The organism is Fusibacter sp. A1 (genome assembly GCF_004125825.1).
GTDB lineage: Bacteria > Bacillota > Clostridia > Peptostreptococcales > Acidaminobacteraceae > QQWI01.
Map to the genome: position 1 here is coordinate 173,015 of NZ_QQWI01000001.1, position 115,343 is coordinate 288,357.

Below are 115,343 nucleotides of genomic sequence, written 5' to 3' on the forward strand. Positions count from 1 at the left end.
GTCTTTACTCCTGAATAGCGCCTGATAGCCGGACAGGATATGCTCCACTTCATCCGGACTATCGCTGCAGCTGTCGATCTGACGCTCCAGCTGGATGTCCCTTATCACCACATCGTTTAGCGCACCGATCGCCACCCTTGACCCATTCTCTGTAAGCAGGGCGATGAAAGACACCTTTGACAAGATGCTCGATCGCCGCTGACCCATTTTCTTATACAGGTGTTTCTTCACATCCAACTTTGGGAGGATGACTTCGATTAAAAGCTCGTTGGGTATTCTTTGAGTCTTGTATTTTCCCAAGATGAAATCCTGGACAGCTATAATTCTTGAACCTTCTTTCGACTGCAGTCTCACTTTGGCATCCGCCGCATAAAAGACAGGCAGAAGATCCGCCACACTTGCTGCGTTAGCAATGTTGCCGCCTACCGTAGCGGCGTTTCTTATAGCCGGTGTCGCCATGAGTGCTACGACCTCTTTCAGGTACACAGGTAGGATTTCGCTCTCTACGCACTGGGCCTGTGTGACAGCGGATCCGATAAGGTAGTCGGTGGATGTTTCTGTGATCTTCTGAAGTTCTTCAAGCTGAGAGACAAGAATCACATCCCCTTTGAAGGCTCTTTTCGCCCCTTGCCAGTTTCTCGCCCTGATCATAAGGTCTGTGCCTCCAGCCAGAGGGATCAGACTTTTCCCGCTCATCATATCGAGTGCTTCATCAAGGTGTTTGGGTCTATAGCAGCTATACATCTTCTCCACCTCCTAAATCCATACTTTTTACCGCGTCAAAAATCGTCTGATACCCTGTGCACCTGCAAAGGTTACCTGACAGGGCCGATTTGATCGTCTTATCCTCTAAGGGCTGTCCGCTTTTTAAAAGGGCTCCCACCGCCATCACCATGCCCGGAGTGCAGTAGCCGCACTGCACCGCTCCATATTCGAGAAACGCGCGTTCGATCCTTTGGTATTCCTCAGTAGCCGCGTAACCCTCGATGGTGATCACCGACTTTCCTATCACGTTGCCCACCGGAACGACACAGGAGTTGAGGATCTGTCCGTCTATAAACACGAGGCATGCTCCACATTCCCCCTCTTGGCAGCCCTCTTTGGTTCCTGTCAGTCCAAAATCGATTCTTAACACATCGAGCAATCTTCTTGTCAGCTCACAGCCCATATTTATCATTTTTCCATTCAATTCAAATGAAATATTATTCATAGCAGATTCCTTTCAATGACTTCTGGAGTGACCGGTATATGGTTCGTTTTTATCTTCATCGCATGCTCCACAGCAGATGCCACGGCAGGAGCAACACCCACAAGTGTCAGCTCTCCCACAGCCTTTGCTCCAAATGGGCCGTCTTCGTAACGGTTGATGATCCAGTCCGCGTGCATGTCTGGGATATCCATCGTCGTCGGAATGGGGTAGCTTGCAAAGGCTGTCTGCTCTATAAGTCCATCACGTGAAGTCATGTCCTCCATCAGCGCATAACCAAGTCCTTGCACGATGCCTCCATGGATCTGACCCATCAGCAAATTCTCATCAATGGGGATGCCTACGTCATATGCGCCCCAGATGTCCGTGCAGCTCACCTCATAGCTGATCGGATCAACCTCTACTCTTGCAAGAAGAGCCGACCAGGAATATGCCATGTAGGCATTTCCCTTAAGCGTTTCCTGGTCCCATTTTATATATTCGGGCTGAACAAAGTTTTCAGTGATGAGCACCTCACCCCTTTCGTTCATCCTCTCCTTTAACTTGACCGCCGCTTTCGCTATCAAGGCTCCGACCACCATGGTCGTCCTCGATGCGACTGTCGGTCCCGAGTCAGGAACCTTGAAGGTGTCAGGGGTCTCATATCTAACCCTGTCCATCTCGATATCAAGCACAGAAGCCACTATTTTTGAGAGTGTCGTGATCGCACCCTGGCCCATTTCGACATTGGACACAAGGATGGTCACGCAGTCGTCGGTCTCTTTTCTTAACTTCACAACCGCCTTGATGTGGGTCGCCTCGCCATCGCCTGTAAAGCCGCCGCCATGGGGAATGACCGAAACGCCATACCCTACCAGCGGTTCATTCTTTCGTTTTATGGTTTGATAATCGCTTATCGACTCCAGAAGGTCTGTGAGTTCGTTTAAGAAGATGTTCTCGTGGAAGATGCCGCCTGTGGATGTCTCATCGCCTTTTTTGACATAATGCATCCTTCTAAACTCAAGGGGGTCCGCATTCATCCTGTCGGCCAGATGGTTCATATGCAGTTCGAGCGCATACATGCTTTGTGGTGCTCCGAATCCTCTGAAAGCACCGGTGAACACATTGTTTGTCTTGATGGTTCTCCCCCTGACCCTAAGGTTCTTGACAAGATAACTGCCCGTCATTGTCAGGATGGACCTTTGGAGCACGACATCGCTTAAACCAAGATAAGAACCCGCATCGAGCAGAATGTCAAAATCCATGCCGACGATCCTGCCGTCTTTGAGATAGCTCGTGACCTGGGTTTCTGATGGATGACGCTTGGTTGAGAAAGCCATATCCTCCCGCCTGTCAAACACAAGCCTGACCGGTCGCTTTAGCCGGTAGGCGGCAATGGCCACCTGACAGGCTAGCAAGGAGGGATATTCCTCTTTTCCGCCAAAGGCGCCACCTGTCGCTGACTGGATGACCCTAAGTCTGGTCTCGTCGAATCCGAAACTGTGTTTGAGGGCGTTAAGGATGTAGTAAGGGCATTGAAGCGATCCGTACACGGTAACCACGTCGTCTTCATAAGTTCCTACAACTCCTTGTTTTTCCATATACAGCTGCTCCTGATAAGACGTAGAGAATGATTCGCTGAACTTCTCATCATACTCAAGATGCACAAGGCTTCCTTTTTCAAAGGTGTGGTCTGTCAGCGTATGACCCTCTAAAAGAGAGGCTGAGAGCATATCGAACACGGGTGTTTCTTCTATGTAATTCACAGTTATTCCAGACATGTACTCCAAGACGACATCCTTATCCTCACCGACGACCAGTGCGATGGGTTCTCCGATATAGGTCACTCTTTCCTCAGCGAAGATCGGCATGTCCTTTTCTATCATGGCGACTTCATTATGTTCCACCGCATCCTTGCCGCTGATCACAAAGACACCTTCCTTGTGGCAAGGAAACTCGATGGACTCGATTCTCGCGTTTGCTACCGTGCTTCTTAGTGTCTTCGCATACATCATCCCGTCAAAGACGATATCCTCAATATAGTTTGTGACTCCCCGCAGCTTATCTGCGCTATCCACTCGGTGCACCGAATCTGTAATCTTCATCTGTATCCCTCCACAACATATTTTTCATAATCTTCGGGTGTATCGATATCTATCAGTATTCCAGGATCGTCTACTACCACGTACACCTTAGGTGTATCGCTTAAAAATTCTCTTAAGTGCTTGACTTTTGAATCTCTGATGCCCTCAACCACCTTGCTGCTTATCAGAATAGGATGCCCCGCCCTATGGCAGTAGCTTGGTACCACAAGCTGTGCATCCACCGTCAACATTTTTTGATAGGTACTTGCCTGGGTGAAAGGCATATCCGCAGGGATCAGAAAAAACCTGTCACAGCGTATCGCCTCGCATCCCATGACCACTGACGAAAACATACCAGACTCATACTCAGGATTCAAAAGAATCCTCACTTTCTCGTAGTTGCTTAAAATAGGAATCAAGGACTCCTGTCGATGCCCTACCACCACAAAAATAAGGTCGCAAAAGGCAAGCATGTTGACAATCACACATTCTATCATCGGAACAAAATCGATCGGTTTTATCAACTTATTCTCACCCATTCGACTGGATAATCCAGCTGCTAAGATTACACCTTCCACCCTCATATTTACAAAACCTCCCTATCAACATGATTTTACCCATAAACTTACTGATATCACTTATCAATCACCGAATTTTCTATAAATTCACAGTTGGTGATTTGTAACAAACCACCAAAGATTCTCTTAAATCATCCCTCATCCATCCCACACCGTCAAAACTGTGGCAAAGTAGTGGCAAAGACCATTTGCAAGTGAGGCATATGTTAAAATGGGTATAGGTGAAATGTACCCAAATGGAACGGACAGTCGAATCTACTCACGGATTGTAAAGATAGGATGGAAGAATAATGGCGAAGTTGATTTATGTGGCGGACGATGAAAAGAACATCCGGGAACTGATGAAGAGTTTTTTAAAAAACGCAGGTTTTGAGGTGGCTACCTTCGAGACAGGCGATCTGTTATACGAAGCCTTTCTGAAGAAGGAGCCTGACATGATTGTTCTGGACCTGATGATGCCAGGTACCGACGGTCTTACCATATGCACCCGTGTCCGGTCCTCTTCACCGGTTCCGATCATCATCGTATCGGCCAGGGACAGTGAGCTTGATAGGATCACAGGAATAACCATCGGCAGTGACGACTATCTTGTCAAACCCTTCTCACCAATCGAACTTGTGGCAAGAGTCAATTCCATTTTTAGACGGATCTCCTTAAGTGGTAGTTCTGAGGTCCAGACCACACTTAACTTCGCAAACATGGTGATCGATGAAAAAACGCGTCAAATCACCTATAAAAATACGGTCTTCGACGTCTCCCCGACAGAATTCGATTTTTTAGCCTACCTTTTTAACAATCAGGATAAGGCGGTATCAAGGGAAGAACTGCTCAAGAATGTCTGGCAATTTGAAGATGTTGTCGATACCAGAGCCACAGACGATGTCGTCAAGCGCTTACGAAAAAAACTTGCCCCCACAGGTGTACGGATAACCGCCGTCTGGGGATTCGGATTCAAATTGGAGACCAGCGATGAAAAAACAGAAAACACTTAATCAAAAAATTCGACTGCCTTATCTGATGATGATTGTCATCATGCCTCTTTTAGTCTTTATCGTTTTTAACTTCGCACTGAGAAGCTATTTTTACAGAAATACGCTCAACGACCTAAAACAATCATTCACGACTGTTCAGGTCCTTGTAAGGGAAGAGGTCGCCACTCGACTGCCGCAAACAACGACTCAACCCACCTTGGAGCAGGTCAGGAGCACCCTGACATCGCTCAATCATGCGATAAGGCTCGCCAAGAGAACCCAGAACACGGAGATACTCTTTACAAACTCAAACGAAAAGCTGATTTTTCCAAAGGACTTTTCCGAGACGGACTTAAGCGAGGATCTAATCGCAGACCTTGTTTCAAAAGCAGGACCGCAGTCGCTGAATGTCACACAAAAGATAGATTACGACGGCCGGACTTATCTGGTGGCCTATTCCGAACTGAAGGTTCTTAGTTCAAGGGCAAGTCAAAATTACCTGATCCTAGTTGCGCCACTCATCCAAAACGATTCTATGCTAAGACAGATCAATCTGATCCTTATCGGCATCATCCTAGTCGCTGTGGCGATAGGTTCTCTTGTTGCAAACAAGGTTTCGGGGGATATAACAAAACCCATCAGAGCTGCCGCACTACACGCGACAGAAATATCCAAAGGCAAGTATGATCTGATCAGCTCAGATCCTAAATCAAAAGAGATGAGCGTGCTTTACAACAGCCTTAACGACATGAGTAGTGTCATCCAGCAGTCCGAACAGGCACGGATATACTACTTTCAAAACCTATCCCACGACCTGCGTACACCGCTGATGTCAATCCAGGGCTATGCCGAAGGAATCTCATCGGGAGTATTTGAAGATACCGCTCAGGCCGCAGCGATCATCGCTTCTGAAAGCATCCGTCTCAAACTTCTTGTCGATCAGCTACTGACGCTCTCAAGGCTTGAAAGCGGCGCGCAAAAGCTGCACCTTGAAAAAGTCGACATCAAGGAGCTGCTGGACCAATATGCGCAAAGAGTTCAAGGCATCACCAAACAGCAAAATAAGATGGTAACACTCAACTGTCCAGACGATTGTTACCTTCTACTCGATGAGGAGCTGTTTGAAAAGGCGATCACCAATCTTCTTTCCAATGCGGTGAAATACGCACAAAAAATCATCGTCATCGACGTGACAAACCGCGATACCAGTGTCGTAATCCAAATTCAGGACGACGGTCCCGGTTTAAATCCAGAAACGATTCCACATCTGTTCGATCGTTTTTATAAGGGCGACCAAGGCAATTTCGGGTTAGGCTTAGCTATCGTCGCTACAGCTGTTCAGCTCCTAGGTGGCAGGGTCACCGCTGAAAACCACAAAAAAGGTGCCTTATTCACCGTCACCTTAAATAGGACATAATCAGAATCCCTTAGTGGGCAACTAAGGGATTTTTCGTTTTAAAATCACTAAAGTGGGAATCAATACGTTAAGGGCAAGGGGGGATTCAAAATGAAGCACAAGGCATTCATACTCTTTTCACATCTGAGTAAAATACAAGTGTTTACGCTGATTATGATCTTCATTGGCGGAGTGTTTACCTCCTTGCTGGTTCCTTCTTTTTTTGTAACCAGGCAATTTGAAAAACTGGAACAGGAGGAGCTGCTTGTTGATATCGAACGACTGAGAAGTATTCTTACTCAAGAGCAGCAACAACTGACAAACCTAGCACTGGATTGGGGCGAATGGGATGCTACCAATGAGTTTATCGATGACATGAATCAGGCTTACATCGATGAGAACCTCTACTGGGAATACCTAGAAGACAGCCAGGCGCTCAACTATATTTTTTATATCGACAATTTCCATCAAGTCATTTTCGCAGACGGTTATGACTCAGAGATAGGTTCGCTTACAATCGACAAGTTCATCAGTCCACAGATGATCGAGTTGTTTTTTGATAAGATGGCTGAGAACGGACGTAACTTTACAACCGTCGTGAGTACGGATGATGGACCTGTGCTCCTTGCGGGCAACATCATCACCAACTCACACCGTACGACTCCAACTAAGGGACTTATCATGATGGGTAGGCTGATCGATCACACCATGGTCGACTCATTGTCCGTACACTTCGGTGTACCTATTGATTTAGGCGAGTCCAACTTTCCTGAAAAAAATCCTTTATACCTAAGCGGTCCGGATTTTTATTATAGCTACCAGACGATTCACCCAGACCTTATCGAGGCGCGCATGACCTTTAAGACCATCGACGGCTCCATGTTCAGCCTTGTCATCCACTGGCCTCGAACCATTTACAACGAAGGTGAAAAAGTGGCGGTTCTTGTCCAAGTGCTTGTCATACTATCCTTCTTATCTGTAAATTTACTTGTGTTCTTCTCGTTGAGCGGATATTTGACCTACATGGAGCGCACCAGGCGCAGACTCGAAAAGGAGCTCAACGCCTCTGAGACGAAATACAGTGATTTATTCAACAACGCTGACGATGCGATTTATATCTACGACGAGAATTTTCTTATCGTGGAGTGCAACAAGACCGCTTATGAGTGTCTTGGACTGACCAGGGAGCAGCTGCTCGAAAAGAGCATGCTTTCGATCGCTCCCTCAGCGATCATCACCTCGATGCAGCAGTTGGTCCTGCTGTCAAAATCCGGTCATGTGAACTACGAAACCCTTCATCATCATAGCGACGGGTCCACTTTTCCTGTGGACATCATGGCGCAGAAGGTCACGTATATGAACAAGACCGCCATCATGGAGATCGCGCGTGACATCACGACACTAAAAAGAGTCACCGATGAACTGGTCGCTGCGAAGAAAAACGCCGAGTCCGCAAATATGGCAAAGAGCATCTTTTTGGCAAATATGAGCCACGAGATCAGAACCCCCATGAATGCGATCATCGGATATTCTCAACTGCTGTTAAATGATCAGTCGATCTCAAGTACTGTGAAGAACAACTTGAAGACCATCAATAAAAGCGGCAACCACTTGCTCGCACTCATCAATGATGTGCTGGAACTTTCAAAGCTCGAGTCTGGAAAGCCACAGATCAATGACAATGATTTTGATCTTATCTCACTTGTCGAAGAAATCATTCAGATGTTCCAGCTCAGAGCCAAGCAAAAGCGGATAAGACTGACCTTCATCCATTCAGATAACTTCCCCGATTTCGTAGTAGGCGATGAAAGCAAAATCAGACAGATCATGATCAATCTGATCGGCAACGCTGTAAAGTTCACTTCGGACGGGGCTATCGACGTTATGATGAATCTTGTCAGCTCGGGTGATATCTTCTATGAGATCACCTTCGATGTTACAGATACTGGGATAGGAATAGCTCTAGAAGAGCAAGACAAGGTATTCCAAAGCTTCACTCAAACCCAAAGCGGAATAAGTTCGGGTACAGGTACAGGCCTTGGCATGTCGATCAGTAGGGAGTACGCCCGTCTTTTAGGCGGCGACCTATTTATCTTGAGAAGTGAATCAGAGGTCGGTTCCTGCTTTAGATTTACCTGCCCCCTTAAAGTGTCAGAAAAACTGGGTATCGCTCTGAATGTACCCGATTCAGAACCATTTAGGCGCCTAAAAGCCGAAAAGCTTGTCGATAAGATAGAGCCCGCTGAAAATGACCGTCTAATCCCTCTAGATATGATCGAGCATTTAAAAGCATCTCTTGAAAATGGAGACAGATTGTCCATTGAAAACCTGCTTCCCAAGTTGATTCGAATCAACAAGGATGTGGCTGAAGAGATTGAAACACTTCTCGATCAATATGATTATGAGTGCATACAGTTGCTATTACAAAAGGAGGCTGAACGTGGACAGACCGACCAATATCATGATTATTGACGACACGCCTGCAAATTTGAAACTACTCGAGCAACTCCTCAGGACAGAAGGATACCATGTATTCAGTTTTCCAAATGGCGAGCTTGCGATAAAAAGCGCCATCAACAAGCGCCCTGATCTGATTTTCCTCGATATCAACATGCCGCAAATGAATGGATACGAGGTTTGCAAAGCGCTAAAGAGCCATCGCAACACATTTGACATCCCCATCATCTTTATCAGTGCGCTGCATAGCACCATGGATAAGGTAAAGGCCTTCAACGCCGGTGGTGTCGATTATGTGTCAAAACCTTTTGAGATAGAAGAAGTCAGAGCGCGGCTCAAGACGCATCTAAAAATCCATGAACTCGAATCCAAACTGAGAGATGTCAGCCATCATCTTGGTGAAATGGTAAAAATGAAGGTCGCAGAAGTCGCAGAATCCCAGTACGCAACCATTATCGCCTTGGCAAGACTTGCAGAATCCAGGGATGACGATATCGGTAACCATATCGAAAGGGTCAAAACCAGCTGTAAACGACTCGCTCAACTTCTTTCAGTTTTTCCCGAATATAAGAACCTCATCACACCGATCTATATCGAAAATCTTTCACATGCCTCACTCTTACACGATATAGGAAAAGTCGCCATAGAGGACGCTATCCTTAAAAAGCCTGAAAGACTGACTATTTCGGAGTTTGAAAGGATGAAAGAACACACCACCATCGGCGCTGACACATTAAAGGTCATCCTCGAAAAGTACCCGCAGAACAAGTTTATCAGCATGGGGCTTGCCATCGCCAACTACCATCATGAAAAGTGGAACGGCACAGGGTATCCAGGGCATCTTTCAGGAATATCCATTCCTTTGCCGGCCAGGGTCATGTCCATCGTCGATGTGTACGACGCACTTCGGTCCAAACGATGCTATAAGGATCCATTCACGCATGACGAATCCATACGGATCATTCAAAGTGAAAAGGGTATCTCCTTCGACCCTCTCATCACAGACATCTTTGTGGAACATCATGAGGAATTCAGACAGATTTATGATATGACTACTTGAACAGTAGGCTCTTTACAATAAAAAATAGACCAAACGACATAGTTCAAAGTCGCTTGGTCTATTTTTCATAGTTTAGAGCAAAGTCCATCTGCCCATTCTTCAATTTTTGTCCAGTCCCGCTGGTCCGCCTTCGAATCTTTAGGTATGCCGAAGATAAACCTGACAGGAGCAGGCATCACATCTCCACTCACACCACCGAACACGGCCGTATCGATAGGTTCCACTATGCTGCTTGGTTTGACAAGCGCCTTATTGACGGTCTTGTTCCACAGCTTTCTTCCTTGGTATGCCATGATTCCAAGTGCGAAATACGCTACTTTGACATTGCTTAGCTCCGCTTTATGCGTATTGACAAACTCATACGCATCTTGTCTCCAGTTCATACCGTTGATCGGGGCACCTATGATGATGCTATCAAAACCCTTAAAGTCCTTTACCTCATCAAGTTGCCGAATCTCTACCGTATGGCCCTTATTTGTCAAAATCTCATTGATCCTCTGTGCCACTTCCCTTGTGGATCCTGTTTTTGTAACATAACCGATCAGTACTTTGCTCATAGAGTCCCTCCTAGTTGCTTAGGTCGATATATCTTCGAAGCTCAGCCATCATGTCTGATATGCTGAAAACCCGTTCGTATCTTTTATAGATCTTGTTCCCATAGATGAACAAGACCGTAGGAAACTGAGTGACATCATACCTTTTGATCAGTTCAGGTGAAAGGTTTGTAGACAATGGCACATAAGTCGCATCACTGATTTGATCCAGTTCTTCAACCAGTTTCATTCCGACAATTTCGCAAACATTGCATTCACGGTCACTCAGATGAACCACAAACCATTTTTCCTCTTGCAACTGCTTAAGTTCCTTTTCGTACATGTTACACCCCATCTATTTCAAGTGGTCGGCACTAATTTTCATAGCCGTCCCCATGGTCTCAAACTCCAATTTTTTATAATAATCAACGAGATTGTCTTTACATACAAGTTGTATGTGCAGTTTGTTGGACCGGCAGTGGTCGACAAGGCGCCTGCTTATTTCTTTACCGATGCCAAGTCCCCTGTGGGGTTCAAGCACTCCCACTCCACAAATATACGCGTTGATGATCCCATCAGATACCACTCGACCGGTTCCGATCAGCTGATCCCCATGATAGGCATAAAGCACATAATAACTTTGAACCATGGTCATTTTCAGTTGATGGCTGGTGATGTTGATTTGCTCCAACCAACCGAGTGCGTCATAAAGAACTGCTATGTCCATTGATGATTTGGGAACCATCACATATTCTATCTTCATCTATTCATCACCCTTTCCTTATGCTTTGTATAGACCATTCTATCTTGATTCTACCCTTAAATCAGGTACGAAATCTTGAAATATCTTTTTTTGACCGCGAGTATCCGGCAGCACTTACTTTTTCTGCATCAGTAGTTCCTATCCGGAAATCTCATTCTCCAGCTGAAATAGTCATTGTCTTCATTCTTTTGGTAGCTTAGACAAGCTGCGAACTTCTCACCCTTCTTGTTGATGAACTGATTGCTGCAGACTTCGCCTTTTTCAAGGAGCTTCATGATGGTGGATTTGGTCGCAGCGACCTTTAACGCCGTAAGATACTTGTCGTTTTTCCAGATGATGAACTTGCAGCCGCCCTTGTAGTTCGTACAGCCATAGCCTTTTTCACCTTCAACGATAGCTGAGCCGCAGGTTGGGCATTTTCCGAGCACCTCGCGGTCGTCTGCTCTCTTGTTTCCAAGATCCTGAATCACATGAAACTGATCGCTTTTGATCGCGTGTACAGCATCTGCGGTAAAGGACTCGATTTCATTTAAAAAGTCGCTTCGAGGAATTTCTCCCTTTCCGATGTCAGATAAGGTCTTTTCGAGTCTACCGGTATATTCAAGGTCGAAAAGGGACTTCACAGGGAAGAGCTCCACCATTTTCTTTCCGACAGGCGTGCAGTACAGGGACTTGCCTTTCATCGCGACATAACCTACTCTGATGAGTTTAGAAATGGTTTCCGCCCTCGTCGCGGGTGTCCCGATGCTGAAACCGCTTAAGATCGCCTTTAGATTCTCAAGATCCTCTTCAGATTCCTTTTCGTTCACATCGATACCTTCAATGTCATCATCGTCCTCGTCGGAATCGCTGTCGTTTTCGGCGTCCTTAGGCTTTTGCGTCGTCTTGAACTTTTTACCGCAGGTCTCCATGACCCGCAGCAGTGTCTTTTCAGTGTGCTTTTTAGGAGGATTGGTTCCTTTTGTTTCGATTTTGGCCTTCTCAACATGAACGACCTCATCCTTTTCAACTTTAGGAAGCACCTTTTCCTTTGATTTTATCTTTTCGACTTTACGCCATCCTTCAATCAGCTGAACACGCCCCTTTGTTATGAACCTGCCACTTTCATACTCTCCACCGTCAAGAGCCCCGCATTTGACGGTAATCACGGTCTCCTCGTGCTCGGCTATGGGCATGAACTGCATCAAAAATCTGTTTCTCACAGCATCATAGACAACCTGCTCGTCTGGCGATAATCCCTTTGCCTGAATATAGGTCGGTGTAATCGCGCTATGGCTCTCGACTTTTGAATTGTCGAACACGCGCTTTTGAGTATGGAACTCAATCTCCTCTTCAAAGGGCAGTCCTTTTTTATGGACGAAGAGCACCCTCTTCACCTTTTCAATCAGCGATTCCTCAAGGGCTAGACTTGCCGTCCTTGGATAGGTGATCAGTTTCTTCTCATAAAGGGACTGGGCCACTTTCAAGACCTTGTCGGATGTCCAGCCCTTCTGCTTGCTGGTGACATGACCCTGAAGTCCTGATAGATTGAACAGCACCGGCGGGTATTCCCTTTTTGTCTCCTTAGTCAGTTCCTCAATGAAGGCGGGCTGCTTGAGTATCGCCTTCTTCAAGTCTTCAAGAAAGGGCTTCTCTTCAAACTTGTCCTTATTGTCAAAGGTGAAAACCGACTCAAACAGTTCACCTTTCTCGGTCTTTACTGTCGCTATGAGTTTATGGAACTCCTCTTTCACAAAGTTCTCGATTTCAATATCCCTGTCATAGATGATCTTTAAGGTCGGCAGCAAGACCCTGCCTACATTAAGCGCCTTTCCTGATCCCCGCTGATACTTGAGGGTCGCCACAGAGGTCAGATTGATGCCGATCATCCAGTCCGCCCACTGCCTGCTGATACCGGCATCCTTAAGGGGTCTCATGGTCTCATTGTCCACCATCTTGGTTAAGCCCTCTTTTACCTCGGTAGGCGTCCATTCATTTAAAAGCAGCCTCTTCACAGGCTTTTTCACTTGCAAATAGTCTAATATGATATCCCCTATGATCTGACCCTCACGGTCGAAGTCACAGGCGGAGATCACTCCAGTCACCTTATCGTCCTCGATCAGTCTCCTGATTGTATCAAGCTGTTTCTTCGCGCCCTCATCCACGACATGCCTGTTCTTTGAATCCCCTTTGATCTTATATTGAAACGGGTGCGGTACAAAGGGAAAATTCTCCAGTCGCCACCCCGCCATTTTTTCGTCGTAATCCTTCGCGTCAAAAAGCTCGAGTAAATGACCGAACGCCCATGTGACATAAGCCTTATCGGATTCATAATACCCGTCACGCCTATTCTTTGCACCAATAGCTTCAGCGATATTTTTTGCGACGGATGGTTTTTCAGCAATTATTACCTTAGACATATAAAACCTTCTTCTCTTAAACAACCGGCGATTAATCTGATACACCACTTATTATACGCTGTAATCAGCCAACAAACAAATCTCAAATCGTATCCGCCACCAAATGAAACACATTAACCACTTGTCATTCGATACACATAACTCCTGGAAATTCCAAAATACTCAGCGATCACAGTCGCCGAAACGTTAAACTCCCATCTTAAAACCTCTAGCAACTGCATTCTCAACGTCAGAAAATATTCTTCGATCCCCATGCCAAGCATCATTTTTTGATCATATTCCAATACATTGAAAAAGGCGTCGATAAAATCACGGTCTCTCACGCTTATGCTTTTTACTTTCATAATCGCTTGCTCAATTTCCTCTTCAATCGATTTGCTTAAAATGACATTAAACTGCTCAGTGGCATCCTGCTGATTCTCACCAAGCATTTCATAAGCTAAATCAAGGTCGCAAATTCCGCTACCTGCCTGGTACTCATTAAAGGAAGACCAAGGATATTCATAGTCAGTTGTAAGACCTGCCTTTATTGGATTCCTATGAATATACCTTAAAAGATTTCTGTAATAGCCACGCTTTGCACAGTAGCAATTCTTGTATCTGCCTGAATAGTTCAATCCGAAGGTGTCTTTTTTATGGTGAAACCATTTCGAATAGGCCAGTTGCACATCATGCATGAAGGTGCCGATATGTGTTTCACCTGTTGCGATTAGAAAATGAGCATGGTTGTCCATCATACAATAAGCCAGCAGACTCACCTCGTGTATCTTTTTATAGAATACGAATAGAGTCAGATATTTTTCTTTTTCGCGGTCATGCTTAAATATGTAATTGCCGTTATTGCCTCTAACGATCACGTGATGAATAGCTCCCGGATGATCCAGTCTTTTTCTATAAACCACTATACCCACCTCCTAACCTAATCTATTTTATCTTATTGAAAAGCAATATTGGTCTGCAAGTTGCATCATACATAATATGGAAATAGTGTCGCTAAGGGAAGTCGATACGCTCTGGGACACATTATTTTACAATTGTGTCGCTGAGGGAAGCTGATACGTTCTGGGACTCTTTTGATGACTTGACAGGTGGTGTTTTATGACCTAGTATATACATAGATACTCAATGCATATGAATTCGAGGTATAACTATGAAACTTTCAAAAGAACTGGTTAAGGGCTCCACAGTGCTGCTGGTGCTCAATTTACTTAAAAACAAACCAATGTACGGTTACGAGATGATCAAAAACATGGAACTCATCAGCAGCGGAACCTTTGAGTGGAAGGAAGGTACGCTCTACCCGATCCTTCACGGTCTCGAAGTGGACGGTATGCTGGATTCGTTCTGGGAGACGCCTGAAAATGGACGCAAGCGCAAATATTATCAAATCACAAAGAAGGGACTTAAGCTACTCGACCAAAAACAATCCGAATGGAAGCAGTTCACGACAGCAATGGATGTCGCTCTTGGAGGTATGAAATGGATCAAGGCATAACTACCTTTGTTGACGATGTGCTCAGGCAGGTGATCAATACAGGTGCGCATGACGCGATACGTGATGAGCTGATTGACCACTATGCGACAACTGCCGAAGCCTATTTGGATTGCGGTGATAGTGAATACGAGGCGAATCGTAAAGCCCTGGCTTCACTGGGGGACGGCAAATCCATCGGCAAGCAACTGAACAACGTATGGTTTCCTCAGCTGAAGTGGACGATCCAGTGGTGTGTAGTGACACTCGTCATCCTGCTACTTTACTCGTATCTCTTTATTAACGAGACCTCCTTGTTCTCAAAGGCATCTTTCCTGATGATATTTGTCGCTATGGGTATCGATATCCTTTCTCAGTCCTGCACACTCAAGTACATTTATAGTTACTACAAGCAGGTCGAGCTGCCCTTTGTCAGAATCTACCCCTTAAAAAAAACTCAAAAGAACAGCATAAGTTACATAGAAAAATTGACCAATCGTTTAGCAGTCGTCTTTGGAGTGTTCTTTGGAGTCCTAATGATCGCATCGACGGTTTCGCTTGCATTTGAAACAGAGACACTTTTAGCGGCCGATCGATTGACAAGTCTGGCACTACCCCTTATCTTTTATAAGGTTTTCTTCTTAACCTTTAAGATGATGAAATCTCCGATCGTTGTGATGGACCACCGGGGAGTATGGATTCAGGGTGCGACCATCCCATATCTTAAATGGTCATCTATCAAGGAGCTTAAGTTTTACACTAATTACAAAAAACAATATGTATGCGAGTTCATCCGATTCAATCACAAGGGCAGAGTCACCATGCCGTGTCTTCCGCTTGATCAGGAGTCGATTATTCATCTGTTTGAATGCTATTCGCAAAAACAAGTCAGCACTTCACCTTAAGGGCGAAGTGCTGTTTGTGTTCATTGATCTTGTTGATGGCTACGCTTATTCCGCCAAGATGTCATTTAAGATCGCATCGGTGGTTAAAAGTTCAATCGCTTTTTTTGGGTTTTCTGCTAGATGAATTGTCGTATACCGGTTGGGTTTGACATTGGGAGCTGCTTGTATGGCGCGTTTCACAATTTTTTTTGAAATCGAGAGCGACTTCGCATGGGCAAAAAATCCGGTATCTGTTAGAAACGTTCTTACCCTTTCCACCCGATGCTCTTGGACAAGTGCCATGATATAAGTCGCAATTCCTACCTGCACGCCGTGCAGATACTTTCCAGGTACGATAGAGTCCATCGCATGGGATATCAGGTGTTCGCTTCCGCTTGCAGGCGCGCTGTGCCCTGCGACCTCCATGCTGATTCCACTCATGATCAGCGAGTCCACCACTTCTTTGATAAAGAGTCCCTCCCTGATATAGGAAAAAGGAAGCCGTACAACGCTGTTGACCGATTTTTTCGCGGTCAAGAGGGCATATTGGTCCACCTGGCCGATCCCATGATTTACTTCAAATTGCCAATCGTAGTTGGCTGTGATCTTTGAGACCACATCTCCAAGTCCGCTGTAATAGAATCGCTCTGGCGCGGTGGATAGAATCGATAGGTCTGCAATCACGCCGTAAGGCATCAGTGCTTTCACGCTTTTTCTTTTTCCATTCACATACAGTGAAGCTCCAGAGCTTGCAAATCCGTCATTGGAAATACTCGTCGGTATGCTGATAAATGGCACCGCGCGTAAAAAGCTGACAAACTTGCCTGAATCGATTGCCTTACCTCCCCCCATCGCTAGGATCACATCCATTTCATCAAATCCGTATGCGATAGGTGTCAGTTTCTCTACTGCGAGTTCTTCAAGTACGATAGGCCCGACTACCTCAAGCGTTTCATCGGACAAGAGCGGTTGCATCTTCTGTTCGAATAGCTCTTCGATTCCCGCACCCACAAGGAATAGGATCCGTTTGAATCCATGCGCCTTAAGGCTTCTTGGCAAATCGGATAAGGCGTCGTACCTGCTTTCTATGAGCCTTGGTATGGCTATCGCCTGGCTTCTCATCAAACACCTCTTTTCAGATGGTCGACTACTTCTTCATAAGTTTCAAATTCAATGCAGTCCTTTCCTGCTTGTTTGACAAGCTCGATCAGTTCTCCCTTGGCAAAGATCACATCGGCCTCTAAGGCGGCTGACAAATCGGGCTCCGTGTCACCTGCGAAGTAGATCCTATCATACTCTTTTTTAAAAGAGCGCATCACTTCGCCTTTATCGATTCCAAAGACATCCGAATAGAAGGGACTTTGCACATTTGGTGCCATCCGCATGATCCCTTCTTCAAAAAATCCAGGGTTGGTGATGACATCGACATGTTCATAACCTTCTTTTTTAAGCACGTCCTGAATGTATCTGTCAAAGCCCGCACTGACAAATTTAAAGTCGATTTGCTGGTCTGACAGATAGGTCAATAGCGCTCTTAGATGTCCATCAAGTTCGATGGTACCAATTAGCGATTCATACTCGCTATCTGTCAGCTGATGCCAACCAAAAATTTTATTTAAAAAATGATAATCCACCTTACCGGTTTTTCGATGTTCCCTGACATAGGTCCATCCTTCATCTCCAATTTTATTGAGCACTATCTTATAAAAATCAAGCGCAGTTGCAGTTCCGTCAAAATCGGATACGAATAGTTTTTTCATGCATGCCTCCTAAAGTTGTGCAAGAGCTACTGTGAAAGCTCCTGATGTTCAGCCTTCAGATCGATTGTGTCCGGTTTCATATTCTTGCTGCCCGATTCGATACCCAAGGCGATGCTTAGTACATCATCGATGGTCTTCGCGAACTCGAACAGGAGCGTGTCCTTTACTTCTGCTGGCACATCTTCTAAATCCTGCTTATTCTCATATGGCAACATTACCCGCTTTATGCCTGAACGATGCGCTGCGATAACTTTTTCTTTGATTCCTCCGACTGGAAGCACAGCTCCCCTTAAGGATATCTCACCGGTCATCGCAAGCTTGGCGTCTACGGCGATGCCTGTCACCAGCGAAGCGATAGTCGTGAATAGGGTGACACCCGCCGATGGACCGTCTTTCGGTGTCGCGCCTGCTGGAATATGAATATGCAGATCATGGGTTTCAAATTTGAAATCCATGACATAGTCGCTTAAGTTCGCTCTCACAAGACTCAAAGAGATTCTCGCAGACTCTTTCATCACATCGCCAAGCTGTCCTGTCAGGATCAGCTCTCCCTTGCCAGGCATGAAGGCCGATTCGATAAACAGCACGTCTCCACCGACAGGTGTCCACGCCAGTCCTGTGACGACACCCGATTTATTGGTATCTGCCACCATATCGTATCTGGTGATCTCATGACCTAGAATCTCGTTCAACATCTCTTTCTCGATCACATAAGGCTTGTCCACCTGATTGGTCACGATTTTTTCTGCCGATACCCGAATAATTTTCGCAATCTGGCGTTTTAGGGTTCTTACGCCTGCTTCTCTTGTATATTTATCGATAATCAACCTAAATGTATCATCGCTTATCAGAAGGTCATCTCTAGTCAATCCATGTTCCTCAAGCTCTTGGTCAAACAGATGCTTCACTGCGATATGAAACTTTTCTGTAGAGGTATAGCTATCCACTTGTATCACTTCAAGTCTATCTACAAGCGCTCCTGGAATCGTTCTCAGGTCGTTGGCGGTCGCAATGAAGAACACATCGCTTAAGTCGTAGGGGACATCAAGGTAATGGTCCATAAAGGTGTTGTTCTGCTCAGGATCGAGCACCTCTAGCAAGGCGCTGGAAGGATCACCCTGAAACGACGACCCTAATTTATCGACTTCATCGAGTACGAAAACGGGATTGTTCGTTCCTGAGCGTTTCATTCCCTGAATAATCTTACCGGGCATGGCCCCGATGTAGGTCCTTCTATGGCCCCTGATTTCGGCTTCATCCCTGACTCCGCCAAGACTTGCCCTGACATAGGCCCTGTCAAGGGTTTTAGCGATGCTCTTCGCTAGACTTGTCTTGCCTGTTCCCGGAGGTCCCACTAGTAAGAGGATAGATCCCTGCTTTTCATTCTTTAGCTTCATGACGGTCAGGTGCTGTACTACCCTGTCCTTGATCTTTTGCATGCCATAGTGGTGCTCATCAAGGATACTCCTCGCGTTTTCGATGGCGATAGGCTTCACCTTCGCCTTAGCCCATTCAAGGTCCAAAAGTAGCTCGAGATAGCTTTTGATGACATTCGATTCCGCCTGGTTGGGTCCCATGCGCTTAAGCTTTGCAAGTTCCTCTCTGGCGATTTTCTTCACTTCTTCTGGAAAATACTTTTCCTCGATCAGTTTTTCATAGTCTTTTCCAAGACCGCTTTCGTCATACTCTCCCAGCTCCTCCTGAATGGCTTTGAGCTGTTCTCTGAGCATACGCTCGCGATAAGCCTTGTTCATGTCCTTAGACATTTTCGACTGAAGCTCTACCTGAAACTTGATGTATTCTTTTCTCTCGATCAATAAGTCGATCATTCTAAGGCTTCTCTTCCTCAAAGAAACCATTTCCATGAGGTCCTGCTTCTCCTCAATGCTTAGGTTCATAAAGGGCATCAAAGTCGCGATCATCTCATTCAGATTGTCGATGGTATCAAGCGCCTCCTGAAACCGTTCGGATCCCTTGATCTGCTCGGCGATTTCAGCGGTCGTCTCCTTGATATATTTTAGTATATCCGACTCGCTTTTAGCGTCGATATCTATGATGTCCGGTAATTCCTTGGCGATACCTCTGAAATGATTTTCTTCTGGAATCAGTTCCAACAGCTCGACACGTTCTTTCACGTACAACTGAACCGTAGTAAGATTATTCCTACTGCTGACGTTATGGACTTCAACCAGGTTACCGATTAGGTAGACATCTTCTTTTGTTCTTAACTTTTCATGATAGTCTTTCAGTGTAAATGCGATCGCACTTCCACCTTCGATCCTTATGGCTTCAAACAGCTTAAAGTCAATGGGACTATCCGCTGTGATCTGCATTTCCTTGCCGCTAAATAGCACTATATTTCTGAGTGGAATCAACAATTTATTCATATGTCACCTCCATTAGTCCATCTGACAGTTTATGCTAAATGCCATCTGGTTAAGCGCGTCCTTGCTTTACTTCTTTAAACTCAAGCTAGTTTTTTTAAAACCGAGATCAGTACTTCAAGGTCTTCTTCAGAAAGTCGACTCTCAATGGTCGAAGCTAAATACTTTGCGGTTAGTTCATCAAGAGTGGCAAGGTGTTTTCCTTTTTCTGTAAGCTTCAAGTAAAACACACGTCCATCCTCAGGACAACTTTGTTTAACCACATAGTCGTTTTTTATGAATTTTTTAACCATCTCCGTGACAGTCGGCTTGGACAAGTTCAGCATTTCTGCGAGTTGACTCGTCGTAATCGCCTGGTGCTCATGAAACACCTTCAAATAATTGATTTGCTTAAGACTCATTTCTGAAAGTTTCAGATCTTCTAGCATCTTTGTGTAGCAGCGACCTTTTAACTTCGATAGATTTGAAATGCCTCGGATCAATTCGTCATTGGATTTCATCAAATCACCCCTTAGTTAGTTTGGTTTTCCCTAACTATAGGATACACCCCTTCACACTGTCTGTCAATTCGGCGAATACCATGAAAAAAGCTCCCATCTTCTACAAGCGGGAGCCTCTTCTAATACATTTATTTAGTCGTCTTTTTCGTCATCGTCATCGTCAGCGCTGAGAATGATTTTCTCCTCGTTCACATCGCTTTGAGACGAAGTAGCTCCTGTAACGGCGTCTACGCTGTCCCCTTGACTCTTGTTGATGCTTTTTTTATCTTCCACAGCCTCTTTTTTTAGTGTTTTCCAAAGCTTTTTCGCTTCGTCCTTCAATTCCTTATAGTCTGCGGTTCCAGCGTCTGTCGCCTCTTTCACTTTTTTTATGAAGGACTTGACTTCTTTGCTGTCATTCTCATATGGAGCCAGCTTGCTTAAGAATTCACCTAAACCCTGATCCTCATCAATTACAGAAGCGGATGTCAGCGTATCGATTTTTTCGTCTTTATCATCCTCATCATCTGCTTCGTTACGATCATCCTTTGATTTGTCCTTGGATTTATCTTTTTTATCTTTTTCATCATTTTCATCTTCCTCATGATCTTTGTCTTTTATTTTGATCAGAACGCCTTTCATGTCTCCGATGATTTTTATACTGTATTCATCTTTAAACAACTCTTTAACCGACTTGATATTGGTGATATCAAGGTCCTCGCTAAATGTGAGCAGTCCGAGCGCCACCTTTGTGTCATGGGCCTCATCCAACTTGGCTATGGTGCTGTCTGTCATCGCTAGGGTGATCTGGTTTAGCGAATCGGTGGACTCCAGTTCATTTTGGATCTTCTCTTTGATTTTTCCCGAACTCCCTTTCGCTCTTTCCTTCATCGGTACAGACGTGATCACGATAAAGGCTTCTTCGTTTTGATCGATATAGCCTTGATCCTTCGCTTCTTGCACTAAATTGGCAATGGCTTCTTCAACGTTTTGACCGTTGACATCCAGCTTAAGAAGCTCTATGCCGTCCTCATTCATGGGACGTGCCTCAAGCACTACATTTTTTTTGTTGAGCATCAGCTCGACACTTGGATTGATATCCATGGTCACCACCGAATACAGCGCCACATTTTCGAAATAGTATCCGAAACTCAGTGTGAACATCAGCACAAGCATCGCAGCGATGCTGCTGTATCTGAAGAGTTTTTTAGAACTCTTGTAGGCCGGTCTGTAAAGGATGTCCTCCTCAGTGAAGATGACGCTCATGCCTATGGACATGGTCCCCTTGTTTGTGATCTCATGGTAGACTCCGTCGCTTGCAACGATACTGCTATTCTCCTTGACCTCAATTACGATTCCCTTTTTCATGTCATTCCCCTCTTGTCACCAAATAGGATTCTATCCTATCCAGTTTTTCATGCACGACGATAATAATTGCTATGATAAAGTTCTTAAACGTCCTAAGTGTCTTCTTTGATGCCTTGAACCTTAAAATGATATCCGGTATCGGTAGTTTTTTCGAGCGATACAGCTTTGATACCAGCTCCTCTTCATTGCAGATTTGTTTACCTAACCTTGTGGTGTTGATTCTTGTCGCCTCATGCTTAGGTGCCGATTCGACCAAACTCTCCAGCTCGATAGAGAACTTTGAGAGCGACCTCTTAAATTCTTCAATTTCAAGAACCAGCTCTTCGTCGATCCGTTCTATCTGGTTTAGAACAATTATCTCGTCATATTCTGTTTTGTCGTAGTGTCTTTTCTCTTTACGCAAATAATCCATGACCCTGCTGCTGATCAGAAGGCCTGCGTAACTGAGGAACCCTCCTCTTTCTTCGTCAAAGCGGTCAATCGCCTCATCAAAGGCGGTCAGACCGATGAGGTATTCCTCATCATTTTCTGTACGAACATATCTTTTTGTCGTCTTCGAGACGCATCCGAGGATAAAGGGTATATATTCCTTGATCAGTTCATTTCGTTTTTCCTTGTTGCCGGTATCTTTGATTTCCTTTATCGTCATCAATAATTCATTCATGCCCTACGCTCCTTAGCTTGTTTCGCTATAGTATACGATTATCGTCCGGTATTTAGGTACCTTCTCGTTAAAATATCCCCTATAAAAAAGAAAAGTCTTCGTTAAAGGACTTTTCAATGTTTGAATGATTGAATACTATTTTTGCTAGAACAGGTGGGTTTTCCTTAATGCTTCTTCTGTGATATCAAAATAGGTATCATCTACCTGATCCGGCCTGTTGGGAACCGGATCGCCAAAGGTCACATCCACATAGAAAGTTCTTCCATCCAGTGTTACTTGATTCCACGAATGATCAACACCGCTGTTTTTTATTTTTCCAGCTACTGAGATTGCCTCAATACCTAACTTTTCAAGCATGTAGTTATAGAGCGCCGAATAACCCTGACAAACTATTTTATGGTAATGGATTCCGGCGTATGCGGTATGGCTGATCATTTTGTTTGATAAGTCATATTCATTATTTTTGATGATCCAGTCATAGATCACCTTAGCCTTCTCATAATCCTGCAAATTCTCATCAAGCTGATTCGACAGGTAAAGCTCCGATAGAATCGACTCTACCCTTTGAGTCGTCTCCTTTTTCATCGCAAGTACATCCTCTTTTGTGTACCCTTTCATGGGCAACAAGGTGATTCCCAGCTTTCTTACATAACTTGGCTGGTTTACTGTGGTCGAAATGGAAAAGGTTATATTGGAATAGTAGGCTCCATCTTGAGGATACTTGGTCATGACATTTTGGTAGGCGCTTGAAAGAATACCTGAGAGCTCGTTTAGTCCAATCAGCTGACCTGATAGATCGTAATCGATTGTATGGTCAAACTCCCCCTTACGCATCATGTACCTGAAATAGTCCTCAAAGTCAGCTTCTGTCACAGGGTTCTTTTTTAGCTGAATCGTAATCGACTCCCAGGCGTTGACTTTGGTTTCAAGCTTCATGATCTCAAGTCTTGAAAGGCGGTCGATGATCACAGCAAGCTCAGCCCTTGTAAGATAAGCATCCGGTTTAAAATACCGTTTACCGCCGATCAGCACGCCGTTTATGATTCCCTCCTCATAAAGCGTGTTCAAAGGGGATGAAAGGACATCCTCAAAATAAGTGCCGCTTTCGGTAGAATTTTGAATATCATATAACAAGACAATCCACTCCGCCACTGTCATCCTATCCACAGGCTTGTCGTGTTCAAATCCGTTTCTTGTGATTATATTGTCCTCTACGACCCCATGGACATAGGGATCAGCCCAGTGCGTCCCGGGGTATTCTTCTACAACAGAGGGTCCACTGGCCTTCATCAGTAATACCAGCGCTTCAGCTTGTGAAACCGTATTTTGCGGTCTATAGGTCTTATCCGGATATCCAGAAATGGTTCCAGCACTTGCAAGATTCGTCACAGCACTATAGTACCAGGCACCGGATTTGACATCTAAAAAATCGTCTGCGTACGCGATCGTTATCGATAAGATCAGTGCGATCATGATCAGTTGATTCCGTTTTTTCGTCATCTATTACTCCAAGTCCTATGTCGCTTTAATTTGTCCTTCCCTATAGGCGTCTAACAGCGCCTTTAAAGAATCTATATCTTCTTTCAGCCTTATTCCAGTATCCGTATCCCCGACATACATTCTAGGTCTGTCCTTTTGAATGAACACGGTTGTAGGCAGCATGTCCATTTCTTCCTTCACAGCCTTCTCTTTTGACTCAAAAGGCTCGTGGGAGACAAGGATCATTCCTTTAGAATTGAAGATCAGCGTATATCCTGCAATACCTGTCTCTTTCTGATAAGCCTTCGAAAATCCACCGTCGATGGTGATAAGCTTTCCGCCCGCTTTTATGGGTACCTCACCCTTTTTGACCTTGACCGGCACATGACCGTTGATGATATGGCTGATTCTGTTTTCAAGTCCAAACTCATGAAGTATCCTGTCGCAGATTTCTTCGTCTTCCCTAAGCGTATAATAGGGATCTTTCACTTCTAGGTGGGTTTCACTGTCCTCTATGAAATACCTTTCAAAGGTCGCCATCTTCTTCTTGCCGAACAGCGGCGAGAATTCTCCACACCACAAGTACCAGATCAGGTCCTGGCACTGGCTCTTGATCTTTTCATCTTTGGCATAATACGCCTTTTTCACTTTGGCATCAAAATAATCGAGCAGCGATTTCCCTTGATAGGTGGCGCCATCAATTTCGAACTTTCTAAAGGATCCATCCCCGTTTAAAGGAATGCACCCATGGTAAAGCAGATTTCCGTTGTATACGAGGTACATGCTTCCTTTGTCGATTAAGAACTTGGCATGCTCCTGCAGCTTGGTCGAATGGTAGAACGACGACTTGAGCTTCTCTACGACATCACGCTCGTCCTCTGTCAAACGGTAGGGATCCTCAGGATCGATCGTAGGCAGGACCTTGTCGATTAGTTCATAGTCAACCCCGTCAATTAGGACGGTCCCTTGCCTATAGTCTATTTTCTCGAGTAATAACCTGTCGTTTAAGTTCAGATCGGGTCTTCTCCTGATAATCTGACCTTCAAGCTTAAACTGGATGATCGCTATCGCCTTTTGCATGCGAGACATCAGGTCGATGTCCTTTTCTTTAAAGTCGGAAGACTTCACCTTGGCATCGAAGGTCCCTGCATACTCGCCTCCATAATGGTCCAGCGCAAGTCTGACAAGCGGGGACAGGTTGATGCCATAGCCCTCTTCAAGGGTTTCCAAATTGCCGTATCTTAAAGATATTCTCAGCACATTCGCCATGCACGCCTCTGACCCGAAAGCCGCACCTATCCAAAGCACGTCATGGTTTCCCCACTGGGTATCCACTGAATGGTGCCTCATGAGGGTGTCGATGACATGATGCGCACCGGCTCCCCTATCATATATATCGCCAATAATGTGCAGATGGTCCACTACTAGTTGTCTGATCACACCAGAAATCGTAATGATGAACTCGTCCGCACGGTCGATCGCAATCACACTTTCGACAATCGACTTGAAATAACTCTTTTTCATGCTGATCTGGTCGTTTTCATTGAAGAGCTCTTCGATAATGTATTTAAAACTCTCAGGAATAGCTTTTCTCACTTTCGACCGGGTGTACTTGTAGGCGGCCGCCTTACACAGATTCACAAGCCGATAGATCATCAGCTCGTACCATGCATCCAGATCCGCTTCGCTTGATTTGATCAGTTTGATTTTTTCTTTTGGGTAGTAAATCAGTGTTGCGAGCGTCTTTTTTTCCTCATCGGTGATCGACTCTGCGAAAACTTCGTTGATCTTTCTTTTCACGACACCCGAAGCGTTTCTCATCACATGCTCGAAGGCCTCGTGTTCGCCGTGAATATCCGCAAGAAAGTGCTCTGTTCCTTTAGGAAGGTTCGTAATGGCTGTCAGATTGACAATTTCAGTGCAAACATCGCTGATGTTTCTATATTGCTTACCAAGAAGCTCCAAGTATTTTAAATTCATATCCTTCATTCCGGCACCACCTTTTCATTGCTCAACATCTACTACGGCTGAGGCCTATCACTGATAATAATTGATTTGATTCATGATCTTAAATCCGTATTTAGTATAAAGTCCGAATGCCTCTTCATTGCTCGAATCCACTTCAAGAGTGACTTGAGCATCGCAAGCAGACCTGATTTCTTTGATCAGTGCGCTCAGCATGCCCTTCGCATAACCCATTCCTCGATGTTTTTTTAAGATTCCAAGTCCCGAAATCACAGCCTTTTCCCCTTCAAGTGAATAAGATGCGATTCCGATATCCTTCGTACCCATCTTGACAAGATACAAGTATCTGTTTTCCGATTTTAAGAAGTTATCGATAAGCTCGTAGGGAAAGTCCCTGCTTCCAAAGACGTCCTTGGCCCCTTTTACATAACGCTTCACATTTTCCTCTGTCACAGGCTCTAGAACCCCCGGATAGCTTTCAAGCGACTCACACGGTGTGTAGGCCATCTGATATTCGGAGTGATTCAGTCGATATCCTAATCGCGACAGGACCGCCTTTCCTTCGCTTGAGTGTTCATCGCACACTAATAAAAGTTCGTATATTTTAAAGGCTTCAAGTTCTCTTCTAGCTTCAGTAAGAAGCTCTGTGAACACATGCATCTTTCGATACTTTGGATGCACGACACACTGAATTTCTGCTGCATCCTTTGACGGAGCGAAGATGTTCAGGTAGCCGATCAGCCTCTCTTTGTCGTAAGCGTAGACATTGGCCTTTATCTCTTTTTTGTAGTTGAGTTCGTTTGCCACTTCTAAGGACAAACTCATTTTGCAGATCTTATTGGTTTCGCGCAAAAGGTCCATGACGATTGCTTCAAGATAGTCTGTCGTTTTTTTTATCATGCCTTCGCCTCCCTTTACTTGTCCACTGACAATGCCGTCCACGCACCCTCCACCATTATAACATTCATCACACCTGTTTGATGACTACAATTTGATGACAGCTTAAAGGGCATAAAAAATCAGCGGTTACTTACCCGCTGACCGATTTCTTGTTATCTAGATTTTCAAGCATCTACCCGATCCGGTCACTGCAAGAGTTTTAAAAGTTCCTTCATCAGTTTTTTCTCCTCTTGGTTCATGGCTTTTGACAGGTCGTAGACCATATTCCTAAGGTCCCTTAAGACAAAGGGTTCATCCGGCTTTGATTCCAGCGACAAGAGGCAAAGCGCGATGGTCTGCAATCCTTTTTTCACAGAAGTGTTTCCTAGGTTGGCCATCGAATGGCTCACATAAAACTTCTTGACATCACCGATGATATCCTGTGTGTCTCTGGGTTTTTTAAACATGTCCCACCTACCCCTTTATTAAATAGAGCAGCAGCAGATGCGCTGGATAGAATGTGTAAAAGGCATATTTCAGATTCATGCCCTTTTTACCGTTATAAAAATAGATGAAGCCAAGCGCCAATAGCTGAAACGCCTGCAAATACTGCCACAAGTTGAACTTAAAGGTCATCACCAGCGGTAAAAGCACCATCAATAGCGAAATCACACCGAGGATCTGAAACATCTTCTTAAAATCATTTCTTGTCATAAACATGATAAAGATGAATGCGATGCCGTACGCCCCATAATCGGTTCTCAGCATACTTGCAAGCACCATCATGATGATCATGATAAGCATACCGCCCGCCTTCGATTTCGCCTTCTTGTCATACAGGTAGATGCCGACAAGTCCTAAGGTGAGAGTGAAGAAGATATTCTGATAGCCTAATTCGAGTATTCTTCCCTCAAATGCCAGATCGAATGGAACCTCTGCGATCAATGCGAATACGCCGAGCCTTACCATATATTTTTTTAGGTCGCCCGTATGGTAATAGCCTTCAATGATCAAAAAGCAGAAGATAGGAAAAGCGATCCTACCGACGATTCTAAATAACATCACTTCAGGAAAAAGAACCGCCCCGATATGGTCGAGCAGCATCGAGAGTATCGCAATAAGTTTCAGCGTAGAGTTTGACATTGCTCTCTCCTAGGCGTTTTTATTTTTAGTGGTCAGACCTGCAAAGAATGCGTTTAAGAACTGGTCGTTGCATCGTTTGTAGTGCTTGTGTCCCTCTGCCCTGAAGTAAGGGTTCAGTTCTCTGTTGGTCAGAGTGACTCCTGCGTTTTCAAACACTTCCACAAGATCATCACCTGTCATCGCAAATGCGATCTTCATTTTTTTTAGTACGGCATTATTGGCGGTTTGAGCGCTAGGAATCGAAAGAACCGTCTTCTTAGGCTTTCCGTCATCCGGTCTTGGTCCTCTTTTAAAGATGATCAGACCATTTAAAAACGCTTCTAACATTTCAAAGTCGCACGGGTACAAGTCCTGCTCCTCATCGCTATCAAAGTCGACAAGCATCATGGCCGCGTCCTCTTCTGTAAAGTCAAAATCGGAATGTGCAAAAATCGTCACCATGCTTTTTATATCGACATCTGCCGCACGACAGATTTTGGTCAACAGTTCATTATTCTTCATGTAATCCTCCCTGAGTGTTAAACAACTGTACAAGTATACCATAGATACGCTGCACAGTGTAGGCCCGCACATCATAGCCCGATGGCGATCACCTTGTCGTTCTCACGGGTGATGACGCATTCGCTGAGCGCATGATCGATAAAATAGCTTGAATTGCCGATTTTTATCACCGTATCCGGGTAAATCGTATTGATTTTGACTTTTCCATCTTTCACATGTTTCAGGGCGTCCATCAGCTTGTCAAGACGCTTAGCCTTATCTTCCAGATCGATCTGGGTGCTCAGCAGACTGTCCCTGTACTGCTTGGCCTTATTCAGCAACTGCTCGTTCTCAGGTTCTTCTTCAATTTTCTTTTGAAAAATCGGAATCTGGAGCTTCAGCTTGCCTTCGATGATCTTCAGTTCCTGGATGGTTTCTTTGAGTAGCTTCAACTCTTGTATCGCACTTGCGTTGATGCCTAGGTTGATCGAGGTGATCACCCCTAGCTTAGAACCGATTCTATTCGCATCGATCATGTATTTTGAAGTGATCTCACCACCGATAATGAGTCCCTTGTTTCCCTTGACCGTGATCTTGCTGTCGCAAAGGACGGAACTGTTGATGATCTCACCTGTTTGAATCTCACCTTTCACATAAACATTCGCATTTTCAATAAACTTTGCAGTCAAGTTGCCGTTGACGACGATATCCGACTCTCCGTGTCCGAGTATGCCCTTACCTACGATCAAATCACCCTTGACTTTAATCATGCATCCTTCCACGACACCGTCGATAGTGAGGTCACCATCACAATTGATGGTATAACCGTCAAGTACGCTTTCCTTGACGTGCACGTTTCCGCTAAAATAGATGTTTCCAGTTTCAGGACCAACCGTTCCAAGCTCAATCAGATTGATCACCGTGACCCGACCGTTCACCCGCTTGACGATCCCGTCTATCTCCGCTTTCAGTTCTAATTCGTCCTCACTGATGACCGTGTTCTCACCATAGGTGATGCGTACATCCTTTCCCGGCTTGTGTTTGATGGCCTTACCGGTCACCGTCGTTCCGTCAGAACCTTCTTTTACTGGAATTTTAGAAACCAAAAGGTCACCCGCCGTTACCGTCTTTGCAAAGTTCATGTTCTTAAAGTCCACACTTCCGTCTGCGTTGAGGTAGGGCGTGGCTTTGGATTCAAATGCGACATGTTCGATGATCTTGGCGTCCACGCCGTTGATATGCCTGATGCCCTTTGCGATGACCAGGTGCTCGATATTCTCATGCCTGTCGCAGGCTTCCCTGATGTCTTCCTCGAGTATTCCGAAGCTGATATTGCTTTCCCTTATGACCGCCATCACTTCATCGAAGATGGATGTCTCGGGTTCACTGTAGAAGTTCAGTGACATGGTGGCACTGTAATAATCATCCGCCATAAACAACATCAGCTCATATACATCCGTCTTTTTATTCATATGCCATCCCTCCACTTCGTTCTATTCATTCAATACCCACCGAATTATGGAAATAGCAGCAAACTCCGGTTAACTGGCAATTTGTCCGCATATATACTAGTTATCGGCTAATTTTTTTGAACCTTCATCCACAATAAGCGATTGCTGCCGCTAATTTAAATCATTTGACTCATCCGCACCGATAAATGATAGATTGTAAAATAACGGTTTACCCTCTGATTTTATTGGTATATATGAGATAAAGCAAATTGTCACATCAAAGGGGGAGCCATCATGAGTAAAAGTTTTAAGTTCAAGTTAGCGCTATATTTCGGAGTCGTCATCCTTATCGCATCCCTTGCGATTGGAACGAGTGTCTCCATGCTGAGCGCAAGTAAGCTAAAGTCCATCAGAAACACGACTTCCGAGGAACTGGCCATCGAAACGACTGCGACGATTTCAAATTATCTCGCGTCCTATAGCCGGGCGATTTACACGCTCAGCCTCGATTCCAATGTCAAATCCTCACCTGTCTACCACGATTCGATGCCGTGGATGCTCAGGACATTCGAAAGCTTTACAAAGGCATATCCAGAAGCGAGCTATATCTACATCGGCTATGAAGAGGAATTGGGCTTTACGACAGACGATGTGGAGCCTAAGCTGAAAGAATTTTTCGGCAACGTCAAAATTGACAGCGACGAACTTGCCTATAAGGAAGCTGCTTATAACGCGACAAAAGGTTTCTTCACTATTCCGCACTTCAAGGCGCCTGCAGATTACGATCCATCCAAACGTGGTTGGTACGCCCTTGCAAAGGGTGCGACTGAACCCATGTGGACCGATACCTACATCGACGCTTTCACAGGACTTCCTATTATCACCTGCGCCGCGCAAGTACTTGATGACAGCGGCAAGTTCATTGGCGTCGTTTCGGCGGATATCTCGCTTGATACCATCGCGCAGACCTATAAGGACACCGTGGTAGGAAACACCGGCTACCTGTTTATCACCGACTCGGCCGGCAATGTCATCGCGCACCCAGATCCCGCACAACTTGGAGAAAGTGTACAGGAAATGGAGTTCTGGTCTCAGATGAGCAACGGCACTCAAGGATACATCAATTACAGCTATAACGGCGAAAAGAAATACCTTTATTACACAACCGAACCAAACACTGGTTGGAAGGTAGCCGTTCCATTCGCAAGCAATGAAATCAGCATAGACACGACCCCACTTATCCTAAGCAGTTCGCTTGTGATGGTGGTTTCAGTCGCTATCGGTATTGCAATCGCAGTTTATATCGCGATGAGAATCACAAAAGACTTGAATACGGTAAACCTGTCCCTATCAAAGGTCGCACAAGGTGATTTGACAGAAAAGGTGGTCCTCTCAAGAAAAGACGAGATCGGACAGATGGGAGAAAATCTCAACAAGACAATCGATACGCTCAACGAGATCGTAAACGAGATCAACCGCACTTCGACCGCCGTTAAACACGACACCGACAACCTGACCACGGCAATCGGTGAGACGACGCTCGCGACTGAGGAAATCGCAAGATCCATCCAGGATGTCGCCAAAGGCACAAACATGCAGGCACTTGAAGTACAGGACGGCTCTGAAAAGACCGCTTCTGTCGGCGAAAAAATCACCGAAGTCAACCATCTTTCAACCGAAATGGGCAACCTTTCAGACGAAATCAAGGGCGACAGCGAACAGGGCCTGATCACGATGAAGCAACTCATCAAAAAAGCGGAAGAAAAAGAACAGTCATCAGAAGAACTGTCAACCATCATCAACAGCGTGGACGCGCAGTCGAAAAAAATCGGTGATATCACAAATACCATTTCTTCTATCGCACAGCAAACCAACCTACTTGCCCTCAACGCGTCTATAGAATCGGCAAGAGCTGGTGAGGCAGGTCGCGGTTTCGCAGTCGTCGCTGAGGAAATAAGAAAGCTCGCCGAGCAGTCCGCGACATCGAGCGATGATATCAAAGAACTGATCGACAACATGCAGAGCCAATCCACAACCGCTGTTAAGACGGTGGACAACAACAGAAAAATCGATTCTGAAGAGTTTGAGGCCGTTAAGAAAACCGAACAGATTTTCAACCGGATTTTCGAGCGACTCAACGACCTGTTGAAGAGCATAGAAAGCATCAAAGTCAAAAATGGCGATATCGACTCCGATTCAAGAGCCTTACTTGATGTGATGAACAACGTCTCTTCTGTCACAGAGGAAACATCTGCAGCATCTGAAGAGGTCTCCGCGTCCACTGAGGAGCAGTTGGCTTCTATGGAAGAGATCGCAAGTCAGACAGAGCATCTGAGACAATCCGTCGAGGATCTCCATCACTTGATCTTAAGATTCAAGACCACCGTTTAAAAGCATACAAAAATCCCCTTCTAATTTTTTAGAAGGGGATTTCTTATTGAATACGCTATCTACAAGTCCGGTAGTTCCTTATACGCGATAACCTGCGCAATCGAAAAGGAAAGCAAACCGGTCCAGATCAGTAAAAATGAGATCAAGCTGTTCAGATCGAAAGCTTCTTTGAATACAAAGATACCCAGCATCAGTGAAATCGTGGGTGCGATATACTGTAAGAAGCCCATCACATTAAGCGGTAGACGCTTTGTGCTTTCGGCATAAAGGAGCAGTGGAGTGGCAGTCGCAAGACCGCTGATGCTGATCAAAATCCAAAAGCCCGCTGGCAGATTGCCTGTAATTCCGTGCCCTGATGCTTCCTGTGTGAGCAAATACACAAAAGCCGGTATGCCGACGATCAACGTTTCAAATCCAAGTCCTAGTACCGAACCCACCTTAGACACTTTCTTAAGTACGCCGTAGATGGCAAAAGATACAGCCAGCACAAGAGCGACATAAGGAACCTGTCCATAGGTGATTGTCTTATAAATGACACCAGTAGCTGCAAAGAGGATTCCTATCCACTGAAGCCCGTTGAGTCTTTCCTTAAATAGCACGAGCCCGAACAAGGTAAGAACAAGAGGATTGATATAATAGCCGAGACTCGCTTCGATCACATATCCGTTGTTCACACTCCAAATGTAAGTGAGCCAGTTGATGCTGATAAAAACAGCCGGTCCCAACATTTTAAGCCACATTTCCCTTTGAGTGACCAGCCTTTTAAACGCGTCCCACTCCTTTGTGACCAGTAGGATGCCAAGGACAAACACAAGGGACCAGACGACACGCTGCGAGAAAATCTGGTAGGGACTGATCGCACTTACCAGTTTCCAGTATAAGGGCAACAGACCCCACAGTATAAAAGCACTCGTTCCAAAAGCCAAGCCGCTCAAGTAGTTTTTCTTATTCATTCAGCCCTCTTCAATTCTATTTATCCGCCAACATATCCACCTAAAAATTCATGAATACAGTGTAGCACACTTGAGGCTCAATTGAATAGTCATTGGGGCCTTAATGTCACTATAGGATAAAGGTCGCAATCGAATGGTCGGGCATTGTGATATTCACACCCACACCATCCACAACCAGTGCAAGGTCCTTGATCCAGCCTTCATTTTGAACGACAACCACCGTCTTGCCATCAGGATTCACAAACGAAACCGCATGTATTCCCTCAGCGTTTGTGAGAGTGCTCGCACGCTTGGCGCCTACCTCGATGTATCTTGAAAAGTGACCGATGTAGTAATACGAAGGATTGATCATCAATTTCTTTTCTTTTCTATCAAACATGATCGGCGCTTCACAGAAGTTATCCACGTGGTTTGGACCACCCTCTTCATTAAGCAGGATGTTCCAGTCGATCCAACCCTCGCTCCAGTTGTTAAAATCACCTATGATGTTTCTACCGTAGATCTCACCGTTCTTCCATGACCCGATGTAACCTTTTTTTCCTGTCGTATCAGTGGAAAGGTTTGTCAGTTCGACACATCCCTCTGTAAAGAGAAGGTGTTTGTCTGGGAACATCTGATGAAGTACTGACAGATTCTCAAAAGCTTCGCTAACATACCAGTGGTTGCCTGTTCCCCATACGTATTTCGCCGCCTCTGGATCTGAAAGGACTGTCGCAGCGCGTTCTACCATGATGTCGCGGTTATGGTCCCAAATAAGGATCGCCTTGTCCTCCATTCCGTTTTTATGAAGGGTCGGTCCTAGGTGGTTCTTCACAAAATCCCTTTCCTCCTCGGCGGTATAAGAACATGAATCCCAGACTTGAACAGCTGCAGGTTCATTTTGAACGCTCACTCCCCAAATGTTGATTTCCCTGTCTTTCATGCCCTCGATGAACTTGACGTAGTAATTGGCCCAAGACTGTGCGAATTCCGGCAGCAGCTTTCCGCCGTAATTCATGTCGTTGGTGTCTTTCATAAAGGCAGGCGGACTCCAAGGCGATGCCAGAAGGGTCATGTCATGACCCGCTTTTGACTGGGCCAGCTTTATCATTGGAACCACCCATCTGTCTTCTCTTGACATGTCGAAGGTAGAAAGCTCCTTATCGCCTTCCTCGACATAGGTGTAATTCTCCAGCGAGAAGTCGCTCGAATGGATATGCACCCTTCCTAAGACGTAACCAAGTCCTTCGGTCTTGTCAAAGCAGGCATGGATGAACTCGTTTTGAAGCTCGCCGGGCATTTCGCTAAAGGTGAAGGCGGCGGCTTCTGTAAAGGATCCGCCAAAGCCCATATGTGTCTGACAGAGTTCTTTGGTATTTACCACCACGACACTTCGGCTTGGATCGTATTCGCCTGTGATCTTGATCTCGGGCATTTCAAACCATTTTTCGTTTTTCCTGTTAACCGTCCTAATCGCTCTCATTGATTACTGACTCCTTTTACTTAATTATCTATTATTCCGTCGCCGTACTTATATTGATGTTCTAGTCGATCATAGTCGCTAAAAAGCGCTGAATCGCTTGCCTGTTCATTTTCAATCGGCCAAGTCACGGGCAAGGTGCCTTTAAATGGACTTTGGCCGAAGAGCACATCTGTGATGCCCGCACCCTCGGTTCCCGGAAGCCAAGCCATGACAAACGCATCCCAGCCCCCTATGTGGTCTTTCACAAGTAAGGGCCGACCAGCCACCATGATCGTCACGACAGGCAGGTCGTACTTTTTTACTTCCTTAACCGCAGCAAGGTTGTCCTCAAGCGATAAGGGGCCATCCAAAGAAAGGTCGGCAGTATCGCCGTTCATCTCCGCATATGGCTTTTCACCGATGACAAGGATTACAAGATCCGCTTCTTCCGGATCCTTTACAAGTCTTCCTCCACCTTTGGCAAGTTCTGCTTCAAATGCCTCTTTGATGCTGGTTCCCTGATTGAGGTCAGCTGTCATCTCTCCCTGCCAGCTGAGTGTCCATCCACCGCACTGAATACCTACATTGTCGCTTGCCGGTCCTACAAGATAGATCTTAAGACCTGAATCAAGTGGAAGCACCTCTTCGTTCTTAAGGAGCACAACCGACTCGCTGACTGCTTTTCTTGCAAGCGCTTTCGCCTCATCGGTGCCCAAGTCTGTGGCACTTTTTTCTGTGAAAGGCTCAAACAGACCCGCTTCAAATTTTAAAACGAGAATTCGCTTAACCGCTTCATCGATTCTGTCCTCACTGATCTTGCCGTTTTCAACACCGCTGAGAATCGCCTCATAGACCTCTTTCCAGTTGAAGGGCTGCATCAGCATGTCGATCCCCGCATCGATGGCGCTTGCGACTCTATCTTCAAGCGTACCTTCGAGTCCGTCGATCGCTTCCCAGTCAGAAATCACAACACCTTCAAATCCGAGTTGTGTGCGCAGGACATCTGTCAGGAGCGTCTTATGCCCGTGCATCTTCACGCCGTTCACACTATTGAAAGACGCCATGATCGTTTTTGTCCCAGACGCTATCGCCTGCTCATAGGCAGGCAAATACATGTTGAGCAGCACCTGATAGTCAGCGGTCACATCACCCCTGTCGATCAGATTCTCACCTTCCCCGGTACCGAAGGTGGTGAATCCGTCCCCAATGAAGTGTTTTGTCGTCGCCACGACGCCTTCGCCTTGAAGTCCTTTGATATACTCGCTGCCTAAAACCGATACACGCCCTGTGACTTCGCTATAACTCTCATAGGTCCTTCCCCATCTGATATCCTGCACGATCGAGACTGCGGGAGCGAAGTTCCACTGGATACCCGTCGCCTTGATGTCTTTTGCGACAGCTTTACCGATCTCATGCATAAGGGCTGGATTGTTCGCAGCGCCAAGACCGATGTTATGCGGGTAAATCACAGCATCCAGAACGTTATTATGTCCGTGTACCGCGTCAATGCCGTAAATCAGGGGTATCCCACTTGAAGAGTTTCTGGATACCTTCTGCATCCGGTTGGATAGCTGCATCCAACCTTCTGGAGTGTTCTTCGTCGGAACACTCCCTCCTCCGCTAAGCACAGAGCCGATATTGTATTTTGAAATCTCAGAGAGTTGAATACCGGATCGCTCCGCTTGAATCATCTGCCCCGCCTTTTCCTCGAGGGTCATCCCCTTAATCGCCCTATCGATATCCTCAAGGGACTCGATAAGAATTTTTCCTCTTTCCTCTTGTGCTTGTGCAGTTTCATCATCCACAGGCACTACTTCATCCTCTACTTCTGAAGTCCCGCAACCGCCCATTAAAAGTACGGCGATCAAGGTAAGGCAGGTCATCCATTTCTTCATCTTCTCCTCCAGTTTCTCAAGTCATCTATCCCAAGGTCACAATCATGGTTTTCACTTGATTGTCCCTTACCTTGTGCGCCAGGGCTCCTGTGATCTTCTCAACATTTACTTTATCACCGTCAAACAGCTCAAGCTCATACAGAACAGGTGAGACGCACTCTGTACCAAAGGTGTCTTTTTTCTTAGGATTCCTGTAAATGACAGTCGTCTCCTTCAAGAGTGTGAAGCTGACCTCACCCGACTCATCAAAGAAATCACTGCGAAGTACCGGATTCAGACTGAACGTCAACTCGTCTGCACTGCTGAATAGCTTGGTGCCTGTCATCATATGAAGCCACATCGTGATCATTTCAGAAGTGGTTCCAGTCAGTCTTGAAACAAATCCACGACCATGGTTCTTAGGATTCGGATTTCTCGACGAAGCGATGAAGGACGAGTTCTCAAGCGTGCTTCTTCCATAGACCGCCGGGTCCATAAACGGTGGTAGCGCCGTGCACGCAGCCACATAGAATTCTTCATGCAATCCGCTTTTGATCAGTCCTAGCAAGTACTTGTAGCTCATATGCATGAACACCGACTCCCTTTCAAGCCAGCCTGCGGTGAAGGCTCTTGCACGGCCTATTTCGAGCGTTTCCTCCTCAAGCGACTCAGAAGTGATATACATCTTGAGTTTTTCATCATACATGCCGCTAAGTCTGATCTTGTCAAAGATGACCTTGGCCTCTTCTTTATCCTTTAGCTGCTTCAGATACCTTGCAGGCGCTTCAAGATAAAGAGGCAGGATTCGAACACACCAGCGCTTGACAGTCACTGTCTGCATACCGTTTACAGGATGTTTCGCTCCCTCGTTCAGACAATAGTCCACGGCGTCATGCACCAGATAACTAGGAAGGATACCGTCTCCCATTTTGGTCGCCTTAGCGATAGCATCTTCAATTTTTACAAGCATGGATTCAAGTAGACTTAAAATTTGTTCACTAGCAACCTCGACAGACCTGCCGTCAATACCTGCTTCTATCTTTTCAAGATAGTTTTCCTTCTTGTCTTGAACCGATTCCCAGAACTTAAGTTCATCTATCTTCTGATCCAAACGGCTTTTCAGAAGGTCATGATAGTCGTCTATCAATATGGCGACTTCCACCGGTAGGACCATGCCCTTAGGATACCTTGAGAGTCCGTCTGTGAGGAAGTTGATGACGCGTTTTATTTCTATCACCTCACTCATTCCAGATCCGAACAATCCAGGCAGTCCGTTCATCGCATCGTTCCAACCGGGCTTATCCGAGTTCATCATGATACCCAAGCCCGAAGGATCAAAGTTGGTCATCTTGTTGATCGTAAGGATCATCAGTTTTTCAGCGAGTGTCGTCTTCAGCACCTGACCACTGGTGTCTTTTGTCCAGTTTGTAGCGCTTATATCAAAATTTTCTGTTTCAAGTTTTTCTGAGTCCCTATGAATCGCATCGTATTGTCTGACCTTACCGTCCTTTGTAAGCACGTACTTGTCCTTACGTGGAAGCACTCTGTCAGGGCTTCTGAAATACTTGTACTGATCCTCATACAAAAGGGATTCCAGGCGGTCTGGATAGATGTTGAGATAATTGTCCACAAGGTCCATATTGTACGTCCAGTGGTCTACCCAAAAACCATGACCGTAAGCCGCCTGGTTTTCTTGGATGGCCTTGCTCATCACGCGCTTTAAGAAGTCCTCACGCGATACCTTCAGCTTTATATCAAATTGCTCCATTTTGGTTAACAGCTCACCCGGTGTGAAGGGTTTCATAAGAAGCGGTCTTATGGACTCCGCACCTTTTGCAATCGACCCTTCGATCAATCCGATATCACAAGGGTCGATCGAAAGCTTGCTGCCTTTGACCGACAATGGATTTTGTCCGTCGATTTGCAAAAGCTCCATAAACTGTTTGATGTTGTAGAGCCCAGCTTCTTTGACAAAATAGACATCGTTTCTTCGGTTCTGATTCACATCCCTGAAGTTGCCCACCCCATGGGAGTAATAGGCCGGTTCCACATAAAAATCGTTGTATTCCCTTTCCATGTCGCCATGGATTCTTGAATAGACATGGTAGACGATGGGACCCTCTTTACCTTCAAATGTCAGTGGATAGCCGCCTCTTAAAAGGTTGTCCAGATAACTCTGTTTGACATAGGCGTCAAATACCTTGTAGGCCGTCTTACCCTGCACATCGTCTGTCAGTTCTTTTGTCACCTGTGCGGCTTGCGATTCCTGGGCGTTGAAGTAGTCGACTCCAAAGTCGACAGCAAGAGCATTTAGCACTTCCACACTGTCCGTCTTACCCACGATGCTTGAAATGGTAAGTATGTCGTCAAGTTCACCTACAAACGCTCCAAAAGCGCACGGAAGCTTGTTCGCAGACACTTGATCAACCTTAAGCAGGTCAACTAGCGATTCTTTCATCAGCATCACAGGTCGTAAAAGTCCGGTCTGTTCACCAAAAATGACTTCAGGATCGTAGACAACCGCTAAGGCTTCTTTTCTTCCTTGAACAAATGCGGCGTAAAAGTGACCTGCTTCAACCGTTCCGACTTCCGCGGAATCATTGGTTGTCGACCTATTTCTGAAAAATGGCATGTTGACATCCGTATTGTATGCCTCAAACCATGCGACAGCGAGGTTCGACAAGTTCTTCGTCACAAAGTTGGAGTTTTGGAAGGGCCAGACCGTCATCAGTCCGTCGAGCACTTCTATATTTTTACTTGAGTCGCTTAGGTTCTTAAGCGTCACCTTTCTGATAAGTCCCGGATACGACGTATTCGTTGTCGTATAGTACTTCACATTCACCTGAATGCCGATCGTATGGTTGATTTCTTCAAAACCCACACTGTTGGATTCGATGAGCATCTTTCTTTCAAACACATCATCCGATGCAGACGAGAAGATCTCGTGCACTTTTCCGTCTACTTTGACGAAGGTTCTGAATCCCTGTAGCTCCGTTCTCTTGTAAGCCACATTTGCCGGAACAAAATCAAAGATGGATCCATCCTTGTTCTCCACACCGAAACCCGCGATCCCTTGTCCTCTATTGGCATAGTACACCCACATCGGAATGCCGTTTAGCCCCGCGATTCCCGGTAAGAAACTGGCAAAGGGCTTTTGCTCGTCATAGGATTCAATAATGAACTGTTCTTCTTCGTACCTGTATTTACTCATTTTCAAACTCCTTCATAAGTGAACTTATATTCTCTGACGGATACACTCTCATCAGCCTTCAATTGTCAGTCTCAATGCGAGCGAAATCGATTTCTCTTTTCTGTAAATAAAAACGACTTATTCAGCCGCATTTATTTTTTTAACAGTATCTCTTTCAATAAGCGTTACAGGAATCCTATGCGGTTTCCACGTCGTATCCTTGTTGCTGATCAGTTGATTTAGCGTATAGGCGACTTGCCTTCCAATTTCTACCTTATCTTGCCTGATCGTCGTCAGTGCCGGGCTAGACAATTGGGCAAAGGCGATATCGTCAAATCCGATAACCGAGATATCCTCCGGTACTTTTAATCCAAGTGATTCAATCGCTTTTATCGCACCAATCGCCATGATGTCGGCAGACGCGAAAATAGCGGTGGGAAGCTCATCCCTCTTGTATTTTCCTAATAGCTCAAGTGTCGCCTCATGGGCCTCGTCAAAATCGAAAGCCTCTGAAAGGACAATCTGCCTATCTTCAACCACCAGCTGCTTCTCGTTCATAACCGTCTTATAAGCTTCGTATCGTTCCCTAGAAGATAAGGTATGAAGCGGTCCGCCTAAGTGGGCGATCTTATGGTGTCCATTTTTAAAGAGGTAATCTATTGCTGTCCTAACGCCTTCGATGTTGTCTGACATCACATAGGGAATATCCTTGAAGATGATATCTGTAGTGACGCATTTGATCTTGCTCCCGAACAGATTTTCAAAGTCCAGATCATCTGGATGGGCGGTGATGACAAACAGTCCATCTACCTTACGGTATTTGCAGTGGTCCAGGTAACCGATTTTCTTTTCGCCGACCGAATTGTTGATAAATATCGTATCAAAACCATATTCACCGATCGCCTTTCTAAACGATTCAAGCACCACAGAAAAAAACGGATGTTCAAGTCCGATTCCCATATCCTCAGAAAATACAACACCAATCAGATAACTCCGGTTGGTTCTGATGCTTCTCGCGCTTAAGTTCGGAACATATCCGATTTCTGCAGCGATTTTCATCACCTTGTCTTTGGTTTTCTGGCTGACTTCGTCATAGTCGTTGAAAACTTTTGAAACAGTTGTGGCAGACACTCCTGCCAATTTTGCAATATCATAGATTGTAGGCATATTTTTCTCTTTTCTAAACAAGTGACAACCATCAACGAAATCGATTTCGTCACCTGTGTACTAATCTTAACATCTAAGGAAATCGATTTCAATACTCTATTTGAACAAATCATTAATAATATTATGATTCATCAAGATCAATTCATAAATGAACTTAAGGTGAACTCCTGCAGTGATCTGCATCTCGTGGTTGAGAGGCTTTTGAAATATCACTTCACCCCCGCTTGCGATAAAATCAGCCAAGGTGATTCTTTTAGTGCAAATCGACCTGACCTGATCCCGGTTTAAAAATATGATCCCATGCGACTCCATCGCGGGAACAGGCTTCTTAAGGGTTTCAGCAATAAAAAGAGCTGTGGCCCGGTGCTGGTTTCCGACAACGATGAGAGGTTTTAGGTCAAAGCGATCGAACTTCTCATACATGATCCTTTTCTTGTGCCACTTTACTTTGTAAAAAGTGTAATCGACATCCTTGAGGTCCACAGTCACACATGCTTCTTCCATCAGCTCCCTCTCCAGGGCATCCTGAATTGATTCACCTTTTTCAATATGTCCACCAAGCCTGATTACTTTAAGCTTTGTTCCATTTTGATCCGGTCCAATCATGAAGGCTAGTGAATCTTCATATTTTAGGTATACGCCTACTGTTGTAAAATTCAAATGGGTTTCTTTCAACATAGGGGTTCCTCCAACTGACAAATGGTCAAATAAGACCTGCAAGTGGATGACTGCTTGCAGGTCCTTAACAACAGTATAACTTTTTACGTCAAATTAGCCTAGCCCCCGTAATAAATAATTCATACAAACACTCCACGTCACGCCTATTCACCGTAGTAGATGAGATAGCTTGTCCCGGGCACATCGTGAAAGCCGTCTGAAATCTCCGCGCTATTGCTGTGCCATAGCAATTTTGTGTTTTCAAACTGCTTGAGCCACAGCCTCAAGACACCAGGGGCATCCAGATGGTCACTCGTGCTTTTTGCAATCGCTTCATAATTTCTGTTTTCGATCCACTCCATCGTTTCATCGTCCTTCGTATTTGCCATAGCCGCTGGCAAATAGTGCGAGAAGTCGATTGACGCTATCCAGAGTACTTTTTTATTTTTTGTGTAGTCATTCAGATACGCATGAACCGCATCCAGTTGCTCAACCGACGTGTTGCGCGCCACAACCAGCGTAAGGATAGGAGCGTCGAATCCGACTTCCGATAAGAAGGGCAGATGGTTATAAATGCCGTGTTCCAGCAAGAGCAGTTCCTTGTCGTATCTGATAAGATGTTTGTTCTCCATTTCAAGAACGCAATCATCCATAAGGAATATGGTATCAAAAGCGATCAACGGTTCCTTTCTCGACAGGATAGGCGCGTTGATCCTCCCTTGATGGTTCGGCGACATAAGGATAATCAGTTCAGGATCGAAATCTGCGATTTCACGATAAGCTTTTAGTATCTCGTGTCCTGCCAGCAGATGGTGCGGAAGAATCATGCCGATCTGCTTCTTGTCAATTTCCAAGGTTTCAAACCTATTCTCATCTAGTGACTCCGTTTTACTGAAGATGTTCATCAGCTGCAAATACTCAGGTGCCGGGTAGGATACGGTCTGTATCTCATTATCCACTACAGCCACGATTCTCATATTCTGCTTCGCATCTTTTTCAGCCGGGGCGTCCCAACCATATCCTATGCGCAAAAGGCAGATTGCCACCGTACAAATCACTGCCAAAACCAGCGACTTTCTCTTTACATTCAATCACTTCACCTTCAATTCAAAGGGGTTCGATTGATAGTAGGCATGGTCCCCTGTGGACAATACGGAGGGCTCCAGCTTAAAGGTTCCTGTCTGTTTGGCCCTTATCGTATAGGTAAATGTTTTCTTCGTCTCCTCGCCGCCAAAGTGGAAATAAAGGTTGGTGGCATTCATTTGGCTTCTTGGCATCACGACAGAAAATCCAGATGGAACACTTTCGATGACTGTCAAATAGGCCATGGAAGGTTTGGTGACTTCTATCTCTACTACTATTTCTTCTGAAAGACCTACCTCTGATCGGTCAAGAGTCTTTACAATCTTATAACCGCCCTTTTCGCTAAAATCGACATTGTAGAGATTTCCGACGTAGTATTCCTCAATTTCACCCGGTCCACTGATATTCGAAAACTCGATTTTCGGTTCAACGCTTAGAGGCAAGGTGTAGGCAAAGACCGCTTTATGGCTGACATGCTCCGTCACGCCATTAAGTAGGACGTCGAATACTACCGGTCTAAGGTCCTTGTCTTGGTACTGGTAGTACCTCATCATCAGTAGTTGCATCACATGCTCTTTCGGTAGGTTGGCTGTCGCTCTTTCAAACCAGCCTGTGGCATCATTCAGTTTGAGTTCAGATGCCAAACCTGCAAGATGCAATAAGACTCGCTGGTCGAGTTCTGTCCACTTGCCGTTTGAACCGATGTCTTTTTGGAGTTCCTCATAAAGAAGGGCGCTCTTTTCTATCATTCCTGACTCTGTTAGAGCACAAGCTAAAATGACCTTCTCAGATGCGGTATACGCGTTTGCCTCGTCAGACCCCAGCAGAAGGTTGAGCTTATGCACGACTGGCTCGTCAAGGGCTGCAAGTCCCCATATCGCATAAAGCCTGTCTAGGGTAGATAGCTCCTCCTCGTTAAGCACACGCTGGAAATATTCTATTGTACTCTGTTTATCAAGATACTCTGGTGCGATGACTGCGATATCTGTTGTAAGCTGCAGGTCATCCTCGGCATTTTCAAGTATGCTGATGCCGCCGCCATAATACGTAAAGGGATCAAGTGTGTCAAGATAAGGAGTTTGAAGGATTTCTGTCGAGTACATTCCGCCATACCTTATCCGAATCAGTTCGTTTGTAAGCGCCCATTCGGCTCTTTTTGACGGATAGGTCAGTAGTTTCAGTAGTTCTTCGTGAAGTTCCCGCGCATCTGTGTTGATGATCCTCAAGTAGGATGATTTTTCAGGCCTTGTAAGTGTAAATGTATCTGACAAGGGCAGCCTTCTCATCGCTGAAAACTCTACCTTGGAATCGACGACTTCAAAGGTTTTAAGTACCGCATCCTTGTAGGTATCGGTGTCTGCGAAAAGTGTGACTTCATACCTTCCAGGTTCAAGGGTTTTCATGGCAAGAGAAGTGTACTCCGAAGCCAACTCTGTTCCATCAAGTGTATAATCCGGTCCTGTCGGAGGATTCACATTCAGCTTGTAGGTAACCGACGTATCCTTGTCGATCGCCTCTCCACCTGCCCTGACTACCACATCCGCCTTTTCACCGGTCAAATAGTTCTCTTGAAGAATCATACGCGAATAAAACGGCAGCGTGCTGACAACTTGTTCTGTCGCAGTACCGATAAACCTTTCACCGCTGATTCCATGGGTGGTGATCCGCCATTTTGTGGTGCTGTCCGGAAGTGTGAACGAGGCTTTTCCGATCCCATTCTGATCTGTTTGGATCTCTATGAATGCCGCAGTATCCTTGAAATTCTCTCTAATATAATAGTCGTCCGACCCGCCTTCACCCATTTCAGCCATGTCCGGGAAAGTGATATATCCCGTATGGTAATGTTGTGGATACCCTGCGGTCGAATCATAGTCATAGAACTCCTGATAGGCTTTACGATTGTCAGGGTATAGCGCGTAGTAGGCTTCGTCCATCATATTGATCAGCACCCTGCTTTTCACGCCTGTCTCACCGATTTTTGACACCACTTCAACCGTGATCTCCTCTCCAGGTTTGTACTGGTTACGGTCGGTTGTGATGGTCAGATCCAGTTTCTTTTCTTCAGGATCCATCATCACACTGATTGTCGGAGGATATTCACCGATCCTAAACTTGCTTCCATCAAAGTAGATTCCTCTGATCAGCACATTGGATACATCCTCTTCGGTGAACACCTCGGAATAAGTACTGCCTCTGTTGACCTGATGTTCCCTGTAACCGTTCTTATAGACTACAAATAGCGTCTTTTCCTTTGTGGCGGACCTGCTTTTAAGTACGTTTTCAGGCAAGTCGAGTTCAAGTGTGAATCGCTCATTGAGCTTCACACTGTCCAGTGCTTTGAACCTCGGAGCAGCCTCATACCTTTCGATATAACCATGTGTACCATATACATAAGTGTTCGCTTGGATCATATGATCTGGTGTGTCCATCGTCGTGACCTTAACAGAGTAGTTTCGACCTGGCACATAGTCTATGCCGATCGTCGACAGTCCGTCTTCTGTGATAAGCGACCCATCATAAACGACCGCTCTTCGGTAACTATAATCATACTTTGTTTCCATTTCTTTAGTCAGCGGATTGTAACTTGTGCCTAGCGTTATGGCTTCGTAGTAGGTTTCTTCAACTATCACGTGTATTGGAATATCAAGCGGTTCTCCTGAATAGAGTTTGCTGTCGTCTGTCATGAGCTGCTTTGTAGGAAGTTTCAGCTTATGGCTGGTAACTTCGATTATAAGCTGGTCCTCATTCTCATTTACCTGACTGGTCGCATCAAGAATAATCTCAGATGGAAAAATCTGCACCATGTCATGGTCAGCTACATCCGTGTTCTCAGCCTTCTTATTCGTGGTTTCTACCATAAACATAAAGGGTTTTGAAGTCTCGTACCAGTACTTGGGAGTATACTGGATATCATAACTGCCAGTCGTGTCGGTGACGATCTTCTCAGATCCCAACTCACGCTCCCAGTAGCCTTTTCCGCTGTAGGTATTCAGTTCAAAAAGGCTTGTGGGAGTTTCGTCGTAATAGGTCACCGTTCCATAGAGTCTTGTCGATTCACCTGGCCCCAGCACTTCTTTTTCAAGTTCGGTTGTGATGATGAATTCGGGTTTCACATAGGTTGAAATTCCGACACTTAGTGTGTCGAGTACAACCTCACCAGCAGTCACCTCCAGTTCATACCTGTACTCCGAACGCTTATTCAGCTCAAAACTACCGCCATAAGTGCCGAAGTCGCTCACCTGCGATGTCATCCTATCCACTTCTTCACGATGGTCGTTAAAGAGTACAAGCTCCACAGACGCCGGGTTTTCCTGACCTAAAAGATGGACCATGCCAAAGAAGGATGCCATATCGCCGTCCTGGTATACCGATCTGTCCGAGTAAAGGAAATAGTGCCCCTTTGGAGTTTCATTCTTATCACTACTTGAGGAGTAATCATACCAGTAGTAGTTCCGATTGAACCTATAAGGCAAATGGACACGCTCATCTGTTGTCTCCACAACTATAGCAGCATCTGTAGAGTCAAGTTCGACATAAGCTGTTCCATCAGATCCGGTTTCACCTGTAAGCGCTCCGTCTACAATTATTTTAGCGCTGTCTATCATTTGACCTGTTTCAGTATCGATGCACCATAGCAGGGCGTCATCTTCCGTGCTTTCTATATAGATGTTTAGATTCGTTACTTGGAAAAACTGATAGTACGTGTTTGAACGAGCACTGAACTTGGCAAGGTAATACCCCTTGTCGAGTCCGTCTAGGACACCAAAGATTGAATAGCTCCTCTCAAATGCGCTGACTTCAACACCATCTATAGGCTCTAGTACAGATTCATCCATTCGCTTGCCGGGATGCGAATAGTACTTACTGTCTGCTAGGTAGTTCGCAGTGGCTTTCCGGTAGCCTTCTTCATCCATCCTGTAAAGCTGAACCGATTCAGGCGAGGGCATCCATTCGTAAGGAACCTCGAGCACGGCAGCATCTCCTTCAAGAACAAGACTCATCTTCGCTTGTTCATATCCGAAATTTCCGGATTCTCCCGTTGTGAAGTCAAACGCGTAACCGGACGCCAAGAGACTACCGACCTGGCTTATAAACCCGTCCCTTACTTTCACCTGATAGGTGCATCCTAAGTCAAGCGAAGTAGGCATCAGGATCAAGGTATTTTTGTCGATTCTGTGGGAATATTCAATTTCAGGTTCTATTGTGATGAACTCCAAAATGCTTTCGTCAATTACTTGCGAAAACGAGATTTCTATTCCAGAACTAGGCGGAACACTGCTTGAATGCCTCGCCGGATAGGTCCCAACCACCTTTAAGTTACCGCCGACTTCAAAAGACCAGCCTGCAGTACGGGTTTTGTTATTGTGCCTGAACTTAATGACCGTTCCGGCGTCAAGAGGCTCAACGGGCTTGATCAGCACACTCAAGTCGCTTGTGCGTTCGACCTGATACTCCACTGCCGGAGTGATTGACAAGAAGGTTGCAAGATACCCGTCGTCAATCTCTGTGTCCGCGGTCACCAAGAACGAAGTATCCTCACTGATCAATCCGTCAACTGCATCCAAGGCCTCGACGCTCAGGATGTCAACCGCTTCCTTGCTAATATCCACCCTATCAGGCGGCAATTCGATTTGCACTTCTTGCCCAGTGCCTTCCTTCTCTCTGTTTAGCATCCAAATACCTGCCATTAGTGCAATTAAAACCGCTGTCATAATCAGTGCGATCCGCTTTTTATCCATATCGATCCGTAGACCTCCTTATCTTCTGTCCGCTTTTCTTTATTATAAAAAAACAATACCCAGATGAGTGGAATTTAAGAATAATTTAATATAAGGAAGTTCATTAATGGAAAAAGGATGCTAAAAGTAAAAAAGTTCTCTTTGGGTTAGAAAGAGAACTTCACATCAGTAGCAGTATTCTTTTATGGTGACAACCATCACCTTTGATCTAATCTTCCCCCTAGACCAGCTCGCTTATTTCCACTTCGAATAACCAAACGAACCATCGTCTCTGATCGAGGTCACCTCAAAGAAAGGATAGCTAAGATGCCACTCTTCTTCATTGGGATCAAACATTAGATAATCATATTCCAAAAGGTTCTTACCGAATCCTGTCGGCTTCTCGCTGCTAAAGCGATAGTACTTCATAGTAAGCGATGTCGATATACCTGTTTCGATTTCGATTTCAGTTGCGATTTGAGCTCCTAAAGCCACTAACTCAAACTCATATTCGTCGAACAGACGCATGAAGTTCTCTACGCTGTCATCAGCAATGTTTGCAACAATGCTTACTTCTTTGGTTCGCATGTATTCAAAGATTTCAATGTGAAACCTTTTAATATGGATCTCTTCCTCTCCAAGAGTGATGACACCGTATTCCTCTTTGAGACCATCCTGTATCTGATACAAGTTGAAGGCTTCAAGCTTTAGCACCTCGGAATAACTATATTGCGATGCGACTCCATCCTTAACCGCTAAGATAGCAACTTTGACTTCTCTATCAGAATGAATACCTTCCACGGTTAATCCATCAATTAACTCGTCCTCGAGCACCCAGTAGTTTTCGCCCGCCTCGTTGTTGATTGCCGCCCATTCATTACCTTTTACTCCTAAAAAGGCCATATAATAGTCCGCATCACCCTTATCCCATGTCACTTCAATAGATGTATTCGACAGTGCCGCTATGGTCACATTCGTCGGTGCTTTAGTCTGTGGATTGGTTAGTGCTGTAAACTCATCTATAGTGAGCATTTTGGATTTATCCATCGAAGTGAACAAGTTCACCGGTACGCAAAAGTTAAGGTTCTGACCTTCAACTAAAAAAGTTGTGATTCCGATTAGCTCACCATACTCATCCAATAGAGCACCACCGCTAGATCCTGGACTCACAGGTGCTGTAATTTGAATGATTACTTCCCTTATCGAACTAATGATTCCTTCAGACAAGGTGTTGATGAGCCCTTGAGGACTGCCTATCGTATAGATCTTCTGGCCTTTTTGTAAATCAAGTTCTTGTTTTACAGTTAGCGGTGTGACGGATGTGTCCTCAATTTGTAGCGCAGCTAAATCCAGATCGATGTCATACCCCGTTATGTAGACGTTTCCCTTATAGATGGAACCATCTTCATGTTCTATCTCAATGGTCTGCGCTTGGTCGATCACATGAAGATTTGTTCCGATTTTACCTGATTCATAATAGAATCCGCTGCCTAAGTAGTTCTCTCCCGTGTAGGTTTTTACATGTAACTTGACTAGGCTACCTGAAAGCGACGCAATTTCAGTAGTTGTAAGCTTTTTCTTCTCTACAACAGGAAGGCTTGCACCATAGGTTTTAGGACTATGGGCGTCCAATATCCTCTTGAATACCACCAAGGATTGTTCTTCGCTTGTGGGACTGCCTGGTGCGATCCTGTTGTCTCCTACTCCGGAAAGTATGCCGTTGTTTTTCGCCTTATACACTGCTGACCGTGCCCATGAGCTGATCTGAGCATGGTCTTCGAACAGTACGGTTCCCTCTGCAAGTTCGATTCCAGCTAGTTCAAGGGTTCTCACCATGAATACCGCAAGCTGCTCTCTTGTCAGTGAGCCGCTCGGATCAAACCGATTGTCACCCACACCTGTAGTGATTCCAATTGTCGCAGCTTTTAAACTGTTTTCATCTGTCGTATCGGTAAACTTTATTTCGGGATTGACCACAATCTGAGTTCCGGTGATCTCTTCATAAAGCTTGACCGACAGATACACAAATCGCTCTCTAGTGATATCACCTTGATAGTTGTCAAATGCAGAATCCCTTAACACTTGATACGATGACAAGGAATCAAGTGACTCTTTCGACCAATTTGATGGACTACCAGCTGCAAAAGTTACTGAACTGGCCAGTAAAAGTATCAAAAATACATGAATGACTTTACGCATTACATCCTCCCGCTACACACAATCGGTCGTAACCGATTCCCGCTTGTTTTTAGTGTATCCATTTTCTTATCACACTTTCCGAATCGCGCAATCATTGACCCTTTAAAACAAAAAAGGCAGCCAATTAGGCTGCTCATCATTATAGTTAACGGCAACCTGGCAATCATAGCTTAAACACCTTAGACCCATGGCTTTGCGTCTCAACCTTTCAGTTGATTTGCTCATTATTCGATTTTGGACTCCCGTACAGTATAACTCATTTTTAAGCATTAAAAACACTAATTTGTTAGGGATTTGCTTTTTTTTTTGAACCTTTCTCAATTTTCTGAACGTCTTGTCGGCCTTAATGGGATATTTCCTTGATTGAATTACCACCTACTCTTTCACTAAGAAGGGTCTTTACAATTGGTATCTAGAGTTTTATACTTAAATTACACACTGTTGTGTAATTTAAGTATAAAAGGAGCTCTTATGCAAGCAATCATGGAAACCATTTTTAATGTACTTTACCTTTCAACAGTCATTACTTTAGGTCTTATCATGTTAAGCCATACCAAAGAAAACAAGATGAATCGCCTATTCGGTGCGATGACCTTGCTTCTCGGTTTTGGTGACGCCTTTCATCTTGTACCAAGATCCTACGCACTCTTCACAACCGGTCTAGAAGCAAACGCGACAGCACTTGGTTTTGGTAAGTTCGTCACCTCGATCACCATGACCGTTTTTTATGTCATACTCTATAGAATCTGGATTGAAAAATACCGGGTACAGGAGTCAAAGACCCTTTCAATGACTATCTACTCACTTGCTGTCATTAGAATCGTTCTTTGCCTATTCCCACAGAATGACTGGTTCAACTTTTATCAACCGGTTAGCTGGGGAATCTACAGAAACCTTCCATTTGCCATCATGGGAGCAATCATACTCGTGCTCTTCTATCAGCAGGCTAAAAAACAGAGCGATCTTATTTTCAAGTTCATGTGGCTCGCCATCACACTGTCCTTCGGGTTTTATGTTCCCGTCGTACTCTGGGCAAAAACCTATTCATGGATCGGAATGCTTATGATTCCAAAAACAATCGCCTACGTTTGGATTGTCATTATGGGTTTCAAGCAGATGAGGCAGACGATCAAAGGGCGCATGTAATCATATCATGTGCCCTTTTTATGCTATACTGTAGAAAGATTAAAAGAGAGGTTTTACCATGCTTATAAAAAACGGCACACTTTACACCATTGAAAATGGAATTCTAGAAACAACCGATCTACGGGTGACAGGTGATAAAATCACTGAAATCGCTAAGGACATAAAGCCCAAAGCGCGCGAAGAAGTCATCGACGCAGCAGGAAAACTCGTATTCCCCGGATTTATCGACGCGCATTGCCATGTCGGCATGTGGGAAGAAGGTATTGGCTTTGAAGGTTCTGACGGCAATGAGGCAACCGATCCGATCACGCCGCATCTGCGGGCGATCGATGCGATCAATCCAAGGGATGAGGCCTTCGAACTGGCCTTAAAGGGCGGGGTGACAACTGCTTGTACTGGCCCTGGCAGCGCAAACGTGATTGGTGGAACCTTTACTGTCATGAAGCTGCACGGTCACCGAGTGGATGATATGGTCATCCGTGACAACATGGCGATGAAATGCGCATTTGGCGAGAATCCTAAAAGAGTGTATGCCGACAAAAAAATCACGCCGTCCACACGAATGGGAACAGCGGCTCTTCTTCGACAAACCTTAGCTAAAGCCAAGGAATATCTGGTGAAAATCGAAAGCGCAGCAGGCGATGTGTCAAAACTGCCGACTTACGACATGAAACTGGACGCGATGTTACCCGTACTAAAAAAAGAAATCCCGCTAAAGGCACATGCGCATCGTGCGGACGACATCTTTACTGCAATAAGAATCGCTAAGGAGTTCGATGTCAACCTGACCCTAGAACACTGTACAGAAGGTCATCTGATCGCTAGTGATCTTGCAAAAGAAGGCTTTAGCGCCGTTGTCGGTCCTAGTTTTGGGAACAAATCAAAATTCGAACTGAATGAAAAGTCCTTTGTTACACCAGGTGTACTCCAACAAGCCGGAGTCAAAGTAGCCATAATGACAGACAGCCCTGTCATTCCGCTAGAATACCTACCCATGTGCGCAAGCCTTGCCGTTAAAGCGGGCATGAGTGAAGCAGAAGCCCTAAAAGCGATCACCCTCCACCCCGCACAAATCATAGAAGTGGACGACCGAATCGGTAGTTTAGTAGTTGGCAAAGATGCAGATATCGTCATTTGGGACAGGCATCCATTTGACTTACACGCCGTTGCAGAAAAAATCATCGTAAACGGAATTACTATTTTCTAACAAAAAAACGACAGTTCGCAAGAACTGTCGTTTTAGCACCTAATTACCAATCACCAATCACAAAATTCCCATCAATTCCCCAACATCATCTATCAACACAGTGGCGTTTTCAAGCTCTTTAGTAGTCCCGAACCCGTACCTGCAACCGATCGTCTGCATATTATTTTTAATACCTGCCTCCATGTCCATCCAACGGTCACCTATCATGAGGGCATTTTCATGCTGATTCCCTCTTAGGATACTCAGTATCTGCCATTTAGGCAGGTAATCATACGCTTGTGAAGTGATAAACTCATCAAAATAGTCATCCAGACCAAACTGTTTTTTATGAGCCTGCATATAGCCGTCGCTGCAGTTGCTGATAAAGACAAGTCGATAGCCCTGTTGCCTCAAATAACGGAGCACCTTAAGCGAATGCTTGTATAACCTCGCCTCGCCTTTTTCGATTCGTCTGTTCATTTCTGTGCCTATTAACATGCCGGCTTCTTGCTTTAAAGCCTCTGGAAGGTCAGGCATAAAGGCCTGCCACATGGCTTCTTTGTTGTATCCCAGCCATTTTGCGATTTCGTCATCAGCCCAGCTTCTTTCATTTGCGTAGCCGTGCTCGACCAGATAATCGAACGCCTTTCTGAAAGCAGGCGCATAAACAGCGATTGAATCGTGTAGGGTGCCGTCGTAATCGAAGTACAGGGTTTTGATATTCCTTTTAAGCATGCTGGATTTCTGACATGAGATTTGCCATCTCGATGGCAGTGGCAGCGGCTTCAGAACCCTTGTTACCCGCCTTTGTTCCCGCACGTTCGATGGCCTGTTCAATCGAATCGGTCGTCAGTACTCCAAAGATGATCGGTACACCCGTATCAAGGGATGCGCTCGCAACGCCCTTTGATACCTCGCTCGATACCACTTCAAAGTGAGGTGTCGCCCCTCTGATCACAGCGCCTAGCGTGATTACCGCGTCATAGCGGCCCGATACAGCAAGCTTTTTTGCGATCAGCGGTATTTCAAAGGCGCCAGGCACCCACGTGATTTCGATTTCTTCCTCTTTGACACCGTGTCGTTTTAAGGTGTCTAGCGCTCCACCGAGCAGCTTTGATCCGATAAACTCGTTGAATCTTCCAACCACGATACCGAACTTCTTGCCTTGTGCGATTAAATTCCCTTCAAAGATTCTCATGTGTTTCCTCCTAGAATTTTAGTAGATGTCCCATTTTTTCTTGCTTGGTCTTTAAATAGAATGCGTTCTTTTCATTGTGATTCATCTGAATGCCGATCCTTTCGACCACGTTGATGCCATAGCCCCTTAAACCGGATAGTTTTTTAGGATTGTTGGTCATCATTCTGATGTTATGCGCGCCAAGATCCTGAAGAATCTGTGCTCCGATACCGTAATCTCTTAGGTCCTCATCGAACCCGAGTGCCAGATTGGCTTCAACGGTATCCATGCCCTGATCCTGAAGCGCATAGGCCTTGATCTTGTTGATAAGACCGATACCACGGCCTTCTTGTCTCATGTAGAGCAAGATTCCTTTTCCGTTTTTCTCTATCGCGGCAAGTGCTGAGCTAAGCTGATCTCCGCAGTCGCACCTTAAGGATCCGAAAGCGTCTCCTGTGAGACACTCGGAGTGTACCCTTATCAGCGTCGGCTCGTTGGTGATCTCCCCTTTTACAAGGGCTACATGATGTTCGCCGTTTAACTTGTTGACATAGCCGATCATTCTAAAGCTTCCGTATGCCGTTGGCATATCAGCTTCTGAAACCCGCTCGATCAGGCTGTCGTTCTTACGCCTGTAGGCGATCAGGTCTGCGATTGTCACCATTTTAAGGTCATGCTTTAGCACATAGCTTTCAAGGTCATTTACCCTTGCCATCGATCCGTCGTCGTTCATGATCTCACAGATCACACCCGCCGGATCAAGCCCCGCAAGTCTTGCAAAATCTACAGCTGCCTCTGTATGCCCTGCACGCTTCAATACGCCTCCCGCCTTGGCTCTAAGTGGAAAGATATGGCCTGGCCTTGTAAAGTCAGCTCCTGTGGATTCTTTTGCTATCAGCTTTTGTATGGTCAGCGCGCGTTCTCCGGCTGAGATCCCTGTTGTGGTATCCACATGATCCACAGACACGGTGAAGGCGGTCTCTTTTGGGTCTGAACTCTTCTTCACCATCGCATGTAGGTCAAGTTCTGTGAGCCTCTCAGGTTCCATCGGCATGCAGATCAGTCCACGGCCGTGTGTCGCCATGAAGTTGATCGCTTCTGTCGTCGCGAACTGGGCGGCCATCAAGAGGTCGCCTTCGTTTTCCCTGTCCTCATCGTCTACAACCACGATCATCTTACCTTTTTTGATGTCTTCAATTGCTTCTTCAATCGCATTGAACCCCATGTGCATACTCCTTATAAAAATCCGTAGTCTTTTAAAAAATCCATCGAAATACGTGATTCTGCCGTCTTGAAGGTAGCGAACCTTTCGATGTATTTTCCTACCACATCGCATTCCAGATTCACCATGTCTCCAGTACCCTTGTCAAGCAGTGTGGTCTCCTTTGCCGTCATCGGTATGACAGAAACCTCAAAGTCTCTATCACTCACACTTGTCACTGTGAGGCTGATTCCGTCTATGGCCACAGATCCCTTTTCAATCACATACCTTAAAACCTGAGGACCGGCTGTGATCGTCAGTCTGAGTGCGTTGTCATCATCGATTCTTTTAACGATCGCACCCGTACCGTCGATATGTCCCGATACGATATGACCTCCGAACCTGCTTCCTACAAGCATCGCCCTTTCAAGGTTGACATAGCTTCCGACCGTTAGGCTCTTGAAGTTGGTCCTATCCATCGTTTCCGGCATGACATCCGCGCTAAACTCCTTATCCGTATGGCTTGTCACCGTCAGGCAGACGCCGTTTGTACAAATGCTGTCCCCCGGTTTCACATCGCTTAGCACCTTATTTGCTTCAATGGTCAGTACGATCGACTGTCTTCCTCTTTTCATTCTTTTTACAATCCCGGTTTCTTCAATAAGTCCTGTAAACATCGCTCACCTCCTCACTTTCATACGAACCATCACATCGTCTTCAATCTGCTTGACCTCTATCAGGTCGAAGTAGGTCGCATCGCTCATGTTCTCGACACCGATTCCGCCAACCGGTGAACTGGCTGCGTAGCCGCCTACCACTTTTGGTGCGATAAAACTGATCACCTCATCGACGATTCCAGCAGTCAGCGCACCCGCGTTTAAGGTTGATCCGCCCTCTAAAAGTACGCTGTCTATTCCCAGACTATAAAGTCTCTCCATCAGGTTATCAAGATCCACTCTTCCATCCATGCTAGGTGTCTTAATCATCTCAATGCCTTTCAAGGTAAGTTCTGCTTCCTTTTCAGGATCTATCAGTTCAGTGGTAGCAAGGATCACACCTCCCTTTTGGTGCTCTGAGAGCAGCTTCGCATCAAGGGGCAATCGCCCTTTTGCATCCACGATGATTGGTCTTGGGTTAAGTCCTTTGACCAGCTCAAGCCTTGTCGTCAGGCTTGGATCATCTGCAAGTACCGTACCTATGCCTACCATGATCCCCATCATGTCGTGGCGCATGGCATGCACATGCTCCCTCGACCTAGCGCACGAGATCCATTTCGAATCGCCGGTTTTTGTCGCTATTTTCCCATCAAGGGTCATGGCGGTTTTCATCGTCACGTAGGGTTTGTTCTCTAAGATATACTTTAAGAAATAGCGGTTCATGTCACGAATCTCTGATTCGAGCATACCGACTGTGACCTTGATGCCGTGTTCCTCTAGTTTTTTTATGCCTTTACCAGCAACAAGCGGGTTGGGGTCTTTTAACCCTATCACGACCTCGCTAAATCCCTTCTCGATGATCAGATCAACGCAGGGCGGTGTCTTTCCGTAATGCGAGCATGGTTCGAGTGTCACATAGATTGTCGCGCCTTTTAGGTCTTCTGTCGCGTCATTAACCGCGTTGACTTCCGCATGCGGTCCTCCGAACTCTTTATGGTAACCTCGTCCGATCACCCTGTTGTTTTTTACAATGACGGCTCCGACAAGCGGGTTGGGGTTCACATATCCCGTTCCGAGCCTTGCGAGCGCGATGGCCTGTTTCATATACTGCATGTCCTTATCCCTCATTTCAACAATAGGTATTACCACTTAAATACGAAAAAACGCCCTGAAGAAGTAGCTTCAGGGCGTGACCATACAAAAATACACACAAAAAAACATCGTTTTTTTGCATCATAAACCTTCTTCCATCCAGACTTTACTGTCGGTCTTGGAATTACACCAAGTCAGCCGTTAGGCTCGCGGACTATCACCGCCGGTCGGGAATTACACCCTGCCCTGAAGGTACTATTCAATTATCGACACAAGTATAACACAATCGATTTTAATCTTCAACCGCTTCAACTGTATCTTTTGAGAGGACGGAATCCCCTTCATAAAGTTTAGGAAACACCTTACGATCGATAAAATAGTTTACAGCGACAATGAATGTCGTCAAGATACCGATTGTCGCAACCGTAGCAAATGCTGTGGAATATCCACCTTTTTCAACGATCCAACCCATGATGACCCTGCCGCTTGCACTACCCACAAAGTAGGCGATGTTCCTAAAACTGTTCACCCTTCCCCTATGTGAAGACGGGACACGCCTGGACATATAGGGAGAGGACCCCAGCATGTTGACAATCTCACCGATGGTGAAGGCGAACATCATCACAAAGAAGATGTAGTAGGCGGGCCTGTTCATGATGATGACATAGCTGATACCGATCAGAAGCTGGCCCATGAACACTTTAGGTAGCTCGTGCAGCCTTCTAAAAAGATAAGTGAGTATCGGTGTGCACGAGATGACCACAAACGCGTTGAAACTTGCTACAAATCCAAAATATTTTGACCCCAGATCCACACCGAACATGTCGGTCATGTACATGGGAAGGACAAAACTCCACTGGTCGTATACGAAGGCGGCGAAGAAAAAGACGATCAGCTGAATGAGAATCGACGGTCTCTCTTTAAAGATGCCCGAAACCTTCGCATCATGCTCGATGGTGTCCTCATACTCATTCTTTTCACTTTCGTCAAGGGAGCTGACATCGATGACCTTTACAAAAATCACAATCAATATGGTGGACGACAGCGTCGTGAGTCCGTCAAGTACAAAGGCAAGGCTCAGGTAATTGGCAAACAGCAGACCCCCAATGGCCGCCCCGAACATGAACCCCAGATTATGCCCCAGATACATGAGGCTGTATACCTTTTCACGTTCATTGGGCTTTGTCACATCCGCAACAAGGGCCTCGAAGGCCGGTCCCTCCATATTGGCAAACAGACCTGCGATGACAAAGAAGACCATCATCAAGTTACCAGGCTCGACAAAAGCACATAACATGAAGAAAAAGATCGAGATTGAGTCGAAAATAACAATCAGTTTTTTTCTGCTGAACTTATCGGCAAGTTTTCCGCCGATGATATTGGCAGGTAAAAAGAGCACCCCGACCCCTAAAAAGATATAGGCGATTGTTGTGGGGCTATACCCTATTTTGTCTTTCATGATCAGTGTAAGTAGCGGCCAGATGAAGGCTCCCATATTGGTGACCATACGTCCGATAAAAATCACATACGCCGAACGCGACAAACCTTTATACTGCGAAAATATCTCGATGATCTTTCTCATTAAGCACCTCCAAGCAGACTTAGCTTACTTTAATTCAAGTATTCCTAACTAGAGTTACAGCAATTTTGACAAGTACTTCAACTCATCCGATCCAGACTCCATCAACTGCTGCAAGAGATCGTTCATGAAGGTCTTATGGTGTTCAAGCGTCTTCGAAAACGACTGGATCACCTCGACTGCAAGTGTTGGTGTCAGTGTTACCTTGTTTGCACAAAGGCCTATGAGCACCGCTTTGATAAGAAAGACCCTCACCACAAGCATGGTGTATCCGGCATAAGGGTCACCCTGTTCAGAAAATGGATACATGCTCTTATACATCGTATTTACGATGTAGTTTTCAAAAATACGCTCATGCCTGACCATAAAGGGTTCGACATGTCTGATCGCGTTAAGTTCATAAAGAGAGTAACTGTTCGAACCGGGTTTGGACCTTTTGATTTCTAGACCTTGTTTTGCAGCCTTTAGAAGCTTTCCGAACGTCTGATTTTCAATTTGCTTGTCACCGTCCAGAACGTTTGTGTTTTCAATAAAAAAGTTAAGCTGCTGACGGTAGTCCGGGCGGAGTTTTTTAAGGTAATTTACATACTCCTTGTTCAGCACTTTATTTTTGCATTTTTTTAGAGTAGCTGGTACACCTTCTATATTGCCGCTCGCATGCATGGGAAGAATACGCTCGTGCATCTCGCCCAGCAAATGCAGCCGTTTTACAAGTGGGTAGTCGCTGTTTTTCAAAAGATCCATCGAAAACGCCCTAAGTTCGTTGAAATACTTAGCCGGGTGATGTTTCAGTGAAGGGTCTTTCGTCGCCACCTGTTGGGTGATGATGAACCGCGACGCATCGACATCCGCCTCTTCAATCATCAGGCTGCCGCCATCGAGTAAAACCATTCTGGCAACCTCAGGGCATGACATGGTGGCAGACAGTTCAAGTACGCCATCCACCAAATTGACAACACGCGGGTAAGCATTGCAAACTTTAGATAAAGCCGTTTCGCCATGGGTCCTTTGAATATCGCAAAGGTCGTCACTCGCTAAAAATGGACACCGCTTGGTACCCGATAACACCATTCTCCCATAATCGATTCCCTTGTCATAGCAGTCGTTATTGAGGATCACATCGGAGGATAACCTTTCAAAGAGCGGTGAATCTTTTCTGCTCTTGTAGCCTTTATATGTCTCGATATCGATATCCACATCCCATCCGATGCAACAATTGTCAGTGCAGCTGCTTCCGATACATTTAAAATCTTTCATATAAGTCATGCGTCTAATACGCTCATTAACCATTTCATCCCTCACAGTCGTCATTTGCTATCATACATACCCAAAATTATGGTTCTTTACATATTACTCTAGTATAAACGTTATGATTTTACTAGTAAATAGTGTGTCCTTCAAGCTAACCCTAGACGATATCATTTCCACAATCTGATAAAACAGTGTATTATATTAAGAGACCCTAAATAATTTCATGTAGCTCCTGTTACATTTATCCATAAGATTGGAGACAACCTATGAAAGACCTGACACAAGGTAAACTGCTGAACCACCTATATCATCTGGCCCTACCGTCAATAGGCGGTATGCTCGCATTTTCGCTGTTCAACCTCACCGACACCTACTTTGTAGGTAAACTGGGTACAGAATCACTTGCAGCAATGGGATTCACCTTTCCGATCGTCATGATCGCAGGTGCCATATCCTCAGGAATCAGCACAGGAGCCGCTTCTGTAATTTCAAGAGCCGCAGGAAACAAAGACCGCAAGACCATGCGCAGAACGGCAACCGACGGCATTTTGCTTTCTATCGTAATCGTCGCCATCTTTTCGACCTTGGGGCTCTTGACCATGGACCTGCTGTTTCCGCTGCTGGGCGCCAAAGGGGATACGCTTCCCCTTGTAAAATCCTATATGACCGTCTGGTATTCCTTTGTCATCGTCGTATTGATGCCGCCCATCGGCGATGCGGCCATGCGTGCTGTCGGTGACACCTATCGTCCCTTTAAGGTCATGATCACCTGCGCGCTACTCAATATGATCCTAGACCCGATCTTTATCTTCGGGTGGTTGGGTTTTCCGGCGCTTGGCATACAGGGTGCGGCCATTGCTACGGTGATATCAAGGGCAGTGGGCATGGTCATGACGCTTTCTTTCAACCATTTTTACCATCAGTTGATTGACTTTCATGTGCCAAAATATAAGGAAATCCTAGACTCCTGGTCCAAAATTCTTACCATCGGCATACCGGGCATCGGAGTATCGCTGATCCCTCAGTTGGTTCGAATGGCCTTAACCACGCTTGCCGCCTATACCGGTGGAACACTGGCAGTCGCAGCGGTTGCAGCAGGTAGCAGAATCGAAGGGTTCTCACTGATGATCGCAACAGCCATCGGTATCAGTATCGTTCCGCTAGTGGGTCAAAACTACGGTGCCGGCGCTTTTGACCGAGTCAAGGACATCCGTAGACTGCTCAACCGCGCTTCATTTGTCGTGGGTACGGGCATGTTTCTACTCATCCTTGTCATTGCAAAGCCTGTAGTGCTTCTATTTACACAAGATCCAGCAGTAGTCGGCCTGACTGTCACCTACTTAAGGGTGATGACGATAGCAAGCATAGGCCTTAATCTATACAACTTCACCAACCAGTCACTCAACGCAATCGGTCAGTCCCTGACAGCGCTTAAGATAAACGCTTTCGGCACCATCTGCATCCTTTTGCCGCTCATGTTCTTTGGTTCCAGAATATCCTTCACCCTCCTCATCGCAGGACTGGCCACAGGACAAGTTCTAGTTGGAATGGTCAGCATGTACTTCGGCAATCGAATTCTGGCACCGACCAACCTAAAAGCCTTAAGTGAAAAGGCCTCATAATTGCATAAATCATTCAAAAACCCCTTATCAGACTTTGTAAGTCCAATAAGGGGTTTCATCATTTTATCATACTAAACTTCAGTCAATCCATTGTAATAGATAAACATTGCAATTCACCATAGGGTTAGAAGTTATTTTAAATTGATTCTATTCGTAACCACTTGCATCGGAAAGCTTTCCATGATCACAACAGGATAAAATTCGACTTCATCTCCAACCATAAGTTCACTAAGGTTAAAGTTTTTTACCGCCTCAAAGGTCGGCACATAATATTCTCCATCATCAGTGCTTTTGCCATAGAGTACCATTTGTCCTTCGTCACCTTTATTAATGGCTAGAATTTCAATTTTGATATATGCAGACACATCGTATAGTTCTGCGATGTTTACGTTCTCGCCTCTTCTGATCAGGTCGATATCATAGGCTTTACCTACTTCAAGTTTTGTCTCACCAAAATAGTCACTGCTGATGACTTCCTCTTTAACTTGAATCTCAACGGTCTGATGACCGTCCACTTCAATTACGCTAACCAGAACGCCTTGTGTTGATTCAATCGCAAGTCCCATTGAAGTAAATCTCCTTGAAAAGTCTTCAATAAGATAAGGCACAGCGCTATAGCCTCCATTTTCCTTCTCTACTAGTATTACCGTCTCGCCCAAATAGAGCTTATCAATATCCGCTTGATCGGCTTTATACACAGCAGCTATGTCACCAGTAAGCACGTGGATCTCACCTTCATCAATCTGAATCACTTCACCAACAATATCAAAGCGCGGTTGTTCTGGGCTTGTCGTCACGGCAGTCTCCTTTGATGTTTCCTGTGTAATTTCCTTTGCAGTATCAGTTGCCTGTGTAACGACACCATCCTTATCAGTGCTTTGTTTTTGGCATCCTACAGTAAACAGTGACGCCATGATTAGACCAAACGCTATTAATTTTTTCATCGTAATTCTCCTTTTCATTGATACGTATAAGACGCTTGATCTAAATAAATAGTTCCCACCTTAGCAAAACAGTTTCAGAATTACGATATTCTTTAATCATTAATCGTTTGTTTTCTTAAGTTCATAATGAAGTTCAGCAAATTGATTGAACTGCCTCATACCCTTTAACTTCAACTCCGTTTCAAAATCAAACTCTTTGAATAGCGGTATCCCACGACCTATTATAGTTGGTGCTATAGTAATAATAAACTCATCGACTAATCTTTCCTTAATAAAGAACTGAAGAAGATTTCCGCCACCAACAATCCATATGTTTTGTCCCTCTGACTCCTTTATTCTATTTGTAAATTCAACTATGTCACTATTAATAAATTCCACATGCTCGTTTTTCTCACATGTTGATTTCGAAAACACATAACATTTTTTATTTTTATAAGGAAAATTTCCTTTTTCCATATCCATTATCCAGTCATATGTTCTTCTGCCCATCAAAATAGTATCGACAGTATTGTAAAATTCGGAGTAACCGTTATCTCCTTCACCCTCTATTTTAAATAACCACTCCAAAGAATCCTTTTCTGTCGCAATATACCCGTCCAAACTTGTGGCAATGAATAGGATTAATTTTCTTTTATTTGACATTTATATTCCTCCGCTCATTATATAGTTCACTTTGATTTTATAAGGTAGACATACTGTAATTAGCTAGCAATATACTACAAGTTATCATTTGATTACTGCTTCACTCTCGCTTATTATAACATTAATTTGTGTTATACTGTAACTAGCCATTATTGTAATAAGTTACTAATTATAAAGTATCATCTTTACCATTAAACCAACTGACTCACTGTAGTTTTTCAAGGAGGTAAAATGAGAAAAAATTTCATATCCTTTATTTTAGGCATAATTCTATTGATCATCAGTTCCAGTTTCATCTTAGACTTTATTAAGACTACCAATCAAGACGGATTCAGTCAGATCCAACTTACTCTTACTGAAGATGTTGAGATTAATCAAATAAGGGCTACTCTTAACGAAGAAGTCAGCACTTTAAGCATCTCACAAGATAAAGAAGTCCGTGGCGAGATTTCTCTTTTAATTCGATTTGATTCGTTGGAAAAAAACGTGTTGGACCAATTGGTAAGAAAACTAACCGATTTATATGGGGACTCGATCTTTATTAATGGAACATTGACTGTTGGCGGTTTTGAACGGACATTATTCTCGTATGTCCTATTGGGCTTTGCAGTAGCTGTTTTTTTACTTGGTATCTATTTTTGTGTTTCCGTTATGAGAAACAAAGCTTTGGATTAAGAGCTTCACAGAATTAGATCGATGTAAATTATTTCAAAATTAAATTAAATCCCCTGTTTGCATACGCATACAGGGGATTTGTAATATCGTTACATAGCTTCTCTTTAAAAAATCACACTACTGAATACTAATATCGTCAATAGCAAGATTTCCACTGCTCTTAAAATAAGTAAATCTTAGTTGAGATGTGCTTTTATCAAGTGCAATCGAAACAGTTGTGCCAGTTGTCGGTAATGAAGATAGGCTATCAAGCTGTGACCAGCTTGTGCCATCAAACTTTTCAACCAACAGGTAAGAAGCACTGTTTACACCGTTACCTTTTATCCAGAAGCTCACTGATCCGTTACCCATCAGGTAAAACTCAGGGCTAGTGATCTGATTTCCGGCAGAGCTCATCTTAATCGATGGTGCGGATTGACCGTAGTTTCCATTTGAGGTGTATACACCTAAACCATCAGAAAATGTCCAATCAGCAGGAATACCAGATGTGATTGTCGATTTTGTTCCTATCACACTGTCAAAACCTTCACTTATTGAAGTCGGTGCCGGAGGAAGCGTCACATTGATTGTGCAGCTTGAAGCGATATTGCCATCCACCGATGTAGCCGTAACCACTGCCGTGCCCGGAGAAACAGCTGTGATGTTTCCATTTGCTACTGTGATTACACTTGAATTGCTACTAGTCCAAATTACCGTCTGATCTGTCGCATTGGTTGGTAGAACCGTCGCCACTAAAACATTCGTCGTACCGATGATCATGTCAACGTTTGTCTTATCAAGTCCGACACTCGCCACATGAATCACAGGATCTGTCACTGTCACTGTACATGTCGCTGTATAATTTCCGTCAGTGGATGTCACAGTTATGACCGCTGTACCTTGGCTGATGCCGGTAACAAGACCGTTATTAACCGTAGCTACAGCGCTGTTGCTGCTTGACCATGTCACAGACTGATCGGTAGCTTCTATAGGCGCAAGCGATGCGTTTAACGTAAAGCTGCTTCCTGTATCCATCGACTGAGTTGACTTATCCAGTGTGATACCGGTTACTGCGATGACAGAACTTGTACCTTCCAGTTTAATGTCATCGATTGCTAAATTGCCTGTGCTTTTTGTATAAGTAAATCTTAACTGGCTGACACCTTGTGGTACAGAAGCGTTTATAACCGTGCCGTTTACAGGCAAGTTAGTAAGACTTGTCAGTGTACTCCATGAGTTGTTCGTATATTTTTCAATCAGAAGCATAGAAGAAGCATCTGTTCCATTTCCTTTTGCCCATAACGACAAAGTACCCTGAGCCGTTAAATTGAATGTCGGTGTCACTAACGAGTGACCTGTGCTCGAGAACTTGATGGATGGAGACGAGTTTCCGTAGTTGCCTGAGCTTGTATAAACCCCCATGCCAGAACTTGTTGTCCATCCTGTAGGAAGTCCGGAGGATATTGACGAACTAGATCCAACGACTCCGTCAAATCCTTCATCAATTAGCGTAACCGGTGCTGATGGAGCGACTATTACAGAACAGGCTGCCTTTTTACCGCCATCTACTGTCGTAACTGTTATCACGGCAGTACCTTCAGCAACTGCTGTCACTGTTCCCGAACTTACTGTCGCAACACTCTCATTGCTTGAACTCCACGTGACTGATTTATCAGATGCGTCTGTCGGTAAGACCGAAGCTGCCAGTGAAAGCTGCTGGCCGACATCTAGCGATGCACTGGTTACATCTAGCGTCACACCTTGCACTGCGATAGACGAGCTTGCGGCTTCTAGTTTGATGTCATCGATAGCCAGGTTTCCTGTGCTTTTTGTATAGGTGAACCTTAACTTATTTGTATCACTTGAAACGTTGAAGTTCAAAGTAGTTTCTACTGCTGGTAAGTTTGATACAAGTGAAACCGTGCTCCAAGTAGTGCCTTCATATTTTTCAATCAATAAGCTGGATAGGTTATCTGTTGCATTACCCTTTAACCAGAATGACAAGGTCGCGTTGTTATTGATAGTAAATGTTTCTGTTTCTATCTGTTGACCTGTAGAACCAAATTTCAAAGAGGGTGATGAGGCGCCAAAGTTCCCTGTTGATGTATAGACGCCGACACCTGATGAGACTGTCCAACCTGCAGGAATTCCCGACGAAATGCTAGAACTTGACCCTATCACGCTGTCAAAGCCCTCATTGACTACTACCGCAACGACATTCGCTGTTACTGTAACGGCGCAAGTTGCAGTTTTATTGCCATCCTCTGTGGTTGCCGTCACTACTGCGGACCCTTCAGAAACACCCTTCACAACTCCATTCACAACAGTCGCTATGTTTGAATCGCTACTGGTCCAAGTAACGTTTGTGTTGGTCGCTTCTGCTGGAAGCATACTGGCAACTAAAATGCTCTTTTGACCTTGGTCAAGTGTCAAGGCGCTCGTGTTTAGAGTCACGCCCGTCACAGCGACTGGTATGGTTCCTTGAGGCGCGCCATAAGAATCAAATGCATAGGTATCTGTATTCCAGGGGTCGTAAGTAGGTGTCGCCCATGGTTCCGCCTGAGTCTGGTTCATTTCAGAAGGTGCGAGTGGATTTGGTGTGTTGATGCCTTTTGAATGGTTGACACCGTCAAAGCCGATATAGCTCTCTGGCGTCGATAACCAGTCCACGATGTTCACAGAAAGAATATTTGCAGTTCCAGCGCTTTTGTAACCCGGATGAGTTGATTTTGCACTTCCAGAACCTTGATTTTTGTATTTTGGAGTATCATCCTCAATCGGTGATGAATCACCTATAAACGCGGCCTTTCCGGCGCTTGGTTTTGAAATTACAACATAAGGTCCTTCAGCAGTACCGCCGTAGTAGATGCCCTCATCAGCAGCATTGTTCCATTTGGTCGGTAAATCCGTATCCGAAAGATAAACGATACCTTTTGCCTTGTTGCCATCGACAATGGCAAGGGTTGAACCTGCAGCCATTAGAATAGGTTGCACGTCTTGAGTGATACCTTCAGAATCTGAAGGTGAAGCGATTCCGCTAAAACCTGCGATAAGATTCATCGCGTTGAACCTAAATCTAACCCCAAAGTTTTCAGCCAACCAGCCCTTTGTGGCATCTTGCGGATTTCGCAGGTCGCCATATTCGCCACCCATATTGTAAGCGGCGTCTGTAGACCTATTGTAACCGTTATAGGTTTCTGTTGAATCCCAAGTGTTTAAGTTTCTATCCGCATTGTAGTGGTCTGAAATAAAGTAGATCCCTTTGCCAGCATCAACAAACTGCTTGAGCGCAGCGTATTCTGAAATCGTGAATGGGCGATTTGCCTCTGCCATGATAAACACATCGGCATCCTTGATCGCGTCATAGGTGATTACCGCCTCATTTATCGAAACGTTTTCCGGCTGCCTATCATCATAAAATCTGATCACACCATCGCTGTTCTTGTCGATGCCGCGATATTCTCTTACAGTATAGCCATGCGCCACAAGATCATCTGCAAAATCTGAAAATGCGCCGTCTAAAACCCAGTCTGCCTGACCGGCTGTTTCTGCATGTGAATTATCAAATAATACCAACTTACCGTTGTTTGTTTCAGCACTCGGATACTTGATTGGTATCTCATTGTTCCAAGTATAGTCTGCCACCGTAGCAGCAAAATATGAATTGCTACTGAAGCAAAGTATTGCCACTAATAAATACGCTAAACTCTTCCTTAGCACTGCCTTGTTCATATTAACTCCCCCTAAATTTTCTATATCTGAATTTTCTGACTTCCTAAATATAACATAAAAAAAATTCATTAGCTTTATAAACTAATGATAAATATAATGTCATTATTATTTTAACGTTTTGTAATATTCATACACAAAAATTATTTTTTACGCACTCGAAACTTTACTTAGATTTATACTCAATATCAATTGTGGATCATACTAACAATATCCTTTTTCAATTACGCCATACCTTGCACAATTGCAGGCTTCAGGCCGAGTCTTTTAAGATACACTTATACTGATTCCACTATTTAATGACTTAGAGCCTGAAAAAAGACTCCCACCGATACCGATGAGAGTCTTTTAGTTAGCTTAGTTCACTGCCTATGAATTTTTGACTTTCTACTTGATGGTAAGTAGATTCTCCAATAGTTGCGCCATTTCAGCACGAGTCGCCAAACCTTTTGGATTCAACTTTTCGTTGTTTCCTGAAACAACTCCAGCTTCAACGCAGATTCTCATCGCTTCTTTGGCATAAGAAGCAATCATATCTGTATCTAAGAAGTCACCTAAATTCTTTTCAGATGCTGTTTCTGGTAACTCATTTGCTACTAAAAGTGTCTTGTAAAGCATTGTAATCAGATCCTGTCTGCTGATTGCAGCATCTGGAGCATACATATTCTTACCGATTCCGTTAGAGATGCCAAGACGTTTAGCTGTCGCTAGGTAACCTGTATAATAAGTATCTCCCGCATCTGAGAAGTTCTCTGTCATATTGACATCCGCTTCGATTCCAAATGCTCTCAAAGTCATGACAATAAACTGACCTCTTGTGATATTAGCATCCGGACTGAACGTCGATCCACTTGTACCATTTGCTATATCGCGTGCTGCGACATAAGAAACTGCATTGTAATACCAGTTGGATTCTGTAACATCTTCAAACTGTTTCTGATCGTATCCGATCATGTAAGTTGAGAAGTGAGAAGTTACAAAGTCAATGCTCTTTGTCTCTTCATTGTAGTTTCCTTTGATTTTAGTAAGTTTTCCATCCTCATCCACATAGTAGACAACGATTGAATGTTTCTTTTCATTAGCTTTCAACGTGTATGGCAAACTGATCAGAACAGCACCTTTTCCAAAGGATGTGATCTGCTTCTCACCAGCTGTTACAGCGAAATCGTAGACTGGTCTGTCGCCAACTTTCTTTTGTACATTGCTCGAAAGTGTCTTAGTGTCAATTTTTGCGATACCGACTGTGATGTCTGCATCTGCTGCTTCTGAATTAATCGACTTGATTGCTTCACCTGCAAATTGAATACTGCCTAATCCAGTGTTGAACTTGACTTTGACATTTGATTCTGTCGCGATTTGATTGAATGAATCCTTTGGTATAACCACTTCCACATTATTATCTTCAGTAGTTGTATCTACTTTGAACTCAAGTACTGCTTTTCCACCGCTGGCTTCTGCAAGCTTCACTTCATCCAGTAATTGAGCCGCACTAGCTGCTTCTACTGTTGCTGTTATCTTACCGTTCACTTTGACCGTCTGAGCAACAGTAATTGATTTTACAACTGCTGAGCCTTCAGGTACTTGTGGAGTATTGATTACTGTATCATCCGATTTTTTAGGATTGTTCTTTTCCTTTTTGTCCTTGTCCTTGTCCTTGTCTTTATCTTTATCCTTCTCAGCTATAGTACATACAATATCGCCTCGGTCACGAACCCTTACTCGTGGTCCCATGGTATCAATTGAAGACAATCCAGTAGCTGTTATGTTTGATCCAACTGCTAAGTTATCAATGGATTTGTCCTTTGTGATATAACCGTCGATGAATACACGACAGACTTTATCTGTGCTATCTTTTACATAAATACTTTCCACAACATTATTAGAGTATTCAATGCTTGTGATTTCACCAGATACCTTGACAAGACTTCCCAAACTGTTACCATTTGATGCCTCTTCTGTAGTTTCTACAATTGGCGATGGTAATGGGTTTATCTCTGAATCAATTATTGTAATCTTTTGAACAGCGATTTGACGCTCTCCATTGTATGAGCTTGACTTACCTGTTATTTGAACAGTCTGACCTGCTCTAACATCACCTGCAACAGGGAATGCATTGATTCCTGCAGTGCCATCTTGTACATAGATACAATCAAAGAATGCTGTATCCTTGTCATAACCAGAAGCATTTGATGTCACAGTACCTTGAATAGTGAATATTTCTCCTTCTTCTGCAGCATGTACAGCTGATATGGCTGAAATTTCAACTTCATTAACAGAATTCACTATGCTTTCTAAGATAGTAAAATTACTGTAAGCAGGAGTCGCATAACTATCCATTGCAACTTGAATTTCAAAATTACTCATAAACGCAGATCCTGCGACAATTACTGTAGCAGTATTTCCGTTTTCGTAAGTTACTTTTTCTGAAGCCGCAACCATATACTTATCTGAGTATTTAGGTACGCTGACTCCTTCAATACCTGTAGTGCCGTCTTTATCATCATCAGATGAATAGCTTGTTTCAAATCCGTATACCATAGGACTGATCACAGAAGGTAATGTCGCGCTAGGCAAACCATCTTCACCGATCGCATAGATTGTTGAACCACCGTAACAAGAATATACCTGTTCTGCTGGAATTACAGTCTTCACAAATTCATTGTTCAAATTGTATTCTGTCAGATAAAGACGTTGCGGTTGTCCACCATTATTGATATTGTCCTTCACTTCATCATCTGACACTCTTAGATTTGACCCCAGTGCCGCAAGCAATTTATTCTGTTGAGCTGACATTTGCTCATCGGCTGGTAATGTGAACTCAGTACCATCCGAGTATTTGCTATAACTTTCATAGTAGTCGCCCCAGCCAGTGATGATCACTGCTTTACCGGTTTGCGCAAATGCTTTGATCGCAGCGATTTCCTCATCCGAGTAACTCTTGAATCCAATCAGGAAAGCATTACCGTTACGTCGCGTAGGAGGTGTCAAGATAAGCATCTCGAACTTAGGATTTTGTGCTGCTGCAATAAGTTCTTCGCTTGTTGCTAGTTCAACAACACGAACATCTGAGTTTACTGCCATGTCAGCAAAGTTACCCATACTGTCCTTATAATTACCACTTACATATTCATTGTTATGGCTTGCATCAATACCTACATAAACAAGTTTTTGAGCATCACGTACATTGAGTTCCAAATCTTGAGTAAATGTTTTTTCCTGCCCATTTACTAAAACAACCGCTGTTACTGTCAATTTAGTTGTGTTTGCTTCAGTCGGAGTAAATTCGAAAGTATGTTTCAATGTGCCCGTTGAAACAATTTCATTGTTCAATGCTTCAGAACCTAAAACTTGTTCTCCTTGCTTGTACTCAATCGACTTTACAGTTACTGTTTCTGTTTCATTATTAAACAGTGTTGTCGTAAAGTTGATTGCTTCACCTGTAACCGGTAGTTTAGTTGTAGTTTCAAACGAGCTGATTCCAACAAGTGGCGCTTGCCCTATCCACACTGGTGCGGTTACAGCGATATTTTTATCGGCTTCTGTTACTCTCGCATAGTAATAACCTTGTATTGAAGGAAGTTCAAAATTCCAATCAACAGCATTGCTGTCAAATGCTTTACTTGCAACAACACGTCCACCGTTTGAGACGATTTCTACTTTAGAGATCACATCATCACTATCAGGATCATCCACTTTGACCACAAATTGAAGTGCCGTCTCTGGAATCACTCCGATAACGCTTCCCATCATTTGGTCGTTGACTGAATAGCTGATGTTAAGATTCTTGTCTTCAGTTGTATATAAAGACATATTCTTTAGACCTTCAAGCAAACCTTGTTTGCTCAGCTGATCTGTGATGATGACAGTACGAGCCGTATTGGCATTTCCCCAACGACCTTTATGGTTATCTTGGTTGTTGGTAGGAGCGACATGCCATCCTTTATCAAGAGCTTTCGTATATTCGCTGTAACTTGGGAAGTAACCGCCAGATCCAATCGCTCCTTCACCGTTACCTACCTCGATAGCAACCATCTTGTTATCATAGGCTGGTGACCAATACGCAAAGTCAGAAAAAGTTCCGAAGGTAGTACCAGGATGATTGAACTGCGATAAGTTCGCAAGTGGATCAGTATTTTGAATCAATGATTCATAATATGCTTTCATACCTTCATCGCCGGTTTTATTGTTAAGCGTTTTGTTGTTTCTACTTATAAGACCGACAGAGTTGAACGTGTTGATATGTCCAGGTCCGCCTGACCAAGTCATTTCGAAACCTGGGAACGCAAGTACTGATCCCGCATGACTTTCGTTAAATGTGTCCATTGTAGAAACATACGAGTTCCATAATTCAAGACTTGATGAAGTCATCAACGTTTTGTCATTCAGCGCTTCAGCAGGGTTTGATGCTGAAGTGGAATCAAAATAATTCGAATGATCTGTAAAGGATACGAAATCAACATTATCTGCTGATGGAATATTTGCTAAATAATTCAGACCGTCGGTAAGTGTACCAGAACCGTCCGAGTACTGAGCGGTATGTCCATGTAATTGACCGAAGTATGGCATAAACCGAGGAGTTCCTACAGTGAACGTCCAAGTAAACGATGCACTTTGTCCATCCTCTCTAGTAACAGTTACTGTAGCGCTATAGTTCCCGTCCACAAGTGATTGGGTCGGAGTGCTATAAGTGACATCCTGAACAGTTGTTTGCATCGTGAGGTTGTCAATCAGTATTTCCTCACCTTTTTTAAGCGTCAATTTGACAGTAGGATTTGCTCCTGCATTTTCAAGTGTCGCAGAGACCAAAGGTGACTTATCTTCTCCTGTGCTACCATTTCTTTCAGGTGTCACAGCGATGATATGAGGTTTGTTGTCAACTAGGATAGTACATTCGGCGTTAGTCTGAAGCCCTGTAACGTCTGTAGCGACAAAAGTAAATACGATGTCTACGGCTTGAGCAGTGATTTCACTACCAGCTACTACGTACTTATAAGATCTTGTAGTCTCATCATACGTCATCACCTTATCCTTCACCATAGTATCGCCAATTACATAATTGACTTTCACATCTTGAATGCCTTTGTTGTCTTCAGCACTGATTGCAATTGTGTAATCAGTGTTTGGTCTTGCATCAAGGTAGCTTTCGTTTAAGGTAACTACTGGATTTTTTGTATCGTTCACCACATCGTAGATATTAAATCCATTGGCTTCTTTTGTTCCCACATATAGTTGTACAGAAGTCTTGTAGCATGCGACCATGGCATAGACGTCAACAACGTCATTGGCCTCAACCTGTACAGGATAGCTAGTTGCCTTATATATGTTGATAGAACCTGTCGAGTCTGTGATCACAGTAGATCCAGAAGACTTGTATTCACCAAGTGTGACATCTTTGATTTTTATAAATCTGCCAAGCATGGTAAGACCATCTTTAGTAAGTTCACTGATTGTGACTTCTTGAGCAGCTATCGGTGTTTCCGATGAGATTATTTCTGATGATAGGACGCTGGTAAGTTCAGGTAATCCGTTATATACCGTATAGCTTCCTTTCATCTTGATCACATCACCAATTTTCGCACCTTCTGGAGCGGCACCATAAACATATAGTGAATAAGTTTCACCGTCTACGACAGACTGGATAATTGGATTGCCATAACCTGTAGCAAAATAAACAATCTGCCCTGTAACCATGATATCCTTAGACCCGCTTGGCAGACTCAGTACATCTTTAATAGTAAGTATAGCATTAGGGTCTTTGATCGTATATTCCGAGGTCAGTACATCACTGTTAGCAATGCCTTCAGATGTCGCAAGCGCCTTCAACGTGATCACATCACCCGCAGAGCCGTTGATTGCAACTCCGTCTACATAGATAGCACTACCAGTTGTCGGTTGACTTCCGTCTACAGTATAATAAATAACTGCGTTGTCTTTATTGCTCTTGAGAGTAATAAGTGTACCGTTTTCAACGATTCCCGATTCGGGTGTAGAGATGATAAGCAGCTTATCCTCACTTCCAACCTTGCTCATATCAACGATTTCTACTTCCAATGTGTCTTTGTAAGCATACATACGAACTTTAGCGTTGATTACGTCACCCGCTACAATGCCAACAAAAGAAGACAAATCAACAGAAGGATAAATCTTAATAGATGACTCACCTTGAGTAAGTGTTGATGTATCTGTCAGTGTAACACCCTCAAGACCGATGATTTCACACATGTGGTCATAACCTGCGGTTTTACCTTCTGGCGTGGCAATCAGTTGAGCTATCGTAGCAGTACCAAGATCAGGGACTTCATTACCTGACGATACAATGGTTATCACAGATTCATTCACCCCAGATAATTGAATCAGGTTGTAATAAACTGCTCTTTTTCCAATGGCGATGATTTCATCACCAACCTTCAATCCAGAGGCACTTGCTGTAAGATACAGGCACATCGCTCCTGAGTTGTCTTGTATATAAACGCTTGTTCCTTTGATATAAGAAACAACCCCTTTTGTCTTTACGTTTTCAGTTCCTACATCCATAGCTTTTACATCAGCTATTGATGATGGATTAGAGGCATTCACAGTGTACGTGAATGTAGCTACATCACTATTTGAAATTCCTTCCTTCGATGCGCGAACATAGTAAGTTGAATCGACAGTGACTCTGATAGATGAGCCAGTAGTCCAGTTCACCTCGTCAGCTGAAACCGTGTTGTACTGGATAACAGCATTTTCTGTACTGCTTGAAAACGTTATCTCAGTGTCCGGATTTATTGTCGCTGTTCCAATACTTGCAGTAGGAGTGGCGCATTTAGTTTCTGCACTTGGAGTTCCAGTTCTAGGATTAGGAGTAGTTACCTCAAAATCCGCTCCATTGTCATCCGTATCAAGACCTTCAGCAATTCTTACGATGGCATTAGTACTAGATGGTGCAGGAGCGGCGCTAGATCCTTCGAACTCAGTCGCAGAACCGTATCCCACATAATCTACAACGTCCGTATCGTCTTTTCCTGTAACATTTTCGTTATTCTTTGCCAGAGCAATTTTCCCTTTTGATTGGCTCATTCCAATAGTTCCAATCACATTAGGTGTCGGTAGTGGAGCACCGGTTGATGATGCGCTACCTTCCTGAATCAGGTAATGTGCACCTGCATCAATGGTACCTGTCAGTTCTGTGATCCCTGAAAAGGCCCCAGTTGAGCTGGCATATTGCACTGACCATCCAGTCAGATCAACCGCTGAAGCGGTTGGATTATAAAGCTCGATAAAATCATTAGTATATGGCGCATTGGTTCCACCACCGCCACCGTAGACTTGACTAATGATCACATGATTTGCCGCATCTAGCGCAAAAGTCGGCATAGGTACGATTACTGTACCAAAAACCAACAAAAAAGCCAGAAGCATACTTAAATGCCTTTTAAACTTAATTTTCATATTGACCCCCTAAGATCGTTGTGTTCAGAGACAAAAATAGCCACCGAATGGAGATCGATGGCATTTTGTCACTGAGTTGTCCTGTGAAGAAATTGTAATAAAAAATTTATATGGTGTCAATAAGCTTAGTTCCGATTTGTATAGATTAACTAATAAGAATTTTTATCTTTGTTTCAATCTTCTAACTATTGCAACAATGGCTTATTTTCAGTGTTTTTTGACCCTCCACCATACATGTTGGCACTCAGTGCCGCTACTAAGGGAACTGTCAAAACGATACCTATCGAACCGGCAAGTCCCTGTATGATTTCAATAGTCATCAGGTCACTATTGAAGATCTGGAGGTAAGGATAGTCAAAAATCCTAAATAGAACAAGCATGTTCAAAGACGCTCCCGCAAAAGCTAGAATCAGGGTATTCGACATCGTCCCCATCGCATCCCTTCCGATGTTCAGCCCCGATTTAAACAGCTCGCTTCGCTTTGCTTTCGGATTCATTTCATGCAGCTCAGCTACTGCCGAGGTGATGGTCATCGCGACATCCATCACAGCTCCTAGAGCAGCTATCAAGATGCCACTCACTAGTAATCCGCTTATTGCAAGGCCGCTGCCAGACGATCTTAAAATCAGCTCCTCCGCTTCAGGCATATTAAAGCCATCTAGTGGAGTAAGGCTTCCCGCAGCATATGCTACCAGACCAGCTATGGTTACACCTCCAATACAGCCAATCGCAGCACCCAGTGTTTTTCTTGAAAATCCATTGAGGAAAGTCAGTGAAGCAAATGTCGTGATTGACACAAGGGCGATTGCAGCAGGTATCGGAGAATAACCACGCTTCAACAGCGGAATAAGGAAAAACCAGATGCTGAATACAGTGAAACCGAGTCCCAGCACGGCGGACAATCCTTTTTTTCCACCAAAAAGCAGTAAAAAAGTAACAAATATCACAACCAGTCCAATTACCACTACGCTCCGATCATAGCTCGAAATTGTAGCTATGTAAACTTGTCCATTCGCTTCATAATCTAACTTAACGATGACTTTGGTACCTTCTTTCAGATCAATATTTCCGTAAGCGCTCAAATAATTGACAGCAATAAGTTCCTGTCCTTTATGCTTTCCACTATCGATTGTCAGAACAACTTGTTGTGTTCCCAACCGGTGCCCCTCTGTCCAAGTATCTTCAGAAGCGCTGTCAGTCAAAAGCTCTGTGACATGTGCCCTTTCAAAAATCATTTTGCTCGCGGCAGTTGCCACCTCACCATCTACCGGTAAATTTATCCAATAAACAACAGCAAGGAACACCAATAAGCCGACAGCCAAGATGCCGCCATGAATCCAATTAAACTTCTTCTCTTTCAACTGAGTACCTTCTTTCAATCCATAAATTATCAATAATAGCGTTCTCTATCTATTCGAGTATATGAAAATATAATACTTCTTTCAATGATTGTTTTTCATCCTCAAAGCTGAATCAACTTATCAGAATATGGGTAATAATAAAAAAGCTTCATGTTTACAGGAGGTCGCCATGAAAGACAAACAAACCATCTTTCTTACCACTTTATTTGTGATTATACTGTTTTCCACTTACCTATTTGGATACAGGGTATTGTTGTTGGCATTTGTCAACTTGATAGCCGGATATGCGACCGAAGCTGTTTTTTTCAAAAAAAAACCTCAAAAGGACAACCACATCACTGCAATATTATACACGTTGATACTACCACCGATGTTTCCGTTTCATCTCAGTATTTTTGGTATCGTATTTGGCGTTTTCTTCGCAAAATGCGTCTACGGAGGATACGGATTCAATATATTCAACCCTGCACTTGTCGCTAGGGTGTTTTTGCATGTTTCCTTCAATAAAGAGCTGACTACAGTATGGACAAGACCGCTGGTTACCGGCTGGGGAGGCTTTGCAACTTATATCGGTCAGCAGACAACCGTCATCACAAGTGCGACACCGCTTCTCAACTATCGCTGGTCAGGTCAGACAACTCTACTGAGTAAATTGTTTTTCGGACTTACAGAAGGCAGTATCGGCGAAACAAGCGCCTTTCTGATCCTCATTGTCGGTATTGTCCTGCTGATAAAAAAAATCATATCAAAAGAGATCGTCTTAGGCATACTTGCTTCTTATTTTCTTATCAGTTATGTCGCTATCTATCTTTTGGAAATGAACGTGCAGGAACCTTTATACGCCGTATTTAGCGGTGGTTTTCTATTTGGCGTCTTTCTTATGGCCACCGATCCGGTCACATCGCCGAAAACCAAGATCGGAAAGTATCTTTATGCCGTTCTAATCGCATTCATCACATTCTCACTAAGGACGTTCGCAGTTTTTCCAGGTGGAATGATGTTTGCAATCCTCTCTGCCAATATGTTGACTCCAATCATGGATGTTTACCTTACAAAATATTTGATAAGAGGCGAGGTGTGATATGAAGAGATTCAACACCACCACATCGATTGTCGCCATTACCCTATTCGCATTTTTACTTGGTCTGATTCTAGGGTATGTCAACACGATCACCAAACATCAGATTGATGTCAATTATAATTTTGAAAGGCAAAAATCAATTCTTTATACCTTTGATATCGATACTGTCGATAAATCGAAAGAGGAGATCTATTCGCTTTTCAATTCCAATCTTATAGAAAATCGATTAAGAGGAATTCACTACTATACCTATTATCAGGACGAGAACCTCATCGGATACTCCTTTCCTTTTACAGCTAACGGCTTGTGGGGAAGTATTTCCGGGTTTATTGCGATGGACAACGAGCTTAAGAAACTCCTGGGACTCGTTTTTGTAGATCATGAGGAAACACCAGGCCTAGGTGCGAGAATCGATGAGCTGTGGTTTAAAGAGCAATTCCGCGGTCTCGATATTTCTGGAGAAAGGGAGTATGTCTATTTTGGTGAAGATGGGCTAGATGCGATAACAGGAGCCACTATTACCGTAAACTCCATCTCCGTAGTCCTTAACGACAGTATCCTTGAAATCAAAAAGATTATTGAGGAGGAGTTACATGAATAGTATTCTGAAGAATCAATTGTTTGAGAACAACCCGATCCTTAGAAACATACTGGGGATATGCCCCTTGTTGGCAGTCACAAACTTGATGGAAAACGCCTTAGTCATGGGTATCGCCCTAATCTTCGTGACGTCCATGTCTGAGTTTACTGTTTCATGCCTGAGACGTTATGCCGACAAGCATATTAGAATGCTCGTACAGGTGCTTGTCATCGCATGGTATGTCATACTCGTGGATATCGTTTTAAAGTATTACATACCGGACATCAGCAAAGCCTTAGGCGCATATGTCGGCTTGATTATCACAAACTGCATCATCATGGGCCGATGTGAGGCGTATGCCCAGCATAATTCTCCTTTTAAATCATTCCTGGATGGAGTAGCCTCGGGCCTTTCGTTCTCACTTGTCATCCTTTTTATCGCATTCATCAGAGAACTGCTTGGATTCGGCACAATTTTTAGAATTAGGGTATTAGGATCCTGGTGGACCAACTGGTCGATCATGAGCATGCCTGCTGGAGCTTTCTTTGTCATCGGTTTATTGATATTCCTTTATAACAAAATGAAAAGGAGGGTTGACCATGGTTGACATAAATCCATTCGCTATTTTCATGGCTGCAATCTTCACAAACAACATGCTGCTCTCCAACTTTCTTGGCATGTGCTCTTTCATCGTTGTATCAAAAGATATAAAAACGTCGCTTAATCTTGGTCAAGCGGTGACGTTTGTCATGGTTTGTACGACATCCATCAATTACATCATCTATTATCAAATACTGGTTCCGCTTGAGCTTGAATATATCAAGTTCATTATCTTTATCATTGTGATCGCTTCTTTTGTGCAACTTGTCGAAATGTTCATTTTCAGGTACTTCAAGGCTCTCTATTACGCACTTGGAATCTTTCTACCACTCATCACGGTCAATTGTGCTATCCTTGGCGCTTCACTCTTCATGGTCATCAGGGAATACAGTTTGCTGCAGTCTGTCTTTTTTGGATTAGGTTCAGGGATAGGATGGACACTTGCCATCGTCATCATGGCGGGAATAAGGGATAAACTAAAATCGGCTCCTATTCCTGAAAATTTTAGGGGCGCGAGCATAACCTTCATCACCGCGGGTATCATGGCTTTAACCTTTTTAGGGTTTTCAGGTCTTGTACGGATATAGCTGGGAGTGAGCCTATGAACATAATTTTGACAACAGCACTTGTAATCGCAGCGGCGGTTGCCTTTTTCTCAATCCTTTTGACCATATCAGGAAAATACTTCATCAGTTATGGAAAATTTAAAATCATTGTCAATGACCATACGCAGTTCATGGTAAAGGGTGGAGACACGCTCTTTGAAGCGTTGGAAGCCAATGCTATCCAGATACCTGTCTTATGTGGCGGTAAAGGAACTTGTGGCTCATGTAAGGTAAAGGTCGTAGAAGGTTCGGGTAAACTGCTCCCTATTGAGGAAATCCATTTAAGCGAGGACGATAAACAAAAGGGCTACAGATTGTCTTGTCAGTACCGGGTGACGAATGACCTCCGGATTATTCTACCCGATGAGCTTATGACTGCGAACTTATATCAGAGTACGATTGTAGGCTTTGAGAGAATCACAGACGACATCAGGCTAGTCAGACTGAAAATCGCTACCGAGCATCCGATCCAAATTGATCCCGTTCAATACATTAGGCTGATCTGCCCTGTCTTTACTAACACCAAGAGTAGCATTAAGAGAGATTACTTCATAGGAACCTACGACAGTATCCAGAGTTGTGTTGATTTATATGTCAAACACGTTCCCGAAGGGATCTGCAGCTCCTATTTCCATGAGCAGATCAAACTGGATGATCCGATTGAGCTAGCCGGACCATATGGTCAGTTCAAGGTTCCACAAGCTGATTCACCTATACTGCTGGTCTTTGACGGTAACGGATATGGCGCCATCGTCTCCATTCTTAATTATTTAAGCAAATTGGATGATAAGCGTTCTATCACTCTCCTCCAAATCGACAGTACGGAAAAGTCCGATTTAAAGGACTACACACTTGCCAGATTCACTGAAATGGACCTTGCATGGCACCGGGTGACAACTACAGAGGTAGACGACGCATTTGTTGATAATCTCTTGACCGATTGCACCAAATGCTTCGTCTACCTCTATGCAACAAAAGATCGTGTAAAGCTAATAAGAAAGCATCTGCTTTTAAAAGGAGTGAAAGCAGAACACTTGAATTATTTATACCTAACGTGAAACCTTAAAGGAGATAACTATGTTAAGTATCAAATTAGGAAAAACCCAAAGTACAATTTCAAGAGTCGGATTTGGCGGTATGATCGTAGCAAAAGAAACTCAGAAAGACGCCAATGACTATGTCGCCGAGGCACTGGATGCGGGAGTGAACTATTTTGATGTCGCCCCTACGTATTTTGATGCCGAAGAGCGGCTTGGTCCAGCCCTTGAAGGAAAAAGAAGCGGAGTGTTTTTAGCTTGTAAAACAGAGGACCGGACAGCTGAAGGTGCTAGAGTCTTATTGGAAACCTCATTAAAAAATTTAAAAACGGATTATTTTGATCTATATCAGCTCCATGCAGTCTATAACCTCGAGGATGTTGAAAAGACCTTTGGTCCACATGGGGCGTTTGAAACATTTATAAAAGCAAAGGAACAGGGGCTGATTAGGCACATCGGTTTTTCAGCTCATTCCACAGAAGCTGCTCTTGCACTCATGGAACGCTATGATTTCGATTCGATCATGTTTCCTTTCAATTTCGTTTCACTTATCAAAAACGGCTATGGAAGTCATGTACTAAAAAAAGCCCAAGAGAAGGGAATGGGAATCATCGGGATCAAATCGATGGTACTTGGGGAGCATCAGGTCAGTGACACCGTCAACTTCCCGAAGGCGTGGTACCATCCGATCGAAGAGTTTGATCTGGCGGATAAAGCCGTGAAGTACAGCCTTTCAAGAGGTGTCAGCGCCATTATTCCACCAGGTAACATCGAACAGTTCAGATGGGCTGTAAAGATCATCAATAGCGGCGTTTCCATCAATAAGGACGACCTCGAAAAATTGACAGGTATCGCCAATTCGACACGGCCGCTCTTCCCTCTTAAGCAGAGGTAATCAAATCAAATAGAAAAGGATCGCAATCAATGCGATCCTTTTTGTGTCATATGGTGAATCTCTGAATGATTTCTTTTAGAGTTTCAGCGGTTTCTCCAACCTCAGAAGCATTGTCGAGGATATGTCCCATCAACTCAGCCTGAGTATCCATGGTCGCATAGATTTCTTCTGCCGCTGCGGCGTTTTCTTCTGTGACTGCCGAAATTCCATCAATCGACTCAATTGCAAGATTCTTGTTTTTGTCCACTGTCTGTATGTTTTGAGTGATGCTGTCCAGTTGTGTAATTGTCTTTTTCATTGATTCTTCAATAGCATTAAAGGAAGACTGCACTTTTGTAAGCACATTACCCGATATTTTGATGGATTCGTTCGAGCTAATCATATTGGACTCTGTTTGCTTGATTTCGCCTAATATTTCATTGATGATATCATCAATTTTCAAAGTTGATTTGGAAGTTTCATCTGCTAGTTTTCTAATTTCTTCTGCTACTACAGCAAAGCCTTTGCCCGCATCTCCAGCACGCGCCGCTTCAATCGCAGCGTTGAGAGCCAGTAAATTGGTCTGTTCTGCTATCTGTTGAATCGTACTTGTGACCTGTACGATCGACGACGATTTGACTGTAAGCGTGCCTACATTTTCATTTAAGTTGTCATTCGCTTCAGAGGTGGCTTTGAATGTGACTCCAAGTTCATTGATTAACTGCACACCTTCCTTATTGTTTTCCGAAACTTCGCTTGTATAGCCTCTAAGCATCTCAGCACTCTTCACGCTGGCATTGATTTCTTGCGCTAGCGTATTCATGTTCGTAGCCGCTGTCTGAGCATCTTCGGCTTGTTCAGAAGCTCCTTTTGCAAAGTCGGCAACCGTGTGAGTCACCGCTTCGATTCCTTCTTTTCCATCTGTTACAATAACGTTTAACTCTTCAAAGGCGCTATTAAGCTTAATGGAATCCGCTTGCATCTCTTTGATCAGATCCCTCAGCACCACACGCAGGTTGGCGATTGATTTTGCAATGACACCTCTTTCATCTTTGTACTTCAAGAGATAATCAATTGTAGAGTCATCTTTGATATTCAGATTCGATGTCTTATTCACAACATCAGCAAGTGCGAGAATAGGCTTGGAAATGGAATTGCTCATGATGAACGCAATCACACTTCCTGCAATAAGCGCGATAATTACAAAGCCTCCAAGATAGACAAACACTCTGCTAATATCCGCTGTGACAATCGATCGTTCGTTTTCGACAAATGCATTGATATCGTCAACATAGTTGCCTGTTCCGATGATCCATCCAAAAGGCTCGTAAAGCTTGACAAAGGCTCTTTTTTGGAGAGCTTCTTCTTCACCGGGTCTTGGGAAGTAATAATCATAGTAGCCCGAACCATCTGATTCGACTATTTTGATAAAATCCTGAATAATCATATTCCCAAGTTTGTCCTCAAGATCAATCCTACTTTTTCCTTCGACATCTTCATTACCAAGCAATACGACATTGACGCCTTTTGTGTCATCTGCCCAAAAATATCCAGAATCTCCGTATTTCGCGTTACGTATCACATCTGCGGCAATCACTTTACTTTGCGCTAGAGTGATCACTCCACTGTCAACCTGATTGGAAATACCAGTCAGTTCAGAAACAAGAATATCAACCTGATTCTTTATGCTGGAATCGTAATTTTCAAGCATTTTGCTTTCCAATTGATCAAGCCTTGCCATGTTGCTCGAATAGATAAAGTAAAATGAGGTACTACCTAAAATGACTGCTATCAACAACATACTGACTAAGACCATTAGTACAAGCTTTGTTCTTATTTTACTCATGATTCACTCCTCTCAATGATGTAACTATGCTTCATATTTTTTCTTATTACCCCATATGCTCTAGTGACAATCAGTATCATCATCTAAAGGAAGACATCGCTCTTTCAAAAACAAAAAAACTTATAACGCTTGATGTGAAGTTACAAGGATTCTTAACTAGTCGATGTCCTAATCTTGTCATTACTTCAACACCCTTACACAGTTTCTACCGTCCCTCTTGGCTTGATAAAGCGCTAAATCAGCTCGATGTAGCAACCTTTCAAGATGTATGTGTTCTTGGTTGATTTCTGTCAGGCCGATACTCACCGAATAAGTATAAGGTTCCCCATCAATGACAACAGAGATTTGATTGACCACTTCCTGAATGCGCTTTGCTACTACCATGCCCTTCTCCAAAGGAGTGGATACACAGATGATTCCGAATTCATCTCCGCCAAGTCTGCCAAAAAAATCACTTGTTCGCAGAATTCCATTGACCTTACTCACCAAATCCCTTAAAAAATCATCCGCCTTAAAGTGCCCCAGCTTATCGTTAAGTTTTTTAAACTCGTCGATATCTAAAATAATCAATGTGGATTTTGATCCATAACGGTTGATTCTATTGATCTCATTGTTCATCTCGAGGATAAAACCTCGCCGATTACTGATACTGAGCAGTACATCGGTTACCGTCAATTTCTCCACTTGCTTTTTGGACTCAATAAGCATCTGTTCCGCTTGTTTCATGTCAGTGATATCAATTGTGAATCCAGCAAGTAAAGAGGGCATGCCCTCCCTATGTATCGGAAACTTGCTGGTCTTATAATACCTACCGTGAAGTTCCTCGATCACTTCCACACTTTCATCGTTAGTCAGAATACGCAGATCATCATCCACCATGCTTCTTGCAAGCTCCGAGGGGAACAATTCCATCATGTTTTTTCCAATTGCCTCCTCAACGGGAATACCTAGCATTGTTTCATAGTTATCCGATAATTTGAGTACTCTGGCATTTTCATCTTTAAAAAATACATAGTTCAAATTGTACTTTAAGAATAATCCGAGTAAGTCGCTATCCTTAAGCAGTTCTTTCATCCTTCTATTGTTAGTGACGATGTTTCTAATTACTGCTTTGCTGATTTCACACGATTCTTGAGCGCGTATGATGCCAGTATGGTTGCATTCGTCAACTATTACAGGATTACAGTCACCATCTACATAAAGCAGTAAAGGTACTTTATACCTGCTGATCGCATCGTTGATCGACTTGATCTCCTCCTGTGAAAGTTGCAGAGCGGCATCCAACATCGCTAGGTCGACATCGGTCATTCTTTCGACAAAGAGCAGCGTTTTTTGCACAGACATGACTGAGCATAGCTCAAAAGTATTCAATTCGACTTTTCCTAGATACAATATGTCACATCTCATAGTCCGCTCCTTTCAAGAATAGGCTTATGGTATATATACACCTTTTAAAGCCACTAAAACACAGGAACTTTTGCTCATCAGAAAATCAGCTTGTTTTCTTAACCACCAACATATGGTATGAACATTTGGCTTCCGGGTATTCCACATAGCCTTCATGTAGCGTTTGCCATCTATGAGGATGTTCAATCATTTACTCGATGCCCACTTTAGAGTGGTCTACACCAACAACCTCATATCCTAACCCGGCTAAAAACAGGCTGTCTCTGCCCTGACCACAGCCTAAGTCCAGTACTTTCCCCTTGGGACTGTACGCCTTGAAAAAGGCTTCCAGTCCAGGGTATGGATCACCGAAATAGTTCTCTTCTAAATAGTAGTCATCATAAGGGACTTTTTTCGTTGTCCCTTCAAAGAGTGCTTTCATTTGTTCAATTGAAATCCCCAAGTCCCTGAACAGGAAGATCTGTCTAAGTCGTTTCATGTCTTCTATTCCGTAGTATCTGTAGTTCTTATCATGGATTTCTGGCTTTAGTATACCGACATTCTCATAGTGTCTTAAGGTTTCTTTGCTTGTATTGAATAGCGCGATCACTTCGCTTTTGATTAAATTTTTTCTTTTTGTATCTTCCGTAGTCACCTCTATTCATAGACAGTTAACTTCGACAAGTCCAGTTTTTTCATATATACCACCAAAAGTAATATTAAAATTACATCCGCAAGAATAAATCCTGTCGCTACTCCCCATGCACCGATCAGCCCGCCAGTCGCTCCCATAAATATGCCATAGAATACGATCATGAGGATATTTGCGGACGCATACGCTTCAAAGTGCTTTGGTGTCAAGAAGCTGATAAAGGCACGATTGACGACATAGACCATCACAGCGTCGACAATCAGCATGGCAAAGTAATAAACGCCTCCAAAGAACTGCACGGCTTCACTCACGACTGTAGCAGCAGCAGGATTCCACTTGCAGACTGTCCCGCTTTTTTGGGCTTTTCACGGCCGATGAACAGCGCAGACACAGCATTCGTCAGGTACATGAGCGGACTAGTGATCGTCGTAGCCACAAGCGCGCTTGCACCGATAAATAGTGCTGCCACCAGCCTATCCGCCGTGTGCATCAGACTGTTGAGCACCCCTCTAATCATCATAGGAAACGCATAACTTCTAAATAGCTTTGAATAATTTTCTTGTTTATTTATCATAATTATCACCTCATCATCACAATAAGGTGTGTTGTAACCACAGAGTCAAGCGCTTTTATAAAACTTTTAAAAAAAATCACACACCAACTTGACGTGTGATCAGTAACTATTTGACTCCTTACTTCATAGACAAGAGGCATTCATCACCTTCTGTAGATTACAGGCACTTGTCCGTAGATAACATCGCGCTGAAAGCTTTCCGTCGTCATTTTGGTCAGTTCCTTTGCTAGGGCGTGCATTCCTCTTAGGTCTGTCGGTTCTTTAACTTCAGGTAAAATCACATTCTCTTTCCTTCTTAGATGGGTATAGTGTTTCCATAGCATCTGTCTGATTTTTGCCGGTGACGAGGCGTTTCTGAGCATATTCATTATGGTCAGCTTGATTTCATCTAATTCCTCTTGTGTAACAACTTTTGGCAGGTTTCCAAGGCGGTTGCCTAAGTCGCGTGCTTCTTGATTGCTGATTTCCTGACAGATGAACTTATAATTGTGCCACATCTCATAAAGCGTCGCCTTGTCCTTTATGTCCCATTCCTTAAGATAGATAAACGCCATCAAGCGTCTTTTAATATCCCACCACTTGATTGGGCTCTGCAGATCGGTACCGCTTATCAAAAACATCTCCGACTCCAACAATAAGGCTCCCAGTACGCCAGGCGGTTTACCTAATCGGTTGTTCTTAAGCGTTGTCCTAAGCACACCGCACGTAGGGCTGCCTTCCATGTAGATGTAGGCATCAAGCTTCTGCTTCTCACAAAAGTCCATCACGTCCCTACAGGAGTCTTTGATGGCATAAGTCCATTTACGACCCGATGCGTCAACAACTTCCCCACCATCGTTCCACACCGACATTCCACTTTCTCCTTTTATCCGAATTGCTAGTCTAGGAACTCCCATTCCTGACATGATTTCAGGGCACATGGGATGAAACACAAAGGCTTCCTTGTCTCTGCCCATATGCTTGATCATATCCCAGCCCTTTTCATTGTATCTTACCTTAGCGCCACACATGCATGCGCTCATTCCGATCTGTATCTTTCGTTCTAATTTATACACTCCTTATCCTCCTGTTTCAGCGTAATCCACCCTGTCCATTTTCTACTAATTTTTCCTTATCACCTTTATTACCCAACTAGACTCCTTAATCACCAAATGTCTGCATTAATAAAGAAGTCCTCCTCGAATAAATCGAAGAGGACTTCAGTCAGATACGCGTCTGTAGGGAGATAATCCTTAGTGTAGCTTATATGCTCAAAAACTGTTTTAAAGGTGTTTCCTTCATTCTTAATTATCACCAATTACTCAACAAGTAGCGTCTCACCTGCCGAAAGTACTTTTACTTGCGCATTTTTCACAAGGTTCACAAACTTCTCTGGATCAGCTTCTATGATAGGAAACGTGTTGTAGTGAATCGGTACCACTGTTTTTGCCTCGACAAAGGTCGCAGCTCTCACGGCATCTCGTATGTCCATTGTAAAATTTCCGCCGATCGGAAGGAATGCGACATCGATCTCCTCTTCTGCAAGGAGCGTCATATCGACGGTCAATCCCGTATCCCCAGCATGATAGATGGTTTTACCTCCAATAGTGATGACAAATCCGCACGGATTGCCGCCATCTATCGTCCCATCTTCTGTTTGAATGCCAGACCCGTGTAGTGCAGGTGTCATTTTAACCGTACCGAATTCAAAGGTATGACGCCCCCCGATATGCATTCCATGACTATTGACACCCAAAGTCCTAAGGTAATTGGCAATTTCAAAATTGGTGATGACCGTTACATCATACATCTTAGCGAGTTCAAGGGTATCACCCAAATGATCTCCGTGCCCATGGGTGACAAAGATATGGCTTAGTCCTGAAAAAGCATCAAGTGTCACATCGGTATGCGGATTATAGGTGATAAAAGGGTCGATTAACGCTTTAAATCCATCCTTTTCAACTAGTACTGCGGAATGTCCAAAATAAGTAAGTTTCATTTCATATCCTCCTATAAATACACTATTGCCACTTTAATTTTACTAAAAGTGGCAATGGAAATCAGTGTTTTAAGGTAATTGTAATATATGTTTCTCTAAAATAAGAAAAGTGCCCTAACAGAATCGTTTAAGATTCGGTTACGGCACTTTTAAGTATCTGTTCCTTAAGTCAACTACCTATTTTTACTTATCTTCAATTGGTCTTAACTTAGCAGTAAAGTGTCTAAGTACAGGTGCTTGCCATAGGATTTCGTATCCTTTGATTTCGCTTGCTCTTTCCTTGATGTTTTTAAGTGCTTCAGCAATCACATCAAAGTGAGCTTGTGTGTATACTCTTCTTGGAATAGCTAGTCTAGTGAACTCCATCTCAGCTTCTAACTGCTCACCTGTTTCAGGATCTAAATCAAGCAAGTAAGAACCGATATCACATGATCTGATTCCCGCTTCAAGATAAAGCTCACAAGCAAGTGCTTGACCTGGGAACTGATGGTATGGAATATGAGGTAATAATGCTTTAGCGTCAAGGAACACCGCGTGTCCGCCAACTGGATATTGGAAAGGTACGCCCATTTCTTTTAGCTTGCCGCCTAGGTATTCGATCTGTCCGATTCTGTATTTTAGGTAGTCCTTGTCAAGGCCTTCGTATAGACCGATGGATAAGGCTTCTAAATCTCTGCCTGCTAAGCCACCGTAAGTTACAAAACCTTCGTATGGAATCGTCAAGCCTTTTACCTTCACATAAAGCTCTTCTGAATTCTTGATTCCGATCAGTCCGCCCATGTTCACGATTGCGTCTTTTTTTGCACTCATCGTAAAGGCTTCCGCATAGCTGAACATTTCCCTAACGATGTCAATAATCTCGACATCGGCATAGCCTTCTTCACGCTCTCTGATAAAGTGGGCGTTTTCAGCGTATCTTGCAGCATCAAGAATCATCGGTATGCCGTATTTGTCAGCAATGGCTTTAGTCTCTCTAATGTTCTCCATAGAAACAGGCTGTCCACCGGCTGAGTTGTTTGTAACCGTCATGATGATAATGCCTATAGTTTCAGCTCCAACTTCTTGAATGTACTTTTCAAGACGGACAAGATCCATATTTCCTTTGAATGGCAGGTAAGTAGACGTGTCTTTCGCTTCTGGAACAACAATATCTACAGCTTTTGCGCCTAGTAGACCGACATGGCCTCTAGTCGTATCAAAGTGCATGTTTGAAACCGATTTTTGACCCTTTTTGAGGTAAAGTGGCAACAATACCTGTTCAGCCGCACGGCCTTGGTGCACAGGTTGTCCGAATTCATATCCGAAGATGTCTGTAACCGCTTTTAAAAGTCTTCTGTAGCCTCTAGCACCGGCATAAGACTCATCACCCATCATCATACCGGCCCACTGGGCATCACTCATGGCACCAGTTCCGCTATCTGTAAGACAGTCGATATAGACATTGTCCGAATCGATACCAAACACGTTATAGTTGGCAGCTTTAAGGTATTCTTCCCTTTGCTCCCTAGTTGTCATTTTCAGTGGTTCTACCATTTTGATTTTAAAAGGTTCTGCAACGTATTTAATCATTGTACTTCCTCCTGTTATCGTTAACATGTAGGGTTATCATTATATTGAGTCTATCATCATGAAAAAGTGCCGTATAGTGTCTTTAATTTGACTTTAATGTCCAAGTATCATACCATGACTACAGGAGGTACTTGTCATGAAAATTGGAATAGTCGGTCATGAAGACAACATCAATCGAATTCAGGCGGTTCTTAGGGAAAAGTTTGAAGCTATCGAAGGTCACCCTATCAACATGCACAACATGAGTCAGGTGAACACCACAGTCAACTATATCAAGGAACACCTAGAAGATTTTGACGGCCTCTTCTTCACCGGTAAGTTCCCCTATGAGATCATCAACCATCATATGCATTCTCAGCTTCCTTCAATCTATCTGGAAAACGACGAGAGCCAGTTGCAGAGGATCTTACTCGAGGCCAGTCTGAAACACCATAAGAACATCAAAAATATCACAATCGATTCTTACGACATAGAAGCTGTCAATAGCATCTATGCCGGTTTTGGATTTGATAAAGATGATTTCACGCTTTATACCTCAAACATCAACATTTATTCCAATCATCTGATTAAGAACCTATATGATTTTCATAAAAAACAACATATATTAAGTCAGACAACCGCGATCACAGGTATTTCAACTGTCTATAAAATGCTGCAGGACGATCAAGTTCCGAGTATGCTTCTTACACCAAATCAGGCATCCATAGAAAATAAGATTCGTACACTGCTCCAGAAAATCAAGACGCAAACCATGAGTATCAATCAAATTGTTGTCATTTCAGTAGAAAATGATTTAGGCAGTGATTATGATCTGGATTATGAAAACGACTACGGCATCATGCTTATGAAAACTAAAATCACAGAAGAAATCTACAAGTTCGCACAGTCCATCCAGGCAGCTGTCGTCGAAAACGAAAAGAGCTATATTCTATTTACGACAAGAAAAATTCTAGAATTCGAAACGAATAATTTAAGGGAACTTTCTATACTGACTAGTGTGAAAAAGAGGACGAACCATACCATCAGTGTAGGCATCGGCTTCGGTATGACGGCAAGAGAAGCGAAATCAAATGCATTTTTAGGCAAGAACAAGGCAATTGTCATGGGTGGCAATCAGTGCTTTGTCGTCTACCACAAAAATAAGATGGAACGGGTCACGCCGATCGACAAGCAACCTGTTCAAGCTCCACTTTCGGATTATAATTTCAAGGGAATTTCTGAAGCGGCGGGAATCAGCGTGAACAATATCTATCAGCTGAAAAGCATTATGGACATTTATAAAAAGGACACATTTACAAGTTTTGAACTGTCTAAGGAATTTGGGAATTCACTTAGAAGCATGAACAGGATCATCGAAAAACTAGAGCTTGCAGGTTTTGTCGAAGTGGTCGGTAAAAGGGTGATCGGCAAGGCTGGTAGGCCTAGCAGGGTTCTAAAGCTACTGATATGAGTTACACCATACTATGGCAATCAAAAAAGCGGTTTCACCTTAAAAAGTGAAACCGCTTTTTTGATTTATGCATGTCTTTTGTCAGGATGGAACCGAACTCGCTTCTAACTCAGTCACTACTTCACTTTGCTTGCCATCCATCTCTTTTAATGATTTGTTAAAAAGCTGAGTGATAAAAATTAGAATGACTCCTACTCCAGCATAAGCAAAGATGGTTGAAATGCTGACGTAGTTGACGATTGCTCCGACCAGTCCGCCACCTATCGGAACAGCACTTAAGCCCAGTACAGAAATCAGTGAAAATACCCTGGTCATCAGCGTACGATCCACCTTTTTCATGAGGGTGATCGTCATCGGTACTTGAATGAACATTAGATTGAATCCCATCAAGGCGGCAACGAACCCCAAGCCGATGAACTTTGCCATTTCAAACTCCAAAACATGAAGGTAGCCCATGAGTAAGTAACCAAGTCCCATGAACACTCCTCCTGCGATAAAGGTTGTTCTACCCCCTATCTTTTCAGTGATGCCTGGTACGATCAGGCTGCTGACTACCATCGCCAACATAAAGCAGATGCTTAAGACTGAAATTCCATTTGTACCTAGATTCAAGGTTTCTAGGATATAAGGCATCTGTAACGCGTTAAATGGCGCGAGCATCAGCATTAGACTGCCAATGAATATCGACAGAGTAAGCATCAAGGGACTTTTTATGACATAAACCATTCCTTCTTTTAACTCTTCAAAATATTTTTTTATCGTTAACTTGGTTTTCACTAAAACCTCTTTCTCAGCAGCAATCGACGCGATGATCGTGCCGCTGATGAGGAAAGTGACACCATCCAGAATAATCGCTCCACCAACACCTATGACACCGATGATAAGTGCTGCGACTGCATAACCGATCAGTTCAGAAAAAGTACTCGCAGACGTGTTCAACGATGTTGCGTGAGCGATTTCTTCTTCAGGAATCAGTTGGACAATCAGGGCAGAGGCAGAAGGCGATCTGAATGCTTCAAACGTCGAGTTCAAAATCGTAAACAGATACAGGTGCCAAACAGCCAGATGACCGATTACGAAAAGAATTCCCGTAATTAGAACAAACAGTCCCCTCATAAAGTCACATATCCAGATTACCGTCTTCTTTGGCCATCTGGTAACCACTACACCTGCCACCATACTGAATAAAAGCGAGGGAATACCATTAACCGCATACAGGGTAGCCATCAGCACCGCACTCCCGGTCATCTTATAGACCATGAATCCGTAGGCGATCATGTCTACCGAGTCACCGAATCTTGATATCACACCCGCTAAAAAAAGTTTGATGAAATGTTTGTTCTTCAACATCGATCTAAAGGTTACTTTCTTATTCATCACACGCGCCCCCACTATCACATAAAGTAATCACAAATTGGTTAAATCCATCTCTGATCCGTTCGATATTTATCTCATAATAAGCTCTATTCCCTTTGGAATAAGCAATTTGAATGACGCCGACTTCTGTTAACTGCGAGATATGATGACCGATCGTCGCCCGGTTAAGCTCCAGTTCTTGAGCCAACTCACTTTGATACATCGGCTTAACAGCCAGAAGCTTAAGGATACTCATTTTAGTGGCTTCACCGATCAGCTTAATCATCGTTTCGGAATTAGTCGCCTTAAAGAAATCTGCTACAGCATATCCAAAATTGACATACAAGCTCTCCGGCTGATTCTTCACCATGGTAAAACTTATGTTCCCTGGATAAGCGACCGATACATAAAAATCCGAATCACAAGTACCGTCTACTACCTTCTGGGTGTTCATTTTATAGAGCACTTTGACAAATTGATCTGGATCTCTTTGATGCCACTCTTCGAACTTACGTGTTTCGACATCTAGAATGTCCATGATACGATCTTTAAACGGCTCAAAAACTTGCTTGTACATCCTCTCAAAATAAGTGATGAGCCGGTCATACAGATGATCAAACTCTTGTACAAATTCAATAATATCCTTAGGCCTGACCTCGACATGAACCAGATAATCATCTTCCTCCAAATCTTTTAAAACCTCATCCAAAGGATCATCAGTGGATCGTTCAATGATACTTGTCAAATAGAGGTCTTTGGCTTGTTTTTCGCTGAGTCCCTTTACGTGATTCAAAAATGCTTCCACTGTGGGCATCTGTTCTATCATCCCGCATTGGTGCATCATTTGATTCGCCAGCAGGATTCTTGAGAAATACTGTACTTCCGACATCAGAAATCCTGTGACATGCTCGTCCATTTCAGCCATCAGACTAACTAAAGCCTCATTGTGTAATGTGATGTCCTCACGGGCAAAGTAATTACGTTCAAAAGCCAGCCTATCTAAAAAGCATTTAAACTCCAGTAATTCGGACCTTCTTATTCTAATCATGCCTTCCACCACCTTGCAATAGTTGTTAGACTCAAATCATACAACTATTGTACCATGACTATTTTCATTTTGCAAATTTTCAGTAAACTATTTGATCAAAGCATAAAAAAAGACAAAAACCACATTCATGGGATTTGTCTCCTATTTTTAATCACTCGTTCCCTGCTGCATTTCGTCCAGCGATTCGTCCAAACACTAGACACTCACTGATCGCACAGCTACCTAACCGACTGGCCCCGTGGACACCACCAGTGACTTCACCCGCCGCATAAAGCCCCGGAATCACATCACCGCTAGTGCTGACAACTTCACACGTAGGTGTTATCTTCAATCCACCCATAGTATGATGAACTTTCGGCCATAACCTCATAGCGTAAAAAGGCGCTTTAGCAAAAGTACCGGCTCCTTCAATCACGGGTTTATGAAAGGCGGTATCCTCACCTTGTGTGATGCCCTCATTGAATGTTTTTATCGTATGTTGGATTTTACCTTCTGGAATGTGATAATACCTGGCTAGCTTTTCTACCGTGTCGAAAGTAAGGACAATCCCTTTTTTTAAACACGGTGTAATGTCCCACCCTGAATACTTCACAGCAGCCGCATCGGCTACCGCTATGCATGGATGTCCAATCGCTAGCATTTTATCCGACAACACCTTTCGGTCTGCCAATTCATTGACGAATCGATTGCCGGTTTCGGGGTCGATAATCATTCCATACTGAAAAACGATGTACTCAGAAAATATCGGACCGACTCCATAACCTTTTTCGTCAGGACACGCCCATGGTCCAAGTTGTATAAAATTCATATCCACCGTATCTGCACCAATTCTCATTGATTCAATAATAGCTTCAGCAGTAGCAAATGGCTTATTGGTTGTATCTATCAGATTTGTTAACCGACTATCGTACTTTGTTCTAAATGAAACATCACTACTAAAACCACCAGTGGCAATAATTACACCCTTATTAGCTTTCACATAAACATCTTCACCCTTTTGAGTATCATTATATTCATAACCATTTCTAAATATAGCGCCACAGACTCTATCAAAATCGTCAAAAATATAGGATTTAAAATACATTTGCCTGTGATCTTTAATTCCTAGATCACTAATTTTTTCAACTTGCTTTTTAATAATCGTCGCACCTGTTGTTTTGTCAGCAGTATAACACCTTGCAACACTATGTCCACCAAAGCGGTCTACCCTATTTAAATAAGGTACTTTTAAATAATGAATAGACCAATCAAAAGCTTCTTTTGATTGGTCTACAAGTAAGCGAACAAGATGTTTATTATTTAGTTCAAGACCCGACTTCATTATATCTTGATACATTAATTCTTTTGAGTCCTTGATTAAACGGTCCTTTTGTAGTTTGGTTTCTGGTGCAGCAATGCCACCATCACTTATGATTGAGTTTCCGCCTATCGCTTTCATCTTTTCAAAGATAAGTACATCCACACCGGCATTTTTAGCTTCAATTGCTGCGCTTAACCCCGCAAAGCCACTACCAATAACAATAACATCTGTTTCGATATCATACTTGATTTGTGTATTCATAGGAACCTCCAACAAATATTTCATAAATTTGCAAACCCTTATTTGTTATTTCTCAAGTAGACCAGCATCTGTTAACATCAGCGTTGCAACATCTCTTGCTGAATCACCTTCGTCTACCATTAGATTATAAACTTGCATCTCTGCTTCCGTCCAGTGGCCACCAAGTTCTTCTAGCGCCTTAACAACTTCTGGGTTTTCATTTGCAAATTCCATTTTGAGAATAGGTGTTACATAATACGGAGGGAAAAAGTTTTTATCATCTACAAGATTAACTAAACCAAATTTAGCGATACGACCATCCGTACTATAAGATGTGTTTACATCAATTTTTGAGTCTTTTAGCGCTGAATAAGTTAAACTTTGATCCATTGATACTTCTTTGCTAAAATCAAGACCAAGATAAAGCTCTTTAAGACCAATCAACCCATCCATTCGATTGATAAACTCATCATCACTTCCAAGAATCATATCACCTGATACAGCAACTAAATCAGAAATATTAGTTAAGTTAAACGTTTCTGCAGTTTCTGGTCTTACTGATAAAACATAAGTGTTGTTCCAACCAAGTGGTTTTAACCAAGTGATACCATCTTTTTCTTCACTAGCACTTTTAACATAATCAAAGGTTTCCTGAACACCAATAATTTCGGTTTGTTTAAAGATTGCACCATCGGAACGGTGGCTCTATTTAGCAAGTATATGCATTTAGGGAAGAATGACAAAATAATTGAAGATTACGTACTTACTGATAAGCAATTAGAGGCTATTGATGAAAAGATCGCTGATTTTATTCAATTAAACAGCGAAGAAAAATTAACTGAAAAAGAACTAAAAAAAATCCTAAAAGAGCTTAAACACACACATGTTGTGACTAATGAATTTGTTACTTCAAGCGAGCCTCAAATAACTTCTATAATTCCTGATTTCGATAGAATTAGTTGTAATTTTTTCACATTAGAAGATACTAGTCAAAGATTCGGAGTTTACACTGTGTTCAAGAATGAGGATATATTTGATACTCATGATATGTATAGCATTGACTTAATAGGTAGAAGACAAGCATATCCGGGTTCACATTTAACTTATGTGATATACTATAAGCATGAAGTACAATACTTAATAAGACCACAAGGTCTGAGTACATGGAAATCATATATGCCAGCAAATGGGATGGGGATCCATTTCGAAGCGATTCTTACGGTAACTGACGATGGTGCCGGCGGAGGAAAAGCTTGGGATTATTACAGTAGTTATTACTAATTTATTATATCGCAATAAATTAATTATTTTTAGAAATAATTCGTTGGATTAATTATACAAAGGTGGGATATTGTGATTGTTATCAATCAATACATGAATAAAGTTACATTGTGTAATTTAAAGAAACTAGTAGACATTGTTTGTTCAACTGATTGCTATCACCTATCAAGTATAATTAATACAAAGATTAGAGTTTCACAACATCAACATGAAATAGACAAGTACATTTTGTCAAACTCATTAAAACGGATATCCAAATTAAATGTTCTTGAAAGAATTGATTATGGTAATACATATGCTATCAATCAAAGTGAAATGGACCGTATTGATAAAAAAATCATGGAATTCATAACTAAATTTGGTCCTGAAAACTTAACCCAGAAAACTGTTAATCAAATAACTAAATCTGTAAAAAAAATAACTACAATAGTCCAAGTTATAACGTTAACAGTATTTCAACAACCTATAAGTTGGCTGATATTATCAGATCAATTGAAAACTTAGTGAAATATGGTTATATCAATTCCATCTATCAATGTAAATATAACAACAGCAAAATAATTGAGATTAAAATCATAGATTCATATATTACTCATGATGGAATCATTTTTTTGCAGCAAGCTGAATCATTTAGCCAATTAATTTATGATATTCAAGTGACATTTAGAAGCTTATACAGAATAATTAAGGATAACCAAAGTAAAATTAGCAAAATGGATCTAGAAAATCTAGTTTTGAAAACAATACAAGATTATTCATTGGAGTGGCTAGAAGTACATAACTGATTGAAACTTACTATTTACACTATCTCATGTTTTTTCACAATTCTTATAAGTCATAACCATATTAAAGACAGCCCTTTCTATAACAAAAGGACCAGACTGTAGACAAAGTCCACGAAAGTGGCCTTTGTCTTTTTTTGTACTTCATTCAAATGTAGTGGGCTCTTCTTATTATACTTTTATATTCTCAATTAATTTAACCAAATATTTTGACTGAAACTTCTCACTGACTAATAACTGTTTTACAGTCATACTATTTCTAAGCTCAAGTTCTTTTTTAGTTCTTGTATTTTCACCCTAATATTACCCCAATGAATGTAGACCACATGATCGAGCTTTTAAGACTTAACTTGCGAAGAATGAGATATAAGCAAAAACAGAAGAGCTAGTATGCATGACTGTACACCATGAGAAATAAGATTACCCGCTCTTCTGTTACTGATCAGTTTGAGGTTTTACTTATCCAAAGTTCATCTACATTTCATACATTAAGTATAGATCACTTCAATGTCGTTGACAAAGTTCTTACAAAGGAGAAGTTCTGTTTTCACTTGATCCAGTTGATTCTGACTGACTCCGTTGATTACCTTCGTTAGGTAAGTACCTATTTCATTGAGATTGACGGAAGTCAAATCGTCTAAAATGAGTTGAGACATGTTTCTAATTATCTCATGATTAGCGACTTCTTCAACCATGACCATCACATTATCGCAGTAGGTAATTAAATCCTCTTGAATGAGTTGCTCAATCTTTTCCTTATCAGAACTATTCAAAATCATCATATGCTTAGACATCGGTTACGCTCCATTTCTAGACTTCTCATCTGAAGTCATTCTCTATTGAATGTTATGCTTTCTATCTAGTATTACCCAATAATCAAGCGCTTAGACTTCTCTATTGCAAATAGTATAAATGACTAACGGCGCTGTAGTGGTAGTCGCACCATCACTTTAACGCCACCCAAATTAGATTCTGATACATCAGCGGTACCACCGTGTAGGCTCGCAATGCTTTTTACACTTTTAAGACCAAGACCGTGCCCCTTGGCTTCCATCTGAAGTTCGCTGATGCCAGGTCCATTGTCACTGAATGCAATACAAATGAATTTCTCTTCTTTGTATGCCTCAATTTCAAAACGGCTTCCTACGGGTGTGTATTTTAAGACATTGTCTACAAGGTTGAAGACAAGTTGTCCCATTCGGTAGATATCAAGGTCAAGGTTGATATCTACGATCTCCATATGAACTTTGAGCTCATTTCTAGAAAACGCCAATTTCCATTTTGAGAGTTCCGTTTCCATCCACTCTTTGAGGTTTACATTCGACAAATAAAGTGCTTCCTTACCGTCCGCAACGTCTTCAAGTAAGATATTCAGCATATGTTTTAGCTTTTCAGTCTCATGTTCGATACTTGCAAGTCCTTCCTCGTGTTCGTCAGGATGATCCTTTAAGTAATCGATCCAAGTAGTCATGACGGTTAAGGGTGTTTTTAGATTATGAGCCGTCTGCGAGAAAAACTCACCACGGTAACGATGGTGCTCTTGCCAGCTTTCGGACATGTAGTTCATCACTTCTCCTAGCTGTCCGATCTCGTCAAATGGCTTAGTGAAAGCCTGCTCATCAAAGTTTCTGACTGCAAATTGTTGACTGATTCTTTTCAGTTCATTCAATCGTTTGGTCACTTTTCTCGAGAACAGTAAAGTAAGTAGGAAAATCATCCCTGCGACTGCGACCGAAACCAAGACAAAACTGGCTGTTTCTTTTAGAACAACTTCCTTGATGGCACTTTTATCAGTTACCACATGAACTCTACCAAGATGAAGCCCGTTTTCTGATACAAGTGACTTTGAATAAACGTGCAGCTCCTCCCCACTTATGACTTCCATTCGATGGCCGGTGCCCTCAGGGACTTCAAGGTACATGCCTGTCGATGCGACCAGTTCATTCCTCGCATTTTCAATCATAATCCACGCAGTAGTTGAACGCCTTCTTGCTAAGAACGCACGTGCGTTATCTTCGGTTATCGCTGTCTCTTTTAAGATCTCATAACCGAAGGTGCTTTGAACCTCGTTCGCAACACCTTCTACAGCCGTTTCAACAATGCCGTTAAGCTGTAAAAAACGCATGTATCCGAAAAAAGCACTCATGATAAGCACAAGTGCGGCAAGTAAAAGCGCCAAACTTTTATTTAAACTTTTCGTTAAACTGATTCGTTCCACTGATATCCCTTTCCCCATTTGGTCAGAATAATTTCTTCGGTCATTTTTTTCCGGATCCTCTGTATATTCACATCGACCACTTTAGTGGTACCAAAGTAGTTTTTACCCCAAACTTTATCAAGTAACTCATCCCTACTGACCACATGACCCATGCGTTCAAGCAGACATGCGATAATCAATGTTTCGGTATTGGTTAAATCCACCCTGGAACCCTTCCAAACAAAATAACCCTCTTCTTCATTCAATCCGTAGCTGTTCGCAGTACTACTTCTCTTTGAAGCTTCTTTGATAATCAAAACTTTGCGGTACAGGGCATTTATTCGTGCTAATAACTCCTTTGTGTTAAATGGTTTGGTCACATAGTCGTCCGCTCCACCCATCAATCCTTTTACTTTATCTTCGCTCTGGGACTTTGCCGTCAGCATGATCGCCCCTATTGACTCATTGATAGCCCTTAGCCATTTTAGCGCTTCAAACCCGTCTTTACCGGGGAGCATCACATCGATAAGTGCGATATCAAAATCATTGATGTTCCTTAACTGGAAAAGCGCCTCGGCACTTTGTACCCAGACGACTTTTTCCACGTTCTTTTCAAGTGTTTTTGTTAAAATATGACCGATTCCAAGGTCATCCTCAAGCAGTAGCACCTTCACATCATTACCTCTTCATTACCTCTTCATCGCCTCTTTATTTATCGCAAAAGCCTCTTTAAAGGCATTTTTTTCCATCTCTGTGATGGTTGTCGACCAACTAGCGACAGCATTTAGATAGTCGGACTTATCTAATACTTCTATACCCTCTATCTCTGTTTTAAGTGCTTGTAGTTCAACATCATCCACGTAGTAGATTGTCACTAGCTCATTTGCAGAAACCGTATCCGTATACGTATAATAGATTTGTTCGTCTTCGTAGCCGCTACGTGTGATGGCATAGTTTTGCACCCATTCAGGCTTCATCTTTAGCTTACCATAATACGTCTCGTGGTACACCGCTACATCCACGAAATCCGGTTCGATCCAGTTCGCATACCAAGTCAGCCAAACAGTACCCGCCATAGAGCTATCCGTTTGAAAGGGGGATGGATCCATAAACGGAAACTCAAACACACCATCACCATCGGTATCCCTAATGCTTGCATAGTAAGCGGTATAGGGCTGATCATATTCACCTTCTTGGCGGTAGAAAAGCGCTTCAAGTTGACCGTCAACCGATTTTACCACAGCATCAGAAACAGCACTGTGCGCACCGACACCTGCTGTAAAGAACACCGCGGATCTACCGTCCATGAGTTTTCCGCTTTCCATCTCGGTCCCATATAAGAAACCCAGATTGATTTTTTGCTGTTCTTCAAAGGTAGAAAGATTCAACTCATACAGATAACTCTCCCTAATGGCATCCACTTCTTCCTCACCCATGATATAAAGCTGATCGCCACCTGCTAAATTTGCAACTATAAATGCTTTTCCCTCTGCAGTATAAATCACATCACCGCCAGTTGCAATATCATACACTTCAATTAAGCTACGACCGGTATCATGGAAATATTGGATGATGACCTCATCAGTACCATCACCAGTTGTATCATATGTAGTTACTTTTACAAGCGTAGAACCTGCAAGCTCGATGCTGTTGACCTTTTGATTACGCTCATCCAGTACCTCGATCACAAGTTGTCCATCAGCGGTAACCGCTGCGGAGTAGCCCTCACCTAAATCGAAAATACCGCTAACCAGTTCTCCATGTTCAACTTCGTCTAGCCATCTAGCACCCAGATCAACATCAAGACTAGGCTCTTTCATCACATCTTCCGCTTGAGATATTGTACACCCTCCAAGCAGACCAGAAGCAGTAAAAACACCAAACAACAAACCTAAAATGCTTTTTTTCATCATTACCTCCAATGTCATTTATAATCTAACCCTATCTTACATCGATAGCTAGAGAAAAAAGTTACAAATGAGTATCAAAAATTTAGTTGAGAAAAAGCTAGAAAGTCGATTAATTATGTATTTAATTATAGTGTGATGAACAACTGGTTTAACACCACATCAAAGTGGTATAAATTACAAAAGTTAGTCATTCAAAGTACTATTATAAACTAATCTGGGAGGTCAGTATGTTTAAAGAAGAAAGAACTGAATCCAAATTTGAGTGGACCATGTTAGGAAATGTCAGTGAAGGACGACCTAACCTAGGCGAAAATGTTCCGGTAGATGTTTATAGGTTAATGCAGTTTACACTTCGTGACGCTATGATTCAAGCAGTTGGTGTCGAAGCTACAGATGCTGTGTTTTATGACGCAGGTAAGAAAGCGGGGCTTGAGTTTTTAAAGAACATGATAGGTAAAGCAGACACTTTTAGCGAATTTGTAGAACGCACACAAGAAAAACTAAAAGATTTGGGCATCGGAATTCTAAGAGTTGAAAACGCCGATCTTTACAACAACCTATTTACTCTAACTGTTTCTGAGGACTTGGACTGCTCTGGGCTTCCTATCACAGACGAAGAAATTTGTGTCTATGACGAAGGTTTCATCGCAGGACTTTTACTTGGTCAGACAAATATGAAATTTGATGTGAAAGAAATCGACTGCTGGTGCTCAGGAGATCGCGTCTGTCGATTTGATATAAGACCATCGGAGGCAGTATAGTGTTAACTGTAAAAAAGAATGACATCGATTGCTTAACTGAAGCCGTATATCAATTACTCAGTGGCAAAAAGGTTCATCCCTTGATGTTGCCTGCTGATTACCCTGACAACGAACTTAAACAGTGTTATGAGTATTTCAATAAGTTGACAACCGAGTACGCCAGCACTGCGGATTTTATGTACTCGCTATCAAGAGGCGAACTCGATTATGACGCACCGCAAGGTAACATGGTTGTCCTTCAGTCCTTTAAAAGCCTTCAGGCGAACCTTAAGCATCTGACGTGGGTCACCCAACAAATCGCAGAAGGCAATTTTGATCACACCGTGAATTTCATGGGTGATTTTTCTGATGCATTTAACAGCATGACCAGACAGCTAAAAGAAGCCTTTGATAAAATCCAAGAGCAAAATCTTCAGCTTCAGACGGCAAATGAAACCATCCGCAAGGATAAGGATAAAATCAATTCACTTCTTAGCAGTATTTTACCTGAGAAAGTCATTCACGAACTGGAAACAACAGGCAGGACAACACCAAGACTATATGACAATGTCACAGTATTCTTTTCGGACATTGTAGATTTTACAACCGAATCGTCAAAAATTGATCCTGTAATGCTGATTGATGAACTCAACGGCGTATTTACCATGTTTGATAGCATCGTTACAGAAACAAAAGGGGAACGTATCAAAACCATCGGTGATGCGTTCTTGGCCGTTTGGGGTATGCATGACGATCTCGAAAATCACGCAGAAATGGCGGTTAAGGCAGCAAAAAAAATCGTTGAGGACCTTCAAGCACGAAATGATTCATGGTTTATCAAATGGCAAGTACGTATTGGGATCCATACGGGCAGTATTGTTGGCGGCGTTGTCGGCACAACCAAGTTCATCTATGATGTTTTTGGTGATACAGTCAATGTCGTTTCGCGACTCGAAAGCAATTCAGAGCCTATGCGAATCAATATTTCAGAACCTGTCTATCAACAAATTCAAAATGCTTTTTCAGTGGAAGAACGTGGTAATATCTATGTAAAGGGTAAGGGCGATTTAAAAATGTACTTTGTTGAATAAATGTATGTCTAATCAATCATATTAGTGAAGGAAGGATCAAATTTTGTTGACTTTTATCGGAATAGGAAGCGCATTCAATACTCCGCTCGGTAATACTAGCGCCTTTATTAAATCAAATGATGAACTGCTCTTAATCGATTGCGGTTCGACTGTTTTCAAGTCCATCAATGAAAGTGGCTTGCTTGAAGACGTTAGGAAGATTAGTGTCATCATCACCCATACGCATCCTGATCATGCGGGTAGTTTGGGTGATTTGATTTTCTATGCATATTACATCATGAAAACTCAAGTTGACATCTATTTTCCTGACAGACAGCTAATGGAAAAGTTCTTATCAGCGATCGGTTGCGAACCCTTTCATTATAAGCTTAGCAGTAGGATGTATGAAAGCATAGAGCATGGCGAATTTAAAGGCTTGTCCGTTGAATTTATCGATGTCAGCCACGTGGATGTGATCTCGACATTCGGCTTCCTGTTGAGATATGATCGTCATTCTTTCTATTACAGTGGCGATGCGAATAATTTGAAAGCCCATATTATACCAATGCTTGCCAATCACGAAATCGACTATGCCTATCAGGATGTTTGCAGTCAGGACTTTGATGGCAATGTTCATATGTCTTTACGCCTCTTAAAGGAAACCGTACCCGAATATCTGAGATCAAAAGTGTTTTGCATGCACTTCGATAAATATCTGAATGCGGCCATGGTCGAGGCCGAAGGTTTTTCTGCGGTTTCTATTGGTTTATAAGACTACCAGCCTGTTTAAGCCTTAATTGAGTACCTCAATTCTTTTTAACAATAAAACGATTCTTTTCACTGTTCATGGCAATTACACCAAGTTGTCATTGGATTGTCACACTTGATCTGTATGATTGGTTTATACAAACAAGTTGAAGAAAGTGAGGAATCGAAATGAAAAAATTAATTAGCACGGTGATGATAGGTATTTTGGTAATAAGTAATTTGCCATTTGCTGACGCCTTTGGACATGAAGGTACAACGGATGATGTTTTCACACTAGAAAGCATGCTGACCTATGCCATTGAGGATGAGTATCTTGCTCATGACTCATACGAAGCCATCATTGATGCGTTTGACGTATCAAGACCATTTAGCAACATTATTAAAGCGGAATCAAGACATATCACATGGGTAGAGGATTTGATGGCGACGTATCAAATTGAAATACCTACGATCGACACAAGTTCGCATGTGGTCTTGCCTTCCACCTTATCAGAAGCTTATGCAGTAGGTGTTCAGGCAGAAATCGACAATATTGCTCTTTATCAGAAGTTTTTAGAACAAGATTTACCCGAGGATGTTCGAGCCGTATTTGAGCAATTGATTAAAGGCTCCGAAGCACATTTAAACGCATTTGAAACGAATCTTTCCCGTTCTTCCAATTCCAATCAACGAAGAGGTCGAAATCGATAAAATTGTAAGGCATGGCTTTTTCCGAATACCTTAGGCCTAAGGAGATTCCGCGGTTTCTATTAGTATTCAACAATCACAGCCTTAGTAATTTTGACACCGTTTTCCTAAAATAGACACCGTTTTCCCGCCGTTTTCCTATTGTATTTAATTCTAGCGGGTGTATACTGACAGTGTAATCAAGACAAAGGAGGAAAGAAAATGTCAAACATTATTAAGTTGAAGTACACAGACAAAGGTATCGGGGTCAACTTCTCAAACACACATGAAGAAGAAAACTACAAAGAGATCATTGAGCACATCAAACCATTAGTTCCAAAGAATATCTTACTAGGCGCTTCTGATGTTAAATGGGATCTGGACAACATGAAACTAGGTCACACCGATCCAACAGCAAACCGTTTACTCAAACAAATTTCATTAGAACTAGAACACTAAAAGAGCTTAACCCACATAAGAGGATAAGCTCTTTTATATTTTTTGCACCAGATCAATAGATATTCATCATCATAAGTGTTATAAGATACGGTAGTAATTCATCGAATTTTTGATTAAGATAAAGTGATTGCAGAATAAGATGATTAAAGGAGTCCTTATGCATAAAACCATTGGAGTGTTCGCTCATGTCGATGCGGGTAAAACCACATTTTCTGAGAGTCTACTGTATTACACCAACCAACTTAAAGAAAAAGGAAGGGTAGATCATAAGACTTCTTTTTTAGATACCCACGACATTGAAAGAGAGCGCGGTATCACCATTTTTGCCGATCAGGCCCTCTTTGACTATAAAGATCATACCTACTATTTAATCGATACCCCTGGTCATGTGGACTTTACACCAGAGATGGAACGCAGCATGATGATCATGGACTATGCCATCATCATCGTAAGCGCTGTGGAAGGCATCCAAGGACATACAGAAACCGTATGGCAACTCCTAAAAGACCATCATATTCCAACATTCATATTCATTAATAAGATAGACCGCGTAGGGGCTGATGTAGAAGCTGTTGCAGATGAACTTAAAGGTGAGTTTTCATCAGAAATTTGCCTTTTGAAAGAAGATCATTTGGACTTACTCTATGAGTATGCGGCAGAACGGGATGAAGCCCTGCTCGACCTATACCTAGTAGGCAATAGGACTGATCCGGAGTGGGTCAGAAAAATCACTAACCTGATCACTAACAGGAACTTAATTGTCTGTATGAGCGGAAGCGCCCTTAAAGACCAAGGAATTGAGCCGTTCTTCGAGTTGATTCATAAGTACTCAACCACAGCTTATTCAAGTAACGACAAAACTTTAGCAGCAAAAGTCTATAAAATACGCTATGACGAAAAAGGAACTCGCGTCACTTATTTGAAACTGATTTCGGGTTCAATACATGTTAGAGACATGCTTGAGTACAGTGCAAATTCTGAAATCTATCATGAGAAGATCACTCAAATCAGACTGGTAAACGGTAGAAAATCGGAAAACGTCGATGGTGCCCTTGCTGGACAAGTTGTGGGGATCGTAGGATTTTCACAGACCTATTCCGGTTTAGAGATAGGAAGCGAGCGACACGACACGACATCCCACATCATTCCTACACTCAAATCAAAAGTCATCTATAAGGCCGATGTCAACCTAAAAGCACTGGTAAAAGCCTTCAACGAGTTAAACGAAGAGGATCCTACACTGAACGTGGTTTGGGAAGAGCAACACGCTGAACTGACGATCCAGGTCATGGGAATCATTCAACTCGAAGTCCTTAAGCATCTCTTAAAGCAGCGTTTTGGTTTTGATATCAGTTTTGACAAACCAAGCATCATCTACAAAGAGAGCATCGCCGATACAGCCATTGGAAAAGGGCATTTTGAACCCTTGGGCCACTACGCCGAAGTTCACCTTAAGCTTGAAAAAGGCCAGCGAGGTTCGGGCGTCCAATTTCTGAACGCCTGCCATGCCGATGATATGACAACAGGCAATCAAAATCTGGTAAAACATCATCTCTTCGAAAAAGCCCATCGTGGACTTCTGACAGGCAGTCCTCTCACCGATCTTAAAGTCACCCTCCTAACGGGCAAGGCGCATAAGATGCATACCTCGGGTGGTGATTTTAGAGAAGCGACAAAACGTGCCCTCAGGCAGGGTCTCGAAAAAGCCGACAACCTGCTCCTGGAGCCCTACTACAACTTTAGAATCAAAGTGCATCTCGACCACTTGGGACGTGTGCTTAGTGACATTCAAAAATTTTCAGGAACCTTCTCACCACCCGAAATCAAAACAGATAAGGTCATCATAACAGGTAGAGCGCCAGTCGCAACCCTTATGGAATACCCGCTGGAACTTGCGGCTTTTACAGCAGGTAAAGGCATGATTCAACTCGTCGTCTGTGGTTATGACACCTGTCATAACACCCACGAAGTCATCAAAGAAAAGGCATACGATAAGCACACAGACAGCGAGTATTCCTCTTCTTCTATCTTTTGCTCAAAAGGCAGCGGCTATACGGTTGATTGGGAAGAAGCAGAAGCGCTTATGCACTGCGAATCATAAAAGGATCATTCCTAAAAGACTAGACAATATCTAAAAGATCTATTTAAGTGATCACCTCATTTGGATTCAATGTCAATTTGGTCTATATGTCTGTCACCAATCCTCTCAGATGATATTTATTTATCTTTAAAAATATGATTACTGCACCGGTATTTTAATATCAGCATTCATATTAGGCATAAGGTCCATCGTGTCTTCAAGAGTTATTTCGATAGGAATCACAGTCTCTCCACCTTCAAATTCTGCCTTTGCACTGATGAATGTAATTTGACCCTGAAACTGCATGTCTGGGTAAGCAAGAATAGAAACTTCTACATTTTGCTCCAAACTTATGGAGTTCATATACTCTTCGGAAACAGTGGCTCGAACCAATAACTTCTCTTGATTAATAAGTTCAAGCAGAGGACTAAATGAACTATAATAAGTACCTGATTGCACATGTACTTCAGAGACAATGGCATGGTCAAAGGCGCACACTATTTCGCCATTATTAACAAATGGATTGTTCAATAACTGAAGAATTTGATCAAGTTGGTTTTGTGAGCGTTTTAAGTCTAAAGCCAAAGCTTCTGTTTGAGTTGTAGATGTTGATAAGGCACTTGTGACAGACAGACCCGAAGCCTCTAGCTGACGTTTTGCGGTATCCAGTTGATCCTTCGATTGCTTAAGTTCTGACTCAGAAATCGCATTAGCTCCGTAGAGTTTTAGATTTTTCTCATAGGTTTCTTGGGCAGCATCCACTTCTGCTTTTGTACTGGCATAACTATGATTAGCCTGAGAATAACCTAGATCACCTTTTTCAATTTGCCGTGATAAACTGGCAATCTGCATTTCTAGCAGGTTTTTCTGTGCCATTATATCGGAAGGATTAAAGGTGATGAGGTTATCGCCCTTCTTTAAACTTGTTCCCACTTTTGCATTTGTCTCTTCAATCATAAAGCTCTGATTCAAAGTGATGACTTTTGTCTCACCTGCCACTACCTTGCCGTAAACCTCTATGTGTTGATCCTGAATCACTTCTGGCATTTCTTGGTCTTCTACCTTAACAGCTTGGGCACTGCATGCTACAAGACTCATAGATACTATGAGGCTTAATCCCATAAAAATCGCCTTTTTCATTGTTAGTCCCCCTACACAATTTGACTAGTTTGTTGAAAGTTATGATCAATAATACGGCCATCTCTCACCATAATGATTCGGTCACTATAGGCTGCCGATTCCATGGCATGAGTAACCTGAACCACGGTTTTACCCTTTTCTTTATTGATGGTTTTAAAGAGTTTCATAATATCTGTACCAGTTTTTGAATCCAGGTTACCGATGGGCTCATCTGCTAGAATAATGTCCGGATCATTTATGAGGGCTCTGGCAATGGCCACCCTCTGTTGCTGTCCGCCTGACAGTTCTCTTGGAGTGTGTTTCTTTTTATCAGACAAACCAACGATGTCTAAAATGTCACTTAAGGGCCTTTGGTAGTCCTTGTGTTTGCCCCCATCTAAAAGCACAGGCAACATGATGTTGTCGATTACATTTAGGTTGGGAACCAAGTTGTAAAACTGAAAGACAAATCCTATGTCCCGCCTTCTTAAAATGCTTTCTTGCTTATCTTTCATGATGGTAATATCCTTGCCACCAATTAGGACCTTGCCTTCACTCGGTTTATCAAGGCCTCCCAACAAGTACAACAAAGTGCTTTTTCCAGAACCCGATGGTCCCATGATGCTTACAAACTCGCCTTCATTCACTGATAAATGAATATCTTTTAAAATTTCAACTTCTGCTTTTCCCATGGGAAACCGCTTGTATAATTGAATGACTTGGATGATTGACATGACGTCCTCCTTATTCGAATTTTATGGCAGCAACAATGCTTTGTTTTGAAGTTCTAATGGCTGGCAGCCAATTAGATACCACTGAGATAAGGCCTCCAGCGATAAAACCCGTCAGCATGATGCCTGAATCAATACTTAACTTGATGGGAAGGTCGATCAGGTGTAAGATTACCCCAATTTGCACAATCATGGCAAGGCTCCCCAAGACCCCCATCATGCCACCAATGAGACCGCTGATCAGGGCTTCTAAACTAAGCATACTCACCGTTTGCTTTTTTGATAAGCCGACTGACTTCATGACCGCCATACTTCGTGACCTTGCCATTAAACTCACTACAAAGTTGTTTAATATGCCAAAGATCCCTATCATCATTGCAATAATTGAAAAGCTTTTAAGGGCGCCTATGATTGCTGCGTTCGCTGCGTTATTCTGGGCTTCCATCTCGTCTAGGGTTTGTACCCAGTACCATTCGCGCTTATATTTGTCTTCAATTGCTGCTTTTACTTCGTTGGGTGCACTCGTTTTTATCAAAATGCTGCTATAACCCGATAATCCTGCATCTTGTTTAAGTGTTTTTCCAGATGTAATAGCGTAGTTTCCGTTGTTCATGAGAGTATTGATTACTCCTACCACCACATAGTCCCGGGTGATGTCTTTTGAAAATGTCAGGGGAATCACATCCCCAACATCAACGTTCAACTTGTTTTTTATGGTTTGATTGATGATGATGACGCGCGACTGTCCCAAATACTTTTGGGATAAATCTGTGGGCGTCATAAAATCCATGTGCCAGTAGTCGAAAAAGTCCATACCGTCTACACCTTGAACAAAGCCCAACTTAACTCCTGTGTTTTCTACCTCAGCACTGGCCTGATAAACACCGTAAACCTCATCCACCCCTTTAATGGCAAGTACTCGTCCTAGGGTCTGCCTGTTGGCGTTATTAAGACTAAGGTCTACATCGTATTTAACATCGTTATATACCTTTAAGACCTCGGTGGTTATGGAGAAACTAATGGTATTGATTAGTAAGATCCCTGCGATACCAAGTGACAGCAGTGAAATATTATTGATGATACTGTCATTGCCCCTGATGTTCATGACGGCTATATAACCCAAGTTACCAAAGATCTTTTGTACGGGTTTAGCAATCAGGGTTACAAGAAGATCCGCCGCAAAGGGGATTATAAAAACAAGTCCGATACACAATAAAAGTGTAGCAATCCCGTTTAAGGGTAACGCCATGGGACCTTTCATAAATAAGGGGATGGCTAAGGATGCAAAAATAATGCAAATACCTGAGATTAAGGTTGTTATTTTTCTGCTTTTCACTTGTTGTATGGTTCCCAGTACAATATCTCTTACAGAAATCTTAGACACTTTAATGATGGGAACAAGACCACTTAATACTGAAAGTACAAGCCCGAAACTACCTGCAATCACATAGTAGTGAACCGAAGCACTTGTTTGAGCAGCGACTTCTCCGCCCATCATACCCTTGGCCATCATTCCGCCTAACAAATTAAGCACGACTGTACCTAAGGCTAGGCCAAAGGCAGAACCAATGATGCCGTAAAAGACACTTTCCATGATTAAAACAAAGTCAGTTGTGGCTTTTGTGGCACCTATGGACCTAAACGTTCCAAGTATAGGTAACTTCTCAGTGGTAATGACCTTAAATGCGGTATAGATGATAAAAACAGCCGTGGCAATCACAAGAAGCAACATGAACATAAAGGGAATCACAATGCTATTGAGCATTGTGATGATTTCATCCCAGGGTACAGGTTCGCTCACCTCATACCGTTTATAAACCCCTTTAAGGGCTTCAATTCCTTCTGAAATAGGTACGCCCTCTGCAGTTTTTGCCAACACAAAGGTATAACGGCCTTCGATATTGAACATTTTTTGAAGGGCGCTTGTAGGCATTACTGCAAAACTTGCGCCGTCTTGGTACGAAAGCGCCCCTTGGTTAGCGCCAATACCGGCAATACGCACCTTGTGTTTTTGACCTTGTACCGTGACATCGATACTCTGTCCTAATGTCCATCCATTTGCACTTGCCGCTTGCTCAGAAACGTACATTACCTTACCAACATAAGGTTCATCAAGGGTCGTTATAAGGTTGACAACCCCAAGTAAATCGAGATCCGCTTGCTCATATCCCCTAATGCTTATCTTTTGTGCTTTCGTTTCACCTGGTCGCTTATACTCAGCTTGAGCATCAACCGTTCCAATCTGATAATCGATAAAAGTCTGTGCATCACCCAAAGGTTTTAACCTTATGGTTTGACTCGGCGACTCCTCATTCGCAGTAATCAACACATTAGCCGTTCCCATGTACTTTTTAATCATCTCTGTAAAGGTGTCAGTGATGCTATCTTTTAGGGCTATCGAGGCAAAGGTTAATGCGACAGATAAGGTAATTGACAAGAGTATGAGAAAAGTCCTAAACTTTTTTTCTTTAATGCTACGCAGTGTAAATTTAACTATTATGCCCATTGTGGTCCCCCCTTGTTTCTTCTTACTATGAAATCTATCAGAAGAAGAAAGGCTAAACAAGATAAGACGACAAGTTCTAATAGTGCTCTAATAGGATTCTAATGCATACAAAGTCACAAAAAAACAGTTAACCCATGCCTTTTGCATTTGTTAACTGTTTTACTTTTAGTTCTATTATTCTAGTCATTCAGAACACACCGATGCTAGGTGAATATACTTATATGTGCCTGTGCAGCCAATCACAAGTCAAATCAATCACTTGCCCCCACTCATCACGCAAGCCATGCCGCCCGTTTTTAATAACTTTTAGCTTTGAGTTCTCTGGAAGTTTTTCTAATGCTTTCCTAGAGTGTTTCAGTAAAAGCAGCTCTTCCTCATCTTCAGGATGATCTCCGTGAATTATCAGTACTGGGCATTTTAGATCACGCAACAAGTCTTCTTGATTCACTTCTTCAAAATCCAATAAGGTCTGCCTTGAAATCTTGTGTTTTCTACTTGTCTTATCAAGAAAACACCCTACTTCAGTTAACTCTTTCAACTCATCTTTTGTGTAGTAGTCCGACCAGTCGTAAACCATCTTGTCTGTTAACGCTCCCACAAGAATCATGGTTTTCACTTCATCCCTGTAATTCTTAAGGCACGCCAGTGTACCAAAACTGTTGCCAAAGAGAACAAGGTTCTTATAGCCGCTTTTTAGGGCAAATGTAATAACCGACTCCATGTCATTGGCTTGATTCAATGAGGTCAACTCATCATCATCACTCTCGCCAGATCCACTAAAATCAAAGACCAAACTGTCGAAACCTTGTTTTAGAAGTGCTTCAGCTAACGTATCAAAGCGTCCATTAGAAGATTTGTCATTGGTGAATCCATGTGCCATGATTACAATCGATTCGGACTCACACGAATAATGACTGCCGATGATCGTTAATCCCTTTTGATTGATAATCTTTACCTTTTCCATCTTATTCCCTTTGGTTTCATAGTGTAAAAAAGCTTCTCATTTAACCCTTTTCAAGACGCTTCCTAAATTCAATAATCGGTAAATCGCCTGGGATTAATTTTTCATCCATCCTAAGCGATGATTTTTTTGGGCGTTGTGTTAATACCACATCCCTGTCCTGATGTAGAATTTTTTTATTGTAGATATTGCTCAGACTCGCCATTGCCTTCCCCAAAACGGGCACCGGCAGGAATTTCTGATAAAATCTTAGATAGATTTTAGTATGAGTGTCATCAATCGGTACAAAAGCCGCAAAGACCTTTACCTTCTCTGCGATATGGTTGAGCCATAAGTTGGGAACCTGAAACTGTAACCTGAAGAGTGATTCGTAGTTCTTGATTTCATCGGCACCTAGTGCGATTGTTTTTCCATCATCCAAACTGCTACTGACATAGATCGTCATTAAGTCCTCTTGCCATTTTACGACAGGACCATTCACAATGGTTCTCCCACCACGCCCAATCGTTGTCGCGTGAACAAAGGGCACATGGACCACATCGAGTTGGTTTTCGATAGACCTTGTAAAATCCACATCCCAGACTTCTGAAAACGTCTTATACACAAAGCCTTCTTTTATCTCTTCAAACATTGGCAGGTCAGGAAGGTTATCCTCTGCATACGCTCCATACCAAAGCCAAATAAAGCCATTAGCTTCTCTTATGGGGTAAGCATTCACCTTGTATCGTTCTGCTACACTGGAGGCTTTTCCGTTTGCAGGAATCAGCGTCACTTTGCCAGACTTGTCATATTCGAAACCGTGAAATGGACAGGCAATTTTATCCTCGTTCACACAGCCGAGTGCCAAGCTCGCCCCCCGGTGACAACACTGGTCAAAGATACATGACACATCACCACGACTATTTCTCCATAAAACAAGCTTCTCGCCCATTCTAGTCACGCCAATAGGCTTTGATTTTACTTCATGGCTTTCAAGTATCGCATACCACTGATTTTTAAACATTGATTCCTCCCAACTAGCTAATACACCTCTGTCTCGAGTCGCATCATCAACATCCCATGCACACTGTCTACTCTTATTGAATAATCAAGTTTGTAACCTATCGATGAGAACAAGTTCGAAAACTCTTCTAAAGTCCTTTGTTTACCACCTCTGCACTCGACTGATAATCTAAGGCCGTGCATGACAGCTTCTTTGGGTTCAAACTCATTGATCAGAATATCTTCAATAATGATAAACTTTGTCTTTGCTCCTAAATAACCTTTGCAGCTATTTAGAATACGAACACATTTCTCATCATCAAAATCATGCAGTAAATTCATCAGGATCACATAATCATAAATTTCACAGGGCAACTCTAAATCAAAGATATCCCCTTCAATAAAGGTCATGTCCACCTCGTTAAGGCGCTTATACTCATTACCAACCTTACAAGGAATTTCAGTATCGACAATGGTGTAAGAGCAGTCTTCATACTGCTCAACCAGAGCCGTTCCTAAACCGCCGCTATTTCCACCTAATTCAAGTACTTTCTTATTGCTTAAATCAATATGTTCACTTATCCTAGTGCCTGTTTTGCGCGTGATCGGAAAGTTGCACTTGGAGTAGATTTCGTATTCCGCGTTACTAAGATCATTAAAAAAGAACTGCGATCTGTTAAGCGCTTTATCGTAGAAAGCATCAAAGTGATGTTTTTGATTTCTGCTTTGGATATTCTCAAGAATTTGCTTGTGTTTTTCACTTTGCTCATCAGTCAATAGATAGCTGCCAGTCTTGTGATCGATCATTCGGCTTACAACCAAGATTCTCATCATGGCTTTTATAACACTTGCTGTCATTCCCAGCTTTTTAACGGTTGGATCGTCTAGCGTGATAGTTAACGGTCCTTCCGCGTTACTGTTGATCATGCTAAAAAAGTAAACAGCTTCGTTCAGTTCCATAAAGGTGTCATTGTACATAGTTGTCAGCTCCTTGCCGCTTCTAATCGTCCATGCTTCTTAAGTTGCTTCGCTTTAAAAGCGTACTTCTATACTTTTTTCATCACACACTTTTAGATTTGATCAAATTCAGTATGTAATCACAATTCTCGATGCCTTCGCTGATCCCCTCTTCGTCAAGATTGACATCCTCATAGTACCAAGAGGTGCTAAGAACCAGATCAATATAAAAGGACTTCAAGATAAGACTCTTACTAAGATGCAAGGCTTGTGAGAAGGTGTCGATCATCAGTGTCAGCACCTCGTCGTGCCCTTCACTTTTCACATCAAATTGATTGTTCATATAACGGCCGACTTCAAGGCTGTAATACCCGATGACGCCTTTAGGATCAATGACATGCCACTCCCCGTCATGATTGATGATATTGCCGTGGTGCAGGTCGCCATGAAGCAGTTTGATCGGATTATTGTCTACATCCAAGTCATCATAGACTCTTTCCGCAGCCTCCATATGCTTAAACCACTTGTGGTCAGCACTGTACTTTCCACGTATAAATGTGAATATCCTAGCCAGCCACTGCCTATGCTCGGGATAAATCTCCTTATTGATCTTATCTGTAGGAACAGCTTTTATAATGGGCGTTGCAATCTCAAGCATGATCTTAGGATCCTTAAGCGACCATAGTTCATCCCCAGGGGTAAACCGTTTGATAAGCATCGCGCCAAGCGCTTCGTCTACGGCGTGAACATGGCACATGTATTCCTGATTCAAATCCTTTAGGGCATGTCTTTCGATCGCTGATTCGGCATCCGGAAGACCAATCTTAAGCACGACATCACCGTAAAGCCTGGATACGGCTGTACAAACATAGTTATAGGATAGATTTGCTACTGGGCTAACCTCGTTCAGCAACCAGTTTTTTTGACAGGTTTCGATAATCGCAGGAATCTCTTCAAACCACTTGATCGCTTTCTCACCCATGAAATCAATCAAGTCTTTTTTATACCTTTCATCGATTTGCATAAATAGTCTCCTTTAGGTCTCTACTTATCGATTCTAAATAAGTTTAGAATATCTTACACTTCAGATGGGTAACATAAAAACGAGAAGCAACTACATTAGAATGATTGGACGTGTGCAATGAAATTTACCTATCCATATAAATTGTATATCCTCGGTTTACTACTGCTGTTATCCACTTTTACATATGGTATTTTTGTGCTAAATCAAATCCATCAGGAAGGATTTGTCGTATGGCCGTTTGTCTTAATACTATGCATAACATGCTTTTATTTGGCTAGGTTCTACCTGATGAAAATCCGGCTCTATAAAGACCGTCATCTGACAATCGATGAAGATCATATCTATTTCCACCTTAATCGCAAGGACATCCACATAAACGCAGATGACCTCGATGTGATTTTCTATGCCCGTCATCTGCAAAATCTAAAAATACACCATGTCATTCATTTCTTTAAACATGATGGTACCTATTTTTTCATCACTGATGAAATCAATCACTTCAAGCAGTTAAAATCAGAAGTGAGCAGCAAATATCCCCACCATTACTATGAAGCCAGTCATCTCATAAAGGGCTTTCAGAGCATAACCAAAGGATTGCTCTTCACATATAGATAATACTGGATTTCTAACAAATCAGACCCCAGGTTTCATGACTGGTTAGCTTTTTTACACATCATGTGTTTGCAAATCACCAGTCGTTCTGCTTTGCACTTTCATGGACATGTGCACCTAGTATTTCCAAGAGCAAATCCGATTTGTCCTCTTTTTCAATAACACCTATCCACTGATGACTTCTTGCACTGTTTTTACAAACAGGCGCTTGGTGGGACTTACCCCAGATTAACATGCTGCTTTGTTTTTTCGACTGCACCTGATCCAGTGATTCGTGAACACCCATACAAATGCTGGTTCCCCTAGTGGATTCACAATCGATCATTACGAGCAACTCATTGGAGTTGAACTCATTTTGAATATGCTTTCTTCTCTCATTTATCCACTGATCAACCATCAAAGGATCAACACCCTTGCCGATTAAATCATCTTTATCGTAGCTTTCGTTGTAAATATCGTACGTATAGCAGTGATGAATGACAAATTTAATTCCGCTTCTGAACGCCTGATGGTCAAATGTGTAAATCATAGGTTCCACTGTCTCATTGATTTTTATAGGGATTAGAATGGGTTTTTCCAAAACAAGATTTTTATAATGAACCTTTTGCTGCAAACTCGGTTTTAGAAGCCTGGTCTCGTTTACTTTCAGGTGCAAATCATCCTTAATTTCAAGCTCGACCAGCTTAAGTTCGGAAACTTTATGTCGCTTAAGCAGTGCAGAGTCCGAACTTTTAACGACGGATTTGAATTGATCTGTTTGATAACCGTAATTTTTGCATGTTATGATATCACTTTCGATTCCAAGTAATTTTACACTTTCAGGACTAAGCTTAAACCTAGTAGGTGGAGGAGAAAGCCCCATTAGCAGGTTATCTCTAACAGTTGTTTCGTCAAATGCTCCATTAGCCATCCACTTGTCATTTTTATGGTACGAAAAAGAAATTTCATGAAGCACCCTCAAATAATACTTCTTATCAGCTCTATGAATTCCAACAAGAGAACCCTTAATGGTATTTCCATAATGTTCAAAAATAAGCTCTTGATCCATTGTGTAATCCACTTTACCAGTTGCAAAGTATTTAATCATCCTTAAGCAGTTCTTCATAACGCCCCTTTTCTGATTTAACATGAACTTGTGATAAGCT

Annotated in this window: 94 protein-coding genes and 2 riboswitches (1 of these 96 cut by a window edge); of the genes, 27 read left to right on the top strand and 67 right to left on the bottom strand. The window is 43.1% G+C overall.

The window, feature by feature from the left end; translation table 11 throughout:
- The 4 genes in view from DWB64_RS00735 to DWB64_RS00750 are tightly spaced (each overlapping or abutting the next) and all read right to left on the bottom strand, a layout consistent with a single transcriptional unit that may run on beyond the window.
- Positions 1 to 744, bottom strand: partial view of a xanthine dehydrogenase family protein subunit M gene (locus DWB64_RS00735; RefSeq protein WP_129486261.1) — the 5' portion only. The gene continues 78 nt to the left of window position 1, outside the view; 744 of the gene's 822 nt are visible here — the first part of the coding sequence; the start codon lies at positions 742 to 744; its stop codon lies off the left edge, out of view.
- Positions 737 to 1,210, bottom strand: a complete 474-nt coding sequence (locus DWB64_RS00740) for a (2Fe-2S)-binding protein (protein ID WP_129486262.1) — start codon at positions 1,208 to 1,210, stop codon at positions 737 to 739. The genes DWB64_RS00735 and DWB64_RS00740 overlap by 8 nt, the downstream gene beginning before the upstream one ends.
- The gene (locus DWB64_RS00745; RefSeq protein WP_129486263.1) at positions 1,207 to 3,291 is read right to left on the bottom strand and encodes a xanthine dehydrogenase family protein molybdopterin-binding subunit; all 2,085 of its coding nucleotides are present in this window, start codon (positions 3,289 to 3,291) and stop codon (positions 1,207 to 1,209) included. The genes DWB64_RS00740 and DWB64_RS00745 overlap by 4 nt, the downstream gene beginning before the upstream one ends.
- Positions 3,288 to 3,854, bottom strand: a complete 567-nt coding sequence (locus tag DWB64_RS00750; RefSeq protein ID WP_129486264.1) for an NTP transferase domain-containing protein — start codon at positions 3,852 to 3,854, stop codon at positions 3,288 to 3,290. Before DWB64_RS00750 ends, DWB64_RS00745 begins: the two co-directional genes overlap by 4 nt.
- A 284-nt stretch (positions 3,855 to 4,138) precedes the next feature.
- On the opposite strand from DWB64_RS00750, the gene DWB64_RS00755 reads away from it, so the two are divergent.
- From DWB64_RS00755 to DWB64_RS00770, 4 genes are all read left to right on the top strand, one after another.
- The gene (locus DWB64_RS00755; RefSeq protein WP_129486265.1) at positions 4,139 to 4,840 is read left to right on the top strand and encodes a response regulator transcription factor; all 702 of its coding nucleotides are present in this window, start codon (positions 4,139 to 4,141) and stop codon (positions 4,838 to 4,840) included.
- Complete coding sequence (locus tag DWB64_RS00760; RefSeq protein ID WP_129486266.1) at positions 4,818 to 6,236, top strand: cell wall metabolism sensor histidine kinase WalK; 1,419 nt, start codon at positions 4,818 to 4,820, stop codon at positions 6,234 to 6,236. Before DWB64_RS00755 ends, DWB64_RS00760 begins: the two co-directional genes overlap by 23 nt.
- A gap of 90 nt (positions 6,237 to 6,326) precedes the next feature.
- Complete coding sequence (locus DWB64_RS00765) at positions 6,327 to 8,687, top strand: CHASE4 domain-containing protein (RefSeq protein WP_129486267.1); 2,361 nt, start codon at positions 6,327 to 6,329, stop codon at positions 8,685 to 8,687.
- Positions 8,656 to 9,732 carry a two-component system response regulator gene (locus DWB64_RS00770; protein WP_206736633.1) on the top strand — a complete coding sequence of 359 codons (1,077 nt, stop codon included), beginning with the start codon at positions 8,656 to 8,658 and terminating at the stop codon, positions 9,730 to 9,732. Before DWB64_RS00765 ends, DWB64_RS00770 begins: the two co-directional genes overlap by 32 nt.
- A 65-nt stretch (positions 9,733 to 9,797) precedes the next feature.
- Here the strand turns inward: DWB64_RS00770 and DWB64_RS00775 are convergent, their stop codons facing one another.
- From DWB64_RS00775 to DWB64_RS00795, 5 genes are all read right to left on the bottom strand, one after another.
- Entirely contained in the window at positions 9,798 to 10,289 is a 492-nt protein-coding gene (locus DWB64_RS00775) for a flavodoxin domain-containing protein (protein ID WP_129486269.1), read from the bottom strand.
- A gap of 10 nt (positions 10,290 to 10,299) precedes the next feature.
- The gene (locus DWB64_RS00780) at positions 10,300 to 10,608 is read right to left on the bottom strand and encodes a hypothetical protein (RefSeq protein ID WP_129486270.1); all 309 of its coding nucleotides are present in this window, start codon (positions 10,606 to 10,608) and stop codon (positions 10,300 to 10,302) included.
- Positions 10,609 to 10,620: 12 nt separating this feature from the next.
- Positions 10,621 to 11,028, bottom strand: a complete 408-nt coding sequence (locus DWB64_RS00785) for a GNAT family N-acetyltransferase (protein WP_129486271.1) — start codon at positions 11,026 to 11,028, stop codon at positions 10,621 to 10,623.
- A 128-nt stretch (positions 11,029 to 11,156) separates the two neighbouring features.
- Entirely contained in the window at positions 11,157 to 13,427 is a 2,271-nt protein-coding gene (locus DWB64_RS00790) for a DNA topoisomerase (protein ID WP_129486272.1), read from the bottom strand.
- 113 nt (positions 13,428 to 13,540) lie between these two features.
- Positions 13,541 to 14,329 (bottom strand): transposase, encoded by a 789-nt coding sequence (locus tag DWB64_RS00795; RefSeq protein WP_164980147.1) that lies wholly within the window; start codon positions 14,327 to 14,329, stop codon positions 13,541 to 13,543.
- Between the two features lie 248 nt (positions 14,330 to 14,577).
- Here DWB64_RS00795 and DWB64_RS00800 point away from each other — a divergent pair, with 248 nt between their 5' ends.
- The gene (locus tag DWB64_RS00800; RefSeq protein WP_129486274.1) at positions 14,578 to 14,922 is read left to right on the top strand and encodes a PadR family transcriptional regulator; all 345 of its coding nucleotides are present in this window, start codon (positions 14,578 to 14,580) and stop codon (positions 14,920 to 14,922) included.
- The gene (locus DWB64_RS00805) at positions 14,907 to 15,803 is read left to right on the top strand and encodes a hypothetical protein (RefSeq protein WP_129486275.1); all 897 of its coding nucleotides are present in this window, start codon (positions 14,907 to 14,909) and stop codon (positions 15,801 to 15,803) included. Before DWB64_RS00800 ends, DWB64_RS00805 begins: the two co-directional genes overlap by 16 nt.
- Positions 15,804 to 15,848: 45 nt before the next feature.
- On the opposite strand, the gene DWB64_RS00810 is transcribed toward DWB64_RS00805, so the two are convergent.
- The 13 genes from DWB64_RS00810 to DWB64_RS00870 form a co-directional block, all read right to left on the bottom strand.
- Positions 15,849 to 16,904: an iron-containing alcohol dehydrogenase family protein gene (locus DWB64_RS00810; RefSeq protein ID WP_129486276.1), complete on the bottom strand. Its 1,056-nt coding sequence runs from the start codon at positions 16,902 to 16,904 to the stop codon at positions 15,849 to 15,851.
- Positions 16,904 to 17,542 carry an MtnX-like HAD-IB family phosphatase gene (locus DWB64_RS00815; RefSeq protein WP_129486277.1) on the bottom strand — a complete coding sequence of 213 codons (639 nt, stop codon included), beginning with the start codon at positions 17,540 to 17,542 and terminating at the stop codon, positions 16,904 to 16,906. Before DWB64_RS00815 ends, DWB64_RS00810 begins: the two co-directional genes overlap by 1 nt.
- A gap of 26 nt (positions 17,543 to 17,568) precedes the next feature.
- On the bottom strand, positions 17,569 to 19,929 hold the full coding sequence (lon, locus tag DWB64_RS00820; protein ID WP_129486278.1) for an endopeptidase La: 2,361 nt from the start codon (positions 19,927 to 19,929) through the stop codon (positions 17,569 to 17,571).
- Between the two features lie 80 nt (positions 19,930 to 20,009).
- The gene (locus DWB64_RS00825; protein WP_129486279.1) at positions 20,010 to 20,426 is read right to left on the bottom strand and encodes a MarR family winged helix-turn-helix transcriptional regulator; all 417 of its coding nucleotides are present in this window, start codon (positions 20,424 to 20,426) and stop codon (positions 20,010 to 20,012) included.
- 132 nt (positions 20,427 to 20,558) lie between these two features.
- A complete protein-coding gene (locus DWB64_RS00830) occupies positions 20,559 to 21,773 on the bottom strand; it encodes an anti-sigma factor domain-containing protein (RefSeq protein ID WP_129486280.1) in 1,215 nt (404 codons plus the stop codon).
- A gap of 1 nt (position 21,774) precedes the next feature.
- Positions 21,775 to 22,437 carry an RNA polymerase subunit sigma gene (locus DWB64_RS00835; protein ID WP_129486281.1) on the bottom strand — a complete coding sequence of 221 codons (663 nt, stop codon included), beginning with the start codon at positions 22,435 to 22,437 and terminating at the stop codon, positions 21,775 to 21,777.
- 144 nt (positions 22,438 to 22,581) lie between these two features.
- On the bottom strand, positions 22,582 to 23,937 hold the full coding sequence (locus DWB64_RS00840; protein WP_129486282.1) for an S-layer homology domain-containing protein: 1,356 nt from the start codon (positions 23,935 to 23,937) through the stop codon (positions 22,582 to 22,584).
- 15 nt (positions 23,938 to 23,952) lie between these two features.
- Positions 23,953 to 25,905: a fructose-1,6-bisphosphatase gene (locus DWB64_RS00845; protein ID WP_129486283.1), complete on the bottom strand. Its 1,953-nt coding sequence runs from the start codon at positions 25,903 to 25,905 to the stop codon at positions 23,953 to 23,955.
- Positions 25,906 to 25,953: 48 nt separating this feature from the next.
- Positions 25,954 to 26,781, bottom strand: coding sequence for a GNAT family N-acetyltransferase (locus tag DWB64_RS00850; RefSeq protein WP_129486284.1), 828 nt, complete (start codon positions 26,779 to 26,781; stop codon positions 25,954 to 25,956).
- A gap of 185 nt (positions 26,782 to 26,966) precedes the next feature.
- Positions 26,967 to 27,227 carry a hypothetical protein gene (locus tag DWB64_RS00855; RefSeq protein WP_129486285.1) on the bottom strand — a complete coding sequence of 87 codons (261 nt, stop codon included), beginning with the start codon at positions 27,225 to 27,227 and terminating at the stop codon, positions 26,967 to 26,969.
- 7 nt (positions 27,228 to 27,234) lie between these two features.
- Positions 27,235 to 27,903: a TraX family protein gene (locus tag DWB64_RS00860; protein WP_129486286.1), complete on the bottom strand. Its 669-nt coding sequence runs from the start codon at positions 27,901 to 27,903 to the stop codon at positions 27,235 to 27,237.
- Between the two features lie 9 nt (positions 27,904 to 27,912).
- Positions 27,913 to 28,404 carry a DUF1456 family protein gene (locus tag DWB64_RS00865; protein ID WP_164980148.1) on the bottom strand — a complete coding sequence of 164 codons (492 nt, stop codon included), beginning with the start codon at positions 28,402 to 28,404 and terminating at the stop codon, positions 27,913 to 27,915.
- A gap of 71 nt (positions 28,405 to 28,475) precedes the next feature.
- Positions 28,476 to 29,855 (bottom strand): DUF342 domain-containing protein, encoded by a 1,380-nt coding sequence (locus DWB64_RS00870; protein WP_129486288.1) that lies wholly within the window; start codon positions 29,853 to 29,855, stop codon positions 28,476 to 28,478.
- A gap of 273 nt (positions 29,856 to 30,128) precedes the next feature.
- Here DWB64_RS00870 and DWB64_RS00875 point away from each other — a divergent pair, with 273 nt between their 5' ends.
- Positions 30,129 to 32,225: a methyl-accepting chemotaxis protein gene (locus DWB64_RS00875; RefSeq protein ID WP_129486289.1), complete on the top strand. Its 2,097-nt coding sequence runs from the start codon at positions 30,129 to 30,131 to the stop codon at positions 32,223 to 32,225.
- A 59-nt stretch (positions 32,226 to 32,284) separates the two neighbouring features.
- Here the strand turns inward: DWB64_RS00875 and rarD are convergent, their stop codons facing one another.
- The 9 genes from rarD to DWB64_RS00920 form a co-directional block, all read right to left on the bottom strand.
- On the bottom strand, positions 32,285 to 33,178 hold the full coding sequence (gene rarD, locus DWB64_RS00880) for an EamA family transporter RarD (RefSeq protein ID WP_129486290.1): 894 nt from the start codon (positions 33,176 to 33,178) through the stop codon (positions 32,285 to 32,287).
- Between the two features lie 109 nt (positions 33,179 to 33,287).
- Positions 33,288 to 34,640, bottom strand: coding sequence for a glycoside hydrolase family 30 beta sandwich domain-containing protein (locus DWB64_RS00885; protein ID WP_129486291.1), 1,353 nt, complete (start codon positions 34,638 to 34,640; stop codon positions 33,288 to 33,290).
- 20 nt (positions 34,641 to 34,660) lie between these two features.
- Positions 34,661 to 36,514: a glycoside hydrolase family 3 protein gene (locus tag DWB64_RS00890; protein ID WP_129486292.1), complete on the bottom strand. Its 1,854-nt coding sequence runs from the start codon at positions 36,512 to 36,514 to the stop codon at positions 34,661 to 34,663.
- A 25-nt stretch (positions 36,515 to 36,539) separates the two neighbouring features.
- Positions 36,540 to 39,704 carry a cellobiose phosphorylase gene (locus tag DWB64_RS00895; protein WP_129486293.1) on the bottom strand — a complete coding sequence of 1,055 codons (3,165 nt, stop codon included), beginning with the start codon at positions 39,702 to 39,704 and terminating at the stop codon, positions 36,540 to 36,542.
- A gap of 117 nt (positions 39,705 to 39,821) precedes the next feature.
- A complete protein-coding gene (locus DWB64_RS00900; RefSeq protein WP_129486294.1) occupies positions 39,822 to 40,850 on the bottom strand; it encodes a LacI family DNA-binding transcriptional regulator in 1,029 nt (342 codons plus the stop codon).
- 96 nt (positions 40,851 to 40,946) lie between these two features.
- The gene (locus DWB64_RS00905; RefSeq protein ID WP_129486295.1) at positions 40,947 to 41,528 is read right to left on the bottom strand and encodes an NUDIX hydrolase; all 582 of its coding nucleotides are present in this window, start codon (positions 41,526 to 41,528) and stop codon (positions 40,947 to 40,949) included.
- Positions 41,529 to 41,671: 143 nt separating this feature from the next.
- On the bottom strand, positions 41,672 to 42,598 hold the full coding sequence (amrB, locus tag DWB64_RS00910; protein ID WP_129486296.1) for an AmmeMemoRadiSam system protein B: 927 nt from the start codon (positions 42,596 to 42,598) through the stop codon (positions 41,672 to 41,674).
- Positions 42,599 to 47,329, bottom strand: a complete 4,731-nt coding sequence (locus DWB64_RS00915) for an Ig-like domain-containing alpha-2-macroglobulin family protein (RefSeq protein WP_129486297.1) — start codon at positions 47,327 to 47,329, stop codon at positions 42,599 to 42,601.
- A 234-nt stretch (positions 47,330 to 47,563) separates the two neighbouring features.
- Entirely contained in the window at positions 47,564 to 49,507 is a 1,944-nt protein-coding gene (locus DWB64_RS00920) for a trypsin-like peptidase domain-containing protein (protein WP_129486298.1), read from the bottom strand.
- A gap of 147 nt (positions 49,508 to 49,654) precedes the next feature.
- Positions 49,655 to 49,739: riboswitch (cyclic di-GMP riboswitch) on the bottom strand.
- Between the two features lie 239 nt (positions 49,740 to 49,978).
- On the opposite strand from DWB64_RS00920, the gene DWB64_RS00925 reads away from it, so the two are divergent.
- Both DWB64_RS00925 and DWB64_RS00930 read left to right on the top strand, forming a co-directional pair.
- The gene (locus DWB64_RS00925; protein WP_129486299.1) at positions 49,979 to 50,653 is read left to right on the top strand and encodes a hypothetical protein; all 675 of its coding nucleotides are present in this window, start codon (positions 49,979 to 49,981) and stop codon (positions 50,651 to 50,653) included.
- Positions 50,654 to 50,711: 58 nt separating this feature from the next.
- Complete coding sequence (locus DWB64_RS00930) at positions 50,712 to 51,860, top strand: amidohydrolase (RefSeq protein ID WP_129486300.1); 1,149 nt, start codon at positions 50,712 to 50,714, stop codon at positions 51,858 to 51,860.
- A 57-nt stretch (positions 51,861 to 51,917) separates the two neighbouring features.
- On the opposite strand, the gene DWB64_RS00935 is transcribed toward DWB64_RS00930, so the two are convergent.
- The 7 genes from DWB64_RS00935 to fliB form a co-directional block, all read right to left on the bottom strand.
- Positions 51,918 to 52,574: an HAD family hydrolase gene (locus tag DWB64_RS00935; RefSeq protein ID WP_129486301.1), complete on the bottom strand. Its 657-nt coding sequence runs from the start codon at positions 52,572 to 52,574 to the stop codon at positions 51,918 to 51,920.
- Positions 52,567 to 53,037 carry a 6,7-dimethyl-8-ribityllumazine synthase gene (gene ribE, locus DWB64_RS00940; protein ID WP_129486302.1) on the bottom strand — a complete coding sequence of 157 codons (471 nt, stop codon included), beginning with the start codon at positions 53,035 to 53,037 and terminating at the stop codon, positions 52,567 to 52,569. The genes DWB64_RS00935 and ribE overlap by 8 nt, the downstream gene beginning before the upstream one ends.
- Before the next feature lie 10 nt (positions 53,038 to 53,047).
- A complete protein-coding gene (locus DWB64_RS00945) occupies positions 53,048 to 54,241 on the bottom strand; it encodes a bifunctional 3,4-dihydroxy-2-butanone-4-phosphate synthase/GTP cyclohydrolase II (RefSeq protein ID WP_129486303.1) in 1,194 nt (397 codons plus the stop codon).
- Between the two features lie 11 nt (positions 54,242 to 54,252).
- The gene (locus tag DWB64_RS00950) at positions 54,253 to 54,894 is read right to left on the bottom strand and encodes a riboflavin synthase (protein WP_129486304.1); all 642 of its coding nucleotides are present in this window, start codon (positions 54,892 to 54,894) and stop codon (positions 54,253 to 54,255) included.
- 3 nt (positions 54,895 to 54,897) lie between these two features.
- Positions 54,898 to 55,986: a bifunctional diaminohydroxyphosphoribosylaminopyrimidine deaminase/5-amino-6-(5-phosphoribosylamino)uracil reductase RibD gene (ribD, locus tag DWB64_RS00955; protein ID WP_243118930.1), complete on the bottom strand. Its 1,089-nt coding sequence runs from the start codon at positions 55,984 to 55,986 to the stop codon at positions 54,898 to 54,900.
- A gap of 122 nt (positions 55,987 to 56,108) precedes the next feature.
- Positions 56,109 to 56,223, bottom strand: a riboswitch (FMN riboswitch).
- A 34-nt stretch (positions 56,224 to 56,257) separates the two neighbouring features.
- The gene (locus tag DWB64_RS00960) at positions 56,258 to 57,547 is read right to left on the bottom strand and encodes an MFS transporter (protein ID WP_129486305.1); all 1,290 of its coding nucleotides are present in this window, start codon (positions 57,545 to 57,547) and stop codon (positions 56,258 to 56,260) included.
- Between the two features lie 54 nt (positions 57,548 to 57,601).
- Positions 57,602 to 58,834 carry a flagellin lysine-N-methylase gene (gene fliB, locus DWB64_RS00965; protein ID WP_129486306.1) on the bottom strand — a complete coding sequence of 411 codons (1,233 nt, stop codon included), beginning with the start codon at positions 58,832 to 58,834 and terminating at the stop codon, positions 57,602 to 57,604.
- 227 nt (positions 58,835 to 59,061) lie between these two features.
- On the opposite strand from fliB, the gene DWB64_RS00970 reads away from it, so the two are divergent.
- Positions 59,062 to 60,417 carry an MATE family efflux transporter gene (locus tag DWB64_RS00970; protein WP_129486307.1) on the top strand — a complete coding sequence of 452 codons (1,356 nt, stop codon included), beginning with the start codon at positions 59,062 to 59,064 and terminating at the stop codon, positions 60,415 to 60,417.
- A 131-nt stretch (positions 60,418 to 60,548) separates the two neighbouring features.
- Here DWB64_RS00970 and DWB64_RS00975 read toward each other — a convergent pair whose 3' ends face one another.
- Both DWB64_RS00975 and DWB64_RS00980 read right to left on the bottom strand, forming a co-directional pair.
- On the bottom strand, positions 60,549 to 61,361 hold the full coding sequence (locus tag DWB64_RS00975) for a hypothetical protein (protein ID WP_129486308.1): 813 nt from the start codon (positions 61,359 to 61,361) through the stop codon (positions 60,549 to 60,551).
- A 99-nt stretch (positions 61,362 to 61,460) separates the two neighbouring features.
- Positions 61,461 to 62,003, bottom strand: coding sequence for a dihydrofolate reductase family protein (locus DWB64_RS00980; RefSeq protein WP_129486309.1), 543 nt, complete (start codon positions 62,001 to 62,003; stop codon positions 61,461 to 61,463).
- A gap of 231 nt (positions 62,004 to 62,234) precedes the next feature.
- On the opposite strand from DWB64_RS00980, the gene DWB64_RS00985 reads away from it, so the two are divergent.
- On the top strand, positions 62,235 to 62,678 hold the full coding sequence (locus DWB64_RS00985) for a hypothetical protein (RefSeq protein ID WP_129486310.1): 444 nt from the start codon (positions 62,235 to 62,237) through the stop codon (positions 62,676 to 62,678).
- A 117-nt stretch (positions 62,679 to 62,795) separates the two neighbouring features.
- On the opposite strand, the gene DWB64_RS00990 is transcribed toward DWB64_RS00985, so the two are convergent.
- The 3 genes from DWB64_RS00990 to DWB64_RS01000 all read right to left on the bottom strand — a co-directional run bounded on the left by DWB64_RS00990 (position 62,796) and on the right by DWB64_RS01000 (position 75,178).
- Positions 62,796 to 66,389: an Ig domain-containing protein gene (locus DWB64_RS00990; RefSeq protein WP_129486311.1), complete on the bottom strand. Its 3,594-nt coding sequence runs from the start codon at positions 66,387 to 66,389 to the stop codon at positions 62,796 to 62,798.
- A 384-nt stretch (positions 66,390 to 66,773) separates the two neighbouring features.
- Positions 66,774 to 73,817: an S-layer homology domain-containing protein gene (locus DWB64_RS00995; protein ID WP_129486312.1), complete on the bottom strand. Its 7,044-nt coding sequence runs from the start codon at positions 73,815 to 73,817 to the stop codon at positions 66,774 to 66,776.
- 185 nt (positions 73,818 to 74,002) lie between these two features.
- On the bottom strand, positions 74,003 to 75,178 hold the full coding sequence (locus DWB64_RS01000) for a YibE/F family protein (protein ID WP_243118931.1): 1,176 nt from the start codon (positions 75,176 to 75,178) through the stop codon (positions 74,003 to 74,005).
- Positions 75,179 to 75,347: 169 nt separating this feature from the next.
- On the opposite strand from DWB64_RS01000, the gene DWB64_RS01005 reads away from it, so the two are divergent.
- From DWB64_RS01005 to DWB64_RS01030, 6 genes are read left to right on the top strand one after another with little or no spacing between them, the layout of a single operon-like run.
- A complete protein-coding gene (locus DWB64_RS01005) occupies positions 75,348 to 76,259 on the top strand; it encodes an RnfABCDGE type electron transport complex subunit D (protein WP_164980149.1) in 912 nt (303 codons plus the stop codon).
- Between the two features lies 1 nt (position 76,260).
- On the top strand, positions 76,261 to 76,860 hold the full coding sequence (locus DWB64_RS01010) for an FMN-binding protein (protein WP_129486314.1): 600 nt from the start codon (positions 76,261 to 76,263) through the stop codon (positions 76,858 to 76,860).
- On the top strand, positions 76,853 to 77,446 hold the full coding sequence (gene rsxE / locus DWB64_RS01015) for an electron transport complex subunit RsxE (RefSeq protein ID WP_129486315.1): 594 nt from the start codon (positions 76,853 to 76,855) through the stop codon (positions 77,444 to 77,446). The genes DWB64_RS01010 and rsxE overlap by 8 nt, the downstream gene beginning before the upstream one ends.
- Positions 77,439 to 78,026 (top strand): electron transport complex protein RnfA, encoded by a 588-nt coding sequence (locus DWB64_RS01020; RefSeq protein ID WP_129486316.1) that lies wholly within the window; start codon positions 77,439 to 77,441, stop codon positions 78,024 to 78,026. Before rsxE ends, DWB64_RS01020 begins: the two co-directional genes overlap by 8 nt.
- Positions 78,027 to 78,040: 14 nt before the next feature.
- Positions 78,041 to 79,102, top strand: a complete 1,062-nt coding sequence (locus DWB64_RS01025; RefSeq protein ID WP_129486317.1) for a 2Fe-2S iron-sulfur cluster-binding protein — start codon at positions 78,041 to 78,043, stop codon at positions 79,100 to 79,102.
- 19 nt (positions 79,103 to 79,121) lie between these two features.
- Complete coding sequence (locus DWB64_RS01030; RefSeq protein ID WP_129486318.1) at positions 79,122 to 79,976, top strand: aldo/keto reductase; 855 nt, start codon at positions 79,122 to 79,124, stop codon at positions 79,974 to 79,976.
- Positions 79,977 to 80,022: 46 nt separating this feature from the next.
- On the opposite strand, the gene DWB64_RS01035 is transcribed toward DWB64_RS01030, so the two are convergent.
- From DWB64_RS01035 to DWB64_RS01070, 8 genes are all read right to left on the bottom strand, one after another.
- Positions 80,023 to 81,801 (bottom strand): methyl-accepting chemotaxis protein, encoded by a 1,779-nt coding sequence (locus DWB64_RS01035; RefSeq protein ID WP_129486319.1) that lies wholly within the window; start codon positions 81,799 to 81,801, stop codon positions 80,023 to 80,025.
- A 180-nt stretch (positions 81,802 to 81,981) separates the two neighbouring features.
- Positions 81,982 to 83,208 carry a GGDEF domain-containing protein gene (locus DWB64_RS01040; protein WP_129486320.1) on the bottom strand — a complete coding sequence of 409 codons (1,227 nt, stop codon included), beginning with the start codon at positions 83,206 to 83,208 and terminating at the stop codon, positions 81,982 to 81,984.
- 190 nt (positions 83,209 to 83,398) lie between these two features.
- Positions 83,399 to 83,842 (bottom strand): MerR family transcriptional regulator, encoded by a 444-nt coding sequence (locus tag DWB64_RS19150; protein WP_164980150.1) that lies wholly within the window; start codon positions 83,840 to 83,842, stop codon positions 83,399 to 83,401.
- A gap of 2 nt (positions 83,843 to 83,844) precedes the next feature.
- A complete protein-coding gene (locus DWB64_RS01050; protein WP_129486321.1) occupies positions 83,845 to 84,138 on the bottom strand; it encodes a hypothetical protein in 294 nt (97 codons plus the stop codon).
- Positions 84,139 to 84,146: 8 nt separating this feature from the next.
- Positions 84,147 to 84,413, bottom strand: a complete 267-nt coding sequence (locus tag DWB64_RS01055; protein ID WP_129486322.1) for a hypothetical protein — start codon at positions 84,411 to 84,413, stop codon at positions 84,147 to 84,149.
- A gap of 143 nt (positions 84,414 to 84,556) precedes the next feature.
- The gene (locus DWB64_RS01060) at positions 84,557 to 85,468 is read right to left on the bottom strand and encodes a DUF523 domain-containing protein (RefSeq protein ID WP_129486323.1); all 912 of its coding nucleotides are present in this window, start codon (positions 85,466 to 85,468) and stop codon (positions 84,557 to 84,559) included.
- Between the two features lie 242 nt (positions 85,469 to 85,710).
- The gene (locus DWB64_RS01065) at positions 85,711 to 86,391 is read right to left on the bottom strand and encodes a metal-dependent hydrolase (protein ID WP_129486324.1); all 681 of its coding nucleotides are present in this window, start codon (positions 86,389 to 86,391) and stop codon (positions 85,711 to 85,713) included.
- 183 nt (positions 86,392 to 86,574) lie between these two features.
- Complete coding sequence (locus DWB64_RS01070) at positions 86,575 to 87,960, bottom strand: tryptophanase (protein WP_129486325.1); 1,386 nt, start codon at positions 87,958 to 87,960, stop codon at positions 86,575 to 86,577.
- 136 nt (positions 87,961 to 88,096) lie between these two features.
- Between DWB64_RS01070 and DWB64_RS01075 the strand changes: the two genes are divergently transcribed.
- Positions 88,097 to 89,410 carry a hypothetical protein gene (locus DWB64_RS01075; RefSeq protein ID WP_129486326.1) on the top strand — a complete coding sequence of 438 codons (1,314 nt, stop codon included), beginning with the start codon at positions 88,097 to 88,099 and terminating at the stop codon, positions 89,408 to 89,410.
- Between the two features lie 81 nt (positions 89,411 to 89,491).
- Here DWB64_RS01075 and DWB64_RS01080 read toward each other — a convergent pair whose 3' ends face one another.
- The 4 genes from DWB64_RS01080 to DWB64_RS01095 all read right to left on the bottom strand — a co-directional run bounded on the left by DWB64_RS01080 (position 89,492) and on the right by DWB64_RS01095 (position 94,038).
- Positions 89,492 to 90,787, bottom strand: a complete 1,296-nt coding sequence (locus tag DWB64_RS01080) for an MFS transporter (protein ID WP_129486327.1) — start codon at positions 90,785 to 90,787, stop codon at positions 89,492 to 89,494.
- A complete protein-coding gene (locus DWB64_RS01085; protein ID WP_129486328.1) occupies positions 90,780 to 91,814 on the bottom strand; it encodes a winged helix-turn-helix domain-containing protein in 1,035 nt (344 codons plus the stop codon). The genes DWB64_RS01080 and DWB64_RS01085 overlap by 8 nt, the downstream gene beginning before the upstream one ends.
- Before the next feature lie 151 nt (positions 91,815 to 91,965).
- Entirely contained in the window at positions 91,966 to 93,375 is a 1,410-nt protein-coding gene (locus DWB64_RS01090; RefSeq protein WP_164980151.1) for a flavocytochrome c, read from the bottom strand.
- A gap of 45 nt (positions 93,376 to 93,420) precedes the next feature.
- Complete coding sequence (locus tag DWB64_RS01095; protein WP_129486330.1) at positions 93,421 to 94,038, bottom strand: glycine betaine ABC transporter substrate-binding protein; 618 nt, start codon at positions 94,036 to 94,038, stop codon at positions 93,421 to 93,423.
- A gap of 36 nt (positions 94,039 to 94,074) precedes the next feature.
- Here DWB64_RS01095 and DWB64_RS01100 point away from each other — a divergent pair, with 36 nt between their 5' ends.
- Positions 94,075 to 94,635, top strand: coding sequence for a hypothetical protein (locus tag DWB64_RS01100; RefSeq protein WP_129486331.1), 561 nt, complete (start codon positions 94,075 to 94,077; stop codon positions 94,633 to 94,635).
- 72 nt (positions 94,636 to 94,707) lie between these two features.
- Positions 94,708 to 95,139 carry a hypothetical protein gene (locus DWB64_RS01105; protein ID WP_129486332.1) on the top strand — a complete coding sequence of 144 codons (432 nt, stop codon included), beginning with the start codon at positions 94,708 to 94,710 and terminating at the stop codon, positions 95,137 to 95,139.
- Between the two features lie 766 nt (positions 95,140 to 95,905).
- Here the strand turns inward: DWB64_RS01105 and DWB64_RS01110 are convergent.
- The 4 genes from DWB64_RS01110 to DWB64_RS01125 form a co-directional block, all read right to left on the bottom strand.
- The gene (locus tag DWB64_RS01110) at positions 95,906 to 96,211 is read right to left on the bottom strand and encodes a hypothetical protein (RefSeq protein ID WP_129486333.1); all 306 of its coding nucleotides are present in this window, start codon (positions 96,209 to 96,211) and stop codon (positions 95,906 to 95,908) included.
- 122 nt (positions 96,212 to 96,333) lie between these two features.
- Positions 96,334 to 97,635 carry a HAMP domain-containing sensor histidine kinase gene (locus DWB64_RS01115; protein ID WP_164980152.1) on the bottom strand — a complete coding sequence of 434 codons (1,302 nt, stop codon included), beginning with the start codon at positions 97,633 to 97,635 and terminating at the stop codon, positions 96,334 to 96,336.
- Positions 97,617 to 98,288 carry a response regulator transcription factor gene (locus tag DWB64_RS01120; protein ID WP_129486335.1) on the bottom strand — a complete coding sequence of 224 codons (672 nt, stop codon included), beginning with the start codon at positions 98,286 to 98,288 and terminating at the stop codon, positions 97,617 to 97,619. Before DWB64_RS01120 ends, DWB64_RS01115 begins: the two co-directional genes overlap by 19 nt.
- A 15-nt stretch (positions 98,289 to 98,303) precedes the next feature.
- Positions 98,304 to 99,524, bottom strand: a complete 1,221-nt coding sequence (locus tag DWB64_RS01125; protein WP_129486336.1) for a hypothetical protein — start codon at positions 99,522 to 99,524, stop codon at positions 98,304 to 98,306.
- 227 nt (positions 99,525 to 99,751) lie between these two features.
- On the opposite strand from DWB64_RS01125, the gene DWB64_RS01130 reads away from it, so the two are divergent.
- The 6 genes from DWB64_RS01130 (at position 99,752) to DWB64_RS01155 (ending at position 105,328) form a co-directional block, all read left to right on the top strand.
- Positions 99,752 to 100,285 carry a V4R domain-containing protein gene (locus DWB64_RS01130; protein ID WP_129486337.1) on the top strand — a complete coding sequence of 178 codons (534 nt, stop codon included), beginning with the start codon at positions 99,752 to 99,754 and terminating at the stop codon, positions 100,283 to 100,285.
- On the top strand, positions 100,285 to 101,355 hold the full coding sequence (locus DWB64_RS01135) for an adenylate/guanylate cyclase domain-containing protein (RefSeq protein WP_129486338.1): 1,071 nt from the start codon (positions 100,285 to 100,287) through the stop codon (positions 101,353 to 101,355). The genes DWB64_RS01130 and DWB64_RS01135 overlap by 1 nt, the downstream gene beginning before the upstream one ends.
- 43 nt (positions 101,356 to 101,398) lie before the next feature.
- Positions 101,399 to 102,106 (top strand): MBL fold metallo-hydrolase, encoded by a 708-nt coding sequence (locus DWB64_RS01140; protein WP_129486339.1) that lies wholly within the window; start codon positions 101,399 to 101,401, stop codon positions 102,104 to 102,106.
- Between the two features lie 164 nt (positions 102,107 to 102,270).
- Positions 102,271 to 102,792, top strand: a complete 522-nt coding sequence (locus DWB64_RS01145) for a DUF2202 domain-containing protein (RefSeq protein WP_129486340.1) — start codon at positions 102,271 to 102,273, stop codon at positions 102,790 to 102,792.
- A gap of 198 nt (positions 102,793 to 102,990) precedes the next feature.
- Complete coding sequence (locus DWB64_RS01150) at positions 102,991 to 103,227, top strand: hypothetical protein (RefSeq protein ID WP_129486341.1); 237 nt, start codon at positions 102,991 to 102,993, stop codon at positions 103,225 to 103,227.
- A 157-nt stretch (positions 103,228 to 103,384) separates the two neighbouring features.
- The gene (locus DWB64_RS01155) at positions 103,385 to 105,328 is read left to right on the top strand and encodes a translation factor GTPase family protein (RefSeq protein WP_129486342.1); all 1,944 of its coding nucleotides are present in this window, start codon (positions 103,385 to 103,387) and stop codon (positions 105,326 to 105,328) included.
- Positions 105,329 to 105,466: 138 nt separating this feature from the next.
- Here the strand turns inward: DWB64_RS01155 and DWB64_RS01160 are convergent, their stop codons facing one another.
- From DWB64_RS01160 to DWB64_RS01190, 7 genes are all read right to left on the bottom strand, one after another.
- Positions 105,467 to 106,447, bottom strand: a complete 981-nt coding sequence (locus DWB64_RS01160; protein WP_129486343.1) for an HlyD family secretion protein — start codon at positions 106,445 to 106,447, stop codon at positions 105,467 to 105,469.
- An 11-nt stretch (positions 106,448 to 106,458) separates the two neighbouring features.
- Positions 106,459 to 107,160 (bottom strand): ABC transporter ATP-binding protein, encoded by a 702-nt coding sequence (locus DWB64_RS01165; RefSeq protein ID WP_129486344.1) that lies wholly within the window; start codon positions 107,158 to 107,160, stop codon positions 106,459 to 106,461.
- A gap of 10 nt (positions 107,161 to 107,170) precedes the next feature.
- On the bottom strand, positions 107,171 to 109,663 hold the full coding sequence (locus tag DWB64_RS01170; protein ID WP_129486345.1) for an ABC transporter permease: 2,493 nt from the start codon (positions 109,661 to 109,663) through the stop codon (positions 107,171 to 107,173).
- 217 nt (positions 109,664 to 109,880) lie between these two features.
- On the bottom strand, positions 109,881 to 110,627 hold the full coding sequence (locus tag DWB64_RS01175; protein ID WP_129486346.1) for an alpha/beta hydrolase: 747 nt from the start codon (positions 110,625 to 110,627) through the stop codon (positions 109,881 to 109,883).
- A gap of 40 nt (positions 110,628 to 110,667) precedes the next feature.
- On the bottom strand, positions 110,668 to 111,627 hold the full coding sequence (locus tag DWB64_RS01180) for an aromatic ring-hydroxylating dioxygenase subunit alpha (RefSeq protein ID WP_129486347.1): 960 nt from the start codon (positions 111,625 to 111,627) through the stop codon (positions 110,668 to 110,670).
- 17 nt (positions 111,628 to 111,644) lie between these two features.
- Positions 111,645 to 112,583, bottom strand: coding sequence for a methyltransferase (locus DWB64_RS01185; protein ID WP_129486348.1), 939 nt, complete (start codon positions 112,581 to 112,583; stop codon positions 111,645 to 111,647).
- 82 nt (positions 112,584 to 112,665) lie between these two features.
- Positions 112,666 to 113,586, bottom strand: coding sequence for an aminoglycoside phosphotransferase family protein (locus DWB64_RS01190; protein ID WP_129486349.1), 921 nt, complete (start codon positions 113,584 to 113,586; stop codon positions 112,666 to 112,668).
- A gap of 117 nt (positions 113,587 to 113,703) precedes the next feature.
- On the opposite strand from DWB64_RS01190, the gene DWB64_RS01195 reads away from it, so the two are divergent.
- Positions 113,704 to 114,201: a hypothetical protein gene (locus DWB64_RS01195; RefSeq protein ID WP_129486350.1), complete on the top strand. Its 498-nt coding sequence runs from the start codon at positions 113,704 to 113,706 to the stop codon at positions 114,199 to 114,201.
- Between the two features lie 73 nt (positions 114,202 to 114,274).
- On the opposite strand, the gene DWB64_RS01200 is transcribed toward DWB64_RS01195, so the two are convergent.
- Positions 114,275 to 115,303, bottom strand: a complete 1,029-nt coding sequence (locus DWB64_RS01200; protein ID WP_129486351.1) for a hypothetical protein — start codon at positions 115,301 to 115,303, stop codon at positions 114,275 to 114,277.
- Positions 115,304 to 115,343 lie beyond the last annotated feature (40 nt).

Bases quoted from the DNA above. Each gene is read 5' to 3' on its own strand.
- DWB64_RS00740 (WP_129486262.1), bottom strand. From the start codon at position 1,210: ATGAATAATATTTCATTTGAATTGAATGGAAAAATGATAAATATGGGC.
- DWB64_RS00745 (WP_129486263.1), bottom strand. From the start codon at position 3,291: ATGAAGATTACAGATTCGGTGCACCGAGTGGATAGCGCAGATAAGCTG.
- DWB64_RS00750 (WP_129486264.1), bottom strand. From the start codon at position 3,854: ATGAGGGTGGAAGGTGTAATCTTAGCAGCTGGATTATCCAGTCGAATG.
- DWB64_RS00755 (WP_129486265.1), top strand. From the start codon at position 4,139: ATGGCGAAGTTGATTTATGTGGCGGACGATGAAAAGAACATCCGGGAA.
- DWB64_RS00760 (WP_129486266.1), top strand. From the start codon at position 4,818: ATGAAAAAACAGAAAACACTTAATCAAAAAATTCGACTGCCTTATCTG.
- DWB64_RS00765 (WP_129486267.1), top strand. From the start codon at position 6,327: ATGAAGCACAAGGCATTCATACTCTTTTCACATCTGAGTAAAATACAA.
- DWB64_RS00775 (WP_129486269.1), bottom strand. From the start codon at position 10,289: ATGAGCAAAGTACTGATCGGTTATGTTACAAAAACAGGATCCACAAGG.
- DWB64_RS00780 (WP_129486270.1), bottom strand. From the start codon at position 10,608: ATGTACGAAAAGGAACTTAAGCAGTTGCAAGAGGAAAAATGGTTTGTG.
- DWB64_RS00785 (WP_129486271.1), bottom strand. From the start codon at position 11,028: ATGAAGATAGAATATGTGATGGTTCCCAAATCATCAATGGACATAGCA.
- DWB64_RS00790 (WP_129486272.1), bottom strand. From the start codon at position 13,427: ATGTCTAAGGTAATAATTGCTGAAAAACCATCCGTCGCAAAAAATATC.
- DWB64_RS00800 (WP_129486274.1), top strand. From the start codon at position 14,578: ATGAAACTTTCAAAAGAACTGGTTAAGGGCTCCACAGTGCTGCTGGTG.
- DWB64_RS00805 (WP_129486275.1), top strand. From the start codon at position 14,907: ATGGATCAAGGCATAACTACCTTTGTTGACGATGTGCTCAGGCAGGTG.
- DWB64_RS00810 (WP_129486276.1), bottom strand. From the start codon at position 16,904: ATGAGAAGCCAGGCGATAGCCATACCAAGGCTCATAGAAAGCAGGTAC.
- DWB64_RS00815 (WP_129486277.1), bottom strand. From the start codon at position 17,542: ATGAAAAAACTATTCGTATCCGATTTTGACGGAACTGCAACTGCGCTT.
- lon (WP_129486278.1), bottom strand. From the start codon at position 19,929: ATGAATAAATTGTTGATTCCACTCAGAAATATAGTGCTATTTAGCGGC.
- DWB64_RS00825 (WP_129486279.1), bottom strand. From the start codon at position 20,426: ATGAAATCCAATGACGAATTGATCCGAGGCATTTCAAATCTATCGAAG.
- DWB64_RS00830 (WP_129486280.1), bottom strand. From the start codon at position 21,773: ATGAAAAAGGGAATCGTAATTGAGGTCAAGGAGAATAGCAGTATCGTT.
- DWB64_RS00835 (WP_129486281.1), bottom strand. From the start codon at position 22,437: ATGAATGAATTATTGATGACGATAAAGGAAATCAAAGATACCGGCAAC.
- DWB64_RS00840 (WP_129486282.1), bottom strand. From the start codon at position 23,937: ATGACGAAAAAACGGAATCAACTGATCATGATCGCACTGATCTTATCG.
- DWB64_RS00845 (WP_129486283.1), bottom strand. From the start codon at position 25,905: ATGAAGGATATGAATTTAAAATACTTGGAGCTTCTTGGTAAGCAATAT.
- DWB64_RS00850 (WP_129486284.1), bottom strand. From the start codon at position 26,781: ATGATAAAAAAAACGACAGACTATCTTGAAGCAATCGTCATGGACCTT.
- DWB64_RS00855 (WP_129486285.1), bottom strand. From the start codon at position 27,227: ATGTTTAAAAAACCCAGAGACACACAGGATATCATCGGTGATGTCAAG.
- DWB64_RS00860 (WP_129486286.1), bottom strand. From the start codon at position 27,903: ATGTCAAACTCTACGCTGAAACTTATTGCGATACTCTCGATGCTGCTC.
- DWB64_RS00865 (WP_164980148.1), bottom strand. From the start codon at position 28,404: ATGAAGAATAATGAACTGTTGACCAAAATCTGTCGTGCGGCAGATGTC.
- DWB64_RS00870 (WP_129486288.1), bottom strand. From the start codon at position 29,855: ATGAATAAAAAGACGGATGTATATGAGCTGATGTTGTTTATGGCGGAT.
- DWB64_RS00875 (WP_129486289.1), top strand. From the start codon at position 30,129: ATGAGTAAAAGTTTTAAGTTCAAGTTAGCGCTATATTTCGGAGTCGTC.
- rarD (WP_129486290.1), bottom strand. From the start codon at position 33,178: ATGAATAAGAAAAACTACTTGAGCGGCTTGGCTTTTGGAACGAGTGCT.
- DWB64_RS00885 (WP_129486291.1), bottom strand. From the start codon at position 34,640: ATGAGAGCGATTAGGACGGTTAACAGGAAAAACGAAAAATGGTTTGAA.
- DWB64_RS00890 (WP_129486292.1), bottom strand. From the start codon at position 36,514: ATGAAGAAATGGATGACCTGCCTTACCTTGATCGCCGTACTTTTAATG.
- DWB64_RS00895 (WP_129486293.1), bottom strand. From the start codon at position 39,704: ATGAGTAAATACAGGTACGAAGAAGAACAGTTCATTATTGAATCCTAT.
- DWB64_RS00900 (WP_129486294.1), bottom strand. From the start codon at position 40,850: ATGCCTACAATCTATGATATTGCAAAATTGGCAGGAGTGTCTGCCACA.
- DWB64_RS00905 (WP_129486295.1), bottom strand. From the start codon at position 41,528: ATGTTGAAAGAAACCCATTTGAATTTTACAACAGTAGGCGTATACCTA.
- DWB64_RS00915 (WP_129486297.1), bottom strand. From the start codon at position 47,329: ATGGATAAAAAGCGGATCGCACTGATTATGACAGCGGTTTTAATTGCA.
- DWB64_RS00920 (WP_129486298.1), bottom strand. From the start codon at position 49,507: ATGCGTAAAGTCATTCATGTATTTTTGATACTTTTACTGGCCAGTTCA.
- DWB64_RS00925 (WP_129486299.1), top strand. From the start codon at position 49,979: ATGCAAGCAATCATGGAAACCATTTTTAATGTACTTTACCTTTCAACA.
- DWB64_RS00930 (WP_129486300.1), top strand. From the start codon at position 50,712: ATGCTTATAAAAAACGGCACACTTTACACCATTGAAAATGGAATTCTA.
- DWB64_RS00935 (WP_129486301.1), bottom strand. From the start codon at position 52,574: ATGCTTAAAAGGAATATCAAAACCCTGTACTTCGATTACGACGGCACC.
- ribE (WP_129486302.1), bottom strand. From the start codon at position 53,037: ATGAGAATCTTTGAAGGGAATTTAATCGCACAAGGCAAGAAGTTCGGT.
- DWB64_RS00945 (WP_129486303.1), bottom strand. From the start codon at position 54,241: ATGGGGTTCAATGCGATTGAAGAAGCAATTGAAGACATCAAAAAAGGT.
- DWB64_RS00950 (WP_129486304.1), bottom strand. From the start codon at position 54,894: ATGTTTACAGGACTTATTGAAGAAACCGGGATTGTAAAAAGAATGAAA.
- ribD (WP_243118930.1), bottom strand. From the start codon at position 55,986: ATGCAGTATATGAAACAGGCCATCGCGCTCGCAAGGCTCGGAACGGGA.
- DWB64_RS00960 (WP_129486305.1), bottom strand. From the start codon at position 57,547: ATGAGAAAGATCATCGAGATATTTTCGCAGTATAAAGGTTTGTCGCGT.
- fliB (WP_129486306.1), bottom strand. From the start codon at position 58,834: ATGGTTAATGAGCGTATTAGACGCATGACTTATATGAAAGATTTTAAA.
- DWB64_RS00970 (WP_129486307.1), top strand. From the start codon at position 59,062: ATGAAAGACCTGACACAAGGTAAACTGCTGAACCACCTATATCATCTG.
- DWB64_RS00975 (WP_129486308.1), bottom strand. From the start codon at position 61,361: ATGAAAAAATTAATAGCGTTTGGTCTAATCATGGCGTCACTGTTTACT.
- DWB64_RS00980 (WP_129486309.1), bottom strand. From the start codon at position 62,003: ATGTCAAATAAAAGAAAATTAATCCTATTCATTGCCACAAGTTTGGAC.
- DWB64_RS00985 (WP_129486310.1), top strand. From the start codon at position 62,235: ATGAGAAAAAATTTCATATCCTTTATTTTAGGCATAATTCTATTGATC.
- DWB64_RS00990 (WP_129486311.1), bottom strand. From the start codon at position 66,389: ATGAACAAGGCAGTGCTAAGGAAGAGTTTAGCGTATTTATTAGTGGCA.
- DWB64_RS00995 (WP_129486312.1), bottom strand. From the start codon at position 73,817: ATGAAAATTAAGTTTAAAAGGCATTTAAGTATGCTTCTGGCTTTTTTG.
- DWB64_RS01005 (WP_164980149.1), top strand. From the start codon at position 75,348: ATGAAAGACAAACAAACCATCTTTCTTACCACTTTATTTGTGATTATA.
- DWB64_RS01010 (WP_129486314.1), top strand. From the start codon at position 76,261: ATGAAGAGATTCAACACCACCACATCGATTGTCGCCATTACCCTATTC.
- rsxE (WP_129486315.1), top strand. From the start codon at position 76,853: ATGAATAGTATTCTGAAGAATCAATTGTTTGAGAACAACCCGATCCTT.
- DWB64_RS01020 (WP_129486316.1), top strand. From the start codon at position 77,439: ATGGTTGACATAAATCCATTCGCTATTTTCATGGCTGCAATCTTCACA.
- DWB64_RS01025 (WP_129486317.1), top strand. From the start codon at position 78,041: ATGAACATAATTTTGACAACAGCACTTGTAATCGCAGCGGCGGTTGCC.
- DWB64_RS01030 (WP_129486318.1), top strand. From the start codon at position 79,122: ATGTTAAGTATCAAATTAGGAAAAACCCAAAGTACAATTTCAAGAGTC.
- DWB64_RS01035 (WP_129486319.1), bottom strand. From the start codon at position 81,801: ATGAGTAAAATAAGAACAAAGCTTGTACTAATGGTCTTAGTCAGTATG.
- DWB64_RS01040 (WP_129486320.1), bottom strand. From the start codon at position 83,208: ATGAGATGTGACATATTGTATCTAGGAAAAGTCGAATTGAATACTTTT.
- DWB64_RS01055 (WP_129486322.1), bottom strand. From the start codon at position 84,413: ATGATAAATAAACAAGAAAATTATTCAAAGCTATTTAGAAGTTATGCG.
- DWB64_RS01065 (WP_129486324.1), bottom strand. From the start codon at position 86,391: ATGAAACTTACTTATTTTGGACATTCCGCAGTACTAGTTGAAAAGGAT.
- DWB64_RS01070 (WP_129486325.1), bottom strand. From the start codon at position 87,960: ATGATTAAATACGTTGCAGAACCTTTTAAAATCAAAATGGTAGAACCA.
- DWB64_RS01075 (WP_129486326.1), top strand. From the start codon at position 88,097: ATGAAAATTGGAATAGTCGGTCATGAAGACAACATCAATCGAATTCAG.
- DWB64_RS01080 (WP_129486327.1), bottom strand. From the start codon at position 90,787: ATGAATAAGAAAGTAACCTTTAGATCGATGTTGAAGAACAAACATTTC.
- DWB64_RS01085 (WP_129486328.1), bottom strand. From the start codon at position 91,814: ATGATTAGAATAAGAAGGTCCGAATTACTGGAGTTTAAATGCTTTTTA.
- DWB64_RS01090 (WP_164980151.1), bottom strand. From the start codon at position 93,375: ATGAATACACAAATCAAGTATGATATCGAAACAGATGTTATTGTTATT.
- DWB64_RS01100 (WP_129486331.1), top strand. From the start codon at position 94,075: ATGCATTTAGGGAAGAATGACAAAATAATTGAAGATTACGTACTTACT.
- DWB64_RS01110 (WP_129486333.1), bottom strand. From the start codon at position 96,211: ATGTCTAAGCATATGATGATTTTGAATAGTTCTGATAAGGAAAAGATT.
- DWB64_RS01125 (WP_129486336.1), bottom strand. From the start codon at position 99,524: ATGAAAAAAAGCATTTTAGGTTTGTTGTTTGGTGTTTTTACTGCTTCT.
- DWB64_RS01130 (WP_129486337.1), top strand. From the start codon at position 99,752: ATGTTTAAAGAAGAAAGAACTGAATCCAAATTTGAGTGGACCATGTTA.
- DWB64_RS01145 (WP_129486340.1), top strand. From the start codon at position 102,271: ATGAAAAAATTAATTAGCACGGTGATGATAGGTATTTTGGTAATAAGT.
- DWB64_RS01150 (WP_129486341.1), top strand. From the start codon at position 102,991: ATGTCAAACATTATTAAGTTGAAGTACACAGACAAAGGTATCGGGGTC.
- DWB64_RS01155 (WP_129486342.1), top strand. From the start codon at position 103,385: ATGCATAAAACCATTGGAGTGTTCGCTCATGTCGATGCGGGTAAAACC.
- DWB64_RS01160 (WP_129486343.1), bottom strand. From the start codon at position 106,447: ATGAAAAAGGCGATTTTTATGGGATTAAGCCTCATAGTATCTATGAGT.
- DWB64_RS01165 (WP_129486344.1), bottom strand. From the start codon at position 107,160: ATGTCAATCATCCAAGTCATTCAATTATACAAGCGGTTTCCCATGGGA.
- DWB64_RS01170 (WP_129486345.1), bottom strand. From the start codon at position 109,663: ATGGGCATAATAGTTAAATTTACACTGCGTAGCATTAAAGAAAAAAAG.
- DWB64_RS01175 (WP_129486346.1), bottom strand. From the start codon at position 110,627: ATGGAAAAGGTAAAGATTATCAATCAAAAGGGATTAACGATCATCGGC.
- DWB64_RS01180 (WP_129486347.1), bottom strand. From the start codon at position 111,627: ATGTTTAAAAATCAGTGGTATGCGATACTTGAAAGCCATGAAGTAAAA.
- DWB64_RS01185 (WP_129486348.1), bottom strand. From the start codon at position 112,583: ATGTACAATGACACCTTTATGGAACTGAACGAAGCTGTTTACTTTTTT.
- DWB64_RS01190 (WP_129486349.1), bottom strand. From the start codon at position 113,586: ATGCAAATCGATGAAAGGTATAAAAAAGACTTGATTGATTTCATGGGT.
- DWB64_RS01195 (WP_129486350.1), top strand. From the start codon at position 113,704: ATGAAATTTACCTATCCATATAAATTGTATATCCTCGGTTTACTACTG.
- DWB64_RS01200 (WP_129486351.1), bottom strand. From the start codon at position 115,303: ATGAAGAACTGCTTAAGGATGATTAAATACTTTGCAACTGGTAAAGTG.